General features: G+C 64.5%; 112 protein-coding genes and 1 pseudogene (1 of these 113 only partly in view). 73 read left to right on the forward strand and 40 right to left on the reverse strand.

Annotation, left to right across the window (positions count from 1 at the left end; genetic code table 11):
- Window positions 1-281: 281 nt before the first annotated feature.
- Together RB623_RS21795 and lgt are read right to left on the reverse strand one after the other, a co-directional pair.
- The gene (locus RB623_RS21795) at window positions 282-1367 is read right to left on the reverse strand and encodes a class I SAM-dependent methyltransferase (protein WP_308059093.1); all 1086 of its coding nucleotides are present in this window, start codon (window positions 1365-1367) and stop codon (window positions 282-284) included.
- A complete protein-coding gene (gene lgt / locus RB623_RS21800; protein WP_308059094.1) occupies window positions 1364-2215 on the reverse strand; it encodes a prolipoprotein diacylglyceryl transferase in 852 nt (283 codons plus the stop codon). The genes RB623_RS21795 and lgt overlap by 4 nt, the downstream gene beginning before the upstream one ends.
- A gap of 147 nt (window positions 2216-2362) precedes the next feature.
- On the opposite strand from lgt, the gene RB623_RS21805 reads away from it, so the two are divergent.
- The 5 genes from RB623_RS21805 to RB623_RS21825 all read left to right on the forward strand — a co-directional run bounded on the left by RB623_RS21805 (window position 2363) and on the right by RB623_RS21825 (window position 6295).
- A complete protein-coding gene (locus RB623_RS21805) occupies window positions 2363-2707 on the forward strand; it encodes an accessory factor UbiK family protein (protein ID WP_308059095.1) in 345 nt (114 codons plus the stop codon).
- 317 nt (window positions 2708-3024) lie between these two features.
- The gene (locus RB623_RS21810) at window positions 3025-3525 is read left to right on the forward strand and encodes a YbjN domain-containing protein (protein WP_308059096.1); all 501 of its coding nucleotides are present in this window, start codon (window positions 3025-3027) and stop codon (window positions 3523-3525) included.
- Between the two features lie 3 nt (window positions 3526-3528).
- The gene (locus RB623_RS21815; RefSeq protein WP_308059097.1) at window positions 3529-3888 is read left to right on the forward strand and encodes a tRNA-binding protein; all 360 of its coding nucleotides are present in this window, start codon (window positions 3529-3531) and stop codon (window positions 3886-3888) included.
- 67 nt (window positions 3889-3955) lie between these two features.
- Window positions 3956-5014: a DNA topoisomerase IB gene (locus tag RB623_RS21820; protein ID WP_308059098.1), complete on the forward strand. Its 1059-nt coding sequence runs from the start codon at window positions 3956-3958 to the stop codon at window positions 5012-5014.
- Window positions 5015-5104: 90 nt separating this feature from the next.
- The gene (locus RB623_RS21825; RefSeq protein WP_308059099.1) at window positions 5105-6295 is read left to right on the forward strand and encodes a TMEM43 family protein; all 1191 of its coding nucleotides are present in this window, start codon (window positions 5105-5107) and stop codon (window positions 6293-6295) included.
- Here RB623_RS21825 and RB623_RS21830 read toward each other — a convergent pair.
- Entirely contained in the window at window positions 6289-7419 is a 1131-nt protein-coding gene (locus tag RB623_RS21830) for a glycosyltransferase family 1 protein (RefSeq protein ID WP_308059100.1), read from the reverse strand. The two genes, RB623_RS21825 and RB623_RS21830, sit on opposite strands and share 7 nt — an antisense overlap.
- A 145-nt stretch (window positions 7420-7564) precedes the next feature.
- On the opposite strand from RB623_RS21830, the gene RB623_RS21835 reads away from it, so the two are divergent.
- The gene (locus RB623_RS21835; RefSeq protein ID WP_308059101.1) at window positions 7565-7843 is read left to right on the forward strand and encodes a DUF1778 domain-containing protein; all 279 of its coding nucleotides are present in this window, start codon (window positions 7565-7567) and stop codon (window positions 7841-7843) included.
- Entirely contained in the window at window positions 7840-8352 is a 513-nt protein-coding gene (locus tag RB623_RS21840) for a GNAT family N-acetyltransferase (protein ID WP_308059102.1), read from the forward strand. Before RB623_RS21835 ends, RB623_RS21840 begins: the two co-directional genes overlap by 4 nt.
- Window positions 8353-8365: 13 nt before the next feature.
- Here the strand turns inward: RB623_RS21840 and RB623_RS21845 are convergent, their stop codons facing one another.
- The 4 genes from RB623_RS21845 to RB623_RS21860 form a co-directional block, all read right to left on the reverse strand.
- A complete protein-coding gene (locus RB623_RS21845) occupies window positions 8366-9781 on the reverse strand; it encodes an ATP-binding protein (RefSeq protein WP_308059103.1) in 1416 nt (471 codons plus the stop codon).
- A 106-nt stretch (window positions 9782-9887) separates the two neighbouring features.
- Entirely contained in the window at window positions 9888-10154 is a 267-nt protein-coding gene (locus RB623_RS21850) for a DUF6074 family protein (protein WP_308059105.1), read from the reverse strand.
- A 109-nt stretch (window positions 10155-10263) separates the two neighbouring features.
- Window positions 10264-10968, reverse strand: coding sequence for a response regulator transcription factor (locus tag RB623_RS21855; protein WP_308059106.1), 705 nt, complete (start codon window positions 10966-10968; stop codon window positions 10264-10266).
- 1 nt (window position 10969) lies between these two features.
- Window positions 10970-11500 (reverse strand): MarR family transcriptional regulator, encoded by a 531-nt coding sequence (locus RB623_RS21860; RefSeq protein ID WP_308059107.1) that lies wholly within the window; start codon window positions 11498-11500, stop codon window positions 10970-10972.
- A 242-nt stretch (window positions 11501-11742) separates the two neighbouring features.
- Between RB623_RS21860 and RB623_RS21865 the strand changes: the two genes are divergently transcribed.
- From RB623_RS21865 to RB623_RS21875, 3 genes are all read left to right on the forward strand, one after another.
- Window positions 11743-12636 (forward strand): branched-chain amino acid aminotransferase, encoded by an 894-nt coding sequence (locus RB623_RS21865; RefSeq protein ID WP_308059108.1) that lies wholly within the window; start codon window positions 11743-11745, stop codon window positions 12634-12636.
- 157 nt (window positions 12637-12793) lie between these two features.
- Window positions 12794-13108 (forward strand): hypothetical protein, encoded by a 315-nt coding sequence (locus tag RB623_RS21870; RefSeq protein WP_308059109.1) that lies wholly within the window; start codon window positions 12794-12796, stop codon window positions 13106-13108.
- A gap of 216 nt (window positions 13109-13324) precedes the next feature.
- Window positions 13325-13972, forward strand: a complete 648-nt coding sequence (locus RB623_RS21875) for an MBL fold metallo-hydrolase (RefSeq protein WP_308059110.1) — start codon at window positions 13325-13327, stop codon at window positions 13970-13972.
- Window positions 13973-14123: 151 nt separating this feature from the next.
- Here RB623_RS21875 and RB623_RS21880 read toward each other — a convergent pair whose 3' ends face one another.
- The 4 genes from RB623_RS21880 to RB623_RS21895 form a co-directional block, all read right to left on the reverse strand.
- Window positions 14124-14843, reverse strand: coding sequence for a 3-keto-5-aminohexanoate cleavage protein (locus RB623_RS21880; protein ID WP_308059111.1), 720 nt, complete (start codon window positions 14841-14843; stop codon window positions 14124-14126).
- A 338-nt stretch (window positions 14844-15181) separates the two neighbouring features.
- A complete protein-coding gene (locus RB623_RS21885; protein WP_308059112.1) occupies window positions 15182-15634 on the reverse strand; it encodes a BA14K family protein in 453 nt (150 codons plus the stop codon).
- Between the two features lie 230 nt (window positions 15635-15864).
- On the reverse strand, window positions 15865-16077 hold the full coding sequence (locus RB623_RS21890) for a cold-shock protein (RefSeq protein WP_308059113.1): 213 nt from the start codon (window positions 16075-16077) through the stop codon (window positions 15865-15867).
- 426 nt (window positions 16078-16503) lie between these two features.
- The gene (locus tag RB623_RS21895) at window positions 16504-16716 is read right to left on the reverse strand and encodes a cold-shock protein (protein ID WP_308059115.1); all 213 of its coding nucleotides are present in this window, start codon (window positions 16714-16716) and stop codon (window positions 16504-16506) included.
- 408 nt (window positions 16717-17124) lie between these two features.
- On the opposite strand from RB623_RS21895, the gene RB623_RS21900 reads away from it, so the two are divergent.
- On the forward strand, window positions 17125-17673 hold the full coding sequence (locus tag RB623_RS21900; RefSeq protein ID WP_308059116.1) for a Kazal-type serine protease inhibitor: 549 nt from the start codon (window positions 17125-17127) through the stop codon (window positions 17671-17673).
- 68 nt (window positions 17674-17741) lie between these two features.
- Here RB623_RS21900 and RB623_RS21905 read toward each other — a convergent pair whose 3' ends face one another.
- Window positions 17742-18080, reverse strand: a complete 339-nt coding sequence (locus RB623_RS21905; RefSeq protein WP_308059117.1) for a hypothetical protein — start codon at window positions 18078-18080, stop codon at window positions 17742-17744.
- 323 nt (window positions 18081-18403) lie between these two features.
- Between RB623_RS21905 and RB623_RS21910 the strand changes: the two genes are divergently transcribed.
- From RB623_RS21910 to RB623_RS21940, 7 genes are all read left to right on the forward strand, one after another.
- Window positions 18404-20641 carry an adenylate/guanylate cyclase domain-containing protein gene (locus RB623_RS21910; protein WP_308059118.1) on the forward strand — a complete coding sequence of 746 codons (2238 nt, stop codon included), beginning with the start codon at window positions 18404-18406 and terminating at the stop codon, window positions 20639-20641.
- 467 nt (window positions 20642-21108) lie between these two features.
- On the forward strand, window positions 21109-22956 hold the full coding sequence (locus RB623_RS21915) for an alkyl sulfatase dimerization domain-containing protein (protein WP_308059120.1): 1848 nt from the start codon (window positions 21109-21111) through the stop codon (window positions 22954-22956).
- Between the two features lie 185 nt (window positions 22957-23141).
- Entirely contained in the window at window positions 23142-23936 is a 795-nt protein-coding gene (pgeF, locus tag RB623_RS21920; protein WP_308059122.1) for a peptidoglycan editing factor PgeF, read from the forward strand.
- Window positions 23936-25087 carry a Xaa-Pro peptidase family protein gene (locus RB623_RS21925; RefSeq protein ID WP_308059123.1) on the forward strand — a complete coding sequence of 384 codons (1152 nt, stop codon included), beginning with the start codon at window positions 23936-23938 and terminating at the stop codon, window positions 25085-25087. The genes pgeF and RB623_RS21925 overlap by 1 nt, the downstream gene beginning before the upstream one ends.
- Window positions 25088-25145: 58 nt before the next feature.
- A complete protein-coding gene (locus RB623_RS21930) occupies window positions 25146-25715 on the forward strand; it encodes a hypothetical protein (protein WP_308059124.1) in 570 nt (189 codons plus the stop codon).
- 97 nt (window positions 25716-25812) lie between these two features.
- Window positions 25813-26748: a ribose-phosphate pyrophosphokinase gene (locus RB623_RS21935; RefSeq protein WP_308059125.1), complete on the forward strand. Its 936-nt coding sequence runs from the start codon at window positions 25813-25815 to the stop codon at window positions 26746-26748.
- A gap of 7 nt (window positions 26749-26755) precedes the next feature.
- Window positions 26756-27355 carry an AAA family ATPase gene (locus tag RB623_RS21940; protein ID WP_308059126.1) on the forward strand — a complete coding sequence of 200 codons (600 nt, stop codon included), beginning with the start codon at window positions 26756-26758 and terminating at the stop codon, window positions 27353-27355.
- A 38-nt stretch (window positions 27356-27393) separates the two neighbouring features.
- Here RB623_RS21940 and chrA read toward each other — a convergent pair whose 3' ends face one another.
- From chrA to RB623_RS21955, 3 genes are all read right to left on the reverse strand, one after another.
- Complete coding sequence (gene chrA, locus RB623_RS21945) at window positions 27394-28734, reverse strand: chromate efflux transporter (protein WP_374121727.1); 1341 nt, start codon at window positions 28732-28734, stop codon at window positions 27394-27396.
- A 9-nt stretch (window positions 28735-28743) separates the two neighbouring features.
- A complete protein-coding gene (locus RB623_RS21950; RefSeq protein ID WP_308059127.1) occupies window positions 28744-29556 on the reverse strand; it encodes a chromate resistance protein ChrB domain-containing protein in 813 nt (270 codons plus the stop codon).
- Between the two features lie 105 nt (window positions 29557-29661).
- On the reverse strand, window positions 29662-30426 hold the full coding sequence (locus RB623_RS21955; RefSeq protein WP_308059128.1) for a sulfite exporter TauE/SafE family protein: 765 nt from the start codon (window positions 30424-30426) through the stop codon (window positions 29662-29664).
- A 365-nt stretch (window positions 30427-30791) separates the two neighbouring features.
- Here RB623_RS21955 and RB623_RS21960 point away from each other — a divergent pair, with 365 nt between their 5' ends.
- From RB623_RS21960 to pth, 3 genes are all read left to right on the forward strand, one after another.
- Entirely contained in the window at window positions 30792-31238 is a 447-nt protein-coding gene (locus RB623_RS21960; RefSeq protein WP_308059129.1) for a hypothetical protein, read from the forward strand.
- A gap of 513 nt (window positions 31239-31751) precedes the next feature.
- Entirely contained in the window at window positions 31752-32381 is a 630-nt protein-coding gene (locus tag RB623_RS21965; protein ID WP_308059130.1) for a 50S ribosomal protein L25/general stress protein Ctc, read from the forward strand.
- A gap of 27 nt (window positions 32382-32408) precedes the next feature.
- The gene (gene pth / locus RB623_RS21970; RefSeq protein ID WP_308059131.1) at window positions 32409-33134 is read left to right on the forward strand and encodes an aminoacyl-tRNA hydrolase; all 726 of its coding nucleotides are present in this window, start codon (window positions 32409-32411) and stop codon (window positions 33132-33134) included.
- Between the two features lie 6 nt (window positions 33135-33140).
- On the opposite strand, the gene RB623_RS21975 is transcribed toward pth, so the two are convergent.
- Complete coding sequence (locus RB623_RS21975) at window positions 33141-33968, reverse strand: Ku protein (RefSeq protein WP_308059132.1); 828 nt, start codon at window positions 33966-33968, stop codon at window positions 33141-33143.
- Between the two features lie 136 nt (window positions 33969-34104).
- Here RB623_RS21975 and RB623_RS21980 point away from each other — a divergent pair, with 136 nt between their 5' ends.
- Genes RB623_RS21980 through RB623_RS21995 form a run of 4 tightly spaced genes read left to right on the forward strand, consistent with a single transcriptional unit; the run spans window position 34105 to window position 36792 of the window.
- Window positions 34105-34356 carry a hypothetical protein gene (locus RB623_RS21980; RefSeq protein WP_308059133.1) on the forward strand — a complete coding sequence of 84 codons (252 nt, stop codon included), beginning with the start codon at window positions 34105-34107 and terminating at the stop codon, window positions 34354-34356.
- Window positions 34337-34786, forward strand: coding sequence for a PIN domain-containing protein (locus RB623_RS21985; protein ID WP_308059134.1), 450 nt, complete (start codon window positions 34337-34339; stop codon window positions 34784-34786). Before RB623_RS21980 ends, RB623_RS21985 begins: the two co-directional genes overlap by 20 nt.
- A gap of 9 nt (window positions 34787-34795) precedes the next feature.
- Window positions 34796-35899 carry a redox-regulated ATPase YchF gene (gene ychF / locus RB623_RS21990; RefSeq protein WP_308059135.1) on the forward strand — a complete coding sequence of 368 codons (1104 nt, stop codon included), beginning with the start codon at window positions 34796-34798 and terminating at the stop codon, window positions 35897-35899.
- Window positions 35896-36792: an MBL fold metallo-hydrolase gene (locus tag RB623_RS21995; protein ID WP_308059136.1), complete on the forward strand. Its 897-nt coding sequence runs from the start codon at window positions 35896-35898 to the stop codon at window positions 36790-36792. Before ychF ends, RB623_RS21995 begins: the two co-directional genes overlap by 4 nt.
- 89 nt (window positions 36793-36881) lie before the next feature.
- On the opposite strand, the gene RB623_RS22000 is transcribed toward RB623_RS21995, so the two are convergent.
- A complete protein-coding gene (locus RB623_RS22000) occupies window positions 36882-37412 on the reverse strand; it encodes a DUF1097 domain-containing protein (protein WP_308059137.1) in 531 nt (176 codons plus the stop codon).
- 368 nt (window positions 37413-37780) lie between these two features.
- Here RB623_RS22000 and corA point away from each other — a divergent pair, with 368 nt between their 5' ends.
- The 5 genes from corA to RB623_RS22025 all read left to right on the forward strand — a co-directional run bounded on the left by corA (window position 37781) and on the right by RB623_RS22025 (window position 41536).
- Window positions 37781-38755, forward strand: coding sequence for a magnesium/cobalt transporter CorA (gene corA / locus RB623_RS22005; RefSeq protein WP_308059138.1), 975 nt, complete (start codon window positions 37781-37783; stop codon window positions 38753-38755).
- A 60-nt stretch (window positions 38756-38815) separates the two neighbouring features.
- Window positions 38816-39274, forward strand: a complete 459-nt coding sequence (locus RB623_RS22010; RefSeq protein ID WP_308059139.1) for a MaoC family dehydratase — start codon at window positions 38816-38818, stop codon at window positions 39272-39274.
- Entirely contained in the window at window positions 39271-39738 is a 468-nt protein-coding gene (locus RB623_RS22015; protein ID WP_308059140.1) for a MaoC family dehydratase, read from the forward strand. The genes RB623_RS22010 and RB623_RS22015 overlap by 4 nt, the downstream gene beginning before the upstream one ends.
- A 145-nt stretch (window positions 39739-39883) precedes the next feature.
- The gene (locus tag RB623_RS22020; RefSeq protein WP_308059141.1) at window positions 39884-40273 is read left to right on the forward strand and encodes a YciI family protein; all 390 of its coding nucleotides are present in this window, start codon (window positions 39884-39886) and stop codon (window positions 40271-40273) included.
- Between the two features lie 9 nt (window positions 40274-40282).
- Entirely contained in the window at window positions 40283-41536 is a 1254-nt protein-coding gene (locus tag RB623_RS22025; RefSeq protein ID WP_308059142.1) for a DUF6596 domain-containing protein, read from the forward strand.
- 189 nt (window positions 41537-41725) lie between these two features.
- Here the strand turns inward: RB623_RS22025 and RB623_RS22030 are convergent, their stop codons facing one another.
- On the reverse strand, window positions 41726-42271 hold the full coding sequence (locus RB623_RS22030) for an adenine phosphoribosyltransferase (protein WP_308059143.1): 546 nt from the start codon (window positions 42269-42271) through the stop codon (window positions 41726-41728).
- Between the two features lie 148 nt (window positions 42272-42419).
- Between RB623_RS22030 and RB623_RS22035 the strand changes: the two genes are divergently transcribed.
- Window positions 42420-42773, forward strand: coding sequence for a hypothetical protein (locus RB623_RS22035; protein WP_308059144.1), 354 nt, complete (start codon window positions 42420-42422; stop codon window positions 42771-42773).
- Window positions 42763-43095: a type II toxin-antitoxin system PemK/MazF family toxin gene (locus RB623_RS22040; protein ID WP_308059145.1), complete on the forward strand. Its 333-nt coding sequence runs from the start codon at window positions 42763-42765 to the stop codon at window positions 43093-43095. Before RB623_RS22035 ends, RB623_RS22040 begins: the two co-directional genes overlap by 11 nt.
- A 318-nt stretch (window positions 43096-43413) precedes the next feature.
- Here RB623_RS22040 and RB623_RS22045 read toward each other — a convergent pair whose 3' ends face one another.
- The 3 genes from RB623_RS22045 to petA are packed head-to-tail and all read right to left on the reverse strand — an operon-like array spanning window position 43414 to window position 46191.
- Window positions 43414-44277, reverse strand: a complete 864-nt coding sequence (locus tag RB623_RS22045; protein WP_308059146.1) for a cytochrome c1 — start codon at window positions 44275-44277, stop codon at window positions 43414-43416.
- Window positions 44278-44306: 29 nt separating this feature from the next.
- Window positions 44307-45608 (reverse strand): cytochrome b N-terminal domain-containing protein, encoded by a 1302-nt coding sequence (locus RB623_RS22050; protein WP_308059147.1) that lies wholly within the window; start codon window positions 45606-45608, stop codon window positions 44307-44309.
- A gap of 19 nt (window positions 45609-45627) precedes the next feature.
- Entirely contained in the window at window positions 45628-46191 is a 564-nt protein-coding gene (gene petA, locus RB623_RS22055; protein ID WP_374121725.1) for a ubiquinol-cytochrome c reductase iron-sulfur subunit, read from the reverse strand.
- A gap of 258 nt (window positions 46192-46449) precedes the next feature.
- On the opposite strand from petA, the gene RB623_RS22060 reads away from it, so the two are divergent.
- The 3 genes from RB623_RS22060 to RB623_RS22070 are packed head-to-tail and all read left to right on the forward strand — an operon-like array spanning window position 46450 to window position 47503.
- A complete protein-coding gene (locus tag RB623_RS22060) occupies window positions 46450-46743 on the forward strand; it encodes a type II toxin-antitoxin system prevent-host-death family antitoxin (protein ID WP_308059149.1) in 294 nt (97 codons plus the stop codon).
- Window positions 46743-47162, forward strand: coding sequence for a type II toxin-antitoxin system VapC family toxin (locus RB623_RS22065; RefSeq protein ID WP_308059150.1), 420 nt, complete (start codon window positions 46743-46745; stop codon window positions 47160-47162). Before RB623_RS22060 ends, RB623_RS22065 begins: the two co-directional genes overlap by 1 nt.
- Window positions 47159-47503 (forward strand): cupin domain-containing protein, encoded by a 345-nt coding sequence (locus RB623_RS22070; protein WP_308059151.1) that lies wholly within the window; start codon window positions 47159-47161, stop codon window positions 47501-47503. Before RB623_RS22065 ends, RB623_RS22070 begins: the two co-directional genes overlap by 4 nt.
- Window positions 47504-47582: 79 nt before the next feature.
- On the opposite strand, the gene RB623_RS22075 is transcribed toward RB623_RS22070, so the two are convergent.
- The 3 genes from RB623_RS22075 to RB623_RS22085 all read right to left on the reverse strand — a co-directional run bounded on the left by RB623_RS22075 (window position 47583) and on the right by RB623_RS22085 (window position 50355).
- Window positions 47583-47897, reverse strand: a complete 315-nt coding sequence (locus RB623_RS22075; RefSeq protein WP_308059153.1) for a DUF6665 family protein — start codon at window positions 47895-47897, stop codon at window positions 47583-47585.
- Window positions 47887-48390 carry a GNAT family N-acetyltransferase gene (locus RB623_RS22080; protein ID WP_308059154.1) on the reverse strand — a complete coding sequence of 168 codons (504 nt, stop codon included), beginning with the start codon at window positions 48388-48390 and terminating at the stop codon, window positions 47887-47889. The genes RB623_RS22075 and RB623_RS22080 overlap by 11 nt, the downstream gene beginning before the upstream one ends.
- Window positions 48391-48486: 96 nt before the next feature.
- Window positions 48487-50355, reverse strand: coding sequence for an ABC transporter ATP-binding protein (locus RB623_RS22085; protein WP_308059155.1), 1869 nt, complete (start codon window positions 50353-50355; stop codon window positions 48487-48489).
- A 335-nt stretch (window positions 50356-50690) separates the two neighbouring features.
- On the opposite strand from RB623_RS22085, the gene RB623_RS22090 reads away from it, so the two are divergent.
- Window positions 50691-51122, forward strand: coding sequence for a type II toxin-antitoxin system HicB family antitoxin (locus RB623_RS22090; RefSeq protein ID WP_308059156.1), 432 nt, complete (start codon window positions 50691-50693; stop codon window positions 51120-51122).
- Between the two features lie 23 nt (window positions 51123-51145).
- On the opposite strand, the gene RB623_RS22095 is transcribed toward RB623_RS22090, so the two are convergent.
- Both RB623_RS22095 and RB623_RS22100 read right to left on the reverse strand, forming a co-directional pair.
- Window positions 51146-53020 carry an ABC transporter ATP-binding protein gene (locus RB623_RS22095; protein ID WP_308059157.1) on the reverse strand — a complete coding sequence of 625 codons (1875 nt, stop codon included), beginning with the start codon at window positions 53018-53020 and terminating at the stop codon, window positions 51146-51148.
- A 42-nt stretch (window positions 53021-53062) separates the two neighbouring features.
- Window positions 53063-53488: a hypothetical protein gene (locus RB623_RS22100; protein WP_308059158.1), complete on the reverse strand. Its 426-nt coding sequence runs from the start codon at window positions 53486-53488 to the stop codon at window positions 53063-53065.
- Window positions 53489-53774: 286 nt separating this feature from the next.
- On the opposite strand from RB623_RS22100, the gene RB623_RS22105 reads away from it, so the two are divergent.
- The 3 genes from RB623_RS22105 to RB623_RS22115 all read left to right on the forward strand — a co-directional run bounded on the left by RB623_RS22105 (window position 53775) and on the right by RB623_RS22115 (window position 56225).
- A complete protein-coding gene (locus tag RB623_RS22105) occupies window positions 53775-54239 on the forward strand; it encodes a TrmH family RNA methyltransferase (protein ID WP_308059159.1) in 465 nt (154 codons plus the stop codon).
- Window positions 54240-54490: 251 nt separating this feature from the next.
- Window positions 54491-54940 carry a redox-sensitive transcriptional activator SoxR gene (soxR, locus tag RB623_RS22110; RefSeq protein WP_308059160.1) on the forward strand — a complete coding sequence of 150 codons (450 nt, stop codon included), beginning with the start codon at window positions 54491-54493 and terminating at the stop codon, window positions 54938-54940.
- A 34-nt stretch (window positions 54941-54974) separates the two neighbouring features.
- Window positions 54975-56225, forward strand: coding sequence for a tetratricopeptide repeat protein (locus tag RB623_RS22115; protein ID WP_308059161.1), 1251 nt, complete (start codon window positions 54975-54977; stop codon window positions 56223-56225).
- Between the two features lie 21 nt (window positions 56226-56246).
- Here the strand turns inward: RB623_RS22115 and RB623_RS22120 are convergent, their stop codons facing one another.
- Window positions 56247-56504 carry a hypothetical protein gene (locus RB623_RS22120; RefSeq protein WP_308059162.1) on the reverse strand — a complete coding sequence of 86 codons (258 nt, stop codon included), beginning with the start codon at window positions 56502-56504 and terminating at the stop codon, window positions 56247-56249.
- Window positions 56505-56655: 151 nt separating this feature from the next.
- On the opposite strand from RB623_RS22120, the gene hemF reads away from it, so the two are divergent.
- From hemF to RB623_RS22140, 4 genes are all read left to right on the forward strand, one after another.
- On the forward strand, window positions 56656-57570 hold the full coding sequence (gene hemF / locus RB623_RS22125) for an oxygen-dependent coproporphyrinogen oxidase (protein WP_308059163.1): 915 nt from the start codon (window positions 56656-56658) through the stop codon (window positions 57568-57570).
- A 401-nt stretch (window positions 57571-57971) separates the two neighbouring features.
- Window positions 57972-58862 (forward strand): alpha/beta hydrolase, encoded by an 891-nt coding sequence (locus RB623_RS22130; protein WP_308059164.1) that lies wholly within the window; start codon window positions 57972-57974, stop codon window positions 58860-58862.
- A 580-nt stretch (window positions 58863-59442) separates the two neighbouring features.
- On the forward strand, window positions 59443-59703 hold the full coding sequence (locus tag RB623_RS22135; protein ID WP_308059165.1) for a DUF1344 domain-containing protein: 261 nt from the start codon (window positions 59443-59445) through the stop codon (window positions 59701-59703).
- Window positions 59704-59822: 119 nt separating this feature from the next.
- Window positions 59823-60008 (forward strand): DUF1059 domain-containing protein, encoded by a 186-nt coding sequence (locus tag RB623_RS22140; protein WP_308059166.1) that lies wholly within the window; start codon window positions 59823-59825, stop codon window positions 60006-60008.
- On the opposite strand, the gene RB623_RS22145 is transcribed toward RB623_RS22140, so the two are convergent.
- From RB623_RS22145 to RB623_RS22155, 3 genes are all read right to left on the reverse strand, one after another.
- Window positions 60005-61279: a CCA tRNA nucleotidyltransferase gene (locus RB623_RS22145; RefSeq protein WP_308059167.1), complete on the reverse strand. Its 1275-nt coding sequence runs from the start codon at window positions 61277-61279 to the stop codon at window positions 60005-60007. The two genes, RB623_RS22140 and RB623_RS22145, sit on opposite strands and share 4 nt — an antisense overlap.
- Window positions 61276-61911: a CoA pyrophosphatase gene (locus tag RB623_RS22150; RefSeq protein WP_308059168.1), complete on the reverse strand. Its 636-nt coding sequence runs from the start codon at window positions 61909-61911 to the stop codon at window positions 61276-61278. Before RB623_RS22150 ends, RB623_RS22145 begins: the two co-directional genes overlap by 4 nt.
- A gap of 150 nt (window positions 61912-62061) precedes the next feature.
- Window positions 62062-62691, reverse strand: a complete 630-nt coding sequence (locus RB623_RS22155) for a DUF1285 domain-containing protein (protein WP_308059248.1) — start codon at window positions 62689-62691, stop codon at window positions 62062-62064.
- A gap of 134 nt (window positions 62692-62825) precedes the next feature.
- Between RB623_RS22155 and RB623_RS22160 the strand changes: the two genes are divergently transcribed.
- The 5 genes from RB623_RS22160 (at window position 62826) to RB623_RS22180 (ending at window position 70507) form a co-directional block, all read left to right on the forward strand.
- On the forward strand, window positions 62826-63830 hold the full coding sequence (locus RB623_RS22160; RefSeq protein ID WP_308059170.1) for a MoxR family ATPase: 1005 nt from the start codon (window positions 62826-62828) through the stop codon (window positions 63828-63830).
- The gene (locus RB623_RS22165; protein ID WP_308059172.1) at window positions 63830-64741 is read left to right on the forward strand and encodes a DUF58 domain-containing protein; all 912 of its coding nucleotides are present in this window, start codon (window positions 63830-63832) and stop codon (window positions 64739-64741) included. Before RB623_RS22160 ends, RB623_RS22165 begins: the two co-directional genes overlap by 1 nt.
- A complete protein-coding gene (locus tag RB623_RS22170) occupies window positions 64738-67557 on the forward strand; it encodes a DUF4159 domain-containing protein (RefSeq protein ID WP_308059173.1) in 2820 nt (939 codons plus the stop codon). Before RB623_RS22165 ends, RB623_RS22170 begins: the two co-directional genes overlap by 4 nt.
- 214 nt (window positions 67558-67771) lie before the next feature.
- Complete coding sequence (locus RB623_RS22175) at window positions 67772-69835, forward strand: hypothetical protein (RefSeq protein WP_308059174.1); 2064 nt, start codon at window positions 67772-67774, stop codon at window positions 69833-69835.
- A gap of 315 nt (window positions 69836-70150) precedes the next feature.
- Window positions 70151-70507: a cupin domain-containing protein gene (locus RB623_RS22180; RefSeq protein WP_308059175.1), complete on the forward strand. Its 357-nt coding sequence runs from the start codon at window positions 70151-70153 to the stop codon at window positions 70505-70507.
- An 81-nt stretch (window positions 70508-70588) separates the two neighbouring features.
- On the opposite strand, the gene clpS is transcribed toward RB623_RS22180, so the two are convergent.
- From clpS to choX, 6 genes are all read right to left on the reverse strand, one after another.
- A complete protein-coding gene (clpS, locus tag RB623_RS22185) occupies window positions 70589-70903 on the reverse strand; it encodes an ATP-dependent Clp protease adapter ClpS (RefSeq protein WP_308059176.1) in 315 nt (104 codons plus the stop codon).
- Between the two features lie 234 nt (window positions 70904-71137).
- Entirely contained in the window at window positions 71138-71755 is a 618-nt protein-coding gene (locus RB623_RS22190; RefSeq protein ID WP_308059177.1) for an alpha/beta family hydrolase, read from the reverse strand.
- A 119-nt stretch (window positions 71756-71874) separates the two neighbouring features.
- Complete coding sequence (locus tag RB623_RS22195; RefSeq protein WP_308059178.1) at window positions 71875-72954, reverse strand: serine hydrolase; 1080 nt, start codon at window positions 72952-72954, stop codon at window positions 71875-71877.
- 113 nt (window positions 72955-73067) lie between these two features.
- Window positions 73068-74249 carry a choline ABC transporter ATP-binding protein gene (choV, locus tag RB623_RS22200; protein ID WP_308059179.1) on the reverse strand — a complete coding sequence of 394 codons (1182 nt, stop codon included), beginning with the start codon at window positions 74247-74249 and terminating at the stop codon, window positions 73068-73070.
- Complete coding sequence (gene choW, locus RB623_RS22205) at window positions 74246-75106, reverse strand: choline ABC transporter permease subunit (RefSeq protein ID WP_308059181.1); 861 nt, start codon at window positions 75104-75106, stop codon at window positions 74246-74248. Before choW ends, choV begins: the two co-directional genes overlap by 4 nt.
- Window positions 75107-75211: 105 nt before the next feature.
- Window positions 75212-76147 (reverse strand): choline ABC transporter substrate-binding protein, encoded by a 936-nt coding sequence (choX, locus tag RB623_RS22210; protein WP_308059182.1) that lies wholly within the window; start codon window positions 76145-76147, stop codon window positions 75212-75214.
- 279 nt (window positions 76148-76426) lie between these two features.
- On the opposite strand from choX, the gene RB623_RS22215 reads away from it, so the two are divergent.
- The 9 genes and pseudogenes from RB623_RS22215 (at window position 76427) to RB623_RS22255 (ending at window position 86828) form a co-directional block, all read left to right on the forward strand.
- The gene (locus tag RB623_RS22215; RefSeq protein WP_308059183.1) at window positions 76427-77515 is read left to right on the forward strand and encodes a hypothetical protein; all 1089 of its coding nucleotides are present in this window, start codon (window positions 76427-76429) and stop codon (window positions 77513-77515) included.
- Between the two features lie 160 nt (window positions 77516-77675).
- Window positions 77676-78824 (forward strand): hypothetical protein, encoded by a 1149-nt coding sequence (locus RB623_RS22220; RefSeq protein WP_308059184.1) that lies wholly within the window; start codon window positions 77676-77678, stop codon window positions 78822-78824.
- Between the two features lie 47 nt (window positions 78825-78871).
- On the forward strand, window positions 78872-80782 hold the full coding sequence (locus tag RB623_RS22225; protein ID WP_308059185.1) for an AAA family ATPase: 1911 nt from the start codon (window positions 78872-78874) through the stop codon (window positions 80780-80782).
- Window positions 80783-80840: 58 nt separating this feature from the next.
- Window positions 80841-81257: a DUF559 domain-containing protein gene (locus RB623_RS22230; protein ID WP_308059186.1), complete on the forward strand. Its 417-nt coding sequence runs from the start codon at window positions 80841-80843 to the stop codon at window positions 81255-81257.
- A 73-nt stretch (window positions 81258-81330) separates the two neighbouring features.
- On the forward strand, window positions 81331-82617 hold the full coding sequence (locus tag RB623_RS22235; protein WP_308059249.1) for a DUF6638 family protein: 1287 nt from the start codon (window positions 81331-81333) through the stop codon (window positions 82615-82617).
- Window positions 82618-82670: 53 nt separating this feature from the next.
- A complete protein-coding gene (locus RB623_RS22240; protein WP_308059187.1) occupies window positions 82671-83840 on the forward strand; it encodes a DUF2333 family protein in 1170 nt (389 codons plus the stop codon).
- A 186-nt stretch (window positions 83841-84026) separates the two neighbouring features.
- Entirely contained in the window at window positions 84027-85706 is a 1680-nt protein-coding gene (locus tag RB623_RS22245) for a formate--tetrahydrofolate ligase (protein WP_308059188.1), read from the forward strand.
- A gap of 240 nt (window positions 85707-85946) precedes the next feature.
- Window positions 85947-86126 (forward strand): annotated as a pseudogene (locus tag RB623_RS22250) (glucoamylase family protein); the annotation flags it as partial.
- A 174-nt stretch (window positions 86127-86300) separates the two neighbouring features.
- Window positions 86301-86828 carry a hypothetical protein gene (locus RB623_RS22255; protein ID WP_308059189.1) on the forward strand — a complete coding sequence of 176 codons (528 nt, stop codon included), beginning with the start codon at window positions 86301-86303 and terminating at the stop codon, window positions 86826-86828.
- Window positions 86829-86837: 9 nt separating this feature from the next.
- Here the strand turns inward: RB623_RS22255 and RB623_RS22260 are convergent, their stop codons facing one another.
- Together RB623_RS22260 and RB623_RS22265 are read right to left on the reverse strand one after the other, a co-directional pair.
- Window positions 86838-87623, reverse strand: coding sequence for an SDR family NAD(P)-dependent oxidoreductase (locus tag RB623_RS22260; protein ID WP_374121726.1), 786 nt, complete (start codon window positions 87621-87623; stop codon window positions 86838-86840).
- Window positions 87624-87739: 116 nt separating this feature from the next.
- The gene (locus RB623_RS22265) at window positions 87740-88588 is read right to left on the reverse strand and encodes an alpha/beta hydrolase (RefSeq protein ID WP_308059191.1); all 849 of its coding nucleotides are present in this window, start codon (window positions 88586-88588) and stop codon (window positions 87740-87742) included.
- Between the two features lie 165 nt (window positions 88589-88753).
- Here RB623_RS22265 and RB623_RS22270 point away from each other — a divergent pair, with 165 nt between their 5' ends.
- The 7 genes from RB623_RS22270 to RB623_RS22300 all read left to right on the forward strand — a co-directional run bounded on the left by RB623_RS22270 (window position 88754) and on the right by RB623_RS22300 (window position 98915).
- The gene (locus RB623_RS22270) at window positions 88754-90952 is read left to right on the forward strand and encodes an esterase-like activity of phytase family protein (protein ID WP_308059192.1); all 2199 of its coding nucleotides are present in this window, start codon (window positions 88754-88756) and stop codon (window positions 90950-90952) included.
- Window positions 90953-91088: 136 nt separating this feature from the next.
- Window positions 91089-92141 carry a succinylglutamate desuccinylase/aspartoacylase family protein gene (locus tag RB623_RS22275; RefSeq protein WP_308059193.1) on the forward strand — a complete coding sequence of 351 codons (1053 nt, stop codon included), beginning with the start codon at window positions 91089-91091 and terminating at the stop codon, window positions 92139-92141.
- A 301-nt stretch (window positions 92142-92442) separates the two neighbouring features.
- Window positions 92443-94632: an anthranilate synthase gene (locus RB623_RS22280; protein ID WP_308059195.1), complete on the forward strand. Its 2190-nt coding sequence runs from the start codon at window positions 92443-92445 to the stop codon at window positions 94630-94632.
- A 1-nt stretch (window position 94633) separates the two neighbouring features.
- Window positions 94634-95563 (forward strand): cation diffusion facilitator family transporter, encoded by a 930-nt coding sequence (locus RB623_RS22285; RefSeq protein ID WP_308059196.1) that lies wholly within the window; start codon window positions 94634-94636, stop codon window positions 95561-95563.
- Window positions 95564-95738: 175 nt separating this feature from the next.
- Entirely contained in the window at window positions 95739-96821 is a 1083-nt protein-coding gene (locus tag RB623_RS22290; protein WP_308059197.1) for an exo-alpha-sialidase, read from the forward strand.
- Between the two features lie 29 nt (window positions 96822-96850).
- The gene (locus RB623_RS22295) at window positions 96851-97120 is read left to right on the forward strand and encodes a MoaD/ThiS family protein (protein WP_308059198.1); all 270 of its coding nucleotides are present in this window, start codon (window positions 96851-96853) and stop codon (window positions 97118-97120) included.
- Window positions 97121-97829: 709 nt separating this feature from the next.
- On the forward strand, window positions 97830-98915 hold the full coding sequence (locus RB623_RS22300; protein WP_308059199.1) for an AbrB family transcriptional regulator: 1086 nt from the start codon (window positions 97830-97832) through the stop codon (window positions 98913-98915).
- Here RB623_RS22300 and RB623_RS22305 read toward each other — a convergent pair.
- On the reverse strand, window positions 98912-99952 hold the full coding sequence (locus RB623_RS22305) for a phosphatidylglycerol lysyltransferase domain-containing protein (protein ID WP_308059200.1): 1041 nt from the start codon (window positions 99950-99952) through the stop codon (window positions 98912-98914). The two genes, RB623_RS22300 and RB623_RS22305, sit on opposite strands and share 4 nt — an antisense overlap.
- 433 nt (window positions 99953-100385) lie before the next feature.
- On the opposite strand from RB623_RS22305, the gene leuA reads away from it, so the two are divergent.
- Both leuA and RB623_RS22315 read left to right on the forward strand, forming a co-directional pair.
- Window positions 100386-102056 (forward strand): 2-isopropylmalate synthase, encoded by a 1671-nt coding sequence (gene leuA, locus RB623_RS22310; protein ID WP_308059250.1) that lies wholly within the window; start codon window positions 100386-100388, stop codon window positions 102054-102056.
- Window positions 102057-102182: 126 nt separating this feature from the next.
- Window positions 102183-102914, forward strand: a complete 732-nt coding sequence (locus RB623_RS22315; RefSeq protein WP_308059201.1) for a hypothetical protein — start codon at window positions 102183-102185, stop codon at window positions 102912-102914.
- Here the strand turns inward: RB623_RS22315 and RB623_RS22320 are convergent.
- Window positions 102898-103860 carry a metallophosphoesterase gene (locus RB623_RS22320; RefSeq protein WP_308059202.1) on the reverse strand — a complete coding sequence of 321 codons (963 nt, stop codon included), beginning with the start codon at window positions 103858-103860 and terminating at the stop codon, window positions 102898-102900. The genes RB623_RS22315 and RB623_RS22320 overlap by 17 nt on opposite strands.
- Before the next feature lie 482 nt (window positions 103861-104342).
- Between RB623_RS22320 and RB623_RS22325 the strand changes: the two genes are divergently transcribed.
- From RB623_RS22325 to RB623_RS22355, 7 genes are all read left to right on the forward strand, one after another.
- Window positions 104343-104783, forward strand: coding sequence for an NUDIX domain-containing protein (locus RB623_RS22325; protein ID WP_308059203.1), 441 nt, complete (start codon window positions 104343-104345; stop codon window positions 104781-104783).
- Window positions 104784-105164: 381 nt separating this feature from the next.
- The gene (locus tag RB623_RS22330) at window positions 105165-106181 is read left to right on the forward strand and encodes an ABC transporter substrate-binding protein (RefSeq protein WP_308059204.1); all 1017 of its coding nucleotides are present in this window, start codon (window positions 105165-105167) and stop codon (window positions 106179-106181) included.
- 72 nt (window positions 106182-106253) lie between these two features.
- Window positions 106254-107048, forward strand: a complete 795-nt coding sequence (locus RB623_RS22335) for an ABC transporter ATP-binding protein (RefSeq protein ID WP_308059205.1) — start codon at window positions 106254-106256, stop codon at window positions 107046-107048.
- Window positions 107045-107893 (forward strand): ABC transporter permease subunit, encoded by an 849-nt coding sequence (locus tag RB623_RS22340; RefSeq protein ID WP_308059206.1) that lies wholly within the window; start codon window positions 107045-107047, stop codon window positions 107891-107893. The genes RB623_RS22335 and RB623_RS22340 overlap by 4 nt, the downstream gene beginning before the upstream one ends.
- A gap of 33 nt (window positions 107894-107926) precedes the next feature.
- Window positions 107927-109099 carry an FMNH2-dependent alkanesulfonate monooxygenase gene (gene ssuD / locus RB623_RS22345; RefSeq protein ID WP_308059207.1) on the forward strand — a complete coding sequence of 391 codons (1173 nt, stop codon included), beginning with the start codon at window positions 107927-107929 and terminating at the stop codon, window positions 109097-109099.
- A gap of 445 nt (window positions 109100-109544) precedes the next feature.
- Window positions 109545-109808: a hypothetical protein gene (locus RB623_RS22350; RefSeq protein ID WP_308059208.1), complete on the forward strand. Its 264-nt coding sequence runs from the start codon at window positions 109545-109547 to the stop codon at window positions 109806-109808.
- A 34-nt stretch (window positions 109809-109842) separates the two neighbouring features.
- Window positions 109843-110382: the 5' end (the start) of a M14 family metallopeptidase gene (locus RB623_RS22355; protein ID WP_308059209.1), read on the forward strand. 600 nt of this gene lie beyond the right edge of the window; only the first 540 of its 1140 coding nucleotides appear in the window; it begins with the start codon at window positions 109843-109845; the stop codon falls past the right edge of the window.

The following is a 110382-nucleotide window of genomic DNA, read 5'->3' on the forward strand; positions in this document are numbered from 1 at the left end:
AGGCTGGTCCGCAAAACCGCCTTGCAACCCCGACCAGCCGGCGCTTTTGCGGACCAGCAGCGGGGAGAACTGTAACCCATGTATCCGGTTCAATCTGTTACCCATCCATCCGCTGGACAAGCTTCGGCGATTGGCGCCAACTCAGCGGCCGGCGCTCCTCTCCCCCTGCCAGGGGGAGAGGTGGCCCGAAGGGCCGGTGAGGGGGGTGACGCCGAGACGAGCCGACGAAGCCGATTTGTCTAGGATCGGACAGCTCCGACGGTCATGACAAACAACCGTTGCTAACCACCACCGAACGGCCGCGCCGGCACGCCGCACGGCAGGATCGCCAGAACCTTGAACAGCTCGCCCATCTGGTCCGGCCCGGCGAGCCTGTCCACCGCGGCGCGGATTTCATCGCGCTTCGCCTCGTCGGCGTCGGCGCCGAGCACGCCGGCGCGTTCCAGCAGGCCGAGCTTCAGCAGGAAGTCGCCCTGCGTCGTCAGATGCGCGTCGAGGCCGGCTGCCCGCGCCGTGGCGGCGAGCGCGGAAAAGTCGACATGCGAGGTAAGGTCGGCCTCACCGGGATTTTCCAGAACATCCTCCGGCTGGTGTTTCCGCACCGCCTGCAGCGTGTCGCCGAGGCCGGGCGCAAGGTGTCCGTAGTCGATAAACAGCCCTGCCCCGCCTTTTTTGGCGATCCACTCGGCGATCTTCTGCATCAGCGCCGCGCGCGCCGGCGCGATTTCGAAGATCGCGCCGTCTTCCGCGGCGTCGGCGCCGGGCGGCAGCAGCGACGGCTCGAGCGAGCCGGCGCCGGCCACGAAGATCAGCCGGTCGTCGTTGTCGAGGCCGATCATGCGCTCGCGCCAGGCGCCGCCAACCTTGACGTATTGGCGCATCGGGATTGCGTCGAACAGCTCGTTGCCGACGATGAGCAGCGGACCGTCGGGCAGTTCGTCGACGCTTCTTACCCAGTCGAAGCGGCCGCCGGTCCCTTCCAGCGTAGTCGCCTGCAGCAGGTTGAGCTTCGGGCTGGTCTCGATCAAATGGAACCGAGCGGAAGATCGTAGCGTCGGTTCGAGCCGGTCGAGCGTGCGGGCGATGTCCTTGGCCAGCGTGCCGCGGCCGGGGCCGATCTCGGCCAGCAGCGGCTGCTCCGGCCGGCCGAGCGCCCGCCAGGCAAGCACCAGCCAGACGCCGATCGCCTCGCCGAACATCTGGCTGATCTCCGGCGCGGTGGTGAAGTCGCCGTCGCGCCCGAACGGATCACGCATCATGTAGTAGCCGTGCGTCGGGTCGGAGAGGCAGAGCGAAAAATATTCGGAGACGCTGATCGGACCCAGTGCCTCGATCAGGTCGACGATGCGCTCCTTGAGCGAGGTCATGCCGGACGCGGAACCTCTGTCGGCTTGGCCGTCGCCATCGCCCAGACGCCGACAAGCACCATGGGAAGCGACAGCACCATGCCCATGGTGAGCCAGCCGCCAAGGAGATAGCCGAGCTGCGCGTCGGGCTCGCGGAAGAATTCCACGAAGATGCGGGCGCAGCCATAGAAGGCCACGAAGGCGCCGGAAACGAAGCCCGGGCTCTTCAGCTTGCCGAAATGGTGCGTCAGGATGCGCAGCAGGATGAACAGCACAAGCCCCTCCAGCAGCGCTTCGTAAAGCTGGCTCGGATGGCGCGTGAACGGGCCGCCGTTGGGGAACTCGACTGCCCAGGGCACGTCGGTCGGGCGGCCCCACAGTTCCGAATTGATGAAGTTGGTGCAGCGCACCAGCCCCAGCGCCACCGGCACGCCGGCCGCAATCACGTCGAACAGCGTCCAGATGCGGATGCCGCGCGAGCGCGCGAACAGGATCATGGCGAGCGTGGTGCCGGCAAAACCGCCATGAAACGACATGCCGCCCTGCCAGACGGCAAAGATGTCGAGCGGGTTCTGCAAGTAACGGGCAAAGTCGTAGAACAGCACGTAGCCGAGGCGCCCGCCGAGCACGATGCCGATGGCCGCCCAGACCAGGAAATCGTCGATGTCCTCCGGCCGCATCGGCCGCTGGCCGCCGGTCCACAGCCGTTCGTCGGAGACCAGTCGTTTCGCATACCACCAGCCGAACAGGATGCCGACAATGTAGGCGAGGCCATACCAGTGGATCGCCAGCGGGCCGACCTGGACGATGACCGGGTCGATGTTGGGGAACGGCAGCGCCGCGAGCGGCAGGAGAAGAAAATCGGGCAAGACGGTCTCGCGGGTCGCTTCGGAACGGCGCGGACCATGATGCAGGCTTGGGGCGGGGTCAAGGCAAGGCGACATGCGCCTTGCAATGGAGGCATAGCGGGATTACCTCCGTTCGCAGGGAGCCGGACGGCTCCGACGGAGGCCAGCATGACGACCGGACCGAACCGCATTCTCGACGAATTCGCCAAGCTCTTGACCGACGCCGCCGGCGCCGCGCAGGGCGTGCGCCGCGAGGTGGAGACCGCTTTCCGCGGCCAGGCGGAAAAGATCCTGAACACCATGGACGTGGTGCAGCGCGAGGAGTTCGAGGCCGTCCGCGACATGGCGGTGAAAGCCCGCGCCGAGAACAAGAAGCTCGCCTCGAGGCTGGAAACGCTCGAGGCCAGCCTCGCGGCATTGGAGGCCGGGGCCGGCAAAATCCCCGGCGAGGATCCGCTGGAAGAGCCCAAGGCGCGGACAAGGCGCACGACGAAGGGCGATCCGCAAAAATAATTCGTTAAGATTTTCCACAGCCGACTCTTCAAAAAAGCGCTTTCCGCTGAATCGCTTAAGCCGGTTGCGTGAATCGATTTCGCAACTGCTTTCCACAGGCCGGCGGCCCTCCCGACAAAAAGGGACTGGTCACGCGACTCCCGATCAATACACTGAATTTGCTGCATGATTCGGGACGGGGTCATGCGCCGGCCAAGAGCGCCAGGCGCGGGTAGATTGCGCCAGCGTTGAAAGCCGGGTCGATCGGTCACGTGTATTGCCCGCATCCAGCCGTTGCCGGTCCCCGCCGGCGCACGGGGAACGACAGGATTAGCCTTATGGAACTGGTCGAACTCGACATCGCACGCGACATCCACCCCGTCGACGTGATCGAGCAGGTGGCGCACAACAACGACTGGGCCTTCGAGCGCACCGGCGACGACGAGATCGCCATCTCGGTCGTCGGAAGCTGGACCGATTATCACGTCTCCTTCTCCTGGATGGAGGATTTCGAGGCGCTGCATCTGGCTTGCGCCTTCGACATCAAGGTGCCGGAGGCGCGTACTCTGGAGGTGATGCGGCTCTTGTCGCTGATCAACGAGCAACTGCTGTTCGGTCATTTCGACCTGTGGGAGCAGGAAGGCGCGATCATGTTCCGCCAGTCGCTGCTTCTGGCCGGCGGGGTTGAGCCGTCGAGCCAGCAGGTGGAAGTGCTGCTGTCCAGCGCGCTCGAAGCCTGCGAATGCTATTTCCAGGCGTTCCAGTTCGTCGTCTGGTCGGGCACCTCGGCCAGGGACGCACTGTCCAGCGTGCTGTTCGAGACCCAGGGCAACGCCTGAACCATGCATGACAGCGGACCGGTCAGGCCGGAGATTTCCTATGCGGATTTCGACAAGGTCGATATCCGCGCCGGCACCATCGTCGAGGCCGAACCTTATCCGGAAGCGCGCAAGCCGGCGATCAAGCTGAAGATCGACTTCGGGCCGGCCATCGGCATCAAGAAATCGTCGGCGCAGGTGACCAAATATTACACGCCCGAGACGCTGGTCGGCCGGCAGGTCTTTGCGGTGGTGAACTTTCCGCCGCGCCAGATCGGCAAGTTCATGTCCGAGGTGTTGACCCTCGGCTTTCCGGACGCGGATGGCGACGTGGTGCTGGGCGCGATCGAGCGGAAAGTGCCCGATGGCGGAAGGTTGTTTTAGGGTCGTTCGGAGGAACAACTTCCCCGTCGAAAAATTTGTTCTCCACCAGTCAAGGGTGGAGCGGCGCATGTTGAAGCAGTTGGGAGGAAACGGGACGGAGCCGGCCGCCGCGGCAAAAGCGGCGTCGCTCGTCCATGTCAGCGACGAGGAACCCGGCATCCGCCGCCGGCGCGCCGGAAAGGGTTTTTCCTATCGCGACGCCAAGGGCAAAACCGTCTCCGACCCCAAAACGCTCGACCGCGTCAGATATCTCGCCATTCCGCCCGCCTGGACCGATGTGTGGATCTCGCCGGCGGACAACGGCCACATCCAGGCGACCGGGCGCGACGCGAAAGGCCGAAAACAATACCGCTACCACGAACGCTGGTCGCTCTGCCGCGACGAGGCCAAATATTCGAGCCTCGCCGCCTTCGCCGACGCGCTGCCGGAGCTGCGCGCCCAGGTCGACACGGACCTGCGCCGGCACAATCTGCCGCGCGAAAAGGTCGTGTCCTCGATCGTCTGGCTGCTCGACAACACGATGATCCGCGTCGGCAACGCCGCCTATGCGCGTGACAACAAGAGTTTCGGGCTCACGACGCTGAAAAGCCGGCACGTGGCGGTCGAGGGCTCGCGGCTGCGTTTCGGATTCAAGGGCAAGTCGGGCAAGGAATGGCGCATCCAGCTTATCGACCGGCGCATGGCAAAAATCATCCGGCGCGTGCAGGAACTGCCGGGCCAGCAGCTTTTCCAATATGTCGACGCCGACGGCGAGCGGCGGCGCCTGGGCTCGCAAGACATCAACGACTATATCCGCGCCGCCTGCGGCCAGGATTTCACCTCCAAACATTTCCGCACCTGGGGCGGCACCATCCATGCCGCCTCGTTGTTCGCCGAAACGCCGGTGCCCGAGGCGGCGGCCACGCGCAAGCGCGTCATGAACACGGTGATCGACATGGTGGCGGCCAGGCTGGGCAACACCCGCGCGGTCTGCCGCGCCTGCTACATCCATCCCCGCGTGCTGGAGAGCTGGGAGGAAGGGCGGCTGACGGAAGAACTGGCCGAGGCGCGGCGAGCGCGGCGGAAAATCCCGGAAGGGTTGGACGAGGAGGAGGCCGTCGTCCGCACCTGGCTGGCAGCCGGATAGGCCAAGCCAATCGCACCCGGCGCGCGCGCCTCCATTGCTTCCCGGCTAAAAATGCCCGATATGCGCGAAAGGTCGCGCTTGGGGGCAAGTATGAGCGATTCGTACCGGGAAGTGACGTCGACCTCATGGTTCGGCCGCATCGGCCGGTCGGTCGGTGGGGTGGTGATCGGCCTGCTGCTAATCGTCGGCATGATCATCCTTTTGTTCTGGAACGAGGGCCGCGCGGTGACCACCGCCAAGGCGCTGGCCGAGGGCGCCGGTCTGATCGTGTCGATCCCGGCCGACACGGTCGATCCCGGCAATGACGGCAAGCTCGTGCATGTCGGCGGCAAGACCACGACCGGAACCACGCCGTCCGACCCGGATTTCGGCATCGCCGCGCCGGGCCTGCGGCTCGAGCGCTCGGTCGAGATGTACCAGTGGAAGCAGGACTCCAAATCCGAGACGACGACAAAACTCGGCGGCGGCGAGGAGACGGTCACCACCTACACCTACGCCAGGGGATGGTCGGACCGGCCGATCGATTCCTCCGGCTTCAAGCAGCCGTCGGGCCATTCCAACCCGTCGATGGAAATCCGCGACCGCAGCTTTCAGGTGCCGCAGGCAGAACTCGGCGCTTTCGTGCTCGACCAGCCGGTGCTCGACCAGGTCGGCGACGACGAGCGGCTGGCGCTGGCGCCTGGCCAGGCCGGCGCGGTGCGCGACGCGTTTTCGGGCACGGCGAAGGTCAGCATCGTCGACGGACGAATCTATCTCGGCCGCGATCCTGCCTCGCCGGCGATCGGCGACTACCGCATAAGCTACAGGACGGTGCCGGCGGACGATTTGAGCGTTATCGGCAGGCAGGCAGGCAACCGCTTCGAGCCCTATGCGACCAAGGCGGGCTACGACCTGCTGATGGTCGATAGCGGGCTGGTGCCGGCCGAAAAGATGTTCGCCGAGGCGGTGACGGAAAACACCATTTTTACCTGGATCCTGCGCATCGCCGGGCTGGTGCTATTGTTCATCGGCTTCGCGCTGATCCTCGCGCCGCTGGGCGTCATCTTCGACGTGATCCCCTTCCTCGGCAGCATCATGCGGCTGGGCACCGGTGCCGTCGCATTCGTGCTCGCCTTGCTGGCCGGCGGTGTGACCATCGCCATCGCCTGGTTCTGGTACAGGCCGCTGCTTTCCATCACGCTGATTGCGATTGCGCTCGCGGTCGCTTTCCTGCTGTCTCGCCTGGGCAAGGCGAAAGGACCGGCGCCGGTATCCGCGCCGGCCACCGCCTCGCCTCAATAAGACGGCGCGGCCTCAGCCGCAGGCGTCGCAGTCGGCTCGTCGACATGCGCGGCGCGCACATGGCGCATGAACAGCGCCGCGCAAGCCGCCCAGCTATAGGTAGTGGCCTTGCGACGCGCCGTCTCGCGGTCGAGCGAAAGCGCGGCAAGCGCCGCCTCGCGCAAATCCTCCGACAGCACGCCGCCGACGCCGTCGGAAAACACGTCGGCCGGGCCGGTGACATCGTAGGCCGCCACCGGCAGGCCGCTAGCCAGCGCCTCCAGCAGCACGATGCCGAATGTGTCGGTGCGGCTGGGAAAGACGAAGACGTCGCAGGAGGCGTAGATGTCGGCCAGCGCCTCGCCCGTAAGCATGCCGAGGAAATGCGTGTCGGGATAGCGCTCTTGCATCGACGCCAGCGCCGGCCCGTCGCCGACCACCACCTTGCTGCCGGGCAGATCGAGGTCGAGGAAGGCCGGCAGGTTCTTCTCCACCGCGATGCGGCCTACCGACAGGAAGATCGGCCGCGGCAAGTCGAGCACCTGTCTGCGGTCGGGCCGGTAGAGCTCGGTGTCGACGCCGCGCGTCCATAACCGCACGCGCTCGAAACCACGCCCGGTCAGTTCTTCCGCCAGCGACGGCGTCGCCACCAGTGTGCCCGCGCCGGAATTGTGGAAACGCCGCAGTCGCCGGTAGATCCAGCTTTCGGGGATCGGCACGCGCGCCCGCACATATTCGGGGAAGCGCGTGTGGTAGCTGGTGGTGAAGATGTGCCCGCGTCTCAGGCAGTGCCGGCGCGCAAGGATGCCGAGCGGCCCCTCGGTGGCGATGTGGACGTGGTCGGGCCGGAACGCCTCTATTCTTTTCGTAACCTGCCACGGGAGGGCGAGCGCCAGCCTGATGTCCGGATAGGACGGCATCGGCACGGTTGGGAATTCCCTCGGCGTGAGGAACTCGACCCGGTGGCCGATGTCGGCAAGATTGTCGGCGAGGTGCTGCAGCGTGCGCACCACGCCATTGACCTGCGGATGCCAGGCGTCGGTGACGATCAGGATGCGGCTGTCGCCCCGGTCGCCGGGCCGGACCGCGCCCTCGCCAGTCGGCTCTGGTCCGGCATTTGCACTGGGCGCGGCAGGCGATCGCATGCCGGCTTATTGTGCAGATTCGATGACGGGCGGATGACGCGCCACGCGTTTGCTGCGTCCGGCGGTGGACGGGGTTTTCGGAAAAACCACGATTGCCATTGTACGGATTCAATCCGTACGCTATTTTCAAAAAAAGGAGGCGTCCATGGCCCGTACCGTCAGCGATACATCGAACCGCATCGAGTTGCGGATACCGCCAGAGCAGAAGGCGGTAATCGCGCGAGCCGCTGCGCTTGAGCGTCTCGACTTGACGGGCTTCATATTGCGAACCGTGTTGCCTGAGGCACAGGCAGTGGTTGATCGCGCTCAGCACATTTCCCTGTCCGAAAGAGACTCGCTACGCGTTCTCGACCTTCTGGAGAATCCGCCTGCTCCGCCGGAACGCTTGATCCGGGCCGCCAAGGCCGGCCGGACGCTGAAATGACGGCGCCCAACTGGGAGGAGACAGCTCTCGGACGCCAGCATGACCGAAACGCATTCGACTGCGGCAACGCCGAATTGAACGGTTGGCTCGCTCGTTATGCCCGCCAGAACCACGAGAGTGGCGGTGCGAAAACCTTCGTTGCCACGCCCATGGGCTCAGCCCAGCGCATCATCGGTTTCTATTCGCTCAGCCCCGCCTCAATCGAATATGCGCGCACGCCGGCCATCGCGAAACGGGGACTCGGCCGCTACGACGTGCCGGTCTATCGTCTCAGCCGACTGGCGGTAGACCTTTCGTTGCAAGGCCACGGGCTGGGCGGCAGGCTGCTGCTGGCGGCAGGAAGGCGCTGCATGGCGGTCGCCTCCGAGGTCGGCGGCGTCGCCCTCCTCATCGACGCCAAAGACGATCGAGCGGCACAATGGTATGAAAGTTATGGAGCGGTCCGCCTCGATGATGCACCGCTTTCACTCATTCTCCCGTTTGCAATGCTCAGAGCTGCCATCCAGTAGAAACAACCGCGAGTTAAGCCGGCACCCGCAGAATGACGCGCAGGCCGCCCATCGGGCTGTCCTCCAGCCAGATGTCGCCGCCATGCCCGCGGGCGATGTCGCGGGCGATCGACAGGCCGAGGCCCGTCCCGCTGGAATCGAGGTTGCGGGCATTGTCGAGGCGCACGAAGGGCTTGAACACCTCCTCGCGCTTGTCGGCGGGAATGCCGGGCCCGTCGTCGTCGATCACCAGGCGCAGCGTGCCGCGCGTGTGGGTCGACTTGATGTCGATGTTCCTGGCGTAGCGGAAGGCATTGCCGGTGAGATTGGCGAGCAGCCGGCCGAAGGCGTTGGGCCGCACCTGGATGTCAGTGGCGCCGGTCAACGTGGTGGTCAGCTTGCGCTTGCGCAGCTTCGCCTCGTCGCCGAGCTTTTCGAAATAGGCGGCAAGGTCGAAGCGGGCGGGGTCCTCCAGCGCCTCGCCGCGCGCGAAGGAGAGATAACCCTCCAGCATCGCCTGCATGTCGTTAACGTCCTGGTTCAGCGCCTCCATGTCGGGTTTGGAGCCGCTCAGCGCCAATTGCAGTTTGAAGCGCGTCAGGATGGTGCGCAGATCGTGGCTGACGCCGGTCAGCATCGCCGTGCGCTGCTCGATCTGCCGCTCGATGCGCTCGCGCATCTGGATGAAGGCGTAGCCGGCGCGCCGCACCTCCTCCGCACCGCGCGGCCGGAAGTCCGGCGGCAGCGGGCGGCCCTTGCCAAAGCTCTCGGCGGCCTCGGCAAGCTGAGTGATCGGCCGCACCTGGTTGCGCAGGAACGGAATGGCGATGCCGAGCAAGAGCAGCGACGTGCCGACCATCCACACCAGGAAGATATGCGAATTCGAGGCATAGGCCTGGTTGCGCTTCACGAAGGCGCGCAGCACATTGTGCTCGAGCTGGATGCGCAGCTCGACGATCTTGGAATCGCCCACCGTGTCGATCCAGAACGGCCGGTCGATCTGGTCGCGGATTTCTTCCGACAGCGACTGGTCGAGGATGGAGAAGAACGGTTTCGGCCCGGGCGACGGCAGCGGCTCGGGCGGCAGGATGTCGACCTTCATGTCCAGCCGTTGCTGGGCGATGCGGGCGAGCTCGGAATAGTCGCCGTCGGGTGGCGGATTGGTCTCGGCCAGGTCGATGATCGCCGCGATGTCGCGCACCACCGCCGTCGACAGGCGCTGCGTCACCAATTGCCAGTGGCGTTCCATGAACACCAGCGTCACTACCGACTGCAGCAGGATCATCGGCGCGATCACGATGATCAGCGAGCGCGCGTAGAGCCGCTTCGGCAGGAAACGCGAGACCTGCCGCCAGAATATGTTCCAGACCTTCTGGACGAGCCTGTAGGCCGGCCCGGCGCGGCGGAGCCAGTCGGCATAGGCCGTACGATCGGTGTCCGAAGTCGCCATAACTTCCCGGTCCGCATTGGCGACCGGGTTTTCCCGGTCCGCCGCTATTCTAGTGCGGACAGGACCGGGAGGGAACCGCGTCGCGGCCGATGACTGGAAACGCCGTTCAGGCCGTCACCAGTGAGCGACCTTCGACCAAGTGCTTGCGCAATTCGCCCTGCACGGCCTCGAAGAAGCGCAGCACTTCGCCCCGCGCGCTTTCCATGTCGCGCCCCTGCCGGACGAGATCCTGCAAGAGCCCGCGCGCCGTCTCCCGCCAGTAGCCGTTCGCGGCCTCGCCATTCAGCGCCGACAGTTTTTCGGCCGTGCGCCGCACCAGCGCGATACGCCGGTCGATCGGAAAGCCGAGCAGCCGCGCCGATTGATCATGCATGAATAGTCCCCACTCCGCTACACGCGGCGAATCACGACCTGCCGCGCCGCAAGACTGATTGGTGGGTTCAAACAAATGCTTAACGGCGTGACTTGAACCGCCGGACGAACTATTCCACGCTCAGCCGGTAGCCGACGCCGCGCACCGTCTGCAGCCAGACGGGATTGGCCGGATCGCGCTCGATCTTGCGGCGCAGCCGGTTGATCTGCACGTCGATGGTGCGCTCGCTGACGTCGGCCTCGCCCGCCACCAGTTCGTGCCGAGGGATGGTCTCGCCGGCGCGGGTGGCGAAGATCGCCAGAATCTCCTGCTCGCGGTCGGTGAGCTTCAGCGGCTCGCCGCCCTTCTTCAATTCGCGCCGGGCGATCTGGAAGGTGTATGGCCCGAACACAAGCTGCTCGAGCTTGGGCGTCGCCGCCGGGCCGCCGCGCCGCAGGATGTTGTTGATGCGCAGGATCAGCTCGCGCGGATCGAAAGGTTTCGGCAGGTAGTCGTCGGCGCCGGCCTCCAGCCCGGCGATGCGGCTGTCGGTCTCCGACAGCGCGGTCAGCATCAGGATCGGCACGGTCTTTTCGGCGCGCAGCGAGCGGGTCAGGTCGACGCCGGTTTCGCCGGGCATCATCACGTCGAGGATGAGCAGGTCGAAATCCAGGCCCCTGAGGTGCCGGCGCGCCTCCTCGGCGGTGCCGGCGACGGTGATGCGGAACCCGTTCTCGGTCAGGTATTGCTTGAGCAGGTTGCGGATGCGGGTGTCGTCGTCGACCACCAGAAGATGCGGCGCGTCGTCGCCGGGTGCGGAAGACAAGTCGGCCATCTCAGCCTTCTCCCTCGTTGCTGTCCTGTTGCCCGACGGCGAGCTGGTCGATCTGCGGCCTCAACTCGGCATTGACCATCGCCTTCAGGAAATCCTCGACCGTGGCGCGCTCGCCATCCTTGATGGACTTCAATGCGGCATCGATGCGGCGCGACTGTGGCCGCGCCAGGTCGAGCGCCAGTTGCCGGCCCTTCTGGGTCGGATAGAGCTCGCGCTGCCGCCGGTCGCGCGGCCCGGGCACCTGGATGATGTAGCCGGCGTCGATGAGCTGCTTCAATACCCGCGCCAGGCTCTGCTTGGTGATCTGCAGCACGTCGAGCAGTTCGGCAACCGTAAGCCCCGGCTTGCGATTGACGAAATGCAGCACGCGGTGATGCGCCCGGCCGAAACCGTAGGCTTCAAGGATCTGGTCGGGGTCCGAGGTGAAATCCCGATAAGCGAAGAAAAACAGCTCGATGATGGACAAGTCGACGCCGTCCTCGCCGCCAAGCGGCGTGCGGATCGGCTTTGCGGGCGGGTTGCGATCGGCCATGCGTATCCTGAACAATGAAAATTTATGTCAGCCTTGTTGACATATTTTATGGCTGCTGGTAATTTTTGGCAAGCTTTTCGGTCGATTGCGACCGAAAAGGAAAGTCCGCGCCGCATTTTTCGACGTTTCGTGAGTTTGCGTCGGCTGCCCCACGGGCCTAATCTTTCTCGATCCAGGGCAGCCGCTGCGCCGACCGCCCGTAATGATAATCAACACCGGGCCGCGGCCCGAGGGAGGCAGAAATGGCATCCGTTCCCTTCGATCAACTCGACGGCTTTATCTGGATGAACGGCGAGTTCGTCAAATGGGCCGACGCGAAAATCCACGTGCTTACCCATGGCCTGCACTATGCCAGCGCCGTGTTCGAGGGCGAGCGCGCCTATGGCGGCGAGATCTTCAAGCTCACCCAGCACACCGAGCGCCTGCATGAATCGGCGCGCATCCTCGGCTTCACCATTCCCTACAGCGTCGCCGAGATCGACGACGCCTGCCAAAAACTGTTGAAGATGCAGGGATTCACCGACGCCTATGTGCGTCCGATCGCCTGGCGCGGCAGCGAGCAGATGGGCGTCTCGGCGCAGAACAACAAGATCAACTGCGCGATCGCCATCTGGCAGTGGCCCAGCTACTTCGACCCGGCGCAGAAGATGAAGGGCATCCGCCTCGACATCGCCGAATGGCGCCGTCCCGACCCGCGCACCATCCCCTCCAAGGCGAAGGCCGCCGGCCTCTACATGATCTGCACGCTGTCGAAGCACGCGGCGGAAGCCAAGGGCTACGCCGACGCCATGATGTTCGACTGGCGCGGCTACGTCGCCGAGGCCACCGGCGCCAACCTGTTCTTCATCAAGGACGGCAAGATCCATACGCCGCTGCCGGACTGCTTCCTCAACGGCATCACCCGCCAGACGGTGATCGAACTTGCACGCCGCCGCGGCCTCGAAGTGTTCGAGCGCGCCATCAAGGAAGAGGAACTGCCGGGCTTCGAGCAGTGTTTCCTCACCGGCTCGGCCGCCGAGGTGACGCCGGTCGCCGAGATCGGCCCCTACACGTTCCAGCCGGGCGAGATCACCCGCCTGCTGATGGACGACTATTCGGCGGAAGTGCAGCCGAAGCGGGCAATCGCCGCGGAGTAACGGCAGCCATAACCCGATGACAAAGGGCAGGCCAACGGGGGCGCACGGCCCCCGTTTCTGTTGATTGCAAGAACCCTCGTTTGACTTTGCTGGAAATTGCGCCCCTTCTACGCATGCTCGACTCGTAGGCGAGCGGCGACTAATGCGAGGGAGATTTATGGAAACGCTTCTTCCGATCATCGTTCAGGTGATCACCGGTATCATTGGCGGCCAGGCGGTCGGTGCTGCGTTGACGCAGGCCGCAATGGGTCAGCTTCCAAAAATTCTCGGCGGCGCGATCGGTGGCGTCGGCGGCGCGGCGATTCTCGGTAGCCTCCTCGGTGGCGGTGCAGTCGATCCGGCGGCGGCGGCGGCAACGGCAGGTGGCATCGGCAATGCGCTGAACCTCAACAACATTATCGGCGGCGCCGGCGGCGGCGCCATCCTGACGGCGATCATCGGCATGGTGATGAAGGCGATGAACAAGGCCTGAGGCCCCAAAAAACCCCGGCAGGGCAAGGCGCCAGCGCCTTGCCCGTTCACTCTCCGTCATTCCTGCGCCGGCATCCGGTGATGTTGGATTATTTGTCTCCTAAATTCAAAGCGCTGTGTTTGATGCGGAAGATCGCCCGCGGCGCTTTCCATTCGCCTCGCTCCATAGCATAGGAAAGACCGGGCCGGCTGTTCGGTCCGGCATCCGAGGAGCGGCATGGGCAATCTCAACGCGGGCATCGTTCCCGTCACCCCTTTCGCGCAGAACTGCACGATCCTGTTCGACGACGAGACCAAGGAGGGCGTGGTCGTCGACCCAGGCGGCGACGTGGAGCGCATTCTCGCCGCCGTCCGCGACAACGGCTTCGACATCAAGGCGATCTGGATCACTCACGGCCATATCGACCATGCCGGCGGCGCCATGGACCTGAAGGACGCACTCGGCGTCGACATTATCGGCCCACATGAGGACGACCGGCAGTTGCTCGCCAATCTGGAGCAGCAGGCGGTGCGCTTCGGCCTGCCCGGCGGGGTGCGCAATTGCGTGCCGGACCGCTATCTCACCGAGGGCGAGACCGTTTCCTTCGGCGGTCACGTCTTCGAGGTGCTGCATTGCCCGGGCCACGCGCCCGGCCACGTCGTCTTCTTCAACCGCGCGGCGAAGTTCGCCCATGTCGGCGACGTGCTGTTCCACGGTTCGGTGGGCCGCACCGACCTGCCCGGCGGCAACCACGCCACGCTGATCGCCTCGATCAGGAACAAGCTGCTGCCGCTCGGCGACGACGTCGGCTTCATCTGCGGCCACGGCCCGGGCGGGCGTTTTGGCGAGGAGCGGCGCAGCAATCCGTTTTTGGTAGGGGAGTAGGGGAGTAGGGGAGTAGGGGAGTAGGGGAGTAGGGGAGTAGAAAAGGATCGAGACCTCGCAAGACCCGTCAATGGATTGCAGCCACCGCAGTCTTTTTTTGCAGAAGTCTCAGAACGTATCCCCGAGCGGATATCTTTGCTGCCTTACTGCCTTACTGCCTTACTGCCCTGAAAATCCCCGCGGCCGCCGCGACCATCGCCGCATTGCCGGCGGCGATTGTCCCGTCCGGCAGGGTGTGGCCGTCCTCCAGCCCGACCCGCGTCGACCAGCGCCGCGCCGCCGCAAGTTCAACAAACGGCCAGACCGTCGCGTTCTCGCCATGGAGCAGGATCGGCTTGCGCATCCGCGCGGCCTCGAGCACCGCAAAGATGTCGTCGGCTACCGCCCTCGCCTCTTCAAAATCTTGCCCGGATATTTCGATCAGCACGCGTAGAACCCGTCCGCCGTGCTCCAGGCCGACAAGGCGCTCCGCGTCGGCGACCGACGCCAGCCCGGCCTCGATGCCGACCCCGCACCGGCTGAGGCGTTCCATTACACCCGGCGCATCGGATTCCGAAAGATTTACAGAGGCATAGTCCGGCAGCTCGGCCCAGCCGTCGATCGCCGCGCGCGTTTGCGCCTCGTCGGCCTCGATCCAGGCGCCGGTAGACACGCCGATCAGCGTGCCGGGACAGGCTTTTCGCACCAGCGGAATGGTGGCGTCGATCGCAAAAAGACTCTCGCGGCCGTCGGCGCGCGGGTGGATGTGCAGTTCGGCGGCGCCCGCCCCCACGCAGGCGGCGCCATCCCTCGCCATCGCTTCCGCCGTCAGCGGCAAGGCAGCGTGGTAGCCAGCGGGGCGTGCGCCGTTGATACAGGCCTGGACGATCATTTGCTGCCCTCGCTGAAGATTATCAACAGTTTAGCAAGTGCGAACGCGGCGGTGTAGCACCGGAACCATGGCAACTGACGCATCCTGCCGGCACGCGAGGATCTCGGCGCTACCGCGTTTCAGATCCGCGTGAAGTCCCCAAAATAAAGCTGTTTCAAATATTTAACGCACGAGAAACGCGAAAAGAACGGGACGGGCTTGATTCCGCCCCCCAAAAATGTCGGACGCAGCGCAGAGAAGCCGATAGTAGGACGCTTTTGGGTATTTTGCGCTTCTCGCACACAGCAAAAAAGGCGCCGCCTTTCGGCGACGCCATCGTGAACCGGTTTGCCGGACGATCAATTGGCCTGGCAGAAGTACCGCTGGCCGTCATAGCCTGTGAACGTGCCGGTGCGCGCGTTGAACGAACGGTAGCGGCTTTCGCAATAGTCGTACCACTCCGGCGACCACGGCTCGAGCGCGCCAGTCGCATAGACCACTTCCGGCTCGCGAACGTAATAGCGGCGGACCGGACCCTCGCGGTAGAGGCGGCGGACCGGCTCGCGGTATACCGGCTCCGGCTCGTAGTAGTCCGGTTCGTAGTAGCGCCGTTCGGGCGCGGTGGCGACGCCGGCGGCGAGCGCGCCGACCGCCAGTCCGAGCACGCCGGCCGCCACGAGATCGCCATCCGAATTGTAGTGGCGGTAGCCATTGCGGCGCCAGCCGTCACCCGCCTGGGCGGCGGGCAACGCCGACAGCGTGGTGGCGGCTGCGGCGAGGCCGAGCACGGCGATCTTGGTCAAACGGTTCATTTCGGTCTCCTACGACTGACGGGCGTCGGCGCGAGGCGCGTCGCCCAGTGTCAGGCAGAGAATACGGGGCCGCTCCTGAACGCAGGCTGAACGCCGCATCGGGCAAAATCATGGCCGGCCCGGCACATGCGCCGCCGATACCGGCAGATCCGCCAACGGACCTCGCAAAAAAATACGCGAAACGCCGCGGCTCCAGCGCGGCGCGGCGGCGAAGCGTTTCCGTCCGGGATCTAGCCGACGGTCAGGTTGACCGCCTTCGGCCCCTTGCCGCGCTTGTCCGGCTCGGTGTCGAAGGACACCTTCTGCCCGTCCTCGAGCCCCGGCAGTCCGGAGGACTGCACGGCCGAGATATGGACGAACACATCCTTGCCGCCATCGTCGGGCGTGATGAAACCGAAGCCCTTTGCATGGTTGAAGAACTTGACGGTGCCTTGTTGCGGCATGGGTGACTCCTCTTGACCCAAAACGAAGTCCGGCGGGGTTCGCCCGCCTGGCTCCCGGTCATCCGGAGTGGAGAAGAAACTGACTGGTCGCGCCCGGGGCCTGGCCAGTGCCCTCTTAGTATTCTCTACCGCGCTTCGCCGGCGCTTTCAGCAAGCGCCGCCGCATGCCATTCCCGTCTCCGGGCCCGCAAAATGCCCGAGATCGCGATTAGTCCTTCATTTTTAAGGAACGGGCAAGCGAAAGTTTTCCCCGCCGGCACCACTGCGCGACGAAGTTGCTCTGCAAGCATTAGAGTGCCGCGGTAAGGCGAGCCGGCTGGACCGGTCTAAGCACCGCGGGAATGCTTCAGACATGGGATCGGCGCGGCGGTCAAACCGCCACGCCGTGCTTGTCGTTGGGCCACGCCGGAAAGGGCGCGCGCTACCTCACGATGCGCGGAGGTTGACCGCCTTCGGGCCCTTGCCCATGCGGTCGGGCTCGACGTCGAAGGACACCTTCTGGCCATCGACCAGCGTGCGCAGGCCCGACTTCTCGATCGCCGAAATATGGACGAACACGTCCTTGGCGCCACCGTCCGGCGTGATGAATCCGAAGCCTTTGGTGGCGTTGAAAAATTTGACGGTTCCCGTCTGGGACATGGGGAAGCTCCTTCACCCGTTGCGGTTGGCCCGCTGCTCGGCCGCAATACCGGGGAAGCCGAACACCGGCATAAGCTTGGCGATCATGCGCAACGCGCGATATGCCCCCCGCCAATGTGGGGCCGTCAGATATTCACGATATCGGGGAAAGGTTTCGTCCAAAAACGGGTCCAGTCTCCGGGTAGCAAATGCCCGAACACAAAATGTATCGCACGGAAATGTTGTATCCGCAAGGCGCAAAGCCAGTCGCCGCAAGGCGTTGCGGGACGAGGCATGGAGACGGCCACGACGGCGCCCGTATGAACCATTTGGGCAACGTGACCGAATCCGTATGGGGATTGCATTCGCAGGCGGAATCGCGATCATCCGCCGGACGGGGTGCCCGGATCGGCGCCAGGGAGGACATCGATGCGCTTGTTGTCATGGATAAGATTGCGACACGCCGTTCTCGCGGTGGGGCTCGCCATCCTCGCCGCCTGCAACGTGGTGGTCGAAGAGTCCGGCCCGTCTCGCCCCCGCCCGGACGGCGGTTTTTGCACCCGCGAATTCGATCCGGTCTGCGGGCGGCGCGGCGGCGACCAGCGCACCTTCGCCAATGCCTGCCTGGCGGACAATGCGGGCTTCCGCGTCGTGCGCCGCGGCGAATGCCGGCGCGGCGACGACCGCCCGGACGAGCCTCGCGCCTGCACCCGCGAATACGATCCGGTCTGCGCCCGGCGCGGCGGCGACCGCCGGACCTTCTCCAACGCCTGCGTGGCCAGGGAAGCCGGCTATCGCGTGCTCGACCGGGGCGAATGCAGGCGCGGCGACGGCGGAGGCGGCGGGGACGGGCCGCGTGCCTGCACGCTCGACTATCGGCCGGTTTGCGCGCGGCGCGGTGGCGACGTCCGCACCTTCGCCAACGCCTGCACGGCCGAGTCCGCCCGCTACAGGATCGTCGGCAACGGGCCTTGCTGAGCGGCGGCCGGCCGGCGAGCCGGCATCAACGAATACTGCGACCGGCCGCGCCTGCTGCTGAGTAAAACTCAGTTACTGCGCTGGACGACGCGCACCGCACAGTCTGGACCGACGTGCCGGTGCCAGACGCGCACGCCGTTGATGCGGTGCAGGCGCACGTCGCGGTGGCAGTCGCGGACAACAGGCCCGCCGCCGGCGCGGATCGGCCTGCAGCGGCGATTGTGATAGTGCCAGACCGGGCGGCCGTATTCCGGCACGTAGTGGCGACGCTCGTCGGCGTGACAGCCGCGGGTCTGGACGATCAGGGATTCGCCGGCGCCCGGCGCGGGCAGCGTGGCCGGTCCCGCGCCGGCGCTGGCGCCGAGCACCGAGAGCAGCATCGCGGCGGCAACCAAAAACCTTCTCATGGAAAATTCCTCACGATGGACATTGCGCCAGATACTACACGACGCGCGGCAAGTGGCGCATGTCGGCGCAACCGGAGGTTAACGGTCAGTTGATGCGGTCGCGCCTGGATACGGATCTCCGCTCGCCACGCGTGGAGCCCAATTAAGATGTCCGGCGAGAACACGACGGTCCGGGCCAGACGAGCCGTTCCGGCAGGCGAACTCAAAACTCACGCCCTGCCCTACCAGCCGGTCCATGAAACGCGCGGAATAAGGAATTTGCTGGTGAGCTCGGTTTCCTTTCAGAACAACCAATACTATGATCTGCCAAGGCTAGGCCGACAATGGATCGTAAGCTTGTCGCGATTTTTGCCGCAGATGTAGTGGGCTATTCGACTCTGATGGAGCGCGATGAGGCCGGTACATTCGAGCGCCTTCGTGCCGGACGCAAGGAACTGTTCGAACCCGAAATTGCTCGCCACCACGGCTATGTCTTCAAGCTGATGGGCGATGGGATGCTGGCGGAATTCGGCAGCGTCGTCGATTCCGTCGAATGTGCAGTGTCGCTGCAGCGCGGTATGTCCGAGCGCAATGCCTCGGTTCCCGAAGCGGAACAGATTCAGGTACGGATCGGTATCAACCTCGGCGAGGTGATCATCGACGGCGACGACCGGTATGGCGATGGCGTCAACATCGCGGCCAGACTTCAGCAATTGGCGGAACCGGGCGGCATCTGCGTCTCGGGAAAAGTGGCCAAGGAGGTCGAGAGGAAGCTGGCGTTCCCCCTTGAACCAATGGGCGAACAGAGGGTCAAGAACATCGCCGAGCCAGTTCAGGCGTATCGCGTGTCGCTTGATCCCGCGGCAGCGGGCAAGACCCTCCATGCTCGCCGCCAACCGCGTGCCGGGCGTTTTCCGGTCGCGGCGGGAGTTCTAGTCCTGACTCTCGGCCTTGCAGCGGCATGGTGGCAGCCGTGGGAGAGGCCTGTGCAGCCTGCCGCTCGGGCAGCCGGCGAGTCAGCCGAAACCCGGCCCTCGCTCGTCGTGCTGCCCTTCGACAATCTCAGTGACGACAAGGACCAGCAATATCTCGCCAACGGCTTCACCGAGGACCTGACAACCGAACTGGCGCGCGTACCGGGTCTTTTCGTTGTCTCCCGCAACGCGGCCTTCGCCTACAAGGACAAGGACCCGAAGCCGGAGGAGGTTGCGGCGGCGCTGGGCGTCCGCTACCTGCTGGAAGGCTCGATCCGCCGCATCGGCGACGACATGCGCATCAATGCGCAGTTGATCGACAGCGCGACGTCCGGACATCTCTGGGCGGAGCGTTTCGAAGGCCGGTGGGCGGACGTATTCGCGCTGCAGGACAGGGTTGTCAGCAGCATTGCGGGCGCGCTCCAACTCCGCCTTGTCAGCGGCGCGCACCCAGCCCGCGCCGGAGGCACAAGCAATCCGGCGGCCTATGATGCGTACCTGAAGGCACTGGACATCTACAATCGCGACAACACCCCCGAAGAGTTTGCCGAGGCTGTCAAACACCTCCAGAAAGCCATCGAAATCGATCCGAATTTCGGCGCGGCTCATGCCCAACTCGCCTGGGCCTATTGGGACGCGGACATCACCCGGGCCGTGGTGATGGGGCTCACGCAAGCCGAGGCCTACGACAAAGTCCACGAAACGCTGAAGCTCGCCGCCCGACGTCCTTCTCCGGGCTATTATCAACTGGTCGCCGAATTGATGGTCAGGGAGCACAACTCGGACGAAGCGGTCACCGTTCTTCTGAAATCGGCGGCGCTCGATCCCAGCGATTCCTGGAATTATCTCTCGCTGGCCAATGCCCTGAATTTCAACGGCAGGCCGACGGAAGCACTGAGCTATCTCGATGCGGCGGCGCGCGTCGACCCGATCTCGTGGATGGACTACAGGCGCTACCAGGCCGGGCTGGCCGAGTTCGGCCTGGAGAATTTCGAGGGGGCCGTTCGTATTATCGAGAAGATGGACCTTGAAGCATCCGATCCACGAGCGAAATTCTACGCTCTTCAAATCCTTGTTTCGGCTTACGCACATTTGGGGCGCACAGAGCAGGCCGCCTCAACCCTGGAAAGGTTGAGGGAGGCTCTGGCGCGGAGAATGGAATTAGGGCCAAACCAGTTGATCACTCAGGACTACATGGTGTTCAAGAACACGATCGACATCGAACGTCTTCTGGCCGGCTTGACCAAGGCAGGCGTGCCCGATCTGCCGGCATTGGCAAGTGCAGGCATGAATCCGAAGGACCGTCTCACAGGAGCGGAAATCAGGTCTCTCGTGTTCGGCCACGAAACACGCGGAAAACTGGTGCTTCTCAAGTTCCTGCCGATGCGGCGCACAACCTCGGTCGATGGTTTCGTCAGCGAAACCGTTGGCCAGAGGAACCGCACTGGAACTTCCTGGGTGCAAGGCAATTTCTTGTGCAATGCCTTTTCCGGAGAGCTGACAAGCTGCGGGGCGATTTTTCGCAATCCACTCAGGACGCCGGGCCACGAGGACGAATACAAGGCCGTCTACCGTTGGGAACAGTTCGAGTTTTCGGTCGTCAAGTAAACCCCGAAATGCCGCAAGACCGAAAGTCTGCCGCGGCCGTGCCTGGGCCCGGATTTCCGCTCGCCACGCGTCGCGCCTGATTTCGACGTCCGGCGGGAACACGAGAATCTGACCCGTTGCGGACGGCCCGCCGTCACCTTCATAAGGGTCGAATAACAGCTATGATGCCACCGTCGTCTTCAATACAAGCTTAACATTCCGCTAAACTGACCAACGGATTATTTTGCAGATGAGGAGTCCTGTTTTCGGTTGAACAACCTTGCCAGCAGAAGACCCTCCGCTAGGTTGTCCGTCGGAAGTGTCCCACACAGGCGAGAGGAGACGTTAAGGTGAAGATACCCGCAAAATTGCACAGCGTCCTTGGCGCGGCGCTCCTTGTGAGCAGTGTCTCTTTCCCGGCCCTTTCGCAAGATCAGGACGCGCGAAACGACGCTACCGATGCGACCAAGTCGGCAAATTCCGCACTGTTGAACCAACTGCCCTTCAACGACACTTCCGATTTCGACGATGCAAAGCGCGGCCTGATTGCGCCGCTGCCGTCCGAGATGATCCAGGGACAGGCCGGAAATCTCATCTGGAACCCACAGCAATACGGCTTCATAACCGAAGGTGCGCAGGCCCCCGCGACGGTCAATCCCAGCCTGTGGCGACAGTCGCAACTCATCAACATCAGCGGTCTGTTCGAGGTCGCCCCGGGCCTCTACCAGGTTCGCAACCAGGACCTCTCGAACATGACCATTATCGAGGGGACGGAAGGCATTACCGTGGTCGATCCGCTGGTTTCGGCCGAAACGGCGAAGGCTGCTATCGACCTCTACTACAAGCACCGCGGCAACAAGCCGGTGAAGGCCGTTATCTATACGCATAGCCACGTCGACCACTACGGCGGCGTGCGCGGCATCGTCAACGAGGCGGATGTCGCCTCCGGCGCGACCAAGATCTACGCTCCCGAGGGCTTCCTCGAAGCAGCGGTCGCGGAGAACGTGATGGCCGGCAACGCCATGAGCCGCCGGGCGAGTTACATGTACGGCAACCTGCTCAAGGCCGACCCCAAGGGCCAGGTCGGCGCTGGACTCGGCACGACGACCTCGGCCGGAACGGTGACGCTCATTCCGCCCACCAACATCATTTCGGAAACGGGCCACAAGGAGAAAATCGACGGCCTGACTTATGAATTCCTCATGGCTCCCGGCTCCGAGGCTCCGGCCGAAATGCTCTGGTACATAGAGGAGATGAAAGCTATCCAGACCGCCGAGGATGCGACGCATACGCTGCACAACACCTACTCGCTGCGTGGTGCAAAGATCCGCGAGCCCTTGCCGTGGTCGAAGTACCTCAATCAGGCGCTGGTGATGTGGGGCGACAAGGCTGAGATCATCTTTGCCCAGCACCACTGGCCGACCTGGGGCAACGACAAGGCCGTCAAGCTGCTCAAGAGCCAGCGCGACCTCTACCGCTTCATCAACGACGAGACGCTGCGCATGGCCAACCAGGGCATGACGATGCGCGAGATCGCCGACAATTTCAAATTGCCGGATAGCCTGGGCAACGTTTGGGCCAACCGCGGCTACTACGGTTCGGTCTACCACGACGTTGCGGCGACCTACGTGCTCTATCTCGGCTGGTTCGACGGCAACCCCGCGACCCTGCATGAACTGCCGCCGGTCGAGGCCAGCAAGCAGTATGTCGAGTTCATGGGCGGCGCCGACGAGGTGCTGAAGAAGGCGAAGGTATCTTACGACAAGGGCGATTATCGCTGGGTGGCGCAGGTCGTCCATCATGTCGTCTTCGCCGATCCCGACAACAAGGCCGCCAAGGACCTTGAGGCGAATGCCTTGGAGCAACTCGGCTACCAGGCCGAATCCGGTCCGTGGCGCAACTTCTATCTCAGCGGCGCGCAGGAACTGCGCAACGGCGTGGCCAAGCTGCCGACCCCGAACACCGCCAGCCCCGACACGGTGCGGGCGATGTCGCTGGAACTGTTCTTCGATTACCTCGGCGTAAGGCTGAACAGCGAGAAGGCCGGCGACGCGCACGTCAAGCTCAACTTCGATTTCGGCGCCGAGGACGGCACCTATTTCGTCGAAATGGAGAACGGCGTCCTCAACCATACCAAGGGCATGAAGGCCGACGACGCCGACGCCACCATCACGCTGTCGCACGATACGCTCAACAGCATCATCCTGCAGCAGACCTCGCTTCAGGATGCGATCGGCAAGGGCGACGTGAAGATCGACGGCGACCAGGCGAAGCTGCAGCAGGTCGTTGCCAGCCTCGACACATTCGAGTTCTGGTTCAACATCGTCACGCCGTAAGGCGTACGCAATGTGGTCCCGCGCATCGTCGCAAGATGCGCGGGACCACCAACCGCCGCCGCTGCCGACACCGGCCATCGACCGGTTGACTCGGGTGCCGGGCTGCCCCACTTTCCCGCGCCGGAGGATCGGTGCGACGAGTTTCGCCTTGACGGTCCCCATGCTCGCGGACGACAAGGCGGCGGATGACAGACCAGCACAAGCCCGACCCGCTGCGCTCGCCCCTGCTCGATGAAGCGCGTCCGCGCGGCATCCGCCACGGCTTTTTCACGCGCGCCGGCGGCGTTTCCGAAGGCATCTATCGCGGCCTCAACATCGGCAACGGCTCCGCCGACAATTCCGAAAAAGTCGCCGAGAACCGCCGCCGCGTGGCCGAATGGATGGGCGTCGCGCCCGACGCGCTGCTTTCGGCCTATCAGGTCCATTCCCCGGACGTCATCGTGGCGACCGGGCCCCTCCCCTCGCCTCGCCCGCAGGCCGACGCCATCGTCACCGACCGGCCGGGCCTCGCGGTGGGAGCCACCTCGGCCGATTGCGGGCCGGTGCTGTTCGCCGATGCGCAGGCGCGCGTGATCGGCGCGGCGCACGCCGGCTGGAAGGGCGCCTTCACCGGGGTGCTCGAAAATACGGTCGACGCCATGGAAAGGCTGGGCGCCTCGCGCGGAAAAATCGTCGCGGTGCTGGGCCCGTCGATCGGTCCGAAAAACTACGAGGTCGGTCCGGAGTTCGTCGACCGTTTCGTCGAGGCCGACACCGGCAACGCCGTCTATTTCGCGCCGTCCGAAAAACCCGGCCACGCTTTGTTCGACTTGAACCGCTACACCGTCGACCGGCTGCGCAAGGCTGGCGTGACGGCGGAAGCGCTCAACCGCTGCACCTATGCCGAGGAGGATCTGTTCTTCTCCTATCGCCGCACGACGCACCGCAAGGAGGCGGACTACGGCCGGCTGATTTCCGCGATCGTGCTGGAGGAGATTTGATGGCCCTGCATTTCGAACGCACCGAGTTCGACGCCCGCCGCGACCGCCTGGTCATCGAGATGGCGGAAAAGAAGATCGATGCGATGCTGCTGTTCGCGCAGGAGAGCATGTACTGGCTGACCGGCTACGACACGTTCGGCTTCTGCTTCTTCCAGTGCCTGGTGCTGAAGTCCGACGGCTCGATGGTGCTGCTCACCCGCTCCGCCGATTTGCGGCAGGCGCGGCACACCTCGACCATCGACAACGTCGTCGTCTGGCTCGACCGCGAAAAGTCCAATCCGGCGCTCGACCTGCGCAACCTGCTCAACGATCTCGGCCTGCTCGGCCAGCGCATCGGCGTCGAATACGACACCCATGGGCTTACGGCCTATAACGGCCGGCGGGTCGACGAGCAGCTTTCGACCTTCGGCCAGATCGTCGACGCCTCCGGCATCGTGGCGCGGTTGCGCCAGTTCAAGAGCCCCGCCGAAATCGCCAAGGCGGAGCGCGCAGCCACCCTTTCCGACGAGGCGCTGGACGCCGCCTTGCCGCTGATCGTCCAGGGCGGCGACGAGGGCGCGATCCTCGCCGCCATGCAGGGCGCGATCTTCGCCGGCGGCGGCGACTATCCGGCCAACGAGTTCATCATCGGCTCGGGCGCCGACGCGCTGCTCTGCCGCTACAAGGCCGGACGCAGAAAACTCACCAAGAACGACCAGATGACGCTGGAATGGGCGGGCGTCTTCCACCACTACCATGCGCCGATGATGCGCACGGTGCTGACCGGCAAGGCGTCGAAGCGGCATCAGGACCTGTTCGAGGCCGCGCGCGACGCGCTGACGGCCGTCGAAAAGGCGATGGCGCCAGGCAACACATTCGGCGATGTGTTCGACGCTCATGCCCGCGCGCTGGAGACGCATGGCCTGACCAAGCACCGGCTGAACGCCTGCGGCTACTCGGTCGGCGCCCGCTTCACGCCGAGCTGGATGGACACGCCGATGTTCTACCAGGGCAATTCGGAACCGATCGCACCGAACATGACGCTGTTCGCCCATATGATCATCATGGACTCCGAGACAGAGACGGCGATGACGCTCGGCCGTACCTATCTGACCACCGAAACGCAGCCCAGGCCGCTCTCCCGCCATGATCTCGACTTGATCGTGCAGTGAATCGGCAGTCGGCGAAAGGGTTTTCGTATTGAAACCATGGTTTGAGGGCAAAAAGCGGATGCTGCCGGGCGGAGCGCTGCTGCTCGCGGCCGCGATCGTCTCGGCCTGTTCCAGCACGCAGGACGTGCTGGAACCTTCGGCGATAACGCCCCCCACCGCCTCGACCACGCCCGATCCGTCGGCGCCGCCCTCGCAGACGGCGGCCGGCCAACCTTCGATCGTCTCGCCGAGGGCGGCCGCGGCGCAATCTCCCGCGATGGCGAGCGCCCGCATCCAGATCGCCCCGATCGTCGGAACCTCGGTCGAGGCGGCGACATCGCTGTCCGAGCGGCTGGCGACGGCGGCCCGCCAGCGCGGCATCCGCATGGTCGGCAGCGCCGACCCGGCCGCGACCTTGCAGCTCAAGGGCTATTTCACGCCGCTGGTCGAGGGCAAGGATACCACGGTCATCTATGTCTGGGACGTGTACGACCCGACCGGCAACCGGGTGCACCGCATCTCCGGCCAGCACAAATCGTCCTCCGCCGGCGGCGAGGGCTGGGCGGCGGTGCCGGCGGCCTCGATGCAGGCGATCGGCGACCAGACCATCGAGCAACTCGCCACCTGGCTCGGCAGCCGCGCCGGGTGAAACTGCACGCGAAGAAACTCAAAAGAAGGGATCGCCCGCTTGCAATAGCGCGGCGGGCGGTTAAAAGCCCGCTGATCCATCCCTTCGGAAACGGCACATGAAACTTTTTGCGGGCAACTCCAACAGGACCCTTGCAGAGGGCGTTGCCCGCTACCTGAACATCCCGATCGGCAAGGCGACGGTGCGGCGCTTCGCCGACCAGGAGATTTTCGTCGAGATCCAGGAGAACGTGCGCGGCGAGGACGTGTTCATCCTGCAGTCGACCTCCTTCCCGACCAACGATCACCTGATGGAACTGCTGATCATGATCGACGCCTTCATGCGCTCCTCGGCGCGGCGCATCACGGCGGTCATCCCCTATTTCGGCTATGCCCGCCAGGACCGCCGCGCCTCGGGCCGCACGCCGATCTCGGCGAAGCTGATCGCCAACATGATCACGCGGGCAGGCGCCAACCGCGTGCTGACGCTCGACCTGCACGCCGGCCAGATCCAGGGCTTTTTCGACATCCCGACGGATAATTTGTTCTCCGTGCCGGTGATGGCCCGCGACGTGAAGGCCAAATACAAGCAGCTCGCCAACCTCATGGTGGTGTCGCCCGACGTCGGCGGCGTGGTGCGGGCCCGCGCGCTGGCGAAGCGCGTGGACGCGCAGCTCGCCATCGTCGACAAGCGCCGCGAGCGGCCGGGCGAATCCGAAGTGATGAACGTCATCGGCGACGTGAAGGGCAAGGACTGCCTGCTGTTCGACGACATCGTCGATTCCGGCGGCACGCTGTGCAACGCCGCCGACGCGCTGCTGGAAAAAGGCGCCAGCAGCGTGGCCGCCTATATCACCCACGGCGTTCTTTCCGGTGGGGCGGTGGCGCGCATCACCGGCTCGAAGCTGCAGGAACTGGTGATCACCGATTCGATCCAGCCGACCCAGGCGGTCGTCGACGCCCACAACGTCCGCGTCGTCTCCATCGCCGACCTGATCGGCGAGGCGATCTCGCGCACCGCGACGGAGGAATCCGTCTCCAGCCTGTTCGATTGACGCCGGCATGGCTCAGGCGAAACGCTTCTGGCTGATCGCGGGCCCGAACGGCGTCGGCAAGACGACCTACGCTTTCAAGAACATCGCGGCAGTCAGCGGTTCGCTGAACTTCGTCAATCTGGACGAGATCGCACGCGGCCTTTCCCCCTTGAAACCGGAATTGGCGGATCGCGAGGCGGCCCGGATTGCGCTTATGCGCGCGCGTGACTTCATCTTCCGCCGTGAGGTCTTCACGATGGAGACCACCATGTCCGGCCACACGCATCTGGCGCTGATGCGGGAAGCCAACGCGGTCGGTCTCTCGCCAACGCTTCTCTATTTCAGCGTCCGCGACCCCGACATCTGCCTCCAGCGTATCGCGCGCCGTGTCGCGGAAGGCGGCCACGACGTTCCGGAGCCGATCGTGCGGCGACGTTTCCAGCGCAGCCACGAAAACCTTCCCGCCTACTGCGCCGCCGCCGACCTCTGGCGCATCTATGAAGCGTCAGGGGTTCGGCCTTGCCTGGCAGCGGAAGGACAGGGAGCGGCTGTTGTCCATCGTGATGCCGACTGCCTATCCGGCGCAAACGACTATGTGCACGGCTTTGTCGGGCAGGCAGACGGATAACGTTCTTCAGCCGGCCGGATGACGGCGGGAAGCGTCGGTCAGACCAGGCTGCGAACCATCCCTGCTACCGCCGCCAGCGCCAGCACCAAAATCATGTTGGCCTTGAACTTGAGCAGCGCGACCGCCGCGGCGAGCGCGATGAGTGCGGCCAGCCAGTCGAATGTCGAAAGGTCGGGCACCGGCAGGCTGAACGGCCCGGCGGCGATTTCGTCCACCTTGCCGAACAGCACATGCAGAGAAAACCAGACAGCGAGGTTGGCGATGATGCCGACCACCGCGGCCGTCACCGCGGCAAGCGCCGCCGCTAGCCAGCGCACCCGCCGCACCGTCTCGACATAAGGCGCGCCGACAAAAATCCACAGAAAGCACGGCACGAAGGTGAACCACAGCGTCACTGCCGCGCCCGCCAACCCACCCGCAAGCGGATCGAGGCCGGAGAGCCGCGCGCCGCCGAGGAAACCGACGAACACCAGCACCAGGATCAGCGGCCCGGGCGTGGTCTCGGCAAGTCCCAGCCCGGTCAGCATCTCGTCCGGCTTCAGCCAGCCATGCACCTCCACCGCCTGCTGCGCGACATAGGCCAGCACCGCGTAGGCGCCGCCGAAGGTGACCATCGCCATTTTCGAGAAGAAGCCTGCCTCGGCGGCGAGCACATGGCTTTGGCCAAGTATCCCGTAGAGGGCAGCCAGCGGCACCAGCCAGATCGCCGCCCACACGCTGAGCGTCGAAGCGAAACGCCGCCAACTCGGCCTCGTCCACTGCGGCGCCGTTTTGTCCGAAGTCTCTTCCGCAGTGGCCACGCCCGCCACCTGTCCGACCGCAAGGTGCCTTGCAGCGCCGATCGCCGCCGCGACCAGAATGATCAGCGGAAACGGCAGCTTCAGGAAGGCGATGGCGACAAAGGCAGCGATGGCGACAAGCACCGCCGGCAGGTCGAGCAGCGCCCGCCGCGACACCTTTACCAACGCCTCCAGCACCACCGCCAGCACCGCCGCCTTCAAGCCGAACAGAAAACCCTGCACAAGCGGCACATCGCCGACCAGCAGGTAGATCGCCGACAGCGCGGTGATCACCACCGCGCCGGGCAGCACGAACAGCAGCCCGGCGATCAGCCCGCCGCGAACGCCATGCAGCAGCCAGCCGGAATAGGTGGCGAGCTGCATCGCCTCCGGCCCCGGCAGCAGCATGCAGTAGTTCAGCGCATGCAGGAAACGCGGCTCGTCCAGCCAGCGCTTCTCGTCGACCAGGATGCGGTGCATCAGCGCGATCTGCCCGGCCGGCCCGCCAAAGGACAGCAGGCCGATCTTGCCGAACACACGCGTCGCCTCGCCAAGGCTCGGGCGCGCCGTCTCGGCCATTGTCTCCGGTCCGTCCGGCATCTGGTCCATCTACGCCGCCCTCACCGGCCAATTGTGCGTCTCGCCGGTTGCGTGGCGGCACCAGCCGTAGAGGGCGTCGTAGAGGATCATGCCTTTTTCCAGTTGCACAAGATCGTCCGCTTCCGTTGCCGACAGGCCAAGCGATATGGCGAGCAGCCCCGCCGCCTGCGGCTCCAGGTCCAGGCGCGCCGTGTCCGCGCCCCGGACGATCTTTGCCAGATGCAGAAGCGAAGGATCGGACAGGCCGAATTCGGCAATCAGCGTGTCGAAGGTGCAGTCCTCGCCGCGATGCGAATAATGCACATCCTTGACGTCGAAAGGTATCCAGCCGGTTTCGCTGGCGATGTCGACGACCCACTCCGCGGCGACGAAGTGGAACACCGCGAACGGATCGATGAACCGGCGGATCAGCCAGGGACAGGCGATGCGGTCGATCTTCGGCCGCTCTCTTGTGACCCAGACGCTGGGCCCGGGCAACCCAGCCTCGATGCCGGCAGCCTCCCGCGCCACCGTCGGGCCATTGGCCGCGATCCAGGCATCGAACCCACCTTCAAGCACGGCCACGTCGACGCCCGCGGCGATCAGATTCGCCACCGCTATCTCGCTGACATTGTGACCATGCGCACAATAGACCACGACCGGTTGTCGATCCGGTGACAGAGGCACGGACTCTCCGACCGTCATGTGATCGCGCCAGATGGCGCCGGCGATACGGACCGGGGACGCGGCGAGAGCCGCGGGACGCCGCACATCGACGAACAGCGGCGACCGGCTGGTGCCGACGAGCGGAATGAGTTCGGATGGAGAAAAATATCGAGGCATGGATTTCCTCCGCACAGATTGCGAAGGCGGAGCTTGGGCAAAAGCCTCACGGGGAGTCCACCATGCCCCCGATGATGAGGAGCATAGTCCGTCCGGGACTATTGTTCAACGCAAAATCCCGTCGAGAACCGGCAGGCTGACCAGCGCCGCCGCCGCGATCAGCCAGTAGCATATGCGCCGGAAGGTCGTCTCGCTGGCCAGCCCGAACATGTGCGATCCGCCGAACAGCCCAAGCCCGTAGGCCGGGGCCGACAGAAGGGCGAGCAAAAAGACCTCGCGCACCAGCAGGCCGCCGGCGACGTAGGAGAAGATCGAAAAGAGGCTGGAGACGGCGAAATAGATGACGATATTGGCGCGCACCGTCCAGCGTTCGATCGCCCCGCCCAGCCAGTAGGCGACCACCGGCGGGCCACCAGCCTGCGCCGCGCCCGAGCAGAAGCCGGCGGCGAGACCGACGGCGACGGTCACCGGCGGCTTCGGCCGGCCGTGATAGCGCCAGCCCGAAACGAGCAGGCCGAGCATGATGACGACGAGACCGACGATCGCCCAGCGGATGGTCAGCGGGTCGGCATTGGCGAGGACATAGGCGCCCGCCGGCACACCGAGGAAGGCGCCTACCGCCATTGTGCCGACATCGCGTCTGTCGCAGAGCCGCCAGGCGCCCGGCAGCATGCCGACGGTCATGACGAAATCGATGACCAACAGCAGCGGCACGGCGAGCCGCGGACCGATCGCGGCACTGGCCAGCGGGATGAAGATCAGCGCCGCGCCGAAACCGGAAAAGCCACGCGCCAGCCCGGCGACCAGGGCGGCGGCGAGCAGGAACATGATTTCGCCGGCCGAATGGCCGGCAATCGAAAAATCCAGCATGGCGTGGAATCGAACGCAGAGAGATCAGGCCGCCATGTTAGCGGCCCGTCTGTTCGGCCAACAGGGCAAGAACCGCCAAAACGGTCGGCCACAGCGACTTGGCCCGCAAGGCCCGACACGTCCAGGTTTGTCCGGGTCGCGTTTCAAACACCACTTGACCATCGGTCGGCGAAGAGCCCGCGTCAAATGAACTTGACCGGCATTTCACAAACCAAGAGGCCACTCGCTGTCTTTCGGCAGTGTCCGGTTGGAATGTCCAGTTCTAACCCTTAGTGCGACATTGGCAATGTTGCGTGTTTCCGTTGATTTTGTAACGCCTACCATTTAGCGTAGGTTGTACGAGGCACGCGGCATGACCTCCGCCGTTGAAGTTATTGATGCTCTTTTTGGGGATGATCTTGTTCAAGTTGACTTTGGTGGTTTTAGGTCTGCTCACACTATCGGCCTGTGTTTCAAGTTCGGACCGCGTGTTTCAAGAGAAAGGATGGTTCGACATCTCGCCGGGAGAGACTGTAAGAATTTTTAGAGCCTCCGATCAGGACTTGAATTGCAAGTTTCTCTTTTTACCGGAAGGCAAAGTAGTTGATAGGCCCTCGCATGGCACGATGGTTTATCGAAAAACGGTGGTCGCGCCCGCCTATAAGCCGGACAACCCCCGGTACAAGTGTAACAGTCGGCGTGGCCTTGGTGGCGCATTCTTCTACACGCCCAACCCTGGTTTTTCTGGTCAGGATTTTGCGCGGATACGACAGCCTTTCACCGACGGGAGCGTCGTTGAGACGGTGGTCAATATCTCTGTTAGGGCTCCATAGGCCACCTGCTGCCTGCGCAACTGCAAGGCTCGACCCAAGTCTATGTCGGCTTATAGGAAATCTCTTCTGCCAGTCATTCGGGCGTTGATAGAATGTGGAGCGCAATGACAACGGCGGAAATTGCCAACACCACTGGAAGCGAATACCGCCACGTAGCCAATCTTGGCGCCGCCATCATTGCCGCGAAATCCGCAACCAGTTGGATTAGGAAGCCCATAGCTTATTGTTCCCAACGGAGTTCGTGGAGCATAGCGGATTGATGTCCGCTTTCCATCCTCGCCGAAATTCAACCGACCCCCATCTTCCCACGACCTTGCGCCTTTGCGCCCTCTCCGCTATAGGACCGCCACCCGCGTAGACACCCTTGGAGGCAACGCGGGCGATCGCCGCCATCTTCGCATGGTCCTGCTCCGGCTTGCGGAACGGACCCTTTGCGCCGAAGGCGGCTTTCGACGTTTCCGGCATTGCCGTTTCGGCAGCCGAAAACGCTCCAGCAACGCGAAAGGAAAAGCCATGAGCGATACCTATGAGCTCAAGGCCGACGCGCGCGAACAGGTCGGTAAGGGGTCCGCCCGTGCAGTTCGCCGCGAAGGTAAAGTGCCCGCAGTCATCTATGGAGACAAGCAGCCTCCCCTGGCGATCGCTCTCTCCTACAAGGACGTCTACTACAAGATCCACGGCGGCGGGTTTTTGACCACGGTCGCCACGATCGACGTGGGCGGCAAGAAGATCCAGGTCCTGCCCAAGGACTACCAGCTCGATCCGGTCAAGGACACGCCGCTGCATGTCGACTTCCTGCGGATCGGCAAGGACACCGAGGTCAATGTCGAGGTGCCGGTGCACTTCGTCAACGAGGACAAGTCGCCCGGCATCAAGCGCGGCGGCGTTCTCAACATCGTGCGCCACGAGGTCGAGTTCCACTGCCCGGCCAACGCCATTCCGGAATTCATCACCATCGACCTGACCGGCGCCGACATCGGCGATTCCATCCACATCTCGTCGGTCAAGCTGCCGGCCGGCGTGCGCCCGGTCATCCAGGACCGCGACTTCACCATCGCGACCATTGCCGGCTCGTCGGCGATGAAGCCCGAGACGACCGAGACCGCCGAGGCTGCCGCCCCGGCGCCGGCCGCCGAGGAATAGTCTGAGGGCGCGTCTGGAAGCGATGCCATGCTGATCTTCGCTGGCCTCGGCAATCCGGGCGCGCAATATGCCAACAACCGGCACAATGTCGGCTTCATGGCGGCGGACGCAATTGCCCGCCGCCATGGTTTTTCGCCCTGGTCGAAGAAATTCCAAGGGCTGGTCGCCGACGGCTTGATCGACGGCGAGAAGGTTTTGCTGATCAAGCCGCAGACCTTCATGAACCTCTCCGGCCAGTCGGTCGGCGAAGCCTTGCGCTTCTACAAGCTCCTTCCCTCAGCACTCACCGTGCTCTACGACGAGATCGAACTCGCCGCCGGCAAGGTACGGGTCAAGATCGGCGGGGGTGCTGCCGGCCACAACGGCATCCGCTCGCTCGACCAGCATGTCGGCAAGGATTTTCGGCGCGTGCGCATCGGCGTCGGCCATCCCGGCGTCAAGAACCTTGTGCACGGTCACGTGCTCGGCGATTTTTCCAAGGCCGACGCGGAATGGCTCGATCCCCTGCTCGATACGATCGCCCGCAACGCCGGCCTGCTGGCCAAGGGCAACGACAACGAATTCATGAACCGCGTGACCCTGGCACTGCGCGAGGCGCTGCCGCCGACCGGCGAACACGACCGGCCGCCGCCCAAGGCGCCGAAGCAGCAGAGCCACATCCGCCAGGCCCGCCCGCAGCAGCCGGCCGTCCAGGTGCCGGAAACCGGACCGATGGCGGCCATGTTGAAGAAGCTGCTCGGCAACAAGGGCTGAGCCGGGTTACGCCGCCTTCTTTCCCTTCTTCGCAGCCCCCTTGCCGCGCGAAATCCCCTCCTTTTCGAGGCTCTTGCGCAGCACATCGGCCAGGTTGACGACGTTTTCCTTGGGTTTCGGCGCGGGTTTCGGCGGCGCCTTGCCCTGCTGCTTGGCCTTGATCATCTCGATCAGCGCGTTCTCATAAGAATCCTCGAATTTCGAAGGATCGAATTTCGTCTTCTTCTTGTCGATCAGAAGCTCGGCGATCTCGATCATCTCGGCGTCGGTCTTCACCTTCTTCAGCCCGTCGAAGACGCTGCCGGCCGCGACCATCTGGTTGTGGTTGCGCAGCGTCGTCATCAGCAGCGCCTCGCCCTCGGGCTGGATCAGCACCTCGCGGCCGCGCTGATAGAGCACGATGCAGGAACGCGCCGCCGCCTTCTTGCGCGCCAGCGCCTCGCAGATCACCGCGAAGGGTTCGCGCGCTGCCGGATCGGCCGGCACGACATGATAGGGCTTGTCGAGATAGCGCTGGTCGATCGCCGTCAGATCGACGAATTTGTCGACCTCGAGCGTGTGCTCCGAGCTTTGCTTAAGTGCTTTGATCTCGTCGGGCTCAAGCAGCAGAAACTCGCCATTGTCGAGTTCGTAGCCTTTTACCTGGTCCTCGGTCTCGACCACCTTGTCCGTGCCCTCGTCGAGATAGGCGCTTTTCACCGGCTCGCGTGTCTTGCGACTGAGGATGCGGAAGTGGATTTTTTCCGCTTCCGAGGTCGCACCGACCAATTTTACGGCGCAGGCGACCGAGCCGAACTTCAGAAAACCTTTCCAGACCGCGCGCGGAGCCGCCATCGCCTTTTCCCCTATTGGCCAATCCGCTTGAACGGAAGGCGAAAGGATTCGTTCCAAGACCGAGATCATAGCCATTTGCGGCGCGACACGATAAAGCCTATATCACACGAGGTTCGTGAAACCGTGAGATCGTGAGATGAAGAACGTTACAATCTCAATGCAGGAAGATACGCTTCGCGACCTTCGCGTCGAAGCCGCCAAGGCGGGGAAGAGCGTTTCGCGATATGTTGCGGATATGATTGAAGCCAACATCCGTAAACCTCCGGCCGCAACGCCGACCACCCGCAATGCTCAGATAGAAGCGCTCGAACGCATCCTGAGCGGCCCGAAATGGAGCGTAATGCGCGACGGTCGGATGCCTACTGCCGATGAGCGCAATGAGCGCTAGGACATTTGTCGACAGCAACGTCTTTCTCTACGCGGCCGAGAAACGAGACATCGAGAAGTCGGAACAGGCGGGTTTGTGGCTACGTCATCTCTTGGCCTCTGGAACCGGCGTCGCCAACCTCCAGGTCATGAACGAGATAACCAACGTCCTGATCAAGCGCGGCAGGATGGAGCCAGAAACCGTCTTCACGATAGTCGATGGATTCTCCGCCTTCGGAATGTCTTCGATCAACGTTGAAACAATCGCTGCTGCCCGGTTGTTGCATTTCCAGTTCGGCTATTCCTGGTGGGACTGCGTGCTTCTGGCCTCGGCAATCGAAATGCAATGCCGCTACTTCTTGTCGGAGGACATGCAGGATGGTCATCAAATCCATGGGTTGACGATCATCAGCCCCTTCCGGCATAGCCCACCGCAAATCGCACTCCACTAGGATATTCGCATGGGTTTCAAATGCGGCATCGTTGGCTTGCCCAACGTCGGCAAGTCGACGCTGTTCAACGCGCTGACGCGCACCGCCGCGGCGCAGGCCGCCAACTATCCGTTCTGCACCATCGAGCCGAACACCGGCGAGGTCGCAGTGCCTGACCCGCGCCTGCAAAAGATCGCGGCGATCGCAAAATCGAAGGAGATCATCCCGACCCGCATCTCGTTCGTCGACATCGCCGGCCTGGTGCGCGGCGCGTCGAAGGGCGAAGGCCTCGGCAACCAGTTCCTCGCCAACATCCGCGAGGTCGACGCCATCGTGCATGTGCTGCGCTGCTTCGAGGACGACGACATCACCCATGTCGAGGGCCATATCAATCCGGTGGCGGATGCGGAGACGGTCGAGACCGAACTCATGCTGGCCGACCTGGACAGCCTCGAGCGCCGTATCGTCCAGTTCCGCAAGCGCGGCCAGAGCAAGGACAAGGAAGCGCTGACGGTGCTGCCGGTCATGGAGAAGGCGCTGGAACTGCTGCAGGACGGAAAGCCGGCGCGCGTCATGCTGAAGGGCATTGCCGCCGAGGATCTGAAAACCCTCCAGGGCCTGAACCTGCTCACTGCCCACCCGGTGCTCTATGTCTGCAACGTCGCCGAGGCGGATGCCGCCACCGGTAACGAGCATACAAGGGCGGTCGAGGCCATGGCCGTCGCACAGGGCGCCGGTACGGTGGTGATTTCCGCCGCCATCGAGGCGGAGGTCGCGCAACTGCCAGACGATGAGGAACTGGAATTCCTGGCCTCGATGGGACTGGACGAGCCGGGCTTGGACAAGCTGATCCGCGCCGGCTACGACCTCCTGCACCTCATCACCTATTTCACCGCCGGGCCCAAGGAAACGCGCGCCTGGACGATTTTGAAGGGCACCAAGGCGCCGCAGGCGGCCGGCGTCATTCATACGGATTTCGAACGCGGCTTCATCCGTGCCCAGACCATCGCCTATGACGACTATGTCGCGCTCGGCGGCGAAGTCGCGGCCAAGGAAGCGGGAAAAGCCCGCGACGAGGGCAAGGAGTATGTCGTGCAGGACGGCGACGTGCTGCTATTCAAGTTCAACACGTGACAAAACACCTGCGCGTCCTGCACCCCGCCGAAGGCATTTTGGCCTTCTACGATGGGCGCGTGGACGGCTATCGCTTCGCCGCCGGACCGAACTGGGTCGATGACGGGACGCTCTCGCTCGGCATCGCCAGCTATGCCGTCGTCGATGACGACGAGGCGCTGGTCTACGACACGCATGTCTCCGTCGACCATGCGCGGCTCGTCCGCGCTACGCTGGAAGCGCTGGGCGTTTCGAAATTCACCGTCGTGCTCAGCCACTGGCATCTCGACCATGTCGCCGGCACGGCCGCCTTCGCCGATTGCGAGATCGTCGCCAATCGCCGTACCGCCACGCATCTCGCCGCCCGCAAGGTGGCGATCGAGGCCGGCACGCTGGAGGGTCCGCCGGCCATCGATCCGCTGATCCTGCCAACGACGCTGTTTGACGATCGCCTGTCGCTGAAGATCGGCAATCGCATCGTCGAGTTGATCGAGTTGAATATCCACAGCGACGACGCGACCGTGCTCTGGCTGCCGGAGCAGCGGCTATTGCTCGCGGGCGATACGCTGGAGGACACGGTCACCTATGTCGGGGAGCCCGAGAATTTCGACCGGCATCTCGAGGACCTGCAAAAGCTGGCGGCGCTCGATCCGGCCAGCATCCTGCCGAACCACGGCGACCCGGATATCATCGCCGGCGGCGGCTACGCCAAAGCGCTGATCGCGGCGACCGAGGATTACGTTCGCGCGCTGCAACACGCAGTTGACGATCCGACCATGCGTGAACTCACGCTCAAGGAATTCGTCGCGCCGCAGCTTGAATCGGGCTCGATCCAATACTTTGGGCCCTACGAAGAGGTGCACCGCAACAATATCAGGGCCGTACTGTCTTCGGCGAAAAACGGACGTCGATAGGACTTCGCCGGGCGGCGATATCCTATCGTTCAAGCGGTCGATATTGGCTTCCGCGCCGGCGACATGCCGCCGGCGCGGAAATATCTCCGTCAGGCGGCCGCCTTGCTCGACGAGCCAGCGAGCGCGCCGCCGACCTTCTCGGAGACGAAGCCGAACAGCGCCCCGATCACCATCGATACGACGATATTGATCAGCGCGTTGTCGACGACCGAGACCGTCAGCAGCGTACCCAGCTTGCCGGCGAGCAGGGTGTAGCCAGCAACGCAGGCGAAGCCGTAGACGGAAGACGGTATGCTTCCAAATGCAGGCACGTTCGCGCCGAGCACCATGATCGCGGCGCCTATCCCGACCAGTATGCCTGCGGCGATAGGAACGCCAAGTGACGGCGCCAGCGAGCCGAGCAATATCAGCACGACCCACGCAACAACGGCGCCAAATATGTGCGCCGGAATGTTCGTCTTGAGCGCTGCCTGTGTGCCGCCCGAATGAAAATAGGCCGCCCAGGCGACAAAACCCGCCCATATTTGCAGGCCCGCCATTCCGAGCGGCCCCACATAGAGCCAGGTGGCGATCCCACCCAGCACACCGATGCTAATTGCAAGTGCAGTCAGTAGTGGCATTGCTTCCTCCCGAAGTTTATTGAGCGGCGGCAAAATGGCAACGCCAGGTTGCAGGCCGACTCGGTACTCGGTGCCCTCGAAGCAGGCTCATCTTTCGCGATGCCTGATCCTTGTGCAATCGTACTTTCGGTCGCCGTTCACCGGCATCGGTTTCGCCGGTACGCAGGTCCGTGCGGATGGGCTCGCAAGACGGGCGGGCCGCGGTCTACGCACGGTGCCCGTTCCGCCAGGCTTGACGGCGTGGGGCCGCGGGTCTATCGCGCTCGGACGCAAGGCCCTTGCGCAGGCAAGCAGCGGCCGTCACGCAATCCACATCAACGCGTCCCGTTCGACGCACCTCTTGGCTGAAAATCAAGGGAGTCTTGGCGATGATCAGAGCCTTCGTCATGGACAACGACCGGCTGCGGCAGATTCCCGACCTGTTCGACACCCAGCAAACGGTGGTGTGGGCCGACCTGGTGAATCCGACCGGCGAAGAAGAGGCGGCGATCGAAAAATGGATCGGCATCGACGTTCCCACCCGCGACGAGATGGAGGAGATCGAGATCTCGTCGCGCCTCTATTCCGAGAACGGCGCCTGGTTCATGACCGCGATCCTTCCCGCGCAAACCGAGGGTGAGAACCATGTCATGGGTCCGGTCACCTTCGTGCTGGCCAAGGGCAAGCTGATCACGGTGCGCTATCACGAGCCGCGCGCCTTCCAGACCTTTCCGCAGCGGGCCGAAAGCGCCGACCTGAATTGCCAGAACGGCCATTCGCTGCTGGTCGCGCTGCTGGAAGCCATCGTCGACCGGCTGGCCGATCTGCTCGAGCGCGCCAGCCGCGACGTGCTCGACATCTCGCACCGGATCTTCCACCCGACCGAAAGGAAAGCGTCGAAGCGCGACCTGGGGTTCCAGATCATCCTTCGGCAGATCGGCCGCAAGGAGCTGTTCATCTCCAACGTCCAGGACAGCCTTGTCAGCCTGCAGCGCGTCTCCACCTTCCTCGGCAACATCCCGACGCCGAGCAAGGACGACAAGGAGTTGAAGATGCGCGTCAAGACCCTGTCGCGTGACGTGCAGTCGCTTGCCTCCCACGCCGATTCGCTGTCGCAGAAGGTGATCTTCCTGCTCGACGCGACGCTCGGCATGATCAACATCGAGCAGAACGCCATCATCAAGATCGTCTCGGTGGCGGCCGTGGTGTTCCTGCCGCCTACGCTGGTCGCCTCGATCTACGGCATGAACTTCGACCTGATGCCGGAACTGAAATGGGAATACGGCTACCCGATCGCCATCGGCGTCATGGTGCTGGCCGCCGTGCTGCCCTTCTGGTGGTTCAAGCGTCGCGGCTGGTTGTGACACTGGCTTTCGCGGCCTTCGTCTGCTAGGGCGGCCACGCAGTTCGCGAGAGGGCGCCGCATGACCGACAAGCGTTGGGCCTATGAGGATTTCGAGGTGGGCGCCTCGATCCCGCTCGGCAGCAAACTGGTGACGGCCGCAGAGATCGTCGAATTCGCATCCGAGTTCGATGCGCAGCCCATGCATCTCGACGAGGAAGCAGGCAAGGCCAGCATCCTGGGCGGCCTGTCCGCCTCCGGCTGGCACAGTTGCGCGATGCTGATGCGCATGATCTGCGATGCCTATCTGCTGGACTCGACCTGCCAGGGCGCGCCCGGCGTCGATCACATGCGGTGGAAAAAGCCGGTGCTGGCCGGCGACACGCTGACCGGCGCAAGCACGATCACCGCCAAGCGGCTGTCGCAGTCGCGGCCGAAACTCGGCTTCGTCACCTTCCGATACGAACTCGCCAACCAGAAGGGCGAAACGGTGCTCGAGATGCAGAACACGGCGATGTTCCTGCGCAGGAATCCGTCATGACCCTCGACGACTATCTTGAAATCGGCGTCACCGTTCCGATCGGCAGCTACGTCTTCACCGCCGAGCGCATCAAGGCGTTTGCCGCCAAATACGATCCGCAGCGGTTTCATATGGACGAGAAGCAGGCCGAGCACTCGGTCTTCGGCCGTCTCTGCGCCTCGGGTTGGCAGACGGCGGCCGCCTGGATGAAGTGCAACCTCGCCACGCCCGCCCATGGCGACCGGCCCTGGAACGGCGACGGCCCGGAGCCGGAATTCGGCCCCTCCCCCGGCTTTTCCAACATGAAATGGCTGAAGCCGGTCTATGCCGGCGAGACGGTTTCTTATACCCGCACCATCCTCGGCCACCGGCCGATGTCGACCCGGCCCGGCTGGCGGCTGGTCTCGCTGCGCTCGGAAGGGTTCGACTCGACCGGCGACAAGGTCATCGAGTTCGACAGCGCGGTGCTGGTAAAGGTGGAATGACCACACGCCGATCAGGTCCGGCTTGCCGCTGCCAACACCCCTGACGCAGACTGAAAGAATATTGCGGCCGCTGTCCGAACTTGGGCGGCTCGCGCGTCATTGGCTCGGGCGACGATGAGCGCGCTCCAGCCGAAAGGACCAAGCCATGCAGTATTCGCTTCTCTTCTATCAAACTCCCGAGGTATTCGCAGAGCGGGAAGATCCGGAAAAGCACAAGGCCTTTCATGCAGCCTTCGTTCCCTACATGAAGGCGATGCATGATGCCGGCATTGTGGTTGCGGGCGCCGGCCTTCAGAAGCCCGATACAGCGACTTCACTCAGGCCCGGCGACGGCGGTCACCGCGTCCAGGACGGGCCGTTCGCCGACACCAAGGAACAGCTTGCCGGCTTCTTCATCATCGATGTCCCGGATATGGACGCCGCGCTGAAATGGGCGGCACGCTATCCGGCCAGCCCGGGCTTCGGAGTGGAGGTTCGCCCCTGCCTGCCACCGGCGGACCATGAGGCCGTGCTGAGGATGATGGCCGAGAGCTGAGGCGCTGCCTTGGACGCCAACGACGTGGTCGAGCAGGCGGCGCGCGAATCCTACGGCCGCCTGCTGGCCTTCCTCTCGGCCCGCTCGCGCGACATTGCGGCCGCCGAGGACGCGCTCGCCGATGCCTTCGGCGCGGCGTTGGCGGACTGGCCGCGTTCCGGCGTTCCAGCCAATCCCGAAGCCTGGCTGCTGACGGCGGCCCGCCGCAAGCTGGTCGATGCGGCTCGCCGTCGTCAAGTTCGGGACAAATCGATGCCGGCGCTGCTGCTGGCTGCCGAAGAAGCCGAGGTGCTTGTCATGGAACCTTCAGGCCTGGCAGACGAGCGGTTGAAGCTGCTGTTCACCTGCGCCCATCCCGCGGTCGATGCTGCGATCCGCACGCCGCTGATGCTGCAGGCGGTGCTCGGGCTCGATGCCGCGCGCATCGCTTCCGCTTTCTGCATAAGCCCGGCGGCGATGGCACGCCGCCTGACACGGGCCAAGGCCCGCCTCCAGGAGGCCGGCATACCGTTCGAGCCACCGGAGGCGGACGAGCTTGCGCCCCGGCTGGACGCAGTGCTGGATGCGATCTATGCCGCTTATGGCAGCGGCTGGGACTATGTGGCCGGCAGCGATCCCAACCTGCGCGGTCTCGCCGGCGAGGCTGTCTATCTCGGCCGGCTGATCGTGACACTGCTCCCGCAAGAGCCGGAGGCGCGTGGCCTGCTCGCGCTGATGCTCCACTGCGAGGCGCGCCGCGCCGCACGGCGTGACGCGCACGGCGCATACGTGCCTCTTGCCGAGCAGGATTGCGCGCTCTGGTCCGCGTCCCTCGCCCGCGAGGCTGAGGACCAGCTCACCGAAGCCTCCCACCCGGGCCGGCTCGGCCGCTTCCAGCTCGAAGCCGCGATCCAATCCGTGCATGCCAGGCGCGCCGTAACCGGCGAGACCGACTGGGAGGGAGTGGCGCTGCTTTACGAAGGCCTCGTACGGCTGGCGCCGACCATCGGCGCGCTGGTCGGCCGCGCGGCGGCGATCGGCGAGGCTCGCGGCGCAGAGGCTGGACTGGCGCTGCTATGGGAACTGCCCAAGACGGCTGTCGCATCTTACCAGCCCTATTGGGCGCTGAAGGGGCATCTCTTTGCCAAGGTTGGCTCGATCGCCGAAACGGCGGACGCCTATGGGCGCGCGATCGGCCTATGTGACGACCCGGCCATGCGCGCCTTCCTCATCGCCCGGACAGAAGAAGTTCTTTCGTCAAGATCGAGAACCCGCCTGCATTGAGGCAGCCAGAACGGCGTCTAGTGGTCCGATTCTGACATTTGCATCCCGCCGATACAACCCGCTCAGGCAAATGTCAGAATCAAAGGACCACTAGCAAGTATATGATTCTAGTGGAACTTTGAATTTGACATTCGCATGTTCCGCGTGATGTCAGATGGGATGCGAATGTCAAATTCGTTCCACTAGACGTCAATGCCCCTCGAAACCGATCAGCGTCCTCACCGGCACGCCGAGCGCTTCCAGCCTGGCGCGGCCGCCGAGGTCGGGCAGGTCGATGACAAAACAGGCGGCGACGATGTCGGCGCCGATCTGGCGGAGCAGCTTGACCGCCGCCTCCGCCGTGCCGCCGGTGGCGATCAAATCGTCGACGAGGATCACCTTCTCACCCGCCGCCACGCCGTCCTTGTGCATCTCCATCTCGTCGATGCCGTATTCGAGGCTGTAGGCGACGCGCACCGTCTCGTGCGGCAGCTTGCCCTTCTTGCGGATCGGCACGAAGCCGGCGGAGAGCTGGTGTGCGATCGCCCCGCCGAGGATGAAGCCGCGCGCCTCGATGCCGGCGATCTTCTCGATCTTTGTTCCTGCATAGGGATGCACCAGCTCGTCGATCGCCCGGCGGAAGGCGCGCGCGTCGCCGAGCAGGGTGGTGATGTCGCGGAACAGGATGCCGGGCTTGGGATAGTCCGGAATGGTGCGGATCGACGACAGCAGGAAGTCTTCGAGGGAAGGTTTCATGGTTCCAGATAATACGCGAACAGATGCATGCACAATGCCAAAGCGCGAGCTTCAACACAGGGGGTCCCAAATGGGACCGTATCGTTCCCTGAAGGCCCCCTTGATACCCCCTGCTGGCCAAACTACTTTTGCATGAGCGGAGGATGCCATGCAGCCGACCATTTCCATCGAAGACACCGCCATTTGGATCAGTCACGTCAAGGACGCGAAGCTCAAGCAGCGCCTGGATCAAATGGAAGAGAACGATACGATCCATCTCGTGGCGGACGGGGTAGTCGGACAATGGGTGAAGATGAGACGCGGCAAGGACGGCAGGCCGACACGCGGCATCAGGCCGGATGGCGAGATGAAAAACATCTGGAACGAATGGTTCCGCCAGCGCAAGGGCGACCGCATCATCGTTCATGAAGTCCGACTGGCCGACGACTATTTGAGGGAGGGCTCCGTTCTCTTCTCCGAATGGGAAAGCCCGGAGGACGAAGAGGCTTTCCGTGATCTTTGATCGCTACCAGGTCGTCGTCGTTCCCTACCCATTTCATGAAAGGCCGATCACAAAGCGGCGGCCAGCCCTGGTTCTGTCGGGCAGACGGTTCAATGAGGAAAACGACCAGACTTGGGTGGCGATGATCACCACGGCCAAGGAGACGAGTTGGCCCAGCGATATTGTGATCAAGGATCTGGAGACCGCGGGGCTCAAGCATCCTTGCGTATTGCGGTTCCGCTTCCAGACGTTGCCGAACCCGATCTTCGTCAGGGCAATCGGCCATCTCGCCGGTCTTGACCGTCTGGCGTGCGAGAGGCAACTCGCGAATATGCTGCTTTAGAGCGTTTCTTGCTTAGATTGAACCATTCTGCCGGCGATGGTTTGGGACAAGGTCGAGGGCTTCGGCGAAGTTCGGGCTGGTGGCCCGGACGAGACGAAGCCCGAAGGATTTGTCCCAAACCAGCCCGGCCCTTCGGGTTTGCGTTTGGCGGACGCCCACTTCGTCAGGCCGCTTGCCCGGGCAACCAGCCCGATCTGCGCGGCCTTCCTTGTGGATCGCCTCGCCAAACGACAAACAGAATGATTCAATCCAAGCAAGAAACGCTCTAACGAAAAAGGGCGCCGTCGGCGCCCCCGGTTTCATGAAGGAGCGGCCCGCTCAGTGCGACACTTGGCGCCACACCCGCTTCTTGGTCAGATAGACCAGCACACCGAAAATCAGCAGGAACGCGATGACGCTGAAGCCGGTCTGCTTGCGTTCGGCAAGGTGCGGCTCGGCCGCCCACATCAGGAAGGCCGAGACGTCGCGCGAATACTGGTCGACCGTCTGCGGCGTGCCGTCGTCATAAGTCACCTGGTCGTCGCTGATCGGCGGCGCCATCGCCAGCGACTTGCCGGCGATGAAATACGGGTTGTAGTGCGTGCCTTCAGGGATGGCCATGCCGGCGGGCGGCTCCTGGCCGTAGCCGGTGAGCAGGGCGTGGATATAGTCCGGGCCGCCTTCGGCGTACTGCGTGAATACGTCGAAGACGAACTGCGGAAAACCGCGCTCGACGCCGCGCGCCTTGGCGAGCAGCGACATGTCGGGCGGCGCAGCGCCGCCATTGGCGGCGGCCGCAGCCTGCTCGTTGGGGAACGGCGACGGGAAATAGTCGGACGGGATGCCCGGGCGTTCGAACATGTCGCCAGCATCGTTCGGGCCGTCCTGGACCGTGTATTCGGCGGCAATCGCCTTCACCTGGGCTTCCGAATAGCCGAGTTCCGACAGCGTGCGGAAAGCCACCAGGTTCATCGAATGGCAAGCCGAACAGACCTCCTTGTAGACCTTGAAGCCGCGCTGCAACTGCCCCTTGTCGTACTTGCCGAACGGCCCGGCGAAGGTCCAGTCCATCTGCTCCGGCTTGTGGATCGGGAAATGGGTCGGCTCGGCCGCGCTGTGGCCCTCTTCCTGGGCGCTGGCGGCGCCGAGCGAGCAGGCCAGGGCGAAGGACAGCGCGGCGGCGCCTTTGAGAATCTTTTTCATGAAAGTCCCTCTCGAGATTCTCTTCGGCCTCAGCCCTTGGTTTCCGGCGAGGCAGTCGCGCCGGCCGGATGACCAGCCCCGCCCTTGTTCTTCGCCAGCACCGCCTCGGTGATCGAGTTCGGCATCCGCTTCGGCGTCTCGATCAGACCGAGCACCGGCATGACGACAATGAAGAAGGCGAAGTAATAGAGCGTGGCGACCTGCGCCATCGCCACGTAGGAGCCTTCCGCCGGGCGGGAGCCAAGCCAGCCGAGGAAGATGGCGTCGATCACGAACAGCCAGAAGAACAGCTTGTACCAGGGTCGGTAGACCGCCGAGCGCACCTTCGACGTGTCGAGCCACGGCACCACGAACAGCACCGCGATGGCGCCGAACATGGCGAGCACGCCGCCCAGCTTGGAGTCGATCGGCCCGATGTTGAAGGTGATGGCGCGCAGGATGGCGTAGAACGGCAGGAAGTACCATTCGGGCACGATATGCGCTGGCGTCTTCAGCGGGTTGGCCGGGATATAGTTGTCCGGATGGCCGAGGAAGTTCGGGATGTAGAACACGAACCAGGCGAACAGCAGGAAGAACAGGAGCATCGCGAACCCGTCCTTGATGGTTGCATAGGGCGTGAACGCCACCGTGTCCGTCTTCGACTTGACCTCGATGCCGGTCGGGTTGGTCTGGCCGACCACGTGCAGCGCCCAGACGTGCAGCACGACGACGCCGGCGATCATGAACGGCAGGAGGTAGTGCAGCGCGAAGAAGCGGTTCAGCGTCGGATTGTCGACCGCGAAACCGCCCAGCAGCAGTTCCTGGATCCAGGTGCCGACCAGCGGGATGGCGGTGAAGAAGCCGGTGATGACGGTCGCGCCCCAGAAGCTCATCTGCCCCCACGGCAGCACGTAGCCCATGAAGCCGGTCGCCATCATCAACAGGTAGATGATGCAGCCGAGGATCCACAGCAGTTCGCGCGGCGCCTTGTAGGAACCGTAATAGAGACCGCGGAAGATGTGGATGTAGACGGCAAAGAAGAACATCGAGGCGCCGTTGGAATGCAGGTAGCGCAGCAACCAGCCCGAATTCACGTCGCGCATGATCTTCTCGACCGCGTCGAACGCCAGCCTGGTATCGGCCACGTAGTGCATGGCCAGCACGACGCCTGTCAGGATCTGCGCCACCAGCATGATCGCCAGAATGCCGCCGAACGTATAGGCATAGTTCAGGTTGCGCGGCACCGGATAGGCAATAAAGGAATCGTAGACGAGGCGCGGCAACGGCATGCGCGCGTCGATCCAGCGTCCGATGCCTGTCTTCGGCGTATAGGTCGAGTGTCCACCGCTCATGATGTTTCCCCCTGGACCGTCAGCCGACGCGGATCTTGGTATCGGAAATGAAGGAGAACACCGGTACGGCCATGTTCTCCGGGGCCGGGCCCTTTCGGATGCGGCCGGCGGTGTCATAGGACGAGCCGTGGCACGGGCAGAACCAGCCGCCATATTCGCCCTGCTGGCCGAGCGGGATGCAGCCCAGATGGGTGCACACGCCAATCATCACCAGCCAGTTCTCCTTGCCCTCTCCGGCCGAGCGGTCGAGATCGTTGGCCGGCGCGTCGGAGGTGAGGTTGGCGTTGCGGGCCAGCGGGTCCTTGAGTTCGTTGAGCGACACCTTCTGGGCGACTTCGATCTCTTCGGGCGTGCGGTTGCGGATGAATACCGGCTTGCCGCGCCACTTGACCGTCAGCGACATTCCCGGCGTCAGCGACGACACATCGACCTCGACGCTCGACAGCGCCAACGTCGAGGCATCCGGCCGCATCTGGTCGATGAATGGCCACGCCAACGCACCGGCGCCGACAACGCCAGCCATGCCGGTCGCAATATAGAGAAAATCGCGGCGGGAGGGATCGATCGTATCGTCTGCGCTCACGGAACTGGCTTCCTTTCGCCTTACCCCCTGCCGGCGGCGAGTCTTGGTCCCGCTCATCACACCGGCCCCTATTCGCGTGGCGATACGGGCTGGCGACATCCTCCGGCATTTTGGGCTGGTTTATGCGTGATGCCCGCGCTTGTCCAGACGCGCGGAGGCGGGACGGCAGATTGTCGCGGGGACGGGTTGGATGACCGGAAATTGACGTCAGTCCGCCGATGTAGCAATATTGCTACATCGATCTGCCGAGGTGACGCCATGAACATCCGGGCAAAGGCATCCACCACCTTCACGAGTCGCGAATTCAACCAGGACACGGCGCGCGCCAAGCGCGCCGCAAAGGACGGGCCGGTTTTTATCACCACGCGGGGCGAGCCGTCCTATGTGCTGCTTACGAAACAGGAATATGATCGCCTGAAGCGAGCTGAGACGCCTCCGAAGAAGGAGTTCAAGAGCCTCGCGGAAGCGTTGGCCGATAATCGGCCGGAAGCGGATTTCGACTTCAAAATCCCTGAATTCAAGGGCGTGTTCAAGGGTTTCGAGTTCGACTGATGTGGCTGTTGGATACCAACGTCATTTCCGAGCTCAGAATCCCGGACCGATCTCACAAGGCGGTGCGCGCATGGTCATTGCAACAGGACCCCGAGCAGTTTTTCATCTCGGTCTCGACCGTGCTGGAAGTCCAGTACGGTGCCTTGCTGCTGCAGCACCGTGACAAGGTGCAGGGCGCGATGTTTACGTCATGGGTACAGGAACGGGTTCTAACCGATTTTTCCGGCCGTATCCTGCCAACGACCGTTGAGATCGCACTGGTGTGCGCCGGCCTGCACGTACCGAATCGCCGCGGAGAGCGCGACGCGCTGATCGCCGCCACCGCGCTCGTCCATGGCCTGACCGTCGTCACCCGCAACACGCGCGACTTCGAAGGCACCGGCGTCAAACTCTTCAATCCGTGGGAGGCCGCCCGATGAGCGCTGTCACGAAAGCCGAGGATTGGCTGACCGACCTCGCCGGTTTCCAGGGCGAATGGCAGGGCACGGCACACGGCGCCGGCATCTGCGTCATCGCCAACCGCATCGACGGACCCGGCAGCGGGCCGCGGCTGCACAAGCATCCCTATCCGGAAGTCTTCGTCATCCGCCGCGGCAGCGCGCTTTTCACGATTGGCAGCGAAAAGATCGAGGCCGGGGAAGGATCGATCCTGGTCGCTCCGGCCGGCACACCGCACAAATTCGAGAATAGCGGTCCCGGCCCGCTGGAGACCATCGACATCCACCAGAACGGCAGCTTCGTCACCGAATGGCTTGAATAGACTCGGCGTCCGGCGGGGACTTTCCTGCGGGACGCTTCCGCGCCGTACAGCGCGGCATCTTCGAGGCGGTGCCGAGGGCCTACTTCGCCCCCAGCCGCACCAGCACCTCGCGCGGGATCCGATACTCGCGGATGACGTCGTCGTGGCGCTTGAGGCCGCAAAGCTCGCGCTGCACGAAATAGGCGTAGACCGCCTCGGCCGCCGCCTTCAGAAGCACGGCGCGATCGGCGGCATCGCCCTCATGCGTCTTGAGCCGAGCCATCACCGCCTCCACCTTGCGGCCCGCGGTGCCCAGCGTCGTCGCCATCTCGGCGACGATCTCGTAGTCCAGCACGTCGAGGCCGGTCCTGCCGCGCATCGCAAGATCGCCGCTGCCCGGAAGCTTAAGCGACATCGCTCGAACTGCTCCTTGTGCGCGGCGATGCGGTCGGCCGCGCCAGCTTCATCCTGTGCGTCGCCCCGTCGTCACCGTCCAGGCGTTCGAAGCCAAGCGTTTCATAAAACCCGAATGCCGTTTCCGGCGAGCGCGTGTTGAGCACCGGAAAATGCTTTCGCGCCTTGTCGATGGCGCTCCACACAAGCTGCCGGCCGACGCCGTTCATGCGGTGCGCGGTTCCGACATAAAGATGCCGCACGCGACCCTCGCGACGGCCCGCGACATAGGGATCGACATTGAGCCCGCAGACGCCGGCAAGCTCATTGTCCAGCCAGGCCCCGAACAGCGCCTCGCCGCGCTTGTTGAACCGGTTGCGGCCGTCCTCCCAGTTGTTGGCCAGGGTGACGAGCATCCAGAAGCCCTCCTTCCGGCTTTCCTCCGCCAGCGCAGAAAACGCTTCATGATTGGGGTCGAGGCGCTTGATTTGATAGCGCGGTGTGCGGGCCAGCATGGCTTCGCTCCATGAAAAAATGGCATGCAGTTAGATGGGCATCAGGGACGCGGAAAACCACCGCCCGCAGACCCGTTCACGTGAATTTCGGCAGGCCTATTCCGCCGCCAGCCGGTCCGGCAAAAAGCCGCCGGACTGCCGTTTCCAAAGCTGCGCGTAGAGGCCGCCCCGGGCGATCAGGGCCTCGTGCGTGCCCTCCTCTACAATCCGCCCACGGTCGAGCACGATAAGCCGGTCGAGCGCCGCGATAGTCGACAGCCGGTGCGCGATGGCGATGACCGTCTTGCCCTCCATCAGCCGGTAGAGATTGTCCTGGATCGCCGCCTCGACCTCCGAATCCAGCGCCGAGGTCGCCTCGTCGAGGATCAGGATTGGCGCGTCCTTAAGCATCATCCTGGCAATTGCGATGCGCTGCCGCTGGCCGCCCGACAGTTTCACGCCGCGCTCGCCGACATGCGCCTCGTAGCCTTTTCGGCCGCGCGGATCGGCCACGCCCATGATGAAGTCGTGCGCCGCCGACCGCCGCGCGGCATCCTCGATCTCGGCTTGGCTGGCGCCGGCCTTTGCGTAGCCGATATTGTCGTGGATGGAGCGGTGCATCAGCATCGCCTCCTGGCTGACCACGCCGAACTGGGCGCGCAGCGACGCCTGGGTGACTGAACGCACGTCGTGCCCGTCGATCAGAACCCTGCCCTTCTCCACGTCGAACAGGCGCAGCGCCAGGTTGACGATCGTCGTCTTGCCGGCGCCGGACGGTCCAACCAGCGCCACCCGCTCGCCCGGCCGGACGTGCAGGTTGAGGTTCTCGATGATCCCGCCGCCCTTGCCGTAGTGGAAGGAAACATTCTCGAAGCGTATGTCGCCTTTGGCGCGCGGCAGCACGGCGGCGCCCGCAGCGTCGCGGATCGCCGGCTCGACCGAGATGGTGCGCGTCGCATCCTGCACGGTGGCGTAGTTGCGGATCAGCCCGTTGATGTTGAACATCATCCAGCCCGACATCTGGTTCAGCCGGAACACCAGCCCCATCGCCGCCGCGACCGCGCCGGTGGAAATCTCGCCGCGCGAAAAACTCAGCATGCACAGCGCCGCAATCGCGCTCATCATGATGCCGTTGAGCAGCGCCACCGACGCGCGCACCGTCGTAACCGCACGCGTCAGCCGCTTGACGGCAGCCAGAAAACGCTCCAGCCCGTCGCGCATGTAGGCGTGCTCGCGCCGGCCGCTGTCGAACAGCTTTACCGCCATGATGTTGGTGAAGGCGTCGACCAGCCGTCCATTGAAGATCGAGCGCTCGTCGGCGGTCGCGCGGCCCGCCCGCCGCATCTCCGGCAGCAGGAACCAGACGATGCCGCCGTAGCCGACGAACCACAGCGCCACCACCAGCCCCATCCACGGGTCGAGTGACACGAGGATGGTGATCGCCAGCACGACAAAGGTCAGGAACGACCACATGGTCTGAAGCACGTTGACGATGAAGTCGCCGACGGCCTCGCCGCCCTGCATGATTTTCGTCGCGATACGGCCGGCGAAGTCATTCTGGTAAAAATCGTAGGGCTGCTCGATGACACGCCGGAACGCCTGCCAGCGCACCATGGAGAAGAAACCCGGCACCACCACCTGCTGCTCGACCACCGCCGAGGCGATCATCACCGCCGTACGCACGACAAGCAGCAGCGCCAGCAGCCCCGCCAGCGCCTGCCAGTGGTCGGCAAACAGCGTCGCCGGATTCGCGTGGTCGAGCAGGTCGATCAGCCAGCCGACTGCCCAGTAGAGGGCAGCATCCACCGCACCCGCCGCGCCGCCGACGATGAGCAACAGAACGAACGGCCAGCGCGCCTGGTTGGCGAAATAGAGGATGAAGCGCCACGCGTCCTTCGGCAGTACTTCCCTGTCGGTGTCCTGAAACGCGTCGATCGAATTCTCGGCACGCTGCCAGAGTTTTTCACGGGAGCCGGTCTCACTCATGCCGGGCCTCTGTGTCGGAATGACTCGTGCTTCACACAAAAATGTGCAATATTCTCGCGCGGCGGGTAGGCGGAAAAATGACGCGCGAGGCTTTGATCCGGGAGTTGCGCAAATGGGCGCGAAGGAACGGTGTACATTTCGAAGTCATTGAAGACAGGGGCAAGGGCTCGCACTGTCGTGTCGAACTGGGATCCAGGAACACGATTATCAAGTCTGGAGAATTGAGGCCGGGCTATGTGGCACTCATCAAGAGGCAGTTGGGCGTCGACTAAGGTGGGGCAATGACCACTGCGCGATCCGGCGATCCGCCCAGACCACAATCGGAGCAGACTGTTATGGACTACGTTTACCCCGCTTTGTTCCAGCCTGAGCCCGATGGCGGCTTTCTGGTGACCTTTCCGGACGTGCCGGAAGCCATTACCCAGGGCGACGATTTTGCAGACGCCAAGGCCAGCGCGTCCGACGCTCTGGGACTGGCGTTGCGCGGCTATCTTGCGCACGGCAAGGCGCTGCCTACCCCGTCGCGGCGCAAAGGTGGCCAAATTGACGTACCTGTCGAAATGGCCAATGCCCTCAAGATCGCCGTGGTCGAAGCATTTCAGCTCTCCGGCATTTCCAAGTCGGAATTCGCCAGAAGGCTCGGCAAGGCAGACACCGAGGCACACCGCATCCTCGATCCCGACCACCCGACCAAGCTTGTCACGCTGGAGGCCGCGTTGAAACTGTTCGGCAAGCAGGTCTTCGTCACGGTCAGGGACGCGGCGTGACAAACGCATAGCAAGCCGCGACCTCACTCCGCCGCCGCCTTCGCCCTGGTCGCGTCGATCTCGCCAACCTCGTCGTCCGGCAAGAAGCCGCCGGACTGACGCTGCCAGAGCTGCGCGTAGAGCCCGTCGCGCGCCAGCAACTCGTCGTGGCTGCCCTGCTCGATCACCGCACCCTTGTCCATGACGATCAGCCGGTCCATGGCCGCGATGGTCGACAGCCGGTGCGCGATGGCGATCACCGTCTTGCCCTCCATCAGCCGGTAGAGGTTTTCCTGGATTGCCGCCTCGACTTCCGAGTCAAGCGCCGAGGTCGCCTCGTCCAAAATCAGGATCGGCGCGTCCTTGAGCATAACGCGGGCGATGGCGATGCGCTGGCGCTGTCCACCGGACAGCTTCACGCCGCGCTCGCCCACATGCGCGTCAAAACCCCTTCGGCCCTTCGGGTCGCCCAGCGCCGCGATGAAGTCGAGCGCTTCGGCCCGGCGAGCCGCCTCCACGACCATTTCCTCGGTGGCGTCCGGCCGGCCGTAGAGGATGTTCTCGCGCACCGAGCGGTGCAGCAGCGAGGTGTCCTGCGTCACCATGCCGATCTGTGCGCGCAGCGAATCCTGCATCACCGAGGCGATGTCCTGGCCATCGACCAGGATTCGGCCGCTCTCAAGGTCATAGAAGCGCAGCAGAAGGTTGACCAGCGTCGACTTGCCGGCGCCGGAGCGGCCGACAATGCCGACCTTCTCGCCGGGTGCGACATGGATCGACAGATTGTCGATGACGCCCTTGCCCTTACCATAGTGAAAACCGACGCGGTCGAAGACGATGTCGCCCTTGTCGACCACGATCTCCTTCGCGCCGGGCTTGTCCTCGACCAGGCGCGGCAGCGAGATCGAGTTGATGCCGTCCTGCACCGTGCCGATGTTCTCGAACAGGCCGGACATCTCCCACATCACCCAGTGCGACATGCCCCACATTCTCAGCACCACGCCGATCGCCACCGCCACCGCGCCCACCGACACGAGGTTCTGCAACCAAAGCCAGATGGCGACGCCGCTGACGCCGACCAGCAGCGCCGCGTTCAGCAGGCCGAGTAGCACGAACAGCGTGGTCACCAGCCGCATCGACCGGTAGACGGTGTCCATGAAGCCGCTCATCGCGTCGCGTGCATAGGACGCCTCGCGCCGCGCATGCGAGAACAGTTTGACCGTCTGGATGTTGGAGTAGCTGTCGGCGATGCGGCCGGTCATGGTCGAGCGCGCGTCCGCCTGCTCCTGGCCGACCTTGCCGAGGCGCGGAATGAAATAGCGCAGCAGCCAGACATAGCCGGCCAGCCAGACGAGCAGCGGCAGCATCAGCCGCCAGTCGGCCATGCCCACGAGCACCAGCACGCTGACGAAATAGATGCTGACATAGTTCAGCACCTCGAACAGTTTTATGATGCAGTCGCGCACGGCGAGCGCCGTCTGCATCAGCTTCGTGGCGATACGGCCAGCGAACTCGTCCTGGTAGAAGGTCATCGACTGCTTGAGCAGGTAGCGATGCACCTTCCAGCGGATGCGCATGGGATAGTTGCCCATCACCGTCTGCTGGGTCAGCATCTGGCGGATAAGGTCGAGCCCCGGTGAGATCACCAGGATGATCAGCGCCATGCCGGCGAGCTTCCAGCCCTCGGTCTGCAGGAAGGTCGCGCGATCAGCGTTGGACAGCCAGTCGACGATGCTGCCCATGAAGCCGAACAGCCACACCTCGATGACGGCGAGGACCGCCGACAGCAGCGTCGAGACGATGATATAGGGCCACGCGCCCTTGCTGTAGTGCAGGCAGAAGGCGATCAGCGTTTTTGGCGGCTCCGTCGGCTCGGCAGCCGGAAACGGATCGAGCCTTTTTTCGAACCAGGCGAACATGCATATGCTCTTTCAAAATCGGATGCCGAGCCGCGCCGCCGTCTAGGCGGCGCGGCTCCAGGATTTGACGCTCGTCGGCCGATTCTCCGGCGTTGCTGCGTCCGAATCCCCTGCGGCGAGCTTAAGATAGGGTTTTCGCTCGGCTTCGCCGAGGGCCCTGTCGTCGGCTCCTGACTCGACTTCGCCGGCGGCCGGTCCGGCTATGGGCTGGCGCCTCCCGGTGAGGAGCCGGAACAGCCGGCTGACCAGGCCCGGCCGGCGCGGGGCCGGCACAGCGCGGGAAAAGTCGACGTCGGGCAACTGGCCCCGATGCGGCCGCCGCGGCGGCTTTTCGGAACGGCCGCTATCCTGCCCGAGCGCCAGCGCCCAGGCCGCCAGCCGGAATTCGTCGATCCGGATGGGATCGAGCGGGTTTGATATCAGCGGTATATGCGGGCGACGCCGCCCGCTGTCAGGTCTGGAAAACATCGCAAAAATCCTTCGAGAACCGGGAACGGTCTTCGGCGGAAATCGCGATCGGCTTTTGGATTGTATGTCTAAAGCGTCGAACCGGTTCCGCCGTCAGGCGAGAGCCCATCGGATGGGGCGGTGAACGTCTACGGTCATCATGAATTCCATGCCCGCCTCCTTCGGTTCGAGTTGACAATGGCGCCTCAATAGCCGCATTCCGCTGGGAAAGCCACCCCCAAAGTTCCCGCGTCATGCCTCGCGTCAAAGCTGTGGCGCATTTGCAACTGACAGTCCGAGCACGTCCTTGGCCGCATTCCGCATCGCGCTCTACCAGCCCGACATAGCCGGCAACACAGGAGCCATCCTGCGCCTCGCCGCCTGTCTCGGCGTCGCCGTCGACATCGTCGAGCCGGCGGGATTCGACCTGTCCGACCGCGCGCTCAAACGCGCCGGCATGGACTATGTCGAAATGGCCGCGCTGACCCGGCATCTCGATTTTTCGGCCTTCGAGCAGTGGCGCCAGAGCGAGGGCCGCCGTCTCGTCCCGTTTTCGACCATGGCCGCCCTGCCCTATATGGACTTCGCGTTCACTGCCTCCGACATTCTCCTGTTCGGCCGCGAATCCGCCGGCGTCCCGGACCATGTCCACGAGGCCGCCGACGCGCGGCTGCTGATCCCGATGCCGGGCGGCGGCCGCAGCCTCAACCTCGCCCTTGCCGCCGCCATGGCGGCGGGAGAAGCGATGCGGCAGGTTGCGCCTCACCCTTGAGGAGAGGGGCGCGGAAAAAACCGAGCGGAACGCAAGACTTTTGACGGGGGTCGCCGACGAAGCGCTCCATCCTGAATCGACCAGTCTCACGATCTTCGCTTTGCTCCGACCGTCCGAAGACCCTCCCCACGAGGGAGGCGGTTCGCCGGTCGCCACGCCTGCCGCTCCTACAAACATCACGCTCCCTCCGGTTGTCGCCGAACGGATTCCTTGATAAAACCTCAACTAATATTGAGATCAAGAGGCGATCCATGCCACGGGAATTGACGGTCGGACAGGTCGCGGAGCGCGCCGGCATCGCGGTGTCGGCGCTGCACTTCTACGAGGCGAAGGGTCTTGTCCGCAGCCATCGCACGGCGGGAAACCAGCGCCGCTACGGCGGCGACGTGCTGCGCCGCGTCGCTGTCATCCGCATCGGCCAGGAGGCCGGCATCCCGCTGGCCGAGATCGGCGCCGCACTTGAATCATTGCCTGAAGGACGCACGCCGACGGCGAAGGATTGGAGTCTTCTTTCAAAGGGCTGGCGCGACAAGCTCGACCGTCGCATCCGTCAGTTGGAAGCCCTTCGAGACGGCCTGGATGACTGCATCGGCTGCGGCTGCCTATCAATCGACAAATGCAAGCTGCGCAATCCCGAGGACCGCCTCGCCGAGGACGGCCCCGGCGCCCGCCGGCTTGTGATCGCCGTGCCCAGGCGGTAATCGAAGTGACCCGACCCGGACGACCCTGTTGCCGATGAATCTACTCAAGGCCCGCGCCGGCCCAGACTTCAATCTCCAGACCCGCAGGGGCTCCACCAAGCTCATCCTGTTCTTCGGCGGCTTCGGCGCGCAGGACGGCAGGTTCCAATACTGGAAGGTCGGCAAAGCGCTCGGAACGCACTGCCTGTTTCTCAGCGACGGCAGAAAACACTGGTATCAGAGCGGCGTGCCGGGACTCGGGCACGATATCGAGGAGACCCTTGCCAGCATCCGTACCTGCGCCGCCGAACTCGGCGTGAAAGACATCTACACCTTCGGCCAGAGCATGGGTGCTCATGGCGCGATCCTCTACGGCGCGAAACTCGGCGCAAAGGTGATGGCCTTCGGCGCCGAGACGATCCTCGGCCTGGAAGCCAGCCGCAGCGACAGGCTGCTGCAGGCAGACGCGACGATCCTTTATCCGGACCTGCACGGCGTGATCGCCTCCGCCGCAAGACCGGTGTTCGCATTCGCCGGCGAAGAGGATCCGGTCGACCTCTATTGCATGAGCAAGGCCAGCGGGCTGCCCAACTACCATCCTCGCACCATAGTGGGCCAGGGCCACCATCTCGCCGCCTACCTGCATCAGTCGGACAGGTTGATCCCTCTGCTGCGCGCTTTCGTGGAGGATCGGCCGCTTCCGCTTACCGGAGAGGAAGGCGATGTCCTTGCCCGTCTGGGTCTGGCCGACGCGTTCTACGATCTCCACAGGCACTCCCGGGCGCGCCGGCGAACCGAGGCGGCCGAGGCGGGTCAACGGACGCTTTCGCTTAACGCGCGCTCCCGCGTCGCCCTGCATCTGACCGCAAAGGCGCTGCTGGAGACCGGCCGGGCCGCCGAGGCGCTCGATCCGGCCGAGCAAGCGCTGGCCATCGCTCCGGACATCATCGCTTATCGCTTTCTGCTGGCGCGTACCGTCGCGAGACTGGGCGATCTCGATCGCGCCATGAGCTTGTACAAGGAAATTGTCGCGACACAGCCGGACCACGCGCCGGCTTACAATCAGATCGCCGGCATCCATTACAAGCGCGGCGATTTTTTTGCGGCGCGGGAAGCGACGCGCCGCGCGCTGGAGTTGCGTCCCGGCCATGCCACATTCGCGAACCTTGGCGAGCGCATCGAAAAGAGGATTGCGGCACTTTCCGTCCAGGCGAACCCTCTGCAGCAGGATGAATCCGGCTCCTTTGCGGGCAAGGTCTCGTCCCTTTTCCGCACGCTCAAGGGTACGGTGGCGCGGCGACCATGACCGGCAAGGCTGCGGCTACCGTCAATCCGCCGCGGGCAACCGCCTGATCGTGAATTCGATGACGTCGTTCGGCCGCTCGAACCAGCTTTCGATCGCTGTCCAGTAGGCCTGCTTCGGCCAGCGGTCGAACCATTCCTGCGCCTTCAGCCGCGCGTCCGGACGCGGCAGCACGAAGGTCTCGCGGATAAAACCGTCGCGCGGCTTCTGGCCTCTCTCGGCGCGGGCGCGGTCGAGCTGCCTCTTCAGGCCATCGAGCGGCGGTCTCATCGGCGCTGGCATCGGCAAACCTCATGCGGCTTGACGTTCACCCCCGACAGATTAGGGATCGCCGGCAAAATTACGAGTCCTTTGTGACGCACCCCGCGCCTCTCGCGCGACGGCCCGAAATGCGCCATGTCACGCCAACCGGCCAACTTTGGTGGAACACATCATGGAACGTCCCGAACTCGCTCCCGGCCTGCCGCCCGATATCGAGGAACGCAAGGCGCGTGCAAAAGCCTGGTTCGAAGCGTTGCGCGACCGCATCTGCGCTGCGTTCGAAACCCTGGAGGACGAGTTGTCCGGCCCACTCGCCGACCGTCCCGCCGGGCGCTTTGAGCGCACGCCGTGGCAACGCGAGGAAGGCTCCGGCGGCGGCGGCGTCATGTCGATGATGCATGGCCGCGTCTTCGAGAAGGTCGGCGTGCACACCTCCACCGTGCATGGCGAGTTCTCGCCGGAGTTCCGCAAGCAGATGCCCGGCGGCACGGAGGACCCGCGCTTCTGGGCGAGCGGCATTTCTCTCATCGCTCATATGCGCAACCCCAACGTGCCGGCCGTGCATATGAACACGCGCATGGTCGCCACCTCGCGCTGGTGGTTCGGCGGCGGCGCCGACTTGACACCGGTGCTCGACCGCCGCCGCACCCAGGACGATCCGGACACCTTGGCTTTCCATTCCGCCATGCGCGTAGCCTGCGAGGCGCACGCCGAAGTCGCCGACTACGGCCGGCTGAAAAACTGGTGCGACGAGTATTTTTTCCTGAAGCACCGCAACGAGCCGCGCGGCATCGGCGGCATCTTTTTCGACTGGCTGCAGCCGACGCCGGAACAGGGCGGCTGGGACGCCGGCTTCCGCTTCGTGCAGGATGTCGGCTTGGCCTTCCTCGATATCTACCCTCGTCTCGTCCGCGAAAATTTCCGCAACGAATGGACCCCGGCCGACCGCGAGGAGCAGTTGATCCGCCGCGGCCGCTATGTCGAGTTCAACCTGCTCTACGACCGCGGCACGATCTTTGGCCTCAACACCGGCGGCAACGTCGCTGCGATCCTGTCGAGCATGCCGCCCGTGGTGAAGTGGCCGTAGCGCCGCCTTCCCCTCCCCCTTGAGGAAGGGAAAAGTCCGCGCACCGCCGATCACAATCGCGCGAGCCGACCCCGATCGGCCCGGCGCGTTGCGAAAAAGCAAATGACATCGCCGAAATCACCGCTATAGAGACGCCGCCATTCGGATGCCGGGCCGTCAGAAGCCCGGCTCCCGCTGGCTGAGGGAGAGGGTGGGCAGTCCGGCTTGGGACGCAGCCTCTGGTGAACTGTCCGCTGATTCGCGAAGGCGAAGCGGACGGCGTGGGTTTCGTCATCGACGATACGGCGCGCGGACGTTCTGTCCGCTTTTTTCAGCGCGCATACCCACGGCCGTCATGCCGCCACGCATTCGCCGGCCGGTACGGAAAATTTACCTTAACTTTTCGCTGACAGGGTTTGCCCATGGCTCACCTCCGCGCGCTATGTTGCGCCTCGCTCGTCTCGTTCGCCCTGGCGATCCCCGCAAGGGCGCAGGACGCCTGTGTGCTGGAACCCGATCAGGCGCTGGAGCTTTCCGCCCTGCCCGATACGGTGGCGCAGGAAAAGAAGCCGGCTGCCTGCGCGGCCGCAAAGACCGGAACCAAGGACGCCATGGCGAAGAAACCGGCCGCCGCGCCGCGCAAATCGAAGCTTCCCGAGGCGGCCGCCGCCCTCATCCAGCACACAAAACACTTCAAGGTCGCCTACAGGCGCCCGCAAGACGCCTCGGACGAGACGCTGGTGCTGCTGCACGGGTCGGGCGGCGACGAGACGACGCTGATGCCGCTCGCTTCCCGCCTGGCGCCGCAGGCGGCGCTGATGGGCGTCGCCGGCCGCGTCACCCAGGAAGGCACCAGCCGCTGGTACCAGCGCATCACCGCCACTTCCTTCGACCAGACCGACATCCGCGCCGAGGCGGAGGCCTTTGCCGCTTTCCTTCAGGATGCGGTGAAATCGAAGAAGCTCGATCTCGGCCGCACCGTCTTTATCGGCTATTCCAACGGTGCGAACCTGCTCGGCGCGCTCAGCCTGCTGCACCCCGGTCTCGTCCAGCGGGCCGTGCTGCTCAGACCCATGCCGGTGCTGGATGCGGCGCCGGTCGCGGACCTGAGCAAAACCCGATTCCTGACGGTGGTCGGCGTCAACGACGAGCTTTACGCCCCGTACGGTCCGACCCTGGAGGCCATCCTGCGCGAGCGCGGCGCCCGCGTGGACGCCAGGACGGTGAAAGCCGGCCACCTGCTCGGCGAGGAAGACGTCAAGGTCGTCGCCGATTGGCTGGCGGCCTCCGACGCGGTATCGCTGAACAGATAGACGCAAGAGCCTGTTTGGAGATGCGTCAGGGCGAGTCGAAAATGGCGTTCTTCGGGGTCGCGAAGCGACGAGCGGAGCGTACATGAAGTACGTGAGCACCGGGGCGCAGAAAAACGCCATTTGCAGACCGCCATCACGCATATTCCAGACAGGCTCAGAGAGGGGGCTCACGATGGAAGCAGCAAGGGACTGGCTGAGGACGCGGTTGTTGTCTCGCCTGCGCTGGCGTAGGCAACCAGCCGGAAAGGCGGCGGCAACGGCTATCAAGATTAAGATAACGTCTGCAGATCGCAGCACTTTCAATACAACTGTACTGTCATGTACAATTCGATTTGATGAAAACCCGTCGCAATCGTGCCATATTAGCCACAATCCACCACGGATTGCGGCATCCGATCAAAAGAGAACTTTATTTTTAGTCCAATAGCGGATTCCATTCGGTCGATTATTTCTCTCGCCGGGCCGGGAAACGCCGGCGGCTTCGAGACCGAAGTCCGCGACCCGACGCGACCGGACGGCCCGAATGTCCCAGCGATCTTGCCACTTGCAGGAATCGCCGGTTTCATCAGGAGAACCTGCCATGCGCATGTATCTCATTCCTGCGGCGGTTGCCGCCTCCCTCGCCTTCGCTCCCCTCGCCTTCGCCGCCGCCCAGCAGGCCAGCGGCACGGTCAAGGCCTACAATGCGAAGAACGCCACGCTGACGCTGGCCGACGGCTCGGTCTACACCCTGCCAAAGACCTTCAGGAACCCGGGCCTGAAGGCCGGCGAGAAGGTCGACATCGCCTGGGACATGCGGGGCAAGCACAAGATGGCGCAGAGCGTCACCGTCGCGAAATAGCGGCGGTGTCCGATGGGAAACGGGACCGGCGGTCCCGTTTCCCGTCGTTTCCGCGCAACCAATCGGCGCAAGCTGTGTTATGGTGCCTGCAATCCAAACGAGCCGGAAGGAGATCGGAGATGAAGGAATTTCATTGCGGTTCGCTCGTCCCGGGGTGCGAGTGGCACACCCGCCACCAGGACGAAGCTGAAATCATGCGCCGCGCCGTCGAGCACATGCGCGAGACCCATGGCGAGACCATCATCCGCGAAACGATGATCGAGGCGATCCGTTCGCGCATCGAAAAAGTCCGCGACGCGGCTTAACCTCCGCCGCCCGCAAGCTTCGCGGCGCGTTCGAGCAGCGCGTCGCGCCCCAGGGAAAATCCGGATCCGATCCACTCGTCCTCGAGCTTGCGCAGCAACTTTCCCATCTGCGGGCCCGGTTTCATGCCCGATGCCGCCAGATCCGCGCCTTTCACCGGAAACGCCGGCTTCTGCCAGGAGCGGGCGAGTTTCAGCAGCCGGCCGTATGCGCCCGCCTCGATCAGAGCGTCGGTGTCGTTCACGGCGCGCGCCCGGGCCGAAACCAGCGACAGGCTGAGCCGGTCGCTGATGCCGTCGGCCGATCCGCGATAGAGCGCCTGCCGCAGCGCGAGGTCGCTGGCGGACGCCGCCGGCGGCTGCGTCGACGCCCAGTCGAAAAGCCGCCCCGCCTCGGCCTTCGAAAGCCTCAGCCGCTCAGCAAGCCCCGCCATGCGCGCCGCGTCCGGCGGCAGGACCGCCTCCAGCCGCATCATGGGATCGGCAGGCCAGCCGAGATCGCGTTCGGCGCCGACCAGCGGATGGATGGCGTCGATGCCCCATTTTTCGCTCTCCGGCAGGATTTTGGTCAGCACGCCAGCCTGCCGCATCCACAGCAGCGCGCGCGACGGGTCCGGCGCCGAAAGCAGCTTGCGCAATTCGCTCCAGACGCGTTCGGCCGACAGCCCGTCGAGCCCGTCCTTGAGCCGCGCGCAGGCTTTCAGCCCCTCCGCGTCGGGACGGCCGGCCCCGTACCAGGCGAAGAACCGGAAAAACCGAAGGATGCGCAGGAAGTCCTCGCGGATGCGTTTTTCAGCGTCGCCGATGAAGCGGACGGTGCGGGTCTCGATGTCGGCGACGCCGCCGACCAGGTCGACCACCGTGCCGTCGGCCAATGCGTAAAGTCCGTTGATGGTGAAGTCGCGGCGCTCGGCGTCCGCCTGCCAATCCCGGCCGAAGCGCACCTTTGCCCGCCGCCCGTCGGTTTCGACGTCGGCGCGCAGCGTCGTCACTTCATAGGGCCGCCCGGCGACGATCAGCGTGATCGTGCCGTGCTCGGCGCCCGTCGGCACCACCTTGAAACCCGCCGCCGCGCCGCGCCGCATCGTCTCCTCCGGCGGCGCCGTGGTGGCAATGTCGATGTCGGCGACCGGCGCGCCGAGCAGCGTGTTGCGTACCGCGCCGCCGGCAATGCGCGCCTCTTCCCCGCCCTCGGAAAGCGCGGCAAGCACGCGCTGCAAGCCGCGGTCGTTGAGCCAGCCGGCGCGGCCCGCGAGCGTTACCGGACCACTCACGTGTAAAGCCTCTCGTAGAGCGTGCGGATGATGCCCGCGGTCACGCCCCAGATGCGCCGTCCGTCATACGGCATGTCGTAGAAGAACCATTCCTGATTGCCCCAGAAGCGGCTGCCGCGCGTATGGTTTTTCGGATCCATCAGGAAAGACAGCGGCACCTCGAAGGCGGCATCCACCTCGTCGCGGTTGATCGCCAGCTCGAAGCCCGGTCGCACCACCGACAGCACCGGCGCAATGCGGTAGCCGCTGCCCGCCACATAGTCCGGCATGCGGCCCAGCACCTCGACATGGCGCGGGGCGAGCCCGATCTCCTCCTCCGCCTCGCGCAGCGCGGCGTGCTCCGGCGACCTGTCCTCCGGATCGATGCGTCCGCCCGGAAAGGCCACCTGCCCCGTATGGTTACGCAGCGTCTCGGCGCGCTTGGTCAAAAGCACGGTCGCCCCGTCGCCGTGGTCGATCACCGGGATCAGCACGGCGGCGGCGCGCAGCCCGTTGGCGTGTTTCAGCCGCGCATGGCCGGGATTGAAGCGATGGTCGCCGTCCTCCTCCGGATGTGCCAGGAAATTCTCCTCGCGCGCCGCGCGGCGGCGGAAATCGTCGGCGGAGAAGCGTAAAGTGCCGGTGGAACGCATCGGATTCAAAGTCCGTCCAGAAATGCGTCAGGGCGAGGCGAAAATGGCGATTTGGAGAACCGGAGCGGAGCGTACATTTGGGTACGTGAGCACCGGAAGCGCACAAATTGCCATTTGCAGCCCGCCCTCACGCAATTTCTGGACGGATTTTCAGGCACTGAGCCGCCTCAGTTTCTCGACCGGCATGATCGGATAGGTCTCGCCGTTGGAGCGCACCGAAAACATCGGCACGCCATCGACAAGGATCTCCTCGCCGAACTCGACCAGTTCGTACATCACCGGCCGCGCCACCAGCGCCTCCAGCCGACCCCGAACCAGCACATAGGGTTTGAGGCCGCCGGTCTCGTCCTCGTCGACGAAACGCAGCGGATTTTTCGGTCCGACCTCCACCACGTCGCCGACATTGGTGCGGAAGGTGATGACCCGTTCCTCACTCTCGCCAGAGACATTCATCTCCACCGCTACGAACGGCGCATCCACCACCCGGATGCCCACCCGTTCCACCGGCGTGACCAGATAGGTCTTCCCGTCCTCGTCCTTTCGCAGCACCGTGGAAAAAAGCTGCACCAGCGGCATGCGTCCGATCGGCGTGCCCAGATAGAACCAGGTGCCGTCGGCGCGGATCTCCATGTCGAGGTCGCCGCAGAAGTCTGGATTCCAGCGCTCGACCGGCGGCAGACCCTTGCCGGCGCGCGTCGCCCGGGCGATCAGCGCCGACAGGCCGGCGGCGTCTCCCGCCTTGCCGAGCGTCTGCGGCGTATGGTCCGGTTTACTGTGCATCGTCACGAAATAGTCACTGTTGTCTCGCTTGTCAGCCGGGCCGGCTGATTTAAGTTTCCGTGTTGGGGATTCCATGACACCCCGAGTCGTCAGCCGTACCGCCGGCGCTTTCGCCGGGAAAGGACAGAGGCCCAATGAGCGTCATCGTCAAGGACCTTGCCCTCAGCGAAAAGGAGATGGTCGCCGAGGCCGAACAGGCGCTGGCCGACATCTCCAGGGCAAGAGACGGCGTCGGGCGGGTCATCTTCGGCCAGGAAAGCGTCGTCGAGCGCGCGCTGGTGGCGCTGCTGGCCGGCGGCCATGCGCTGCTGGTCGGCGTCCCCGGCCTCGCCAAGACCAAGCTGGTCGAGACGCTGGGCATCGTGCTCGGCCTCGACAGCCGCCGCATCCAGTTCACGCCCGACCTGATGCCCTCCGACATCCTCGGCTCCGAGGTGATGGAGCAGGACGAGTTCGGGAAACGCTCGTTCCGCTTCATCTCCGGTCCGATCTTCGCGCAACTGCTGATGGCCGACGAGATCAACCGCGCCTCGCCGCGCACCCAGTCGGCGCTGCTGCAATCCATGCAGGAATACCACGTCACCGTCGCCGGCGCCCGCCACGACCTGCCCGCGCCGTTCCATGTGCTCGCCACCCAAAACCCGCTGGAGCAGGAGGGCACCTATCCGCTGCCAGAGGCGCAGCTCGACCGCTTTTTGATGCAGATCGACATCCTCTATCCGGAACTGGAGGCCGAGCGCCGCATCCTGCTCGAGACCACCGGCGTCGACGAGGCCAAGGCGCTGAACGTGCTGACGCCCGAGCGGCTGAAGCAGATCCAGCTTCTGGTGCGCCGCATGCCGGTGCCGGAAAGCGTGGTCGACACCATCTTGAAACTGGTCCGTTCCGCCCGCCCCGGCCAGGGCGACGCCGAGACCGACAAGCACGTCGCCTGGGGTCCAGGCCCGCGCGCCTCCCAGGCGCTGATGCTGTGCGCCCGCGCCCGCGCCCTCTACGAGGGCCGGCTGGCGCCCTCGGTCGACGACGTCCGGGCACTGGCCGAACCGGTGCTGCAGCACCGCATGGCGCTCACCTTCGCCGCCCGCGCCGAAGGCATGAGCGTGCGCGACGCCGTCGCCCGGCTGGTGAAAGCCGTCTGATGGCGCGTGTCGGCGAGGCGTCGTCCGCCGTCGCGCCGCGCGACGCGCTTGCCCGCGCCAGGCTCCGCGCCTCGCTCGTGCCCGACCTGCTGGTCGAGGCGCGCCGCGTCGTCAACACGGTGATCAGCGGCTGGCACGGCCGCCGCAAGCAGGGCATAGGCGAGAATTTCTGGCAGTTCCGACCCTATGTCCAGGGCGAGTCGCTGGCTCGCATCGACTGGCGCCGCTCGGCCCGCGACGACCACACCTATGTGCGCGACCTCGAATGGGAGGCCGCTCACACCGTCTGGCTGTGGGCCGACCCCTCGCCCTCCATGCTCTATAAATCCGCGGCCGCTTCCGTCTCCAAGCAATCGCGTGCGCTGGTGCTCATCCTGGCGCTGGCCGAGCTTCTGTCGCGCGGCGGCGAGCGCGTCGCCTGGCCCGGGCTGACCGACCCGATCACCTCGCGCAACGGCGCCGAGCGCATCGCCACGCTGCTCGCACACGCTCCGTCGACGACCGCCCGGCCGGACCTGTCCGCCATCCGCCGTTTTTCCGACATCATCATCGCCGGCGATTTCCTCGACCCCGTCGAAGAGACGCGCGAATGGCTCGATGTGCTCGCACGCCACGGCGTGCGAGCACATCTGATCGAGATCGCCGACCCGGCCGAGGAGACGTTTCCCTATGCCGGCCGCACCGAATTCACCGACCCCGAGACCGGCGAGAAGCTGACCGCCGGCCGCGCCGAGCAGCTTGGCGACGACTACCGCCGCCTCTACCTCGCCCGCCGCCAGGAACTCGGCGCCTGGTGCCGCCGTCTGGGCTGGAGCTATACCGTCAACCATACCGACCGGCTGGCTTCGGAGGCGCTGGTGCGCGTTCACATGGCGATGTCGGACGAAGGCGCCCTGGGGGTGCAGGGGTGAGCTGGCTGCCGCTCAGCTTCGGCTTTCCCGCCATCCTGTGGGGGCTGCTCGCCCTTCCGGTGATCTGGTGGCTGCTGCGCCTCACGCCGCCGCGCCCGCAGGTGGAGGTGTTCCCGCCGCTGCGCATCCTGGCGCAGGTGCTGAAGCGCGAGGAGACGCCGAACCGCAGTCCGTGGTGGCTGACGCTGCTGCGGCTCCTGATGGCGGCGCTGGTCATCTTCGCCCTGGCCGAGCCGGTCTGGAACCCGCGCGAGCGCGTCGCCACGGGCGGATCGGCGCTGGCGCTGGTCATCGACAATAGCTGGTCCAGCGCCGCCGGCTGGGACCGCCGGGTCGCCACCGCCGGCCGCCTCATCACCGATGCCGAGCGAAACGAAATGCCGATCGTGCTCGCCTTTACCGCCGAGCGCGCCAACGAACAGATAGGGCCGTTCAGCGCCGGCGAGGCGCGCGACCGGTTGAATGCGGTAAAGCCGCGTCCCATTCCCCCCGACCGGGCCGGCGTCTTTGCAAGCGTGGCCGAAGCATTGATGCCGTTGCCGGGCGCCACGCTGGCGTTGCTCACCGACGGGCTGGCCGCGCCGGGCGACGACGCCGCCTTCGCGCAGCTCCTGGCGGCGCGGCCCGCCAATGTCGTCTGGGCGGCTCCCGACCAGCTCGACATGGTCGGGCTGACCGCCGCCGACAACGGCGTCGACCGCTTCCTGATCTCGGCCGTCCGCGCCCCCGCCGGGGTGGCCCCGCGCGCCATGACCGCCGGCGCCTTCGACACGCGCGGCCGGCGCATCGGCGATGCGGCCATCACTTTTCGGCCGGGAGAGACGGTCGCGACCGGCGAGATCGCCGTGCCGTTCGAGCTGCGCAACGATTTCGCCTCCATCGCGCTCGACGGCGAGCGCAGCGCCGGGGCGGTGCGCGTGCTTGACGAAACCGCCAAGCGCCGCCGCGTCGGCCTCCTGTCGCAGACGCCGGCCGACGAGACGCGGCAGCTCCTGTCGCCGCTCTATTACATCCGCAACGCCCTGCAGCCCTTTGCCGACATCATCGAGCCGGCCAGCCCCGACCTGACCGAGGCGATCCCGCAGCTTCTCGAGCAGAAGCCTGCCGCCATCGTTCTGGGCGACGTCGGCACCATCCCGGAGACCGTCCGGCCGCAACTGATCGAATGGATGGAAAATGGCGGCACGCTGCTGCGCTTCGCCAGCTCCCGCATGCTGACCTCCGGCAACGACCCCGACCTGTTGCCGGTCAAGCTGCGGCTGGGCGAGCGCCTGCTCGGCGGATCGATGTCCTGGACCGAGCCGCAGGCGGTCTCCGAGTTCCCCGCCAACGGGCCGTTCGCCGACCTGCCGCCGCCGACGGACGTCACCGTGACGCGGCAGATCCTGGCCGAACCGACCCCCGACCTCGTCGACCGCACCTGGGCCGCGTTGGCCGACGGGACGCCGCTGGTGACCGCCGATCGGCGCGGCAAGGGCATGGTGGTGCTCTTCCACATTACCCCATTGGCCACATGGTCGAACCTGCCGATTTCAGGTACTTTCGTGGAAATGCTGAGGCGCGTCGTGCAATTGTCACGCAACCAGGGGCTCGGCGCTGTCGCCGAAGGCCAGCCCGCGGCCTCGCTTGCGCCCTATCGCATGATCGCCGCCGACGGCATGATCGTTCCGCCCGGCCCCGACGCCCGGCCCCTGCAGACCGGCAAGGGCGTGGTGCCGGTCTCCATCGAGAACCCGCCGGGCCTCTACGGCACCGAGGACGGCGTCGTGGCGCACAACCTGCTGCCGGCCGACGCCGTGCTTGCGCCGATCGCCCGGCCCGACATCTCCGTGCCGGTGCAGACCGAACGCTATGCGCTGGACGAGTCGCGCGACATGAAGGCGCCGCTGATCTTCGCCGCGCTGGTGTTCCTCGCCGCCGACAGCCTGATCGTGCTGTGGCTGGCCGGTGTATTCAAGCGGCGCTGGCGCGCCGCGCGCGGAGCCGCTGCCACGGCGGTCGCGCTCGCCGCCCTGCTCGCGCTGTTCGCCGTGCCGCCGCCGGCTTTCGCGCAGGACCAGCGCCCCGGCGACGCGCAGGCGGCGGAAGCCATCAGCGTCACCCACCTCGCCTACGTCGTCACCGGCAATTCCAGCGTCGATTCGATCAGCCGCGCCGGGCTGCACGGCCTCGGCCAGTTCCTGAAGGAGAAGACGGCCTTCGAGCCGGGTGAACCCGCCGGCATCGATCTGGAGCGCGACGAGCTCGCCTTCTATCCACTGATCTACTGGCCGATCGACCCCGCCGCGCCGATGCCATCCGACGCGGCCATCGCCCGCATCGACGAATATATGAAGCAGGGCGGCACGGTGCTGTTCGACACCCGCGACCAATATGCGGTCACGCTCGATTCTTCCGCCAGCCCCGCCACCCAGCGCCTGCGCGACATATTGGGCAGCCTCAACATCCCGCCGCTGGAGCCGGTGCCCGAGGACCACGTGCTCACCAAGGCGTTCTACATCCTCAACAGTTTTCCGGGCCGGTTCGATGGCAGCCCGCTCTGGGTCGAGGCGTCGCTGGAGGCGAGCAACGCCGACAACCGGCCGGTGCGCACCGGCGACGGCGTCACCCCGATCATGATCACCTCCAACGATTTCGCCGGCGCCTGGGCGATGGACGAGAACGGCGACCCGATGCTGCCGACCGTGCCCTCGGACCCCATGCAGCGGACCTATGCGATGCGCGCCGGCGTCAACATCGTCATGTACATGCTCACCGGCAACTACAAGTCGGACCAGGTGCATGTGCCCGATCTCCTGCTCAGGCTGGGGCAGTGATGGCTTCGCGCTCCTTCACACCCCCCTCTGTCCTGCCGGACATCTCCCCCGCAAGGGGGGAGATTAGCAGCTTTGGGCTTGCCGCCAATCTTGCAACGCTGGTGATTAGCGAAAGCCGAGCGGTCGGCTCAATCTCCCCCCTTGCGGGGGAGATGTCCGGCAGGACAGAGGGAGGTGCGGAGGAACGCTACGCTAAACGCACGGAGGCCACCCCATGAACTGGTCGGTCGCCTTCGAGCCGCTGCTGTCCTGGCCGTGGCTGGCCGCGATCCTCGTTCCGGTCGCGCTGCTGGTGCTGGCGAGCCTGTTCTTCCGCCGGCGGGGCGCGTTCTTCCGGCTGGCGGCGCTGGCCGCCTTCGCCGCCGCCCTGTTCAATCCGGTCTTCCTCAACGAGGAGCGCGAGCCGCTGAAGAGCGTGGTGGCGCTCGTCGTCGACCGCAGCCAGAGCCAGGACATCGGCGCCCGCACCGCCGAGACAGACCAGGCGCTGGCCGGCATGCAAGAGCGGCTCGCCCGCTTCCGCCAGTTCGACGTCCGCGTCGTCGAAAGCAGCAAGACCGATACCGGCGACGACCGCACCCAGACCCGCCTGTTTGGGGCGCTGGACGGCGCGTTCCGCGACGTTCCGCCCTCACGCATCGGCGGCGCCGTCATGATCACCGACGGCCAGGTGCACGACACCCCGGCCCGCCCGGCCTTCGGCGCGCCCCTGCACGCGCTGATCACCGGCGACCGCAGCGAGATGGACCGCCGCATCCGCTTCGAGAACGCGCCGCGCTTCGGCATCGTCGGCAAGCCGGTCGACATGACCTATCGGGTTCTCGCCACCGACGGCGAAAGCGGCCCCGTCGACGTGCGTGTCTCCGTCAACGGCCAGCAGGTCGCCGTCGAGCGCGCCCAGATCGGCCGCGAGGCGCAGCTCGAGGTCACCATCCCCAATGCCGGCCGCAACATCGTCGAACTCGCCATCGAACCGGTGCCCGGCGAGATCACCACCGCCAACAACCGCGCCATCGCGCTGCTCGACGGCATCCGCGAGAATCTGCGTGTGCTGCTGGTTTCGGGCGAGCCGCACGCCGGCGAGCGCACCTGGCGCAACCTGCTGAAATCCGACGCCTCGGTCGACCTGGTCCACTTCACCATCCTGCGCCCGCCGGAAAAGCAGGACGGCACGCCGATCAACGAACTTTCGCTGATCGCCTTCCCCACGCGCGAACTCTTTGTGGAGAAGATCAACGATTTCGACCTGATCATCTTCGACCGCTACCAGCACCGCGACGTGCTGCCGGTGCTCTACTACGACTACATCGCCGAATATGTCGAAAAGGGCGGCGCGCTGCTGATCGCCGCCGGGCCGGAATATTCCGGCGATTCCTCCATTGCCCGAACCCCTCTGATGTCGGTGCTGCCGGCGCTGCCCAGCGGCAACGTGCTGGAACAGGGCTTTTATCCGCGCCTGACCGACACCGGCAAACGCCACCCGGTGACCCGCGGGCTGCAAGGCGCCGACGCCGAGCCCCCGCAGTGGAGCCGCTGGTTCCGGCTGATCGGCGTCGACCAGCCTGAGGGCGAGGCGGTCATGAAGGGACCCGACGATCGGCCCCTGCTGCTCCTGAACCGCAAGGGCGAAGGCCGCGTCGGCATGTTCCTGTCCGACCATGGCTGGCTTTGGGCGCGCGGCTTCGAGGGCGGCGGCCCGCATGTCGCGCTCTACCGTCGCATCGCCCACTGGCTGATGAAGGAGCCGGAACTGGAGGAGGAGCGGCTGACCGCCGACGGCCGCGGCATGGTGCTCGACATCCGCCGCCAGACCATGAGCGACGATCCTGGCCCCGCCCAGGTCATCACCCCGTCCGGCAAGACGGTCAGCGTGCCGCTGTCGCCCGCCGAGCCCGGCATCTTCCTCGGCAGCATCGAGACCGCCGAGATCGGCCTCTACCAGATCGGCAATGGCGACCTGCAGGCGCTGGCCCATATCGGCCCGGTCAACGCGCCCGAATTCGCCGACACGGTATCAACCGAGGAAATCCTGCGCCCGGCCGCCGAAACCACCGGCGGCAGTGTCCGGCGGCTGGTCGGCGCCACCGGCGTCTCGCTGCCCTCCATCGTTCCCATCCGCGGCAATGCCGGCGCCGCCGGCCGCGACTGGATCGGCCTGCGCACCACCGACGACAGCGTGCTCAAATCCGTCTCGCGGGTTCCGGCCTTCGCCGGCTTCTTCGGCCTCGCCCTGCTGCTGCTGGCGCTCGGCAGCATGTGGTACCGCGAAGGTCGCTGACCTTACCTCCCCCTTGAGGGGAGGTCGGCGCGAAGCGCCGGGTGGGGTCGTCGCGGCCGTGTGCCGACCTCTGCACCTCCCCGAAGGTCATTGCCGCTTCCGTGAACACGATCATCCCCAAAAACAAGCCCGAACCCCGAATATGACGCCTCGAATGAAGCCCATCGGAGCGTCACGCCTCATGCTGGCGGGACAAGCCCCTGATTTCACCCGATATTCCGGACTTCACGGCCTTTTCGAAGCTGTTTTTGCATCCCCGCATCGGCTTCGGCTAAGCTGTTTCGCATCGCACCGGAAATTCGCAGGAGCATCGCCGTGTTCGACTGGAAAGACATCGCCGCGCAGACACCCATCCCTGGCTTTGTCGGTAAGGTAATGCACTCGGATTCAATGACTTTCGCGCTCTGGGAGATTTCCGCGGGCGCGTTGCTGCCGGAACACGATCACGTCCACGAACAGGTCGTTCATATGCTCGACGGGGCCTTCGAACTGACCGTGGACGGCCGCACCGAGACGCTTTCGCGGGGACAAGTCGCCGCCATCCCGTCGAATGCGCGCCACTCCGGCCGGGCGTTGACCGACTGCCGGATCCTCGACGCTTTCTCGCCCGTCCGCGAGGATTATCGCCACGGCCTGACGTCGAACGTCATCGGCGGCGTGGCGAAGACATAGCGCCGGGAGAGTTTATTTTATCCCCCGAAAGCGCAGCCCGGTCAGGCTGACGCGAAAGGATAAAAGTAAACTCTGCCCAGACTACTCCTCCGGTTCGGTCGTGAACATGAGCGGGTAACCCTTTGCTTTTCCTGCATCCGTTGCCCGTGTCGCCTTGGTTTCGGCAACGTCCTTCGGGAACACCGCGACCACGCAGACGCCGCGCCGGTGCGCGGTGATCATCACCCGGTAGGCCTGGTCCTCCGACAGCCGGAACTCGCCCTTCAGCACCGTCACCACGAATTCGCGCGGCGTGAAATCGTCGTTGATGAGGATGACCTTGTGCAGCTTCGGCCGCTCGACCTTCGGCTTTGTGACGGTCCGCGGCCGGGTGATGACTTTTTCGTCTCCGGCCATGCGCCCGACCCCCGCCGCAAGCGCCGTTCCCGCGCCATCAGCCCATTGAAAACACGACGGAATCCGATCCGGAATGGCAGGCTTGAAGATCATCTGAAAGGGCCGCCCACTATCGGCTGAAGCACCGATGCCTACCCGTCAAGTCTGCCACGATCGCCACCGTCAGTCCATCAGCCGATGCAACGGAGGTAGCCAAGCCATGCGAAAACGCCGTTCGCCATCGACGGCCGTGCGTTACAGTCCCGCCACCCATTTCGCAATCTTTTCAGCGACATCGCCGAGATGGTTTTCGAGCGAATGCGGCTTTCGCGGCTTGAATTCGTGGTCGCCGTCTTCGAGCCAGTGGAGTTTTATCGACGGCGACAGGCGGTAGCCGGCGACATCCTCGCGCGTGCCGAACGGATCGCGAGTGCCCTGGCAGATCAGCGTCGGCGCCGAAAGCGTGTCAAGATGCGAGGTGCGCAATTTGTCCGGCTGTCCGGGCGGATGGAACGGGTAGCCAAGACAGACCAGCCCAGCGATTTTTCCCTGTTGAAACAAGCCGTTGGCGACCATGCTCGCCACCCGCCCGCCAAGCGATTTTCCGCCGATCAGCAATTTGCCGGTCGGCCGCAGCGCATCGACCGCCGCCAGATATTCCGGCCTCAGAACTTCGCCGCGCGGCGGCGGCTTTCGCTGCCCATCGCGCCGCGCCGCCATGTAGCCGAACTCGAAGCGGACGGTGCGGATGCCCTCCCCCGCCAGCTTCTCCGCCATCATGTTCATCCAGGCAGAATCCATCGGCGCCCCGGCGCCGTGAGCGAGGAGAAGCGTGGCCGTGGCATCGGTGGGGCCGGTGGAGAGAAAAGACATGAATGCTCCGATGTTTGCTGATCCGGTCGGCGAAGTCGCGCCGCCCGTTTCGTCCGGCCGGGGGCACTTCTTCCCATGAACGGAGAGAGGCCGCCGGATTGCAGGACGCCCCCGAGATATCAACCGCCGCCGGAGCGCGGCTCGGCCATGTCTTGCACCGAACGATCCCGGGCAAGCGCGATCACGTCACCCAACAGTCCATGCAGCAGATCGCGATAGCCCGTGCGCGCCGACGGATTGTCCTCGTCGGAAACCATTACGACCGTGAGCCCTAGTGCCGGCACGATGTAGAGCATCTGGCCGCCATAACCCCAGGCATAATAGACCTGCTCGCCGCCGATGCGGCGGATGAACCAGCCATATCCGTAGCCGTCGCCGCTGAAGCGCGAATGCGTGCGCACCTGCCACGAGGCGTCGATCCATTCCGCCGCAACGACGCGCGCGCCGCCCGCGGTACGCCCGCCATTGCGATAAAGCTCGCCGAAAGCAAGAAGCGAGCGCGGGCTCATGGCCATCTGGTTCCCACCAAGGTAGATGCCCTGCGGATCGCGGTCCCAGCCGCCAATGGAAAAACCCTCGACCGGTGCCAGCCATTCTTTCGCCAGGTCACGCGTCGGACGCCCGCCGAGACGTGTGAGTATGGCCGACAGGAGGTGCGTCGATCCGGTCGAATAGAGCATCGCGCCGCCCGGCTCGTCCTCGAAAGGCTGCTCCAGCACGAAGCGGACCCAGTTGCGGCTCGCCACCCAGCGCCCGTAGTTGGGCCCCGACGTTCGCGCCAGGCCCGACTGCATGGAGAGCAGGTTGCCTACGGTGATCTCGGCGAGCCGAGGGTCGGGATCGTCCGGCAAGGCGCCCGACAGCAAAGGCGCGATCTTCTGCTCCGGCCCGCTGAGCATGCCCTTGCCGATGGCAATGCCGACCAGCGCCGATATGACCGACTTCGACGCCGACTTGATGTTGGTCGAAGCGGTCAGCGCATTGGGCCTGTAGGCGCGCTCGGCAACAATTTTGCCGTCCCGCGCAACGATGAAGGCTTTCAACGACTCCAGTTCTTCGCCCCTGTCGAGGATCGCCCCGATTGTCCGCGGCGCTTCGGCAGCCGCATCCGCTCTCGGCAACGGCGCGGATTCCTGGGCGCCGGCACCGATTGGAACGAAGAAGGTGGCGGCCGAGGCGAGAAGGGTTCTGCGTTTCATCGTCGGTGATCTAAGGCCATTGCCGGGCGGAATCATGCCCGGCACGATGGTTTTCCGCCGGCTCACGCCAAGTTGAGACGCTGGAGCCGCGTCATGAACACCGTATCGGACGGCTACCTCCGCAGCACCGCGCTCAGCACGTCGCGGATGCCGATTGCGCCGACGAAGCGCGACTGCTCGTCGAACAAGGCGACCGGCGCGGTTTGCGATCGATGCATGGCGAGCATGACGGTTTTCAGCGGCGTGCCGGGGGTCGCCCAGAACACCTGCGCGCCGTCCTCCGGATGCCGCTCGACATCGGCGCAGGACACCCACTCGACCGGCTTGCCGTCGCGCTCGGCGGCGGCGACCAGCCCGTCGCTGTCGACCTTGAAGCGCGTGGTACGGCGGCGGTCGAGCCAGGTCCAGCCTTCGCCGGCCGGCTCGAGGTCGCGCCGGTCACGCATGACGTTCCACGCCGTCAGCACCGACAGCGGGTTCACGTTGGCAATGAAATCGCGCACATAGGCGTTGGCAGGTTTCAGCACGATGTCCTCCGGCGGGCCGGACTGCACGATGTGCCCGCCCTCCATGATGGTGATCGTGTTGCCGATCTTCAGCGCCTCCTCCAGATCGTGGCTGACGAAGATGATGGTCTTCTTCAGCGTCTTCTGAAGCTGCAAGAGTTCGTCCTGGAGTTTCGTGCGGATCAGCGGGTCGAGCGCGGAGAACGGCTCGTCCATCAAGAGGATCGGCGCCTCGGTGGCGAAGGCCCGCGCCAGGCCGACGCGCTGCTGCATGCCGCCCGAAAGCTCGTGCGCGTATTTTTTCGCCCAGGGGTCGAGATTGACGAGTTCGAGCTGTCTTTGTACGCGCGCCTTGCGTTCGGCCTCCGGCACGCCGGCGAGTTCCAGCCCGAAGCCGACATTTTCCTCGACCGTGCGCCACGGCAGCAATCCGAACTGCTGGAAAACCATGGCGACCTGCTTCTGCCGCAGCCGGCGCAGCGTCGACTCGTCGCAAGAGACGACGTCGACCTGCCGGTCGCCGTCCTTCACCAAGACCTGGCCTCTGCTGACGATGTTTAGCCGGTTGACGGCCCTCAGCAACGTCGATTTTCCGGACCCCGACAGGCCCATGAGGACGGAGATCTCGCCTTCGTTGACGGTCAGGTTGGCGCCGGCGCAGCCCAGCACATTGCCGGTCTTTTCCAGGATTTCGGCGCGCGTCGCACCCTTGTCGATCAGCGCCAGCGAGCCCGCCGTGTCGGCGCCGAAGACGATGTCGACGTTTTTGAAATCGACGGCGACGGTCATTTCTTGCCTCCCACGCCGATGCGGGTCATGCGGTCGAGCACGATGGCGAGCACAACGATGGCCAACCCCGCCTCGATGCCCAGCGGAATGCCGCGCGGCCCGGCGTTCAGCGCCCGCACGATCTCGGTGCCGAGGCCGCCGGCGCCGATGAGGGCCGCCACGACCACCATCGACAGCGACAGCATGATGCACTGCGTCAGCCCCGACATGATGGTCGGCAAGGCTGCCGGCAGTTCCACCTTCCACAGAAGCTGGCGCTTGGTCGCGCCAAAGGCTTCGCCGGCCTCGACGATCGACTTCGGTATGCTGGTCATGCCGAGATGGGTCATGCGCACGGCCGTCGGGATCACGAAGATGACGGTGACGATCAGGCCGGGCGCCGCGCCGAGCCCGAACAAGGCGAGGATCGGGATGAGATAGACGAAGGTCGGCATGGTCTGCATGAAATCGAGGATCGGCTGGACGATCCGGTAGGCCTTGGGCTTGTGGGCGACCCAGATGCCGATCGGCAGGCCGATCGTCATGGACAGCGCCGCCGCCGCGACCACCAGCACCAACGTAGCGACCGTCTGTTTCCACATGCCCTGGTTGATGGTGAAAAGCAGCCCGACGAACACCCAGAATGCGAGCGACCTTGAGCGCTGCAGATACCAGGCGAGCAGCGCAATGAGCAGCGCCAGGCCGACCGGGGGAATCCACAGCAAGATGTCGACGATCCAGTCGAGCACGCCTTCCAGCCCCGCCGATATGGCGCGAAGCACCGTGCCGAGGCTGCCGACAAGGGCGTCGAAGAACGACTTGCCCCACGGCCCGACGGGAATCTTGTTGTTCGCTACCAGACTCGAGACCGGATCCATCAACCCCTCCAGATGATGCCCTTTCCAGGCATGTTAGCCCGGAAATCGAAAAAGGGCAGTTCCGCGAGGAACCGCCCTTTCCAGTTTATGGAAGTGTTTTGGCTCTCAACCTGCCAGACCCGCCTGCACGGCCGCCGCCGCGTCGCCGCCGTCGAAGGTGGTGACGCCGGTGAGCCAGGGCGTCACCGCGGCCTGATTGGCTTTCAGCCATTCCTTGGCGACGTCGTTCGGATTGCCGCCCTTGAGGATGGCGTCCATCATGATGTTTTCCATCGACAGGTCGAATTTCAGGTTCTTGATGAAGGCGCCGACATTCGGGCATTCAGTCAGATAACCCTTGCGCACATTGGTGTGCACGGTGGCGGCGCCAAAACCGCTGTCGCCCATGCCGTCGAGATATTTGATCTTCATCTCGCCCATGATCGGGTGAGGCGTCCAGCCGAGGAAGACGACCCACTGGTTGTCCTTCATCGCCTGCTCGGCCTGGGTGAGCATGCCGGCCTCGGAGGATTCGACCAGCTCGAAACCTTGCAGGTTGTCCTCGGGTTTCGCGATCATGTCGAGGATGATGCGGTTGCCGTCGTTGCCGGCCTCGATGCCGTAGATCTTGCTGTCAAACTTGTCCTTGAACTTGCCGATGTCGGTCAGCGTCTTGACGCCGCCCTCATAGACATAGTCCGGCACGACGAGGCCGTAGCCGGCGCCCTCGAGGTTCAGGGAGACGGTCTCGACCGAACCGTCGGCCGTGTAGTCCTTGATGTCGTTGGTCATCGACGGCATCCAGTTGCCGAGGAAGACGTCGAGATCGTTGTTCTTCAGCGAAGCGTAGGTGACCGGCACGGAGAGTTGGATCACCTCCGGCTCGTAGCCCAGCGCGGTGAGCAGCACCGAGGCGACGCCGGTCGTGGCCTGGATGTCGGTCCAGCCGACATCCGACAGCCGCACCTTCTTGCAGCTCTCGGCATCGCCGGCGAAAGCCGGCGCGGACGCCAGCACGGTCGCCATGGCGGCGGAGAGCGCCAGGAATTTCAAACGTGTCATGCAAACTTCTCCCATTGTTTTGTCGTCAGGCGCGAAGCGCCCGTTCCTGTCCCCGATCGGAGGACAAGCCAAACACCATTCTCGTGCCGTTTCAAGCGGGATCGCGGCACGATTGACGCCAAGCGTTTGTCCAAAGGCGACAATTCGGTCTCGCGCCTTCTGTCGGAACCACCGTACGCAGACGGACGTCAGTAATAAACAGGGCGCGCAAGCGTCTTTCATTCGCCGGATACGCCACATATATTCGCTGCCACCTGAGGCCGTTAGCGGGAGACAGAGATGGCGACCTTGCAGAACTTCGACGCCGAGATTGCGAAGACCCAGAAGGTCGTCCAGGAGATGCGCTCCAAGATCGAGCAATCGAGCACGGTGCTCGACAAGCTCGCCACCACCGACCAGAAGATCGGCGCCGCCGATTTCGACATCGAGAACGCCCGCATCCAGGACGTGATCAAGCAGCAGAAGGTGATGGAATCCAACATCGCCGACCTGATCATCGGGCTCGAGGACGCCACCAACGTGTTCGGCACCGAATTCGAGAACATGAAAAGCTTCACCGGCTGGGAGAGCTTCGTCGGCATCTTCTCCGACGAGTCAAAGCAGCGTATGCGCACCGACCGCGTGCGCAACATGTCGCTGGCCGGCAACCTTCAGGAACTGCTGTCGAAATCCGACACCATCGTCGGCATCTTGAAGGCGCAGAAGGATGTGCTGACGGACCGCTACAAGACCTCCGAGACCAGCCTCGCCGCCGTGATCGAACGCCGCAAAGGCACGATGACCAATCTGGAGGCGGTGCAGAAGCGCATCGAGGAACTGAACCCGCTGCTGCTCGACATCGAGAACAAAATAGCCGCCTCGACCAGCCAGAAAGAGCGGACTGAATTGGAGGGCGAGCGCTCAAAACTCGCCACGGAATACAACGAGAAGCAGGCGAAGGAGCAGGAACTGCTGGCCGAGAGCCAGACGCTGGAGCGCTACACCTCGATGTTCCAGACCTTCGTCGATTCGCTGAACAACCAGATCGCGGCGCAGAACACACTGATCAACAAGCTGACCATCGACACCGAGCAGCGCATCGTCCTCTACAAGGCGCTGGAGGACAGCTTGAAGACTGCCGCACAGCAGGAGGTGGCGCACAAGATCAACACGCTGGGCAGCAAGGTGGACAACACCGCCGAGGAAACGATGGCCGGCATCGGCGCCGCGGCGCAAAAACACATCGGCGACCTGCTGGAGATGCACGAGAAGAACATGGTGGCGACCGCCGACATCCAGCGACGCAAGAAGCTGGCCGACGATGCTTTCGCCCGGCGCTTCGAGGAGGTGTTGCGCAAGCACAACGCCTCGGACTACGTGCAGTCGTAAAGGTCTTACCCTCCCCCTTGTGGGGAGGGTCGGCGAGCCATGCGAGCGCAGCGAGATTGGCGAGACGGGGTGGGGGTTTGAAAATTCCGTTGTCTGAAATACCCCCACCCCGGTCCGCTTCGCGGATCGACCCTCCCCACAAGGGGGAGGGTAAGGTGCCATGATCACCCCCGCCGACGATCCCGCCATCCGCTATTTCGACGCGATCTCCGCTGCGCTGGACGGGCTCGGCGTTTTCATGCGCGACGATTCCTCGCCGCTCTATCGCCACGGCATCGTCGCCAAAGTTGTCGCCGATTACATCGCCCGGCTGGAAATCTCCTTCGCCTGCTGGAAGAACCGGCTGGGTTTCATGGATAAATTCCGCATCTCGCGCGCCGAGAGCGGTTTTCCGGTGTTCCAGAACCTGCTGGAACTGGAGAACGACCGCCGCACCGCCGACAAGCGGCTGGCGGCGATTCCCGAGCCGGACGAGTTGCGCGCCGAGATGGCCGACTTCATCCTGCGCCACAAGGAGTTCCCGGAAGCGCTGCAGCGCTCGCTGGCCGAACGGCTCTATCTGCAGGATGTCGGCGCGGGCGCCGTGTTCAGCCCGTTCAACCTGGCGCAGACGGTAAAGGTTTCGGTCAATCCGAAGACGTCCCGCCCCTACTATCTGGTCCATTGGGCGTCGTTCGACGGCAGCGCCAACCTGCCGCTGATCTACATGGCGACGATCGAGGATTCCTCGCCCGCGATGGTCGAGCAACTCGTCACGGCAAACGGCAAGCTGAATGAGAAGGTGGAAATTCCGCTTCCCGTCGATGGATTGCTCAATCCGGAACTCGCGCACCGTTTCGACGATTTCACCGAGAAGAATTCCACCTACACGCTGTCGCCGGTGACCATTGCTACCAATCTCGACAAGGATTTCGAGACGCTGCACCCCAAACAGTTGCGCCGCATGGTGCTCGGGCCCTTCTATTCGGCCGGCATCACCGAGAACAATTCGGTGGTGACCGAGGTGCTGTCCAAGGTGCGCAAGCCGGAGAACGCCTGGTTGCTGACCTGGACGCTGCAGGAAGTGTTCTCCAAATCGGAAAAGCCCGGCCGGCGCGGCCTGTGGTCGAGCGACAAGGCGACCCAGGAATTCCACATCGAGACCAACGATTTGGAAGCCGCGCGGCAGGGCGTGTCGTCCTACGAAAAACACGCGCTGGTGCCGCATGAAGCCTACCAAGCGCTCTACGCGGCCGGCGAAACGCAGAAGATTTTTACGGGTTACAAGGTCCACATCCTGTCGAAGGGACAGGTGATCTCGGATGTTTGAGGCTTGGCCGCAACGACCATATGCCGGCCCATCGATGGGAGAGTTCAATGGACGCCGGCCTGACCACGATCGCTGAAGCTGACATCGAGAAGCATCGAGCCATCGCGCAGTCGATGATCACACGTGTCGTCGTGCTGGAGGATTCGTCCGGCCAGTCCGGCACGGCATTGGCGGGCACGGGCCGCCGTTTCGTCTCGACCGTTTCGACCGGCTCGGTGCGCCGCACCCGCGAGGTCGAACTGACGAAGTCGGTCGCCGCGATCCGCCCCGACGACCAGCTTATGTCGATCGGCCAGCACACACTGCTGTTCCGCGCCCGGCGCGGGCTGGCGGTGGCGCTCGCTGTCGCCGACGTGTTCGGCAAGAGCACCGATCTGGAGGCGCTTCAGGCCAAAAACGCCCGCGCGCCGCTGGAAGGCGATGAGGCGACGCATTTCAAGAAGCTTCTATCGGCCGCAGCTTACGTCTCGGCCTTCTCCCTCGCCTCCTATCTCTGGCAGTTGATCGATTCCGACGGCGAGGCGCCGAACGACGTGACCGAACCGCATTTCGTCTTCGACACGCCGCAGGATTCTTTGAAGGCGCTGGTGGCCGGGCTCGACCATGCGATTTCCGGCGTCAAGGACGAGGCCGACCTTGCCACCCGCGCCAAAGCTTTTGCCCGCGTCGCCATAGACGGTCTGCTGGCACGAAAGGGTCGCTTCGACGGCGCACTCGGCGCCTTCGAGGATGCGCATATCCGCATCGACGCCGACGATTTCACCCTCGACGGTTTCGACGTCGCGCCGGGGCGCAAGACGAAGCCGCTGGTGATGACCTTCAAGAAGCCGGAAGAGGTCGTCGGAAACCACATCGCCAAATACCAGTCGGTGAAGCTGGCGAAAATGCTGATGGCCTATGATTTCGACCGTGAACTCAATCCCTTCGTCGAACTCGGCGGCTTTCTGTTCACCTTCATCGGCGACGGCGCGCCGGGCACCGGCAAGACGACACTGATCCAGATGATCGCCGGGCTGGTCAACGGCTACGCGCAGGTCGCCGGCTACCCCTTCCACTACGAGAATTTCGGCGTCGACCAGATCTCGTCCTACCAGGGCAAGTCCGGCCAGAACTGCCGGCAGTTCATCGACAACGTGCTCGACCCGCGCGCCATCGGTTTCGGCACCGTAGACGACATCGACCAGGTGGCGGCGAAACGTTCCGACGACCGCGCGTCTGCCGGCCAGCACGAGATCACCGGCGTGCTGATGTCGGCGTTTTCCGGCGCCATGACGGTGGTGCGCGGCAACTGCTCCTTCGGCATGTTCTCCAATTACCCGGAAAACGTCGACGACGCGCTGCGCCAGCGCGCCGGCGCGCGCTGGCTGGTGGACGGGCCGCAGACGAAGGACGACTACGTCGATATTTTTGTCCTTCTCGCCGGCAAGAACCACAAGATCCCGCTTGGCGAGCACGATCTTTACGCAGCGCAGGAAATCCAGCGCGCCGTCGCGGAAGCCTATGAGGAGCACGCCAAGCCGCAGGAAGATGGCCTGATGAGGGTTTTCGAGCGTTTCACGAAGGAGAACGGCGAGCCGAAGACGATGGAGGACGTCGGCACCTACCTGCACATGATCAAGGAAGCCGAGCCGCGCTTCACCGGCCGCGCCATCAAGAACGTCACCGACGCCATCAAGATGCGAGCGATGGACATCGAACTGCCCGACGACTGGTTCGAGAAGCCGGAATCCTTCATGCACAAGGGCTACGACGAGAAGAAGGCGATGATCGAGGAGCTGCGCGGGCCGTTCTCGATGGAGATGGTCATGCAGGAGATCAACCGCTACGCCGATTCGGAATTCCGCTACTCCGACAAGTCCGACGACGCGGCGGTGGGCAAGCTGATCCGTGATGCCAGGCTGCGCGAACGGGCGGTGAAGGAGATGGAGGAATTGAAGGCGAAGGGGTTGTGGGGTTAGCCACCCTTCTCCCCGTTCACGGGGAGAAGGTGCCGGCAGGCGGATGAGGGGCGGCGCGATGCGTGGAGGAAATGTTCGAAAAACAACACGAGCCAGGGAACTTCGGCAGGTCGAGAACGAAGCGGAAGATGTCCTCTGGCAGGAGCTTCGAGGGCGACGCCTCAATGGCCGCAAATTCGTACGGCAATTGCCGATCGGGCCCTATTTCGCCGACTTCGCCTGCCGGCAGGCAAACCTGGTGGTGGAAGTCGATGGTAGCCAACATGCGGGTCGAGCCTCCGACAGGTTCAGGGACGAAACGATGAACAGGAACGGCTGGTCAGTTCTGCGCATTTGGCACGCAGATGTTTTGAACGACAGGGATGCCGTTCTGGAGACCGTCGTGGCGGTGCTGGACGGACGTCTCAAGGACAAGTCGATCTCAGTGGAAATGAAATATCTGCCAGCTCACAAGACTACGGAGACCGTACCTTGAAGGTTGGCGCCGCCCCTCATCCGCCCTTCGGGCACCTTCTCCCCGTGAACGGGGAGAAGGTGGAGACTTCATGATGGACCTCCTGCGCGACAATGAACTCATCTACGGCCGGCTGCTGCCGGTCGAAGAGCCGCATCTGGTGGAGCGTTACAACAAGGCGCTGACGGCCTTCGGCCTGCCGCCGACCAAGCGCTCGTCGTTCGAGATCGACCGCACCGGCTTTTCGCCGCAGGTGGCCGACGAACTCGGCGACCCGCTTTACCTCGACCCCAACGAGGTCAACCGCCGCTTCATCATCCTCACCCCGGCGCAGGTCGACCTGCCGGTGGTCCACACCGCCTTCTCCAACACCTCGCAGCTCATCTACGAGTTCATGACCAAAAACCAGCGCGCCATCAACGCGCTGACGATCAAGGATGTCATCTACGGCGAGATCGAGGATTCGGTCACCAAGGTGGAGGACATCGAAGACCTGCTTTCCATCAACCAGGTCGAGTTCCGGGTGTTGTCGGCGGAAGACGTGCTGGGCAAGGCGGCGGAGCTGGGAAAGCTGGTCGACCGGCTGAAGCAGGAGCCGGATGCCTGGCGCGACGACTCCATGCTCAATCGCATGGTCGAGCTGGCGAAAATCTGCGGCGACATCCGCGAAAACGCGCTGGTGCCGGACCAGGTCATCTTCCGTCACAACGCCTTCTGGACCAGCCATTTCGGCGGCATCTACGTCTTCGTCGATTCCGATGTGACCACGGTGATCAGCGATCCTTCGGCTCCCGGTTTCCGCCGCTCGCGCCCCTGGCAGGTCAGTTACCTGTCGACCGGGGACGCCGAGAAGGTGTTTTCGTTCCTGGCCTCCAGCGGCCGCATCGAGCTCCCCCGCGCCTCATGGATCGAGACGTCGGGTTATCTCGAGCAACGGGCGGAAATGCTGATCGCCTCGCTGATCCACCAGACCGATCCGGACGCCGATTTCGCCAGGGCCGACAAGGTATGGCTGCAGGCGTGGATCCACGGCCATGCCGAGCTGATCGCCCGCGAAGGGACTTTCCCTTTCCTCAATGCCGCCAAGCGCGAGATCGCCCAGCTCGGGCAGTTGCGCATCGAGGACGTGTTTCCAAAGCACCGGTTCCTGGTGGTGCGTGCGAAACCCGACCACCCCGATGCCTGGCTGACCAACCGGCTGATCTCCGACTTTGTGCCTTACGACTTCGTGTCGCGATACGTCTTCAACAAGCAGGGCTTTTATCGCGACTACGAAGGCTGGAATGAAAGCTTCCGCGCCTATGTTGTGAACACGCTGAAAACCTCATATCTGAAAGACAAGGTAGGGTTGCGCACGCGCCTCTACGGACTGACGGACTGACCTGGAATAGCCCCGCAGCGGCCGACCGGCAGTTCTTGAGGGAGTGTGACGGCATGCTCGATCCGATCGTGAATTTCTTCACCTGGATCTTCCAGATGATCGGCAAGGCCATCGGCCTGGTCATCGGCATCATCCTGTGGCCGTTTATGTGGGCAGGCCGCTGGTACACGCAGCGCGGCTGGACCCTGAAGGCCGGGCTCGGCCTGGTCGTTATCGGCATCGTCGGCCTCTACGCCTACTTCCTTTACGTGACGCAGGTGTGGAAGGACTTCGATCCTGACTATCCGGCCCGCGTGGCGGCAAGTTCGGCAACCGCCCAGGCGGTGAATGTCGTTGCGGGCGACCCGATCACCGCCACCACCACGACACCGCCCGCAGCCACGGGAACCGAGGCACAGCCAGCCCCCGCGCCACAGAGTTGCAAGCGTTCCGAAATCGCCGCCGTCTCGGCCGATCTCGTCGACTTCAACGTGAACCGGAATGCGTGGATTTCCTCCATGCTGGTGTCGAAGCTCGGCTTCTTCGGACTGCCCTGGCGAAACACGCCCTTCCTCGACAACAAGGCCGCATTCCAGCTCGGCATCAACCAGGTGCTGCGCCGCACCACCACTGAGCTGGTCGATGCGCTGGGCCGCGCCCGCGGCACCTCACGCATCGACCAGAACCTGCAGGACGCGCGTACCGCCCTCGCTTGGGACGAGGACGCCTGGTATATCGGCCTGCGCGGCCCGACGCGGCCCACGCCCAGTGTCTACCGCGAGGCGATCCAGAAGCTGCGCGCCTTCAACGCCAGTCTCGAAAAATGCCAGGCCACGTTCGATGCGCGCGCCGACAACCTTCTCCAGTTCCTCGACCGCATCGCCGGCGACATGGGCTCCACCTCGGACATATTGCGCGGCCAGATCGAAGCTTCCGACGCCGGCTGGTTCGACCCGCGCGCCGACGACCGATTCTGGTTCGCCTATGGCCAGCTCTACGCCTATTACGGCCTCCTCAGCGCGACCCGCGAGGATTTTTCGGCGGTGATCCGCGAGCGCAATCTGACCACGCTGTGGGATACCATGCAGACGCAGATGCGCGACGCCCTCAACATGCAGCCCTGGATCATCTCCAACGGCAACGAGTCCAGCTTCCTCTTCCCGTCGCATCTGGCCACGATGGGCTTCAACCTGTTGCGCGCCCGCTCCCAGATTGTCGAGATCCGCGCGGTGCTCGACCGATAGCAGCGGCCGAGATGGCGCCGAAGCGTGACGGCTGATCCGAAACGGGCTTTCGCGCCTGTCGCAATCCGTGCATCCGGCGGCTGTTTTGAGACGGCGCGAAATCCTGTCGTCGGGCTTCTATGCGCGCCGGAACCGCGCGGACCGTCCACCGCGAAAAATCATCTGAACCGAATCCCGGGGAGTCTTATGGCCGAGTTCAAATCCGACATCGAGATCGCGCGCGCCGCCAAGAAGAAGCCGATCCAGGAGATCGGCGCAAAGATCGGCATCCCATCCGAGCATCTTTTGCCCTATGGCCATGACAAGGCAAAAATCTCGGCCGAGTTCATCGCCTCGAAACGCGGCGGCAAGGACGGCAAGCTGATCCTCGTCACGGCCATCAACCCGACGCCGGCGGGCGAGGGTAAGACCACCACCACGGTCGGTCTCGGCGACGGCCTGAACCGCATCGGCAAGCGCGCCATCACCTGCATCCGCGAGGCCTCGCTCGGCCCGAATTTTGGCGTCAAGGGCGGCGCCGCCGGCGGCGGCTACGCGCAGGTCGTGCCGATGGAGGACATGAACCTGCATTTCACCGGCGACTTCCACGCCATCACTACGGCCCACAACCTTCTGTCGGCGCTGATCGACAACCACATCTACTGGGGCAACGAACAGGGCATCGACACCCGCCGCGTCGTCTGGCGCCGCGTCATGGACATGAACGACCGTGCACTGCGCGAAATTCTCTGCTCGCTGGGCGGCGTCCCCAACGGATTTCCGCGCGAAGCCGGCTTCGACATCACCGTCGCGTCCGAGGTCATGGCGATCCTCTGCCTTGCCAACGATTTGAAGGACCTGGAAAAGCGCCTCGGCGACATCATCGTCGCCTACCGCCGCGACAAGACACCTGTCTATGCCCGTGACCTGAAGGCCGATGGCGCGATGACCGTGCTGCTCAAGGACGCCATGCAGCCGAATCTCGTGCAGACGCTGGAGAACAATCCGGCCTTCGTGCATGGCGGCCCGTTCGCCAACATCGCGCATGGCTGCAACTCGGTGGTCGCAACAACGACAGCGCTGAAGCTTGCCGATTACGTGGTCACCGAGGCCGGCTTCGGCGCCGATCTCGGCGCGGAAAAATTCTTCGACATCAAGTGCCGCAAGGCCGGCCTGAAGCCCGCCGCCGCCGTCATCGTCGCCACGGTGCGGGCCATGAAGATGAACGGCGGAGTCAAGAAGGAGGATCTCGGCAAGGAGAATGTCGAGGCGGTGAAGAAGGGCTGCGCCAATCTCGGCCGCCACATCGAGAACGTAAAACAGTTCGGCGTGCCGGCGGTCGTCGCCATCAACCATTTTTATTCCGACACCGAAGCCGAGATCGCCGCGATGCGGGAGTATGTCGAGGCAATGGGCGAGGAGGCGATCCTGTGCAAGCACTGGGCGCATGGCTCGGCCGGCGTCGAGGAACTGGCGCACAAGGTGGTGCAGCTTGCCGAAAGCGGCGCCTCGCAATTCGCGCCGCTCTATCGCGACGACATGAAGCTGTTCGACAAGATCGACACGATCGTCAAGCGCATCTATCGCGGCTCGGAAGCGATCGCCGACAAGTCGGTGCGCGACCAGTTGCACCAGTGGGAAGCGGCCGGCTACGGCAATCTGCCGGTCTGCATGGCCAAGACCCAGTATTCCTTCTCGACCGATCCGAACCTGCGCGGCGCGCCGACCGGCCATGTCGTGCCGGTGCGCGAAGTCCGGCTGTCGGCGGGCGCCGGTTTCGTCGTGGCGATCTGCGGCGAGATCATGACCATGCCCGGCCTGCCCAAGGCGCCGTCGTCGGAGAAGATTTTCCTGAACGAAATGGGCCAGATCGAAGGGCTGTTCTAGTCGGAACGGAGCCAGCCTGACCTCAATACCTCCATGCTGCCGGCCGCCTGCTTGACTTGCGGCCGGCGACATGGATGCCTGTCGCCTGACCTCTCGGAAGTTACCACCCTTCGAGGCGAGGCAGCGACAGATTGCGTATGCTGGGAAACCCCGAAGCAGCCCTCACCGCCGATGCGATCATCCATCCGGGCGACGAGGCGATGCTGGCCTCGTTGCAGCGCGACACCTCGACGCGGCCACAGGGCGGGATGGATCGCGCCGGAGACGATCGCCATCAACCAGGGGCCGATGGCGCTGATGATCGAGAACCATCGCTCCGACTTCCTATGGACGCTGATGCGGCGCTGCAGGCCGATTGTCGACGGCCTTCGCCTCGCCGGTTTTTCCGGCGGCTGGCTGGACGGCGGGAGCAATGTTTGAATAAGCCAACTCGCGGCCAAGTCGACGTATCGTGGTCGCAAGTGCTCGACGTCCGACGATACGATCGCACTCTTGGTTCCATGTTGATTTCTGAGTGAACCTCGCCTGAACCATATTGCAGTAGAGGCAAAATCCAAGCACTCTGCCGACCGGGGCCTTATCGGGGGGCGGCTAGTGCAGGCATCGCTTGGCGGGCAGGTTCGAACCCAGGGTTACGTCGCGCAGCTTGACGGTCTTTGCGGACGCGACACACGCGATCTCGAACAGGTGCTGGGTTATGGCGAAGGCAGGCTGGCCGGGGGGTATACCCTGCTTCTTCTGGCGGACGTGGTCGGGCCAGGGGAGTTCGAATTTCGCGGCATGACGCATTTTCCGGGCGGCGTCCCGGTTGGAGAGTCCCGGACCACGGACGCCAGCCTGAAAGCGTCTCTTTCACAAGTGGCCGCCGATCGTGGCCGCTTCGACACAATGAAGGCAAACGAGGCCCGACGGATTTTCGTCAGCACAGGCCCCAAGCGGATCGCGAAGATTATGCCCTTGCGTCCCGGCAGCGACTATCCAGCGGGCAAAGGCATCGCTCAATGGGAGATCATGGTGCCGAAGCTGTTTTTCGTCGCCTGCAAGGTGGGGGCCGGCGAACGGATATACCGTCGGCCAAATGACACGATCTACGCAGCCGCACGGCTGGAGAGCTACCGCTGATCCGGGCGCCTACGGCATCAACTGCCCGCCATTGACCTCGATCACCTGGCCGCTGACGTAGCCGCTGAGCAGGCCGGACGACAGGAACAGATAGGCCCCGACGCAGTCCTCAGCCGTGCCGGCGCGGCCCTGCGGAATGCCGGCAATGCCGGCCTTGATCTGTTCGGGCGTCGAGTAGCGCTCGTGGAACGGCGTCAGGATCAGGCCGGGCGCCACGGCGTTGACGCGGATGTTCTGGCCGATCAGTTCCTTGGCCATGCCGCGGGTGACGTTGGACACGAAGGCCTTTGCCGAGCCGTAGATGCCGGCGCCGGGGCCGGCGCCGTTGCGGGCGGCGACCGACGAGGTGTTGACGATGAAGCCGCCCCGTTTCTTCAGCCACGGGATCGCTGCGCGCGTCGCCGTGACAACCGAGCGGGCGTTCAGGTCCATCACCTTGTCGTACTGCTCGTCCGTCATCTCGGAAAAAGGCACGCGGCCGAGCATGCCGCCGGCATTGTTGACCAGCCCGTCGAGCTGGCCGAATTGCGCGGCAGTGTCTTCGACGACTCGGATGACGTCGGCCGAGACGGAAAAATCGCCCCGCACCGGAAAGACATTGCCGCCGCCATCGTTGAGCCGCGCGGCAAGCGCCAGCGCGGCGTCGTGGCTGGCATTATAGTGCAACCCGACGCGGCAGCCCTGCGCGGCATAGGCCTCGACCAGGGCCGCGCCGATCCCGGTCGAACCGCCGGTGACGAGCACGACCTTGCCGGCGAGGTCCGGGATGACAAGGCGGGACGGGGAAGCGGCCATGAGAAACATCCTGTGATGGTACGACTGAAATATTGGCCGGTGTCATTGGCCCGGCAGCTGTGATCTTAATAGAGCCGTCGCACGCCCCCGCCGGAAGACCGCGCGAAAAGCCCTGCCTACTTCGCGTCGATGAAATCGCGCACCGCCTTGTTGTAGCCCTCCGGATCCTGCAGCATGGCAAAATGGCTGGTGTTTTCGAGGATCACCAGCTTCGCGCCGGGAATGGCCGACGCCATGTATTCCGTATGGTCGCGTTTGATCGCCTCGTCATGGTCGCCCGTGACAATAGCGGTCGGCACGTTGATCTTGGCGAGCTGTTTCTTCGTCCAGGACGGCTGGGTTTCCCACATATGGCTGATCTGCTTGACGAAGGCCTCGTATTCCGTCGGCGTCTTCGACAGCCGGGCGTAGTCCTCGCCGGAGCGCGCGATATAGGCGCCAAAGGTCTTGTTGGTGGCAACGCCAGGATCGACCCCCTCGATCGTAACGTTGGCCGCCTGTGCAAAGAGCCGCGTCAGCCGTTCCGGATGGTTCATGGCGATATCGATGCCGATGATGCCGCCATCGCTCCAGCCGACCAGCGCGGTCTTGTCGACCTTGAGATAGTCGAGCAACGCAAGATAATCGGACATCATGAGATCGTAGCCGAACGGCTCGGCGTTGCGCGTCGAGCGCCCGTGCCCGCGGCTGTCCGGAACGATCACTTTGTGGTCCTTGGCAAGATCCGCAACCTGCGCTGACCAGATATCGCCGTGCCCCAGGCCGCCATGGATGAGCAGAACCGGCTCGCCGGAGCCAAAGACCTGGTAATACATCCCGATGCCGTTGACATCAGCATAGCCGCTTTCGGCCGGCTTTGGCATGGGCGCGGGTTCGGGCAAGGTCTGCCAGCGTTCTTCCGCGAGGGTCGGCGCGGCAAGGGCCGCGAGCGCGATGAGGACGAAAGTTCTTAGAACAGCCTTCATGATGAACCTCCTGGCGGGAGCACCAATCAACCGATTTTCCGCGGGCTTTGTCAACGCGCGCGAAAGCGCCCGGAGGAACGTCATCAATCCGTCGTCAAACCTTCATGCCGCTGCAACATGCGTTGCGCAAAGCAGGCCCGGATTTCAGACGAAGGAGAGGGTCCCATGACCGGAAACGCGCGCCTGCTGACGCTGACCGCAACGCTTCTTGCTTCCGCGGCGCTGCCCGCTCACGCCGACATGACGTTCAACCGCGTCGCCACTTTCGCGGTCGCCGACAACCTGCCCGAGGCAGACCGCGCCTCGCCGACCTCCTCCGAGATCATCTCGGCCAGCGAGGACGGCAACACGCTGGTCTATTCCGACAGCCCGCATGGCGGCATCGGCATCATCGACATCACCGACCCCAAGGCGCCGAAGGCCGGCGGCTACGTCAAGGTCGAGGGCGAACCGACATCGGTGCTGGTCGAGTCCGGCAAGATTCTGGCCGCGGTCAACACCTCCAAGTCGAAGACCGAGCCGTCCGGCAACCTTTCGGTGATCGACCTTGCCGGCAAAACCGTCACGGCCACCTGCGATCTCGGCGGCCAGCCGGATTCGATCGCGATGAGCCGCGACCGCGCCTTCATCGCCGTCGCCATCGAGAACGAGCGCGACGAGGAGCTGAACGACGGCGAAATCCCGCAGATGCCCGCCGGCAACCTGAAGATCCTTTCGCTGAAGGACGGCGTGCCGGACTGCGCGACCATGAAGACGGTCGACCTGACCGGCATCGCCGAGGTCGCCCCGGAAGATCCGGAGCCCGAATTCGTCGCCTTCAACGAAGCCGGCGAGATCGCCGTGACGCTGCAGGAAAACAACCACATCGCCATCGTCGACGCGGCGACCGGCCAGATCGTCAAGCATTTCTCGGCCGGCTCGGTCGAGCTCGACAAGGTCGATACCAAAAAGGACGGCGCCTTCTCCTTCGACGCCAAGGTCAAGGCGACGCCGCGCGAGCCCGACGCGGTAAAATGGCTGGACAACGACCGCTTCGTCGTCGCTAACGAAGGCGACTACAAGGGTGGCACGCGCGGCTTCACCATCTTCAACAGACAAGGCGAGGTCGTCTACGAATCCGGCCCGGCCTTCGAATACGAGGTCGCCAAGGTCGGCCACTATCCGGAGCACCGCAACAAGAAGGGCAACGAGCCGGAAGGTCTCGAGGCGGCCGCCTTCGGCGACGAAAAACTGTTCTTCGTGGCCTCCGAGCGCGGCTCGCTGGTCGGCGTCTACAAGGACACGGGCGCCGTGCCGGAATTCTTGCAAATGCTGCCGTCCGGCATCGGCCCGGAAGGCCTGGTCGCCATTCCGTCGCGCAACCTGCTGGTCACCGCCAACGAAACCGACCTCGGAGAGGAAAACCTCGCCCGCTCGCATGTCATGGTCTACGAGCGCGCCGAAGGCCCGGCTGCCTATCCGATGATCGCCGCCAAGCCGAACGAGGACGGCACGCCGCTCGGCTGGGGCGCACTCTCCGGCCTCGCCGCCGACCCGGCCACGGCTGGAAAACTCTATGCCGTGTCGGACTCGGTCTACACCGGCGCGCCGACCATCTTCGAGATCGACACGACGCAGACGCCGGCCCTCATCACCGGCAAGACCATCGTCACGCGCGGCGGCCACCCGGCGCAGAAGATCGACCTCGAAGGCGTTGTTGTCGACGGCGAAGGCGGCTTCTGGCTGGCCAATGAAGGCGACAGCGCCAAGCTGACGCCGCATGCGGTGTTGCATGTCGATGATAAAGGCGCGATCGACAAGGAGATCGCCTTCCCAACCGCTCTGCTTGCCGGCGAGACCCGCTTCGGCCTCGAAGGCATCACCATCGTCGGCTCCGGCGACGACCTCACCCTGGTCATGGCCGTGCAGCGCGAGTGGAAGGACGACCCGAAGGGCCAGACAAAATTGCTCGCCTACAAGCCGAAGGCCAAGGAATGGTCGGCCGTGCGCTATCCGCTCGATGCCACCGAGGCCGGCTGGATGGGTCTTTCGGAGATCACCGCCCATGACGGCAAACTTTTCATCATCGAGCGCGACAATCTGATCGGCGACGCGGCGAAGGTGAAGCGGCTCTATTCTGTCTCGCTCGACGCCTTCAAACCGGTTGCGCTCGACGGTGCGCTGCCAGTGGTCGAGAAGATTCTGGTGCGCGACCTGATCCCCGACCTGAAGTCGGCAACCAACGGCTATGTGGTCGACAAGGTCGAGGGTTTCACCATCGACGCGGCCGGCAACGCCTTTGTCGTCACCGACAATGACGGTGTCGACGACTCTTCCGGCGAGACGCTGTTCCTGCGCCTCGGCAACATTTCCGCGATGAACTGATCGCGATCGGAGGGCGGCGGTTTCGCCGCCGCCCTCCCCCATACCGGTCATCGACTGGCCCAGCCGATAGCGCGGCGCAGCCGTTGCGGTCCGTGCCCGGACCGGCCATTGTCGCCCCGACTTTACGGGTGACTTCATGCACAAGACCATCGAGACCATTTTGGGCGACACCGAAGGCGTCGCCTTCACCTTCCCCGTCTTCCGCTTCGACGGCAGCGATCCGGCTGCACCGAAAGCCTATCTGCAAGCGGCGTTGCATGCCGGCGAGTTGCCGGGCACCGTCGCCATCGACGCACTGATGCCGAAACTGCGCAAAGCCGAAGCCGAGGGTCGGCTACGCGGCACGATCACCATCGTGCCGCACGCCAATCCGGTCGGCAGGGCGCAGTATCATTTCGGTTCCTTGCACGGCCGCTTCCATCTCGGCACGCGCACCAATTTCAACCGCGACTTTCCGCTGCTCGACCGGCCGGACGCCTCCACCCTTCGGGACGGTGGCGTCACCGTCGACCAGCGCCTGAAACAGCGACTGCTGAAACTGTCGACAGGCCACGAGATCGTGCTCGACCTGCACTGCGACGACGAGGGCGTGGACTATCTTTACGTGCCGAAGGCGCTGTGGCCGGGCATGCAGGACTGCGCGGCGGCGATGGGCGTGGCGGCGGTGATCCTGTGGGAGGGATCGTCCGGCGCGTCCTTCGACGAGGCCTCGCTGCATCCGTATCTGCAAATGCCGGCGGCGGAGGCCAGGCTGGAGCGGCGCGCTATTGCCACGGTCGAATATCGCGGGCTGCTCGACGTCGATCGCTCGCTGGCGCAATCCGACGCGGACGGCCTCTACCGCCTGTTGGTTGCGCGCGGGGTGATCGAGGACCAGGCGCTGCCCGCTCTCGACTCTTTCGCTGGCCTCGTCGCTCCGATCGACCATGTTGAGGTGGCGACGGCGCCGCGCGCAGGCGCCATCCTCTTCGACGTCAAGCCCGGCGACCGCGTGAAAAAAGGCGACCGGCTGGCGACCATCGTCCATGCTCCCGGCGAGGAAGGCGGCTCCACCGACGTTCTGGCGCCGCAGGCGGGTTATATCCTGACGCGTGTCGTGCGCCGTTCGACCTATGCCGGCGACGATCTGGTAAAACTCGTCGGCGAAGCACCGAGCGCCAGCGCCAGGCAGGGCGCTCTGGAGAACTGACCGGGCCAAGCAGTTGCGACCCTTGCACTGCGTCATGACGTAGACGGGCGGAACGACCGCGCAGCGCGGCTGGAGGCGGCTGTTTGCGCCAGCGGAAATCCGCTTGCCCCCTCTCCCATTCGCCGCTATGGAATCCGGCATGCGTATCGCTTCGATCAAGATCGTTTGGTGGTGGGCCAGCTGACAGCGGCCTGCCGAAACGCGTGCGCGTGAAAAATGGGTGGCCGCAGGAGAAGTCCGGGCGGCCATTTGTTTTTGAAGCCTATCCGGACACCGGCGCGGCGAACGGATGGAGAAAAAGATGTCGGTCGAACTCCTCGACAACGGGGCCGAGAAATTCGTGACGGCGGGCGGCGTCACCATCGTCCGCCAGCGCCATGACACGCCCTACAAGGGCGCGATAGAGGCCTATATCGACGGACTGAACAGCCGGCGCGGCGCGGTTTTTTCGTCGAACTACGAGTATCCCGGCCGCTATACACGCTGGGACACGGCGGTGATCGATCCGCCACTGGTCATCTCGGCGCGCGGCCGCTCGATGCGCATCGAAGCGCTGAACAGCCGCGGTGAGGTGCTGCTGCCGGTCATTGCGCGCACGCTGCTGCCGCTGAAGGACGTCACCCTCACCCAGACCACCGAACGGCGGCTGGCGCTGAAAATCGCCGAGCCGGGGCGCGTCTTCACCGAGGAAGAACGCTCGCGCGTGCCGTCGGTGTTCACGGTGCTGCGCGCCGTCACCGCGCTGTTCCACACCGACGAGGATTCCAATCTCGGCCTCTACGGCGCCTTCGGCTACGACCTCGCCTTCCAGTTCGATCCGGTCGATCTGTCGCTGAAACGTGCCGAGAGCCAGCGCGACCTCGTGCTCTACCTCCCCGACGAGATCCTGGTGGTCGACCACCATTCGGCAAAAGCCTGGCACGACCGCTACGACTATTCCGGCAGCGGATTCAACACGGCCGGCCTGCCGCGCGACAGCGAGGCCGAACCGTTCAGGACCGCCGACCGCATCCCGCCGCGCGGCGACCACGAGCCCGGCGAATATGCCGAACTGGTCAAGAAGGCGATGGAGAGTTTTAGGCGCGGCGACCTGTTCGAGGTCGTCCCTGGGCAGATGTTCTACGAGCGCTGCGAATCCCTGCCATCGGACATTTCGCGGCGGCTGAAGCTGATCAACCCCTCGCCCTATTCCTTCTTCATCAACCTCGGCGAGAACGAGTTTTTGATCGGCGCCTCGCCGGAAATGTTCGTGCGGGTGAACGGCCGGCGCGTCGAGACCTGCCCGATCTCCGGCACGATCAAGCGAGGCGAGGACGCCATTTCGGACAGCGAGCAGATCTTGAAACTGCTCAACTCCAAGAAGGACGAGTCCGAACTCACCATGTGTTCGGACGTCGACCGCAACGACAAGTCGAGGGTGTGCGAGCCGGGATCGGTGCGAGTCATCGGCCGGCGCCAGATCGAGATGTATTCGCGGCTGATCCACACGGTCGACCATATCGAGGGCCGCCTGCGCGAAGGCATGGACGCTTTCGACGCCTTTTTGAGCCACGCCTGGGCCGTCACCGTCACCGGCGCGCCAAAACTGTGGGCCATGCGTTTCATCGAGAAGCACGAAAAAAGCCCGCGCGCCTGGTATGGCGGGGCGATCGGCATGGTGCATTTCAACGGCGACATGAACACCGGCCTGACGCTGCGCACCATCCGCATCAAGGACGGCATCGCCGAGGTGCGCGCCGGCGCCACATTGCTGTTCGACAGCGTTCCGGAAGAAGAAGAAGCCGAAACCGAACTGAAGGCCTCCGCCATGATTTCCGCCATCCGAGACGCCAAGGCCGGCAACGCGGCGGCCGGCGACCGCAGCGCCGCCCGCGTCGGCGACGGGGTCAACATCCTCTTGGTCGACCACGAGGATTCCTTCGTGCACACCTTGGCGAATTATTTCCGCCAGACCGGCGCCAATGTCTCGACGGTGCGCACGCCCGTGCCGGAAGAACTGTTCGACAGGCTGAAGCCCGACCTCGTCGTGCTTTCGCCCGGCCCGGGCACGCCGAAGGATTTCGACTGCGCCGCCACCATCAGGAAAGCGCGCCAGCGCGACCTGCCGATCTTCGGCGTTTGCCTCGGCCTGCAAGCGCTCGCCGAAGCCTATGGCGGAGAACTGCGCCAGCTCCACGTGCCGATGCACGGAAAACCCTCGCGCATCCGCGTGTCGAAGCCGGGCGTCATCTTCTCCGGGCTGCCCAAAGAGGTGACGGTCGGCCGCTACCACTCGATCTTCGCCGATCCGGTGCGGCTGCCCGACGACTTCATCGTCACCGCCGAGACCGAGGACGGCGTCATCATGGCCTTCGAGCACCGCAAGGAGCCGATCGCGGCGGTGCAGTTCCATCCCGAATCGATCATGACGCTCGGCCAGAACGCCGGCATGCGCATGATCGAGAACGTCGTCGCGCATCTGCCGCGCAAGGCCAAGGAAAAGGCGGCCTAGCTTGAACGCGGCATCCTCCTCGACCGCCGCCAAGCAGAAAGTCGTGCGGTTGGCCTTCTGGTCGATCGTCGTCGCCTTGGTGGTGCTCGGCCTGAAGGCGTTCGCCTGGTGGATCACCGGCTCGGTTGCGCTTTATTCTGACGCGCTGGAATCGATCGTCAACGTTGTGACGGCGATCGCCGCGCTTTGGGCGATCCGCATAAGCCACATGCCGGCCGACCGCGACCATCAGCACGGTCACCATAAGGCCGAATATTTCGCCGCGGTGCTGGAAGGCGCGATGATCATCGTCGCGGCCCTCCTGATCATGTCGCAGGTGTTTCGGACGCTGAGCAACCCAGGTCCGCTCGAGCAGCCCTGGGAAGGCCTGGCAGTGAACGGCTTCGCCGCTGTCCTCAATGCGGTCTGGGCCTTCGTTCTCATCCGTCAGGGACGCAGTGCAAAATCGCCGGCGCTCGAGGCAGACGGCCACCACCTGATGACCGACGTAATGACCTCGGTCGGGGTCATCGCCGGCCTGGTCCTGGCCGTCCTCACCGGCTGGACAATCCTCGATCCGCTGCTGGCGGCACTGGTCGCGGTCAATATCCTGGTCCAGGGTTGGAAGATCATGGGCGAGTCGCTGAGCGGCCTGATGGACAAGGCTGTGCCGATCGAGGACAATTTGCACATCCGCGACATCATTTCTGCGAACTCCAAAGGCGCGCTGGAGGTCCACGACCTCAAGACCCGCACCGCAGGCCGCGCCACCTTCATCGAATTCCACCTGATCGTCGACGGCGACATGCCGGTGCGAGAGAGCCACGTCATCTGCGACCGCATCGAGGACGCATTGAGGGCTGAAATCCCGTCGGTGCGCGTGCTCATCCATGTCGAGCCCGACGACGAGGCGAAACTGCCGCCCGGCACCAGCGCCGTGCCGTTCGCGTGAAACCTGCGGCCGTGCGCAATGCGCCGGCTGGAAAAAATTGATAAACTCCTGAACGGCGATGTCGGCTCCGAATGCCGCCATTCGTCCTCGCTCCGTATGAGCGAGACGGATGGTCATCGCTTTCGCGGCCCGACTGGAGACGACGGCCGCCTGTCATCGTGCGGAGGAAGTCGACGTGACACAGAAAACCCTTGTGCTTCTGGGAACCAAGAAAGGCGCCTTCATCGCCGAGAGTGACGAAGAGCGGAAAGACTGGACGCTGAGCGGACCGTTCTGCGAGACTTGGCCGATGAACCACGTCGTCGGCGACCCGCGGACCGGCACGATCTATGCCGGCGGCGGCAATGAATGGTTCGGCCCGGCCGTGTGGAAATCCACCGATCTCGGCAAGACCTGGACGCATTCCAGCGAAGGGCTTGCTTATGAGGAAGGTAAGGAACCGGTGAAGGCGGTGTGGAGCCTCGCGGCCAACAATGGCAGCCTCTATGCCGGCGTGCAACCGGCCGGCTTGTTCCGCAGCGACGACGGCGGGCAGAACTGGTCGCATATCGAGGGCCTGCAAAAGCACCCTTCGCGCGAGCACTGGCAGCCGGGCGGCGCCGGGCTGATCCTGCATTCGCTGGTGGTGCATCCGGAGGACGAGGACAAGATCTGGATCGGCGTGTCGGCGGCAGGCGTCTTCCATACCGCCGACGGCGGCAAGACATGGGAACCGCGCAATCGCGGCACACGCGCCGATTTCAACCCCGACGACCAGAGATACCCTGAATTCGGCCAGTGCGTGCACTGCGTGGTGATGGCTCCCGGCGGCGGCGAGCGCTTTTACCAACAGAACCATTGCGGCATGTATGTCAGCGAGAACGGCGGCAAGGAATGGCGGAGCATCGAGGCCGGCCTGCCCTCGACCTTCGGCTTCCCCGCCGCCGCGCACCCGCGTGACCCCGACATGCTGTTCCTGCTGCCGCTGAACGGCGATTCCGCCGGCCGCTACGTGCCGGATGCCAAGGCGGCCGTCTGGCGCACCCGCGACGCCGGCAAGAGTTGGCAGGACATGCGCGAGGGCCTGCCGCAGAAGAACGCCTATTTCGGCGTGCTGCGCCAGGCGATGGCGACGGACAGGCACGAGCGGGCCGGCGTTTATTTCGGAACCAGTTCGGGCTCGGTCTACGCCAGCGCCGACGAAGGCGAAAGCTGGACGGCGATCGCCGAGCACCTGCCGACGGTGCTGTCGGTCGAGACGCTGGTGGTCGAGCGCTAGGATTTCGGGCCATGCACGGCGCAACGCAAATGGCGCGTATAAAAGTCCGGCTGCCGGGGCCGCTGGTGGACTTGTTTCCCGGCTCGGTGCGGCGCCTCGAGGTCGAGGCGCGCACCGTGCGCGAGATGATCGACGCGCTGAACGAGCGCTGGCCGGGAATGCGCGACCGGCTGTGCGACACCACGCCGGCGATCCGCAAGCACATCAACGTCTTCGTCGACGGCGAGCGCGCCAGGCTGGAAATGAAGCTCGAACCCGGCACCGAGGTTTTTATCCTGACGGCGATCAGCGGGGGGTGACGGGCTGCCGAAGCATATCGGCCCATGCCCCCTCCACCGCCTTCGGCGATCCGATTGCCTGCCTCCTCTGGTGAAGCAGGCCGTCACGAACACGGCGGCTTGGCGCAACGGAACCTGCATCGAGACCGCACTCCTTCCTTGCCACGCTGCGGAAAATCCGCCCTGGCCATTGAGTGGAAATCTCCCTCTCGGGAGGTGGGAAGCGGGGCGCAGGGCCGAGCCTCTCAAAGTTAAAAAACGTGGCGCGAACCCTGCGCCCCGCCGGCGTTCTTGCCCGACCGCTGATACCGCTCACTCGTTCCGGAGCGTGTCGTCGCGATCTGGGGCCCGGGTCTCGAGACTCTCGCCAAGCCGCGCACCGTTACGCGGCCACCCCGGCGCCGACGCTCTCCCCTGATACCCGGTGCGCACCAGGTTTCCCGCGAGAGCGATTGCGAGGATTATGGGGCAGCCTGAGGCAGGAGGGATAAACCTGCCGGAAAAAACCGAGCCGGACCGTTTTTCCCGACTATCGGAATGAAGGATTTCAATAGCTTATGGCATGAATCCGAATCGGATTGTCATAAAATTGCGGACGTCCTGTCCCCCTTTTTCTGAATATCCAGTGCCAGGGGTGATTTTCCTTGGCCGTCCGCGCTGCCCCGTAAACTTGCCGCAAACTTCCGTTGCAGGGCTGACAGCGGCGGAAGCGCGGCGCTAGAAGGAAGCCATGGCTTCCCCGCCCGCGCCGTCTCCCGGCCCGTTCGCAACGCTGCCGCCGCCCGCGCAGTGGCTGCTGCTTATCGCCTTCGCCGCAGCTTTCGGCGTCGCGCTGGAAGCGATCGAGTTTCCGGCGGCGCTTCTGATCGGACCGATGCTGGTCGCCATCGCAGCGGGAACCGGCGGCGCGACGATCCGCGTGTCGCGCCCGCTCTTTGGGCTCGGCCAGGCAGTGGTCGGCTGCCTGGTCGCCGCCTCCATCGAGGTCGAGGTGTTTTCCTCCTTCGCCAGCGACTGGCCGATCATCCTGGTCTCGGTTCTGTCGACGCTTGCCGCCTCCAGCTTCCTCGGCTGGTCGATCAGCCGGCTGCGCATCCTGCCTGGGTCGACCGCCGTCTGGGGTTCGGCGCCTGGCGGCGCCACCGCCATGGTGCTGATGGCCGAGGCGTTCGGGGCCGACGCCAGGCTCGTCGCCTTCATGCAGTATCTCAGGGTCGTCATGGTGACGCTCGCCGCCGCCTTCGTGGCGCGGCTGTGGATCGACCCGTCGGCCATGGTCGTGCCGGAACACGCCTGGTTCCCCCCGCTCGACTGGCCGGCCTTTGCGGCGACCGTGCTGGTGGCGGCCGTCGCCGGCTGGATCGGAAAGCTGCTACGTTTGCCGTCTCCGTACTTTCTCGGCGCGGCGCTGATCGCCATGGCGCTGCATCTCGGCGCCGGAGTACCGTTCCAGATTCCAGAATGGCTGAAGGCTGCGAGTTATATCGTGGTCGGCTGCTCCATCGGCCTGAATTTCACGCGAGCCGTGGTGTGGAACGCGCTGCGCGTGCTGCCGCAGGTCATGCTGTCGATCCTTCTGCTGATGGGTTTTTGCGGGGCGATCGCCTGGCTGCTCAGCCACGAACTCGGCATCGACCCGCTGACCGCCTACCTCGCCACCAGCCCGGGCGGCCTCGATTCGGTCGCCATCATCGCCACCGCAGCCAGCAACGTGAACCTGTCGCTGATCATGGCGCTGCAATCGGCGCGGCTGATCTTCGTGCTCTTGTTCGGCCCGGCGCTGGTGCGCTTCGTCGCCCGCGGCATAAAACCTTAGAAGGCTTTGCTGAGCCGCAGCACCGCCAGCATCTGGAACGGCGAGAGCCGGCGGAAGGCGATGTAGACCGGCTCCTCGTCGCCGTGAAAACGCCGCTTGAACGCCGCCTGGCCCTCGACGTTGAAGATGCGACGGTTGATCCAGGGCGAGCGGTAGAAACGCTGCATCGCCGACAGCATGAGCCGGCTTTCGGCAAAACCGCTCTCCTTCATGCCGGCGAGCGGCGACAGGCCGAGCGTGATGAATTTTCGGCCCTCGTCGCGCAGCCGGTCGGCGGCGAATTTGGTCAGGCCGATCTCGGCATGCGAGGTAATGCCCGGCAGCTTGCGCTTGAAGGAGGTGGTGTAGCCGGCAAGCGCGCCGGCCTCGAAGATCGGGTCGAAATCGAGGATGGCGGCCGGCTGCTTGTGCGGATCGAGCAGCATGAAGCGGCGCATGCCCTGGCCGAGCTGGGGGCGGAACGGCCGGTTCAGAAACCGCATCTCCCGGTGGCTGACGATGCGCTGGGCGCGCCAGGCGTCCGACAATTTTTTGATCTCGTCCGCATGGGCGCCGCTGCCGTCGTCCTCGACGATCGAAAAACCGTTCTTGAACAGCCAGCGCTCGGAATAGCGCACGGTCTCGTTGCGGCTGCCGGCAAAGGTTTTGGGCGTGAGCACGAGCCGCGTGTCGATGCCCATGCGGTTGACATGATAGCCGAGGTCCGACAGCACGCGGGCGCTGGCTTCGCCGATCTGCACGAAGCACGGACCGCGCGCCTTCTCGACGAACCGGCGGATAAGGTCCGCGCGCTCGGCCGGCGCCGCGACCGGATCGGCGAGCGCCACGGCGCTGCCCATCTTGCGGCCGAAGGCGATGTAGCCGGAAGCATCGCCGAAATAGGAAAGATCGTCCTGCACGGCGGTCGAATAGGCGAGCGAAAAATCGCCGTGTCGGCCGACCAGCGCCAGCCGCTCGTCCGGCGTCAGCGCGGCCCCCGGGATCGCCGCGGTGCGGCGCTCCACCAGGGCATCGAAGCTTTTTCGCAAGGAGGGCAAGGTTCGCTCGGGCTTTCATTGGCGGCGGCCGCGCCGCGCGTGCCGCAGATAATCCGATGGCGGGCGGACATCAAGCAGGCGTTGCCAAGCCATAGGCCTGTTTTCCATCCCCTTGCCTCGATCTGCCGCCTGCTGTATCAAGCCGCCCATGAACCCGTCCGTGGACAGCGCAGCCAATCGCCGAGACGCCTTTGCGTCGGCGACCTTGCGCGCGCTGTCTTCTGCGATCCTGCTTCTCGGCCTTATCGGCGACCGCCGGGCTCGCTAGAGGAGCGCCCGGCGGTCGTTCGACCGCCGAAGGCGGCGCCTGCTCCTTGCCAGTCGCACTCCAGTCAGCAAAACTTTTTAGACGCTTCGCCGGGCATCGCGTCCGCCTGAAGCGGCAGAGAGAAGCAAGATGAACCAGACCACCCGCATCCGCCCCGCGCACGGTATGCCGCAATCGGCGGCAAAATACGAACCCTATCCGCTGGTCGACCTCGCCGACCGCACCTGGCCGTCAAAACGCATCGACAAGGCGCCGATCTGGTGCTCGGTTGACCTCCGCGACGGCAACCAGGCGCTGATCGACCCGATGGGCCAGGACCGCAAGGCCCGCATGTTCCAGCTCCTGCTCGACATGGGTTTCAAGGAGATCGAGATCGGCTTTCCGTCGGCCTCGCAGACCGACTTCGATTTCGCCCGCTGGTGCATCGAGGAAGGCAACGTGCCGGACGACGTATCGCTCCAGGTGCTGGTGCAGTGCCGCCCCGAACTGATCACCCGCACCTTCGAGGCCTTGCAGGGCGCGAAGAACCCGATCGTGCATTTCTATAACTCGACCAGCGAGTTGCAGCGCCGCGTCGTCTTCCAGAAGGACGTCGCCGGCATCAAGCAGATCGCCACCGATGCGGCGAAAATGATCACCGACATGGCGGAAAAGGCCGGCGGCGGTTTTCGCTTCCAGTATTCGCCGGAGAGTTTTACCGGCACCGAGCTCGAAGTGGCGCTGGAGATCTGCAACGAAGTCACCGAGGTCGTGAAACCGACGGCCGACAACAAGCTGATCCACAACCTGCCGTCGACCGTCGAGATGTCGACGCCCAACATCTATGCCGACCGCATCGAATGGATGTGCCGCAACCTCGACAGCCGTGAAAACATCATCGTCTCGCTGCATCCGCACAACGACCGCGGCACCGGCATCGCCACCACCGAGCTCGGCCTGATGGCCGGCGCCGACCGCGTCGAGGGCACGCTGTTCGGCAATGGCGAGCGCACCGGCAATGTCGACATCGTCACGCTGGCGCTCAACATGTACACGCAGGGCGTCGATCCCGAACTGGACTGCTCCGACATCACCCGCATGAAGGACGTCTACGAATATTCGAACCAGCTCAAGATCCCGGAGCGGCACCCATACGTCGGCGAGCTGGTCTACACCGCCTTCTCCGGCTCCCACCAGGACGCCATCAACAAGGGCATGAAGGCGCTGAAGACCGCCAACAAGCCGCTTTGGGAAGTGCCCTATTTGCCGATCGACCCGCAGGACGTCGGCCGCAGCTATGAGGCGATCATCCGCATCAACTCGCAGTCGGGCAAGGGCGGCATCGCCTATGTGCTGCAGGCCGACTATGGGCTGAACCTGCCGCGCAATTTGCAGGTCGAGTTCTCCAAGGACATCCAGGCGATCACCGACGCCGAGGGCAAGGAGCTTTCGTCGAAGCGCATCTACGAGCGTTTCCGCGAGGTCTATGTCGACCAGCCCGACGGCCGGCTGAAATTCGTCGACCACCAGACCTTTCCGGACACGGCGGCGAAAGGCCGGCGCATCGTCGAGGGCGTCATCCTCGACAACGGCGAGGAGCTGACGATCAAGGGCGGCGGCACCGGCCCCATCGACGGCTTCGTCGATGCGCTGTCGCGCCACCTCGGCGTCGAGCTCTCGGTGCGCGACTATTCCGAGCATTCGATCCAGCACGGCTCGAACGCCGCTGCCATCTGCTATGTCGAGATGGAATATCCGGGCGGCGTGCTGTTCGGCGCCGGCATCAACACCAACATCGTTGCCGCGTCGCTCGAGGCGGTGGTCTCCGCCGCCAACCGCATCGTCGGCGGGAGATAGAATCGAGGGCGGGCGGCAACCGCCGCCTGCCCCGTTCTTCACCATTCATTTGCCGGCATGGCTCGCCTCGCTGCTGACCTCCCCGCGCTTTTATGTTAACAACGCGTTAATAGGCGGAGCCGGAAAATGAGTGAAAGGGCGGAAAAGCTGGAGTCGCTGGCCCGCCAGCGCAGGCTGGCTGAGGCGATCAGCGACGCCAAGAATGCGGTGGCCGACCGCGAGGACGTGGTGGTGGAGTTGCGCGAGGCGACTCTGACCCGCCTGAAGCTGCTCGCGGCCGAACTCGCGCCCGTCTTTGACGAGGTTCCCGCCGAGATCGACATCTTCGACTTCGCCATCTCGTCCGGCCTGCAGCCTCGGCTGTGGATCGACGCGGTCAGCCACGTGGCGATGGGGCGTGACCGCCGCACCTACCGCTTCGTCAAGGACACCCGCAACGGCCGCGTCGTGCTGGCCGAATCGCACAGGATGGAGGACGTCGCCGACCGGGTGACGCGTTATGTCGCCGAGCGTATCGTCGAGCGCGAGCGCTTTCTGGAGGGCGACGTCGCGCCGGCGATCGAAGCGATCAAACCGCCGGCTCCCCAACCGGCCAGGGCGGCCGTGCCCGAGCCCGCCGCCACGCGGCCGGCGCCGAAGCCTGTTCCGCGGGCCGAGCCCAGGCCGTCGCCAAAACCGGCGCCCGCGATCCCCGCAACGCTGCTGACCGCACCAGCCCCGGCCAGGGCTGCTCCTGCGCGCAAGAGTGTCTGGCGGCGCCTGCTGTCCGACCTGGGTATCGTCATCGCCGGCCTGCTGTTCGGGCTTGTCGCCGCGGTCGTGATTTTCTGGGACCGGCTGGTCAGCCTGCTCCCGTAGTTTCTTCGGGCGGCGTCGCCTTTTCGTAGGGCGCCGGCGCCTTGCGCGGCGAGCCGAGGTCGAGCATCTCGATGTCGACGACCGCCTCCGAGTTCTTGAGCCCGCGCCGCGTCAGGCCGATATGCCAGTGGCCGGGCTCGCCGGAAATCTCGAACAGATTGTATTGCGCCGGCGGGTGATGGCCGCCCAGCCCCTGCCCCGCCGCGGCAACCCCAACCACAGGAACTGGCCTCCTTCGCTCGCCGATCCAGAACAGCGTCGGCAGGTGCGAATGGCCGTGCAGCACCAGTTCCGCGCCGTGCCGGATCACCGTTTCGTGGAAATTGGAAATGCCGAACAGGCGCTTGTGCTGCGGCACGGCCGCGCGCACCGGCGGATGGTGGATCATGATCAGCCTGAAAAGCTTTCGCTTCCCCGTCTCGTCGAGGATCTTTGCCAGCCTCCCCGCCTGCTCCTCGCGGAAAAAACCGTTGGCCATGAAGGGAGCGGTCGCCCGCGCGGTGGAGACGCCGATCAGCGCTACGTTGCCGCGCACCCGCAGATAGGGGAAGGTAAGCCGCCCGACCGGCCCGTGAAAACCGTCGCCGCGCATCCACGGCGCCCACAATTCGCAGACCTTGCCGAAGGCGCCCGGCACATAGGCGTCGTGGTTGCCGGGAACCACCGAAACGTCCTCCGGCCTGCCTAGCGTCTCCAGCCACAGCCGCGCCAGCACCAGTTCGGCGTCTAGCGCCAGGTTGACCAGGTCGCCGGTCACCGCCAGATGATCGGGTTTTTCCGCCTGGATCGCCTCGACGATCGAGCCCAGCGTGCCTTGGGTCAGCAGTTTTCGGCGATTGCGTCGCCAGTTGACGTAGCCCAGCACCCGCTTGGAGGCGAGTTCGCGGTAGGAAACAGCGGGCAGCGGCCCCAGATGGACGTCGGAAATATGGGCAAGCCTGAGCATCGGCCTCTTCTAGGATACGGCCGAAGCGGTTTCCAGCCCGGGGCCGGCGGCGGCGCTGGTTCTGACTCTCTTGTGATCGGAGTTGATGCGGGGCTGGCCTGTGCTGGCGGGCTCGGCTAGCGTCGGTTAGTGAAGCGCCATCTTCGCCACAAGAGCAACCATATGCACCGATCCAGCCCGGCGACAGCCGTCTCGCCCTCGCTTCGTCCAACACCCCTCATCCGACCTCGCTCCGCTCGGCCACCTTCTCCCACAGGGGGAGAAGGTGGAGTTTCGCGCATACGCCTCGGCAAATCTTCGACGCTGGCGATTGGCGGCAAGGCAAAAGCCAGGCTCCCCCTTCTCCCCTTGTGGGAGAAGGTGGCCGAGCGGAGCGAGGTCGGATGAGGGGTGCTGGAAGAAACGAGGGCGTCCCTCAAGCCACGCCCCCCGCCCCCGACGAATCCCGCTTCCGCCAGACCGGCTGGTCGGGCCTTCGCGCCATGCTCTTCCACAAATATTTCCTGCTGCGCCGGGCAATGACGCTGGGCGTGCGCGGCATGGTCTTCGACCGCGAAGCCAACGCCATCTTCCTCATCCGCCACACCTATGTGCCCGGCTGGCAGCTTCCCGGCGGCGGCGTCGAGCTCGGCGAGACCTGCGAGCAGGCGCTGGCCCGCGAATTTTGCGAGGAAGGCAACATCTCCTTCACCGCCCCGCCGCTGCTGAAATCCATCCACCTGAATCGAGTCGCCACCCGCCGCGACCACGTCGCCTTCTACCTGATCGAAAACTTTTCGCAGTCGAGCCCGAAACAGCCCGACCGCGAGATCGCCGAGGCCGGCTTTTTTGCGCTCGACGCCCTGCCGCAAGCGACCACGCCGGCAACACGGCGGCGCATCGCCGAGGTGTTTGGCGGGGAACCGGCGTCGGCGTATTGGTAGGGGCGTTTTCGGTCGCTGTTTCCCAGGATGCGCGGGCCTGCCTGAATTCGGGGACGAATGGCCGCGAAGACCTTGAATTCGTCGTTTGGCCCAAGGCGCACGTTTGATTGAGGAATCGACAAACCGCGGCCGGCGTTGCGCTGCAGTTAACCTGCCAGGGCCCGACCGCGTGCCGGCATCGCGCCGCCGAAACGCGCGCCGAACTCGACGCGCAACGGGCAAATAGCGGTCGGGACTGCTTCAGTATCGATTTTTTCCGATGCCCTCCGATTTCGCAAAAACATCCCTCTCCAGTAAGTCTACAAAATTCATAGAGTTTACCCACTGGCGGTTATCGCCTGTCTCGAGGCGAGATGGCCTCATGCAACAAGGGGTAGACATATGAAAAAGCTGCTCGTAGCCGCCCTTGCAGGGCTTTCCATGGCCATGTCTCTGTCGGTCGCCAGCGCGGCGGACGACAAGAAGGTCGTCATAGCCTATCAGACGGGCTCGGTGCCGTATTTCGTCGGCATCGCCAATGGAGACTTCGCGAAGAAGACCGGCTGGGACATCGAGTTCCGGCGCTTCAACTCCGGCGCCGAGATTTTCGCCGCCATCGCTTCCGGCGACGTGCAGATCGGCGACGTCGGCTCCAGTCCCTTCGCGGCGGCGGTAAGCCGGGGCGTCGACGTCAAAGGGTTCTTCATCTCGTTTGTCTCCGGCGACGGCGAGGCGCTGGTGGTGCGCCCCGACATCCAGACGCCGGCCGATCTCAAGGGCAAGAAACTCGCCGCCGCACCTGTCTCCACCGACCATTACCAGTTGCTTGCCGTGCTCAAGCAGGAAGGCATTTCCGAGCAGGACGCCCAGGTCATCGCCATCCCGCAGCCGGAAATCGTCGCGGCATGGAAGCGCGGCGACATCGACGGCGCTTTCGTCTGGGATCCGGCGCTGACGGAACTCAAGAAGGACGGCAAGGTGCTGCTGACGTCCGGACAGGTTGCCGAGCGTGGTGCGCCGACCTTCAGCGCGATCGTCGCAACCGGCCCGTTCCTCAAGGAGCACCCGGAGTTCATCACGCAATACGCGGATCTGGTGGACGGCTATTTCAGGTCCTATGCCAGCGATACCGCCGCTTGGGGGGTCGACTCCGAGAACGTGAAGCTGATCTCGAACCTCCAGGGCGGCACGCCTGCCAACGTCTTCGAACAGCTCAAGGCGACCATCGGAGTGCCTCCCCTGGAGGAGCAGACCTCGGACAAGTGGCTGGGCGGCGGCGAGAACAGCGGCGTGGCGAAAATCCTGAAAGACACCGCCTACTTCCTCAAGGATCAGAAGAAGATCACCGCGGTGAAGGACAGCTACGCCGAGTTCGCCGATCCGCAATACGCCGAAGCCGCCAAGGCCCTGTCGAACTGAGATGCCTCCCAAGGCGTGAACGAGGACACGGTCGGCCTGCGGTCGGCCGTGTCCTCCGATGCGGAGAAAACCATGCTTCAGGTTCGTGAAGCCAGCGTCGTCTTCCCGACATCCGACGGCCGGAGCGTCCAGGCGCTGGATCGGGTGTCGCTAGACCTGCCGCCGGATTCCATCGTGGTGGCAGTCGGCGCTTCCGGCTGCGGAAAGTCGACGCTGCTCAATGCGATCGCCGGCTTCCTGCCGCTGACCGAAGGCTCGATCAGGCTGGACGGCGAGCCGATCGAGGGCCCGGGCGGGGATCGCGGCGTCGTCTTCCAGAAGGACACGCTGTTGCCCTGGGCGTCCGTGGTCGACAATGTCGCGCTCGGCCTCAGATACAAGGGCGTGCCTAAGCGGGAGCGGCGCGAGCGCGCGCGTGCGCTTCTGCGCCTCGTCGGCCTGGCGGACTTCGCGGACAAGCCGCCCTACGAACTCTCCGGCGGCATGCGCCAGCGCGTCGGCATCGCGCGGGCGCTCGCCACCGACCCCAAGATCCTGCTCATGGACGAGCCCTTCGGAGCCCTGGACAGCCTGACGCGCGAGACCATGCAGCAATTACTCGCCGGGATCTGGGCGCAGACCGGCAAGCAGGTCCTCTTCATCACCCACTCGATCGAGGAGGCTTTGCTCCTCGGCACCACGATCGTGGTCATGTCGCCGCGGCCGGGCCGCATCGTGGCGCGCTTCGACGTCGATTTCGTGCGCGACTTCGCGAGCGCCCTCGAGATCGGACCGATCGTCTCGGGGCGGCGCTTCGTCGAGCTGCGCGAGGAGATCCGGGCGCTCATCCACAATCCTCCCCTTTCCCGACATGGAGCGCTGCAATGACGGTGACCACAGACCTGCCGCTCGAGCTTGCACCGGCAATCCGCAGCCGCCGGAACGCCCGGCCGGCCAAGCCGGCGGGCGAGAAAGGCACGCTGGCGATCGGCGTCGTAACCCTGGCCGTGCTGATCGGCTTCTGGTTCGCGGCCAGTCACTTCGGGTGGGCCTCGCCGCTCTTCCTGCCATCGCCCGCGGAAGTCGCCACGCAGTTCCAGGCCGTCGTGCAGGACGGCTATGCCGGAGGAACCCTCCTCACGCATCTCGCCTCGAGCCTGTGGCGGATCGGCATGGCCCTGGCCGTGGGAATAGTGGTCGGCGTCCCGCTCGGCCTGTCGATGGGAATGAACCGGTGGATGCGCGGCGTCTTCAGCGTCCCGATCGATCTCTACTGGGGCCTGCCACCGCTGGCCTACCTGCCGCTGCTGATCATCTGGCTGGGGATCGACGAGACATCCAAGGTGCTGCTGCTCACGCTCTCCACCTTCGCGCCCATATGCTTTTCGGCCCAGGCAGGTGTGCGCTCGGTGCCGGTCGAGCGCATCAACGCAGCGCGCTCGCTGGGCGCCAGCCGCGCGCAACTGTTCACCAGCATCATCCTGCCGTCGGCCTTGCCGGAGATATTGACCGGCGTTCGCATCGCCATCGGCGCCGGCCTCGCCACGCTGGTGGCGGCGGAGCTGATCGCCGCCAGATCCGGCCTTGGCTACATGATCATGTCGGCGGCGAACTTCCTGGCCACCGACATCGTCTTCGTCGGGCTGATCGTCATCGCCGCACTCGCTTTCAGCCTTTCGGCGGGCATGCGCTGGCTGGAGCGCCGGCTCGTGCCCTGGAAGGGCAAGCTCTGATTTCCGAATTTCCAGACCAAGAGGAACTTTCCCATGTCGAACACGCGCGCGCCGGATCTCTACTGGTATCTGCCCACGCATGGCGATGGCCCCTATCTCGGCACGGACGAGCGCCATCGGCCGGCGACGCTGGGCTATCTGAGCGAGATCGCGAGAGCCGCCGACCGGTTCGGCTTCAAGGGCGTGCTGCTGCCGACGGGAACGCGCTGCGAGGACGCGTGGATCATCGCGGCGGCCTTGATACCGCAGACACAACGATTGCGCTTCCTCGTGGCGCTCAGGCCGGGCAGCGGAACGCCGGCGCTGTTCGCCCGCCATGCCGCGACCCTGGACCGCATCTCGGGCGGCCGTGTGCTGGTCAACGTCGTCACCGGCGCCGATCCGGCCGATCTGGCAGGCGACGGCAACAAGCTCTCGCACGACGAACGCTACGCCCAGACCGACGAATTCCTGACCATCTGGCGGCGCATATTGTCGGGCGAGCCGGCGGATTTCGAAGGCAAGTATCTTTCCGCCCACGGCACCGACATTTCCTTTGCGCCGGTCCAGCGGCCGTATCCGCCGCTTTGGTTCGGCGGATCGTCGGACGCGGGCATCGAGGTCGCGGCAAAACACATCGACGTCTATCTGAGTTGGGGCGAGCCGGTCGAACAGCTCAAGGAGAAGTTCGATCGCGTGCGGGCACGCGCCGCGGCCTTGGGGCGCAGCGTTCGCTTCGGCCTGCGCATCAACCTGATCGTCCGCGAGACCGAGGAGGAGGCCTGGGCGGCCGCCGACCGTCTCATCAGCCGCGTGACGGACGATCTCGTCGCCGAGGCTCAGCACCAGTTCACCAAAGTGTCGGAATCCGTCGGCCAGAAGCGCATTTCCGCGCTTCATCAAGGCCGCCGCGACAGGCTGGTGGTTGCGCCCAATCTATGGGCCGGCCTTGGCCTGGTCCGGGGTGGAGCGGGAACCGCCCTGGTTGGCAGCGCCGAAAACGTCGCCGCGCGCATCCGTGAATATCAGGCGATCGGCGTCGAGACCTTCATCACCTCCGCCTATCCGCACCTGGAGGAAATCTTCAACGTCTCGGAACTGCTGTTCCCGGCGCTTGGCATCGAGGGAGAGGCGGCGCCGGCGGAACAGGGTTGGGACCTCGAATTCGGGCGCGGGGGTGCGCCAGGTGCCGTCGTTTCGGCACCACGGCAGCAGGCTGCCGGGTAAGAGGCAGGGCTGTCGGCTTCGTCGCAACCGGCGACCATCAGGCGTCCCATCCAGGACGTTCGCCTTGGCCGGGACCACGCCAGCGACGCGGCGGCGGCGGATCGCCGAGGTATTTGGCGGGGAGACGGCGTCGGCGTGTTGGTAGTTGAAGCGGTAATAGCAGGTGACCCGGCGCAGAAGTTCGTACCGCCCATCGGAAATGTCGGCTTCGCGCCGCACATTGGCCTTTGAGAGAGCATTTGCCGCTTCCTGAAAGCAGACATCGCTGACGACGACATTGTCGGTCGGGGTTGCGCCAAATTCCAACGTTCACACGTTGGGTCAGCAACGTCGTGATCCGACCCCGGCTTTCGCGTGTCTACCCGTCCCGCCCGCGGTGTTGCAGCGCACTTCGGGAAGAGGTAAAATCGCGGTAGGCTGCATAGTATGCCGAGGAGCACCTGATATGGCGGGGCGCGCGACGGTCCGCTGGCTGGCTCGCCTCACTCCAGTCGCTGGCCGCACCGTCAACGATCTCCTGAAGGTTCCACTGAGCCTCGATGTCTGGGAACGGGAAGCTGACGCCGTCGTGGCGGCCGTTTCCGAACAGACGATTGCCGAGCTCGAGCGCCGACGAATAGCTGGCGTCGAGCGCCTCCGTACGGTCACCGACTTGGAAAGTGGCACATCCAGCGCCGATCGCCTCGACGGGCAACCGGAGGGGCCCTGATCAGGCTGGCTTTTGTCGAAGGAGGAATGGTCGCATGAACTTCATCGCCAGGGTCACGTCTTCAGGACCGCAAAAGCCACTTGGGGACGTTCTTCGAGTGCCGCTGGGCATCGACGTTTGGGAGGTCAAGCCAGATCACCTGATCATTCGTGGAACCGAGGCCCAGTTGGACCGCCTGTCCAGCATGGGTTACCTCGTTGAGCAGCTCGAGGATGTGGCGCGGCACTTGTCTACCTTCGCTGGAACCGAGGCGGCGGAGCAGTATCATTCGGCAGCCACGCTGGAGGAGGAGCTGCAGCAACTCGCGGAAGCGAAGCCGGACATCGCCCAGTTGATCGAGATCGGCCGAAGCATCGAGGGCCGGCCGATCCTGGCCTTGCGCATCGGCGACCGTCGCGGCGGTGTTCCCAAACTTCTCTTCATGGGTTGCCACCACGCGCGCGAGTGGATTGCCGTGGAAGTGCCCTTCCTGCTCGCCAAGGAACTGGTCGAGCGGGCTGACGAGGCGCCGATCGCAGGCTGGCTCACCGGTGGAGAAGTCTGGGTCGCCCCGATGGTCAACCCGGACGGCCAT

The sequence above is a fragment of the Mesorhizobium sp. LHD-90 genome (assembly GCF_030929505.1).
Taxonomy (GTDB): Bacteria; Pseudomonadota; Alphaproteobacteria; order Rhizobiales; family Rhizobiaceae; genus Kumtagia.

What these genes read in the sequence shown, in the direction of transcription:
- RB623_RS22060 (WP_308059149.1), top strand. Translation starts at nt 46,450, where the DNA reads ATGAACATCCGGGCAAAGGCATCCACCACCTTCACGAGTCGCGAATTC.
- RB623_RS22240 (WP_308059187.1), top strand. Translation starts at nt 82,671, where the DNA reads ATGCTCGATCCGATCGTGAATTTCTTCACCTGGATCTTCCAGATGATC.
- RB623_RS22050 (WP_308059147.1), bottom strand. Translation starts at nt 45,608, where the DNA reads ATGAGCGGTGGACACTCGACCTATACGCCGAAGACAGGCATCGGACGC.
- RB623_RS22300 (WP_308059199.1), top strand. Translation starts at nt 97,830, where the DNA reads ATGGCTTCCCCGCCCGCGCCGTCTCCCGGCCCGTTCGCAACGCTGCCG.
- RB623_RS22100 (WP_308059158.1), bottom strand. Translation starts at nt 53,488, where the DNA reads ATGTTTTCCAGACCTGACAGCGGGCGGCGTCGCCCGCATATACCGCTG.
- RB623_RS22295 (WP_308059198.1), top strand. Translation starts at nt 96,851, where the DNA reads ATGGCGCGTATAAAAGTCCGGCTGCCGGGGCCGCTGGTGGACTTGTTT.
- RB623_RS21885 (WP_308059112.1), bottom strand. Translation starts at nt 15,634, where the DNA reads ATGAACCGTTTGACCAAGATCGCCGTGCTCGGCCTCGCCGCAGCCGCC.
- RB623_RS22065 (WP_308059150.1), top strand. Translation starts at nt 46,743, where the DNA reads ATGTGGCTGTTGGATACCAACGTCATTTCCGAGCTCAGAATCCCGGAC.
- RB623_RS21860 (WP_308059107.1), bottom strand. Translation starts at nt 11,500, where the DNA reads ATGGCCGATCGCAACCCGCCCGCAAAGCCGATCCGCACGCCGCTTGGC.
- RB623_RS21825 (WP_308059099.1), top strand. Translation starts at nt 5,105, where the DNA reads ATGAGCGATTCGTACCGGGAAGTGACGTCGACCTCATGGTTCGGCCGC.
- RB623_RS22245 (WP_308059188.1), top strand. Translation starts at nt 84,027, where the DNA reads ATGGCCGAGTTCAAATCCGACATCGAGATCGCGCGCGCCGCCAAGAAG.
- RB623_RS22160 (WP_308059170.1), top strand. Translation starts at nt 62,826, where the DNA reads ATGAGCGTCATCGTCAAGGACCTTGCCCTCAGCGAAAAGGAGATGGTC.
- RB623_RS22045 (WP_308059146.1), bottom strand. Translation starts at nt 44,277, where the DNA reads ATGAAAAAGATTCTCAAAGGCGCCGCCGCGCTGTCCTTCGCCCTGGCC.
- RB623_RS21805 (WP_308059095.1), top strand. Translation starts at nt 2,363, where the DNA reads ATGACGACCGGACCGAACCGCATTCTCGACGAATTCGCCAAGCTCTTG.
- RB623_RS22320 (WP_308059202.1), bottom strand. Translation starts at nt 103,860, where the DNA reads ATGCTCAGGCTTGCCCATATTTCCGACGTCCATCTGGGGCCGCTGCCC.
- RB623_RS22010 (WP_308059139.1), top strand. Translation starts at nt 38,816, where the DNA reads ATGACCGACAAGCGTTGGGCCTATGAGGATTTCGAGGTGGGCGCCTCG.
- RB623_RS21865 (WP_308059108.1), top strand. Translation starts at nt 11,743, where the DNA reads ATGGCATCCGTTCCCTTCGATCAACTCGACGGCTTTATCTGGATGAAC.
- RB623_RS22315 (WP_308059201.1), top strand. Translation starts at nt 102,183, where the DNA reads ATGAGTGAAAGGGCGGAAAAGCTGGAGTCGCTGGCCCGCCAGCGCAGG.
- RB623_RS22080 (WP_308059154.1), bottom strand. Translation starts at nt 48,390, where the DNA reads ATGCTGGCCCGCACACCGCGCTATCAAATCAAGCGCCTCGACCCCAAT.
- choX (WP_308059182.1), bottom strand. Translation starts at nt 76,147, where the DNA reads ATGACACGTTTGAAATTCCTGGCGCTCTCCGCCGCCATGGCGACCGTG.
- RB623_RS22115 (WP_308059161.1), top strand. Translation starts at nt 54,975, where the DNA reads ATGAATCTACTCAAGGCCCGCGCCGGCCCAGACTTCAATCTCCAGACC.
- RB623_RS22075 (WP_308059153.1), bottom strand. Translation starts at nt 47,897, where the DNA reads ATGTCGCTTAAGCTTCCGGGCAGCGGCGATCTTGCGATGCGCGGCAGG.
- RB623_RS22130 (WP_308059164.1), top strand. Translation starts at nt 57,972, where the DNA reads ATGGCTCACCTCCGCGCGCTATGTTGCGCCTCGCTCGTCTCGTTCGCC.
- RB623_RS21870 (WP_308059109.1), top strand. Translation starts at nt 12,794, where the DNA reads ATGGAAACGCTTCTTCCGATCATCGTTCAGGTGATCACCGGTATCATT.
- RB623_RS21925 (WP_308059123.1), top strand. Translation starts at nt 23,936, where the DNA reads ATGGCCCTGCATTTCGAACGCACCGAGTTCGACGCCCGCCGCGACCGC.
- RB623_RS22070 (WP_308059151.1), top strand. Translation starts at nt 47,159, where the DNA reads ATGAGCGCTGTCACGAAAGCCGAGGATTGGCTGACCGACCTCGCCGGT.
- RB623_RS22015 (WP_308059140.1), top strand. Translation starts at nt 39,271, where the DNA reads ATGACCCTCGACGACTATCTTGAAATCGGCGTCACCGTTCCGATCGGC.
- RB623_RS21950 (WP_308059127.1), bottom strand. Translation starts at nt 29,556, where the DNA reads ATGCCTCGATATTTTTCTCCATCCGAACTCATTCCGCTCGTCGGCACC.
- RB623_RS21895 (WP_308059115.1), bottom strand. Translation starts at nt 16,716, where the DNA reads ATGTCCCAGACGGGAACCGTCAAATTTTTCAACGCCACCAAAGGCTTC.
- RB623_RS21935 (WP_308059125.1), top strand. Translation starts at nt 25,813, where the DNA reads ATGAAACTTTTTGCGGGCAACTCCAACAGGACCCTTGCAGAGGGCGTT.
- RB623_RS22155 (WP_308059248.1), bottom strand. Translation starts at nt 62,691, where the DNA reads ATGCACAGTAAACCGGACCATACGCCGCAGACGCTCGGCAAGGCGGGA.
- chrA (WP_374121727.1), bottom strand. Translation starts at nt 28,734, where the DNA reads ATGCCGGACGGACCGGAGACAATGGCCGAGACGGCGCGCCCGAGCCTT.
- RB623_RS21850 (WP_308059105.1), bottom strand. Translation starts at nt 10,154, where the DNA reads ATGCATGATCAATCGGCGCGGCTGCTCGGCTTTCCGATCGACCGGCGT.
- RB623_RS22095 (WP_308059157.1), bottom strand. Translation starts at nt 53,020, where the DNA reads ATGTTCGCCTGGTTCGAAAAAAGGCTCGATCCGTTTCCGGCTGCCGAG.
- RB623_RS22035 (WP_308059144.1), top strand. Translation starts at nt 42,420, where the DNA reads ATGCAGCCGACCATTTCCATCGAAGACACCGCCATTTGGATCAGTCAC.
- RB623_RS22020 (WP_308059141.1), top strand. Translation starts at nt 39,884, where the DNA reads ATGCAGTATTCGCTTCTCTTCTATCAAACTCCCGAGGTATTCGCAGAG.
- RB623_RS21980 (WP_308059133.1), top strand. Translation starts at nt 34,105, where the DNA reads ATGAAGAACGTTACAATCTCAATGCAGGAAGATACGCTTCGCGACCTT.
- RB623_RS21815 (WP_308059097.1), top strand. Translation starts at nt 3,529, where the DNA reads ATGCATGACAGCGGACCGGTCAGGCCGGAGATTTCCTATGCGGATTTC.
- RB623_RS22220 (WP_308059184.1), top strand. Translation starts at nt 77,676, where the DNA reads ATGATCACCCCCGCCGACGATCCCGCCATCCGCTATTTCGACGCGATC.
- RB623_RS22225 (WP_308059185.1), top strand. Translation starts at nt 78,872, where the DNA reads ATGGACGCCGGCCTGACCACGATCGCTGAAGCTGACATCGAGAAGCAT.
- RB623_RS22195 (WP_308059178.1), bottom strand. Translation starts at nt 72,954, where the DNA reads ATGAAACGCAGAACCCTTCTCGCCTCGGCCGCCACCTTCTTCGTTCCA.
- RB623_RS21880 (WP_308059111.1), bottom strand. Translation starts at nt 14,843, where the DNA reads ATGATCGTCCAGGCCTGTATCAACGGCGCACGCCCCGCTGGCTACCAC.
- RB623_RS21890 (WP_308059113.1), bottom strand. Translation starts at nt 16,077, where the DNA reads ATGCCGCAACAAGGCACCGTCAAGTTCTTCAACCATGCAAAGGGCTTC.
- ssuD (WP_308059207.1), top strand. Translation starts at nt 107,927, where the DNA reads ATGTCGAACACGCGCGCGCCGGATCTCTACTGGTATCTGCCCACGCAT.
- RB623_RS22120 (WP_308059162.1), bottom strand. Translation starts at nt 56,504, where the DNA reads ATGCCAGCGCCGATGAGACCGCCGCTCGATGGCCTGAAGAGGCAGCTC.
- RB623_RS22235 (WP_308059249.1), top strand. Translation starts at nt 81,331, where the DNA reads ATGGACCTCCTGCGCGACAATGAACTCATCTACGGCCGGCTGCTGCCG.
- RB623_RS22280 (WP_308059195.1), top strand. Translation starts at nt 92,443, where the DNA reads ATGTCGGTCGAACTCCTCGACAACGGGGCCGAGAAATTCGTGACGGCG.
- RB623_RS22325 (WP_308059203.1), top strand. Translation starts at nt 104,343, where the DNA reads ATGCTCTTCCACAAATATTTCCTGCTGCGCCGGGCAATGACGCTGGGC.
- RB623_RS22090 (WP_308059156.1), top strand. Translation starts at nt 50,691, where the DNA reads ATGGACTACGTTTACCCCGCTTTGTTCCAGCCTGAGCCCGATGGCGGC.
- RB623_RS22175 (WP_308059174.1), top strand. Translation starts at nt 67,772, where the DNA reads ATGAACTGGTCGGTCGCCTTCGAGCCGCTGCTGTCCTGGCCGTGGCTG.
- pgeF (WP_308059122.1), top strand. Translation starts at nt 23,142, where the DNA reads ATGACAGACCAGCACAAGCCCGACCCGCTGCGCTCGCCCCTGCTCGAT.
- soxR (WP_308059160.1), top strand. Translation starts at nt 54,491, where the DNA reads ATGCCACGGGAATTGACGGTCGGACAGGTCGCGGAGCGCGCCGGCATC.
- RB623_RS21830 (WP_308059100.1), bottom strand. Translation starts at nt 7,419, where the DNA reads ATGCGATCGCCTGCCGCGCCCAGTGCAAATGCCGGACCAGAGCCGACT.
- RB623_RS21845 (WP_308059103.1), bottom strand. Translation starts at nt 9,781, where the DNA reads ATGGCGACTTCGGACACCGATCGTACGGCCTATGCCGACTGGCTCCGC.
- RB623_RS21795 (WP_308059093.1), bottom strand. Translation starts at nt 1,367, where the DNA reads ATGACCTCGCTCAAGGAGCGCATCGTCGACCTGATCGAGGCACTGGGT.
- RB623_RS21855 (WP_308059106.1), bottom strand. Translation starts at nt 10,968, where the DNA reads ATGGCCGACTTGTCTTCCGCACCCGGCGACGACGCGCCGCATCTTCTG.
- RB623_RS21910 (WP_308059118.1), top strand. Translation starts at nt 18,404, where the DNA reads ATGGATCGTAAGCTTGTCGCGATTTTTGCCGCAGATGTAGTGGGCTAT.
- RB623_RS21955 (WP_308059128.1), bottom strand. Translation starts at nt 30,426, where the DNA reads ATGCTGGATTTTTCGATTGCCGGCCATTCGGCCGGCGAAATCATGTTC.
- hemF (WP_308059163.1), top strand. Translation starts at nt 56,656, where the DNA reads ATGGAACGTCCCGAACTCGCTCCCGGCCTGCCGCCCGATATCGAGGAA.
- RB623_RS21905 (WP_308059117.1), bottom strand. Translation starts at nt 18,080, where the DNA reads ATGAGAAGGTTTTTGGTTGCCGCCGCGATGCTGCTCTCGGTGCTCGGC.
- RB623_RS22215 (WP_308059183.1), top strand. Translation starts at nt 76,427, where the DNA reads ATGGCGACCTTGCAGAACTTCGACGCCGAGATTGCGAAGACCCAGAAG.
- RB623_RS22270 (WP_308059192.1), top strand. Translation starts at nt 88,754, where the DNA reads ATGACCGGAAACGCGCGCCTGCTGACGCTGACCGCAACGCTTCTTGCT.
- RB623_RS21875 (WP_308059110.1), top strand. Translation starts at nt 13,325, where the DNA reads ATGGGCAATCTCAACGCGGGCATCGTTCCCGTCACCCCTTTCGCGCAG.
- RB623_RS22330 (WP_308059204.1), top strand. Translation starts at nt 105,165, where the DNA reads ATGAAAAAGCTGCTCGTAGCCGCCCTTGCAGGGCTTTCCATGGCCATG.
- RB623_RS22140 (WP_308059166.1), top strand. Translation starts at nt 59,823, where the DNA reads ATGAAGGAATTTCATTGCGGTTCGCTCGTCCCGGGGTGCGAGTGGCAC.
- RB623_RS21985 (WP_308059134.1), top strand. Translation starts at nt 34,337, where the DNA reads ATGAGCGCAATGAGCGCTAGGACATTTGTCGACAGCAACGTCTTTCTC.
- RB623_RS21835 (WP_308059101.1), top strand. Translation starts at nt 7,565, where the DNA reads ATGGCCCGTACCGTCAGCGATACATCGAACCGCATCGAGTTGCGGATA.
- choV (WP_308059179.1), bottom strand. Translation starts at nt 74,249, where the DNA reads ATGACCGTCGCCGTCGATTTCAAAAACGTCGACATCGTCTTCGGCGCC.
- leuA (WP_308059250.1), top strand. Translation starts at nt 100,386, where the DNA reads ATGCCGCAATCGGCGGCAAAATACGAACCCTATCCGCTGGTCGACCTC.
- RB623_RS22030 (WP_308059143.1), bottom strand. Translation starts at nt 42,271, where the DNA reads ATGAAACCTTCCCTCGAAGACTTCCTGCTGTCGTCGATCCGCACCATT.
- clpS (WP_308059176.1), bottom strand. Translation starts at nt 70,903, where the DNA reads ATGGCCGGAGACGAAAAAGTCATCACCCGGCCGCGGACCGTCACAAAG.
- RB623_RS22340 (WP_308059206.1), top strand. Translation starts at nt 107,045, where the DNA reads ATGACGGTGACCACAGACCTGCCGCTCGAGCTTGCACCGGCAATCCGC.
- RB623_RS21840 (WP_308059102.1), top strand. Translation starts at nt 7,840, where the DNA reads ATGACGGCGCCCAACTGGGAGGAGACAGCTCTCGGACGCCAGCATGAC.
- RB623_RS21965 (WP_308059130.1), top strand. Translation starts at nt 31,752, where the DNA reads ATGAGCGATACCTATGAGCTCAAGGCCGACGCGCGCGAACAGGTCGGT.
- RB623_RS22135 (WP_308059165.1), top strand. Translation starts at nt 59,443, where the DNA reads ATGCGCATGTATCTCATTCCTGCGGCGGTTGCCGCCTCCCTCGCCTTC.
- RB623_RS22000 (WP_308059137.1), bottom strand. Translation starts at nt 37,412, where the DNA reads ATGCCACTACTGACTGCACTTGCAATTAGCATCGGTGTGCTGGGTGGG.
- RB623_RS21975 (WP_308059132.1), bottom strand. Translation starts at nt 33,968, where the DNA reads ATGGCGGCTCCGCGCGCGGTCTGGAAAGGTTTTCTGAAGTTCGGCTCG.
- RB623_RS22230 (WP_308059186.1), top strand. Translation starts at nt 80,841, where the DNA reads ATGCGTGGAGGAAATGTTCGAAAAACAACACGAGCCAGGGAACTTCGG.
- RB623_RS21810 (WP_308059096.1), top strand. Translation starts at nt 3,025, where the DNA reads ATGGAACTGGTCGAACTCGACATCGCACGCGACATCCACCCCGTCGAC.
- RB623_RS22165 (WP_308059172.1), top strand. Translation starts at nt 63,830, where the DNA reads ATGGCGCGTGTCGGCGAGGCGTCGTCCGCCGTCGCGCCGCGCGACGCG.
- RB623_RS22260 (WP_374121726.1), bottom strand. Translation starts at nt 87,623, where the DNA reads ATGGCCGCTTCCCCGTCCCGCCTTGTCATCCCGGACCTCGCCGGCAAG.
- RB623_RS22190 (WP_308059177.1), bottom strand. Translation starts at nt 71,755, where the DNA reads ATGTCTTTTCTCTCCACCGGCCCCACCGATGCCACGGCCACGCTTCTC.
- RB623_RS21820 (WP_308059098.1), top strand. Translation starts at nt 3,956, where the DNA reads ATGTTGAAGCAGTTGGGAGGAAACGGGACGGAGCCGGCCGCCGCGGCA.
- choW (WP_308059181.1), bottom strand. Translation starts at nt 75,106, where the DNA reads ATGGATCCGGTCTCGAGTCTGGTAGCGAACAACAAGATTCCCGTCGGG.
- RB623_RS22150 (WP_308059168.1), bottom strand. Translation starts at nt 61,911, where the DNA reads ATGCGTTCCACCGGCACTTTACGCTTCTCCGCCGACGATTTCCGCCGC.
- RB623_RS21900 (WP_308059116.1), top strand. Translation starts at nt 17,125, where the DNA reads ATGCGCTTGTTGTCATGGATAAGATTGCGACACGCCGTTCTCGCGGTG.
- RB623_RS22085 (WP_308059155.1), bottom strand. Translation starts at nt 50,355, where the DNA reads ATGAGTGAGACCGGCTCCCGTGAAAAACTCTGGCAGCGTGCCGAGAAT.
- RB623_RS21930 (WP_308059124.1), top strand. Translation starts at nt 25,146, where the DNA reads ATGCTGCCGGGCGGAGCGCTGCTGCTCGCGGCCGCGATCGTCTCGGCC.
- pth (WP_308059131.1), top strand. Translation starts at nt 32,409, where the DNA reads ATGCTGATCTTCGCTGGCCTCGGCAATCCGGGCGCGCAATATGCCAAC.
- RB623_RS22265 (WP_308059191.1), bottom strand. Translation starts at nt 88,588, where the DNA reads ATGAAGGCTGTTCTAAGAACTTTCGTCCTCATCGCGCTCGCGGCCCTT.
- RB623_RS22275 (WP_308059193.1), top strand. Translation starts at nt 91,089, where the DNA reads ATGCACAAGACCATCGAGACCATTTTGGGCGACACCGAAGGCGTCGCC.
- RB623_RS21940 (WP_308059126.1), top strand. Translation starts at nt 26,756, where the DNA reads ATGGCTCAGGCGAAACGCTTCTGGCTGATCGCGGGCCCGAACGGCGTC.
- corA (WP_308059138.1), top strand. Translation starts at nt 37,781, where the DNA reads ATGATCAGAGCCTTCGTCATGGACAACGACCGGCTGCGGCAGATTCCC.
- RB623_RS22335 (WP_308059205.1), top strand. Translation starts at nt 106,254, where the DNA reads ATGCTTCAGGTTCGTGAAGCCAGCGTCGTCTTCCCGACATCCGACGGC.
- RB623_RS22350 (WP_308059208.1), top strand. Translation starts at nt 109,545, where the DNA reads ATGGCGGGGCGCGCGACGGTCCGCTGGCTGGCTCGCCTCACTCCAGTC.
- ychF (WP_308059135.1), top strand. Translation starts at nt 34,796, where the DNA reads ATGGGTTTCAAATGCGGCATCGTTGGCTTGCCCAACGTCGGCAAGTCG.